Here is a 115343-nt window from a genome sequence, read left to right on the forward strand (position 1 = left end):
ACAGCATCGACGTCGGTGACGCCACGCTGCGTATTGCTGGCGAGGTGGTACAGGAGCCGGATTCCGGGTTTAACCCTTTCCAGATGGCTCCACGCCTGATGATGCACATTGCGGATGTTGAAAAAACGGGCGCAGTACAGCCGGGAAGTCGCGTGACGTGGCGCTATAAGTTTGGCGGTACGCCGCAGCAGCTGGACGGCTATGAAAAGTGGCTATTGCCGCAGCTTAAGCCTGAACATCGCTGGTACGGACTGGAACAAGATGAAGGCGCGCTGGGCAAATCGCTTGAACGCTCGCAGCAGTTCCTGCTGCTGTCGGCGCTGTTAACGTTGCTGTTAGCAGTCGCGGCGGTGGCGGTGGCGATGAGCCACTACTGCCGCAGCCGCTACGATCTGATTGCGATCCTCAAAACGCTGGGGGCGGGCAGGGCGCAGCTGCGCAAGCTGATCGTCGGGCAGTGGGGGATGCTGCTGGCTCTTTCCGCCGTGACGGGAGGCGCCATTGGGTTATTGTTCGAGAACGTGCTGATGGTGCTTCTTAAACCGGTGTTACCCGCCGTTCTGCCGCCAGCCAGCCTCTGGCCGTGGCTGTGGGCGCTGGGAACGATGATCATCATTTCTTTGCTGGTTGGACTGCGTCCGTATCGTTTGCTGCTGGCGACGCAGCCGTTGCGTGTGCTGCGGCGTGATGTGGTTGCGCGTGTCTGGCCGCTGAAGGTGTATCTTCCGGTGGTCACGGTTGTTGTCGTCGCGCTGCTCGCGGGGTTGATGGGCGGCAGCATGTTGCTGTGGGCGGTGCTGGCCGGCGCGGTGGTGCTGGCGCTACTTTGCGGTGTGCTGGGCTGGATGCTGTTGAACGTGCTGCGCGGTATGACGTTGACATCGCTGCCTCTGCGCCTGGCCGTAAGCCGACTGCTGCGCCAGCCGTGGTCCACGTTAAGCCAGCTCTCGGCTTTTTCGCTCTCCTTTATGCTGCTGGCGCTTCTGCTGGTGCTGCGCGGCGATCTGCTGGATCGCTGGCAACAACAACTGCCGCCGGAAAGTCCGAACTATTTCCTCATCAATATCGCTTCTGAACAGGTGGTGCCGCTGAAGGCCTTCCTGTCTGAGCATCAGGTGATCCCGGAGGCATTCTTCCCGATCGTGCGGGCGCGACTGACGGAGATTAATGGTCTGCCGACCGAAGGAAATCAGGACGAAGCGCTTAACCGTGAGCTGAATCTGACGTGGCAGGATACGCGCCCGGATCATAACCCGATTACTGCCGGAAGCTGGCCGCCAAAAGCGGGAGAGGTCTCGATAGAGGAAGGGCTGGCGAAGCGGCTGAATATACAACTCGGCGATCGCGTGACCTTTATGGGCGATACCCAGGACTTTAGCGCGACGGTCAGCAGCCTGCGCAAAGTAGACTGGGAAAGTCTGCGGCCTAACTTCTTCTTTATCTTCCCCTCCGGCGCGCTGGACGGGCAGCCGCAGAGCTGGCTTACCAGCTTCCGTTGGGAAAATGGCAACGGCATGCTGACGCAGCTTAATCGCGAGTTCCCGACCATCAGCCTGCTGGATATCGGCGCGATCCTGAAACAGGTCGGTCAGGTGCTGGAGCAGGTCAGTCGGGCGCTGGAGGTGATGGTGGTGCTGGTCACGGCCTGCGGCATGCTGTTGTTACTGGCGCAGGTTCAGGTCGGAATGCGTCAACGTCATCAGGAACTGGTGGTCTGGCGCACCTTAGGCGCGGGCAAAAAACTTCTGCGCACCACGCTCTGGTGTGAATTTGCCATGCTGGGTATGGTCTCCGGGCTGGTGGCGGCGATCGGCGCGGAAACTGCGCTGGCGGTGCTGCAAAGTCAGGTGTTCGATTTTCCGTGGGAACCGGACTGGCGCGTGTGGATTATTTTGCCCGTCTGCGGCGCATTATTACTTTCATTATGCGGCGGATGGCTCGGCGCGCGTCTGTTAAAAGGCAAAGAGTTATTTCGCCAATTTAATAATTAATTTATAGATGTGATGATCACACACCGGTTTTTATACCGGTGTGTAGTTTTAATAATATAATTTATATACGTGATGATTACGCACCGGTGTTTATACCGGTGTGTACTCCCTATGTGGCACGAATTGTTAACCCCTCGATTTTTAGTAGCACAAAACATTAAAAACCCGCCAACACGACAGGATTAATACCAGTTAATATTTAATTGCTAAATAGTTAGCGGGCTATGCCCGTTGTTTTTTACGTTGCCGGTATTTTGCCAGCAGTGCGAATAATGACGGGTAAATCTATCAAGGAAAATATAATGACAATAAAAAAAACAGCGCTGGCGGCATCGATCGGCGCGGCAGTGGCATTAACGTCTTTCGCATCTCAGGCGGAAATCACTGTTCTGAAACAAGATCCACAGGCGGGTAATCCGCTGAGCCGTCTTAACTTCACCGTTGGCGGCAGTATTCGTCCTCAGTTCCAGAATATGGCTGGCGACGACGGTAAAAATGGTTACAAACGTAATGGCTTCGATGGCGGCACCCGTTTCCGTTTCGCGGCTGATTACTATCTGTTTGATGACATTAGCTGGGTCAGCTACTACGAGCTGGGCGTTAACTTCCCGGCGATGTTCAACTGGGATAATCACTACGCAGACGGCGCGAACGACACCACTCGTCGTATGCTGTACACCGGTCTGAAAAGCGATACCTGGGGTACGCTGACTTTCGGTCAACAGAACAGCGTTTATTATGATGTGGTTGGCGTGAAAACCGATATCTGGGACTATGACATGATTGGTCAGGCGCCAGGCAACGGTATCAACGGCGACTATGACGGTTCTTACCGTACCCGTAAATCCCTGAAGTATAAGAAAACAGTCGGCGACGTCGATCTCTACGCGTCTTATCTGTTCAGCGATGATTACAACCCGAACAACGGCCTGCGCTACAAGCGTAAAGGCGGCGGTTCTCTGGGTGCGGATTACCACATCACGGACGATCTGACCTGGGGTACGGCGTGGAACTATACGCGTGCGGAAATGCGCCCAGGTAACGGCGGCGACGGTAAAGACTACGATCAAAATATCGTTGGTACTGCGCTTAGCTGGACGCCGGATAACTGGACCTTCGCGCTGGGCGGCGGCTGGTATCAGAACTTCATGACCACCAAACGCGTAGACGCGCATGACTACTTTGCGGGCGACGCATGGGGTATTGAATACTTTGCCGGTTATAAATTCCCGATCAACCAGTATGCGGTGAAATCTATTCAGCCGTACTTTATGGGTGACCGTATTGAATATGTGAACGGCCGTAACTACCAGCGTATTGATAATGGCGTCGGTATTAGCTTCCAGCTGGATTATGGTTTCCGCGTGGATTACGAACACGTATTCACCTCCAGCACCGACGATCTGGGCGATATGAACCTGGTTCGTCTGCGTTACGACTTCTAATCATTGACGCCTGCCAAACCGAATGCCCGATGGCGCTTGCGCTAATCGGGCCTACGAGTGCAGCGCAATAATAGAGCGTCCAGGCCGGATAAGGCATTTATGCTGCTATCCGGCTTTTTCATTTCTGCCCATCCCCTTTCAACGACATACTCTGCAACATCATGAAATAATTTCAAGGACAACAGGTTGTGAACTGTGTCATGTTAACAAATAGCCTTGTATTCAGGCCCAAATGAACAACGTCGCATCGCACGGCGTACTGCACTGCATCACAACATTTAAAAGGGAGAAATTATGGGACTGCGTCAGAGTTTACGCGTTGCCGCCGGGGCGCTTTTGCTGGCCTGCGGCCTGCAATTTGCTCATGCTAATAACGATCCACAGACTATTGTATTCGGCGTCGCGCCGGGTCCGTATGGCGATATGGTCAAACAGGCCATCGCGCCAACGCTGAAAGAGAAAGGCTACAAGGTCGTGGTGCGCGAATTTAGCGACTATGTTCAGCCAAACATGGCGTTATCCAATGGCAGCATTGACGCTAACCTGTTCCAGCACACGCTCTATTTTGAAAAATTCACCGCCGATAAAGGGCTGAAACTGACGAAGCTGATCGTCGTGCCGACGGCCGGAATGGGGTTCTATTCCCGTAAAGTCAACAGCCTGGACGAGCTGAAGAAAGGGGACATTATTACCCTGTCGAATGACCCGACCAATCTGGCGCGCGGTCTGCGTTTCCTGCAATCAATCGGTCTTATCACCATTAAAGACAATATCGACCCGACGAAAGCCTCCGAGCGTGATATCGCCAGCAACCCGAAAGGGCTGGTGTTTAAACCGCTGGAAGCGGCACAGCTGCCGCGCACGCTGGATGGCGTGACCGGCGCGCTGGTTAACGGTAATTTCGCCGTTGCGGCGGGGCTGGATCTTTCCAGCGCGCTAAAACAAGAGCAACTGGATGAAAACCTGAAAAATATCATTGCCGTACGCAGTGAAGATGCCGACAAGCCGTTCGCGAAAGATATTGTCGACGCGGTGAAATCTCCGGCCTACCGTGCGGTTATTGACGATCCGAAGAATATTTACAGCGCCTTCCAGAAGCCGGAATGGATGACCGCAGACAAATAATCGCTGCGCAAGGGAATTAACGGGGCAGCGGCGACTGCCCTTTTCGCATTTCTGAGGTGAGCATGATTGAGATTGAAAAGGTCTGCGTGGATTTTACGGCAGGCCGTGGCGCATCGACCCGCGCGGTGGATGATGTCAGCCTGCGGATAGCGGCGGGCGAAATTTTTGGCATTGTCGGCACCAGCGGCGCGGGAAAAAGTACGCTGCTGCGTACCCTTAATGCCTTAACGCGCCCGAGTCAGGGAAGCGTGAAAGTGAACGGTGTGGCGATCTCTGCGCTGGAAGGGGCGAATCTGCGTAAAGCCCGCCAGCGTATTGGGATGATTTTCCAGCACTTTAATCTGATGCATACCCGCACGGTGGCGCAAAACGTCGCTTTCAGCCTGAAATCCGCCGGATGGGAGCGCAGCAAGATCGCCCCGCGCGTTGCCGAAATTCTGGCGCTGGTCGGGCTGGCGGATAAGGCGAACCGCTTTCCGGTACAGCTTAGCGGCGGTCAAAAGCAGCGAGTGGGGATTGCCCGCGCGATCGCCAACCATCCAGATGTACTGCTCTGCGACGAACCGACTTCCGCGCTGGATCTGGAAACGTCAGCGACCATTCTGGCGCTGCTCAAACAGATTAACGAACAGCTGGGGATCACGATCGTGCTGATCACCCATGAGATGAATGTGATCAAGTCCATCTGCGATCGCGTGGCGGTGATGTCCGGCGGCAAAGTGGTGGAGTCGGGCGACGTGTTTGATGTTTTCGCTCATCCGCAGCACGCCTTCACACAGCAGCTGGTGTCGCACACCCTCAATCTGACGTTACCGGAACGTCTGCGCCAGCATCTGCCCGGTCAGTTACTGAAAATTCTGTTTATCGGTGATTCGGCGGAGCAGCCGGTGTTGTCTGATGTGGCGGTGAAGTTCGGCGTAGCGGTGAACATTCTGCACGGCAAAATTGAATATATCGGCGAACGCGCGCTGGGGATTTTAGTGGTGCAACTGACTGCGCCGCACAACCCGCCAGCGGTGGATGCCGCGGTAGCGCATATTCGGCAACGTACTGCGCAGGTGGAGGTGATTCGTGGATGATTTACTGCCGGATTTAACGCTGGCGTTCAATGAAACCTTTCAAATGCTGAGCATTTCAACGGTGCTGGCGGTTGTCGGCGGGCTGCCGCTCGGCTTCCTTATCTTTGTCACCGACCGGAATCTGTTCTGGCAGAATCGCTTCGTGTATCTGGTGAGTTCGGTTCTGGTGAACATTATTCGCTCGGTGCCGTTCGTGATTTTGCTGGTGCTGCTGTTGCCGCTCACGCAATTTTTGCTCGGCAATACCATCGGGCCGATTGCCGCCTCCGTCCCTCTCTCTGTTGCGGCGATAGCGTTCTATGCGCGTCTGGTTGATAGCGCGCTGCGTGAGGTGGATAAAGGGATTATCGAAGCGGCAGAAGCGTTCGGCGCCAGCCCGATGCGCATTATCTGCACCGTACTGCTGCCAGAGGCCAGCGCCGGTCTGCTACGCGGGCTGACCATCACGCTGGTGAGCCTGATTGGCTATTCCGCGATGGCCGGGATTGTCGGCGGCGGCGGGGTCGGCGACCTGGCGATTCGCTACGGTTATTACCGCTACGAAACCCAGGTGATGATTGTCACCGTGGTCGCGTTGATTATTCTGGTGCAGGTTGTACAGATGCTCGGCGACTGGCTGGCGAAACGCGCCGATAAACGCGACAGACATTAGGGCATAGTATTTGTAGGCGGATAAGGCGTTAGCCGCCATCCGGCAAATCGCCTGCAATCGCTAGTTTTGAAGCCACTGCGCAACGTCCTGCCATATGCCGCGAAAGACGATTTTCGCGGCTTTCTTTTCCAGTTGATAGCGATACATCGGATCGTAGTATTCGTTGAGGAGCGGCACCAGCCAGGCCAGATGCCCGTCGGTACTGCCGCTGGCCTGCTGCATGGCCAGCGCAGCGTCTAGTTTTACCGTCAGCTCTTTAAAACGCTGCAAACCAAGGCGGCGCTGAATGGCGGAAAGCCCATGATGCAGATAGTCGCTGTACGCCTGCCAGCCGTCTTCTTCCCCACAGGCATGGGTGAAGTCGCGATGCATGCGGATAAAATACTCATCGCGCAGCCGCTCCAGACGCAGCTCGAACGGATCGTCCACAACCGCAATGGATGCCTGCGCCATGCGTTCGCGCAGACATTCGGGCAGATGATTTGCGCCAATCATCCGGCCTTCGTCTTCCAGCACCCACATCTGCAACTCCTGACGGGCGTCGGTTTTCAACATCTCCACGGCGAGCTGGTTTTCAAAACTGGCCTGACTCAGCTGCGGCTTCAGCGTGCGGCCGAATGACGAACCGCGATGATGCGCCAGCCCTTCCAGATCCACGCCGTTCGGCTGCTGTCGAACCAGCTGTGTTTTTCCGCTGCCGGTACAGCCGCCAATTAAGATCATGGGTTTTTGTACCAGCGTGTCGGTGATGTGCATGGCCGCCTGGCGGAGCGCTTTGTAGCCGCCCTGGATCAGCGGATAATCCACGCCGGACTCATGTAGCCATTGTTGTACGATATGCGAACGCTGACCGCCGCGCGCGCAGCAGAGATAACCCCGTGGATGTTGAATACAGGCTTTTCGCCAGGCCTCCAGCCGCCGTTGACGCTCGTCGCCGGCAACGAGTTTATGGCCCAACGCCAGTGCCGCTTCCGGCCCCTGGCGTTTGTAACAGGTGCCGACTGCCGCGCGTTCTTCATTATTCATTAAGGGCAGGTTAATCGCAGTGGGCATGGCGCCCTGCGTAAATTCTATCGGCGCGCGAACGTCGATTAAAGGCGTATCGGCCGCCAGAATGGCGCGATAGTCCGTCCCATCGTTCATTGTGGAATCCTGAAAAAAAACAAACGGCAATGACGGGGATTTTACGCGCTGAAGGAGGAGCCGGAAAAGGATAAGATTCCTTTCCCGGCATTTTATGTATTACTTAAGCTTACTTTGCGCCCAGATGATGCCGCTGGCGTATTCCGGCGGCAGCAAGGGAACTAAGGCTTCCAGCGTTGCGCTTAAGCGATCGGTATCGCTGTCGGTCAGGTTCAGGTGGCCCACTTTACGCCCCTCGCGAACCTCTTTGTCGTACCAGTGCAGATGCACCAGCGGCAGTTTCAGCCAGTCGTAATTCAGAGCGCTGCCAATCAGGTTCACCATCACGGACGGGCTGTCCACGACCGGTGACGGTAACGGCAGACCGGTAATCGCGCGCAGATGCAGCTCAAACTGGCTGATGCTGGCGCCGTTTTGCGTCCAGTGCCCGCTGTTGTGTACCCGCGGCGCCAGTTCGTTGATGAGCAACCCTTCCGGCGTGATAAAACACTCCATCGCCATGACGCCGACATAACCCAGTTCATGCATGATGGCGGAGAGCATGGCCTCCGCCTGTTCCTGCTGTTTCGCGTTGGCCTGCGGGAACGCTACGCTGGTGCGCAGAATCCCGTCCTGGTGCAGGTTGTGCGTCAGCGGGTAGAACACGGTGCTGCCGTCATGGGCGCGTGCGCCGACTAACGACACTTCGCCAGAGAAGTTAATGCCCTGTTCAACAATGCACTCGCCGTAACCGTCGTCCGGGAACTGAGCGGTTTCATCCGCGCGTAAACGCCACTGTCCACGGCCGTCGTAACCGCCAACGCGCCGTTTGACGATAGCCAGTTCGCCCAGACGCGCAAATACGGCGGGCCACTCGTCCCGGCTTGCCAGCAACTGCCAGGGCGCCGTCGCCAGCGAGAGTTTGTCAAAAAGCTGCTTTTGCGTCAGGCGGTCGGCAATAATCGGGAAAACGTCGCGGTTGACGAAAGCCGGGTGGCGCGCCAGTTCGCGGGTCAGCGCGGTTTCCGGCCAGCGTTCGATTTCCGCTGTGATCACGCTTTGTTGAACCGGGACGGCGGTAGGTTCCGCGTTCAGCCCGACAGGCCAGACGGTGATGCCCAACGGTTCGCCTGCCTGACGCAGCATCCGTCCTAACTGGCCGTTACCCAGTACGCAGACCTGCTTCATGCCGCACCTCGTGGGTCGGGATTCTCAAGCACCTCATCGGTCTGGGCTTTACGCCAGTCCGCCAGACGTTGGCGCAGGTCTTTATCGTGTGTCGCCAGAATTTGCGCTGCCAGCAGTGCCGCGTTCGCCGCGCCCGCTTTGCCGATCGCCAGCGTGCCGACCGGAATGCCGCGTGGCATCTGGACGATAGAGTAGAGGCTGTCCACGCCGCTCAGCGCAGCGCTTTGCACCGGCACGCCCAGTACCGGCACCAGCGTTTTTGCCGCAATCATTCCCGGCAGATGCGCCGCGCCGCCAGCACCAGCAATAATCACCTGATAACCCTTCTCTTCGGCGCTTTCGGCGAAGCTGAACAGCTTATCGGGGGTGCGGTGTGCGGAAACCACTTCAACGTGGTGTGGAACGTTCAGGATATCGAAGATTTCGGCGGCAAACTGCATGGTAGCCCAGTCGCTTTTGGACCCCATCACGATGGCGACACGCGCCGGATTATTGCGGGAAGACATGCGTCTTAAAACTCCTGTGGTGCACAACTCTCGGCTTTTGAGGGCACAGAGAATAGCACGGAAATACGCCAAGGAAAACGGTTGCGTACCTTATGACGTCGTCAATTCACGGGCGAGGTTAAAACGGGAAATGGAGAAGCTCAACGTCATCCGGCGTGACTTTGACCATCGACCCTTCGCTGTGCCAGGCGCCTAAAACAACGCGGAACGCGGGTTTGCCGTTAGCGCTCAGTTCGTGAACGTCCGGGCGATGAGTATGACCATGAATCAGCCATTGCACATGGTGTTTTTCCATTTCGGCCACCACGGCATGTGGATTAACGTCCATGATCTCCAGTGACTTGCTGCTGTTGGCGGCTTTGCTGCCTGCGCGCATTCTGGCGGCAATACGATTGCGGATAAACAGCGGCAGGGCGAGGAACAGCGTCTGTAGCCAGGGTTTGTGAACTTTGGCGCGAAACGCCTGGTAACCGGCATCGTCGGTGCAGAGCGTGTCGCCGTGCATAATCAATACGCGACGGCCATAGAGGTCGAGCACCTTTTCCTGCGGCAATAGCGTCATTCCACTTTCACGGGCAAAGCGTTTGCCGATCAAAAAATCACGGTTACCGTGAATAAAGAAGCAGGGAACGCCGGAATCTACAACGGCTTTAATGGCTGCGGCCATTTCGCGGTGCAGCGGGTTGGGATCGTCGTCGCCTATCCAGGCTTCGAAAAGGTCGCCAAGAATGTACAGCGCATCGGCCTGGCGCGCGTCACCGGCTAAAAAACGCAGAAAACCGGCGGTGATCGCCGGTTCTTCCGTGCAGAGGTGAAGGTCTGCAATAAACAGTGTCGCCACGATTACTCGCTGACGGTCACGTTTTCGATGATAACGTCTTCTTTTGGTACGTCCTGATGCATACCGCTGCGGCCTGTTGATACGCCTTTGATTTTATCAACCACGTCCATGCCTTCCACGACTTCAGCGAATACGCAGTAGCCCCAGCCCTGCATGCTTTCGCCAGAGAAGTTCAGGAAGTCGTTGTCGGCCACGTTGATAAAGAACTGCGCCGTTGCGGAGTGTGGAGCCTGAGTACGCGCCATTGCCAGCGTGCCACGGGTGTTTTTCAGACCGTTGTTGGCTTCGTTTTTGATCGCTTCTTTGGTCGCTTTCTGCTTCATGCCAGGTTCAAAACCGCCGCCCTGAATCATGAAACCGTTAATAACACGGTGGAAAATGGTGTTGTTGTAAAAACCTTCGCGGCAGTAGTCCAGGAAGTTTTTAACTGTTTCAGGCGCTTTGTCATCAAACGTTTTGATTACGATATCGCCGTGATTAGTGTGGAAAGTAACCATTTTTGCATCCTGTTCCGATATAGTGGTGCTTCGACCCCGATAAGGGTCACATATAGGGGGGTGTTATAGCATAACCGCACGCTGCGATCACCTCGCAAAGTGTGCTGCTTCGATTACGAATAATATGTATCATACGGATATTATTACCCACACACGTCTATACGGAATCTTCGATGTTAAAAATCTTTAATACACTGACGCGCCAAAAAGAGGAATTCAAACCTATTCATGCCGGGGAAGTCGGCATGTACGTGTGTGGTATTACCGTTTACGACCTCTGTCATATCGGTCACGGGCGTACGTTTGTCGCCTTCGACGTCGTCGCGCGCTATTTGCGTTTCCTCGGTTATACGCTGAAGTACGTGCGTAACATTACCGATATCGACGACAAGATCATTAAACGGGCGAACGAAAACGGTGAAAGCTTTGTCGCGCTGGTCGATCGTATGATTGCGGAGATGCACAAAGATTTTGATGCGCTGAATATTCTGCGCCCGGATCTGGAGCCGCGTGCAACGCACCATATCGCCGAAATTATTGAGATCACCGAACAGCTGATCGCCAAAGGTCACGCTTATGTGGCGGACAATGGCGACGTGATGTTCGACGTGCCGACCGACCCGAACTACGGTCAGCTGTCGCGCCAGGATCTGGAACAGCTACAGGCGGGCGCCCGCGTTGACGTCGTTGACGTAAAACACAACCCGATGGACTTCGTGCTGTGGAAGATGTCCAAAGAGGGCGAACCGAGCTGGCCGTCGCCGTGGGGCGCGGGTCGTCCGGGCTGGCACATTGAATGTTCCGCCATGAACTGCAAACAGCTGGGCAACCATTTTGATATTCATGGCGGCGGTTCCGACCTGATGTTCCCGCACCATGAGAACGAAATCGCCCAGTCTACCTGCGCGCACGACGGTGAGTATGTGAACTACTGGATGCACTCCGGCATGGTGATGGTGGATCGTGAGAAGATGTCGAAATCACTGGGCAACTTCTTTACCGTGCGCGATGTGCTGAAATACTACGACGCGGAAACCGTTCGCTACTTTCTGATGTCCGGCCACTATCGTAGCCAGCTCAACTACAGCGAAGAGAACCTCAAGCAGGCGCGTTCCGCCCTGGAGCGTCTGTACACCGCGCTGCGCGGAACGGACAAAACCGTTGCGCCTGCGGGCGGCGAAGCGTTTGAAGCGCGTTTTGTGGAGGCGATGAACGACGATTTCAACACGCCGGAAGCCTACTCTGTGCTGTTTGATATGGCGCGTGAGGTGAACCGTATGAAGAGTGAGGATATGGCTGCCGCGAATGCGATGGCGTCACATCTGCGTAAAATTTCCGGCGTGCTGGGGCTGCTGGAGCAGGAGCCGGAAGCGTTCCTGCAAAGCGGAGCGCAGGCGGATGACGGCGAAGTGGCTGAAATCGAAGCGTTAATTCAACAGCGTCTGGATGCGCGTAAAGCCAAAGACTGGGCGGCGGCGGATGCGGCGCGTGACCGTCTGAATGAGATGGGCATCGTGCTGGAAGATGGTCCGCAAGGGACAACCTGGCGCCGTAAATAACGTCATTGCCGGATGGCGATCCGGCCTACACTGGCATAACCAGTAGGCCGGATAAGACGCGATAGCGTCGCCATCCGGCACTCTGAATCAGGCGACGACGTTAACGCTTTGCCCTGCGAAGCTGACGGTTTGCCCGGCAACAATTTTGCAGCGTTTGCGGGTTTCAACCGCGCCATCAACCTTCACTAAACCTTCTGCAATGGCAATTTTCGCCTGGGCACCGCTTTCGCTCCAGCCTTCCAGTTTGAGCAGGTCGCACAACTCAACGTGCGGGTGCTTGCCTAAAGAGAATGTTGCCATGTTATTTACCTTGTGGATCGTGATATTCAACGCACGCCTGTAGCGTGTTTTCGATAAGTGTTGCGACCGTCATCGGACCGACGCCGCCCGGCACCGGGGTGATATAGGATGCGCGCGCGGCAGCGTCTTCAAAGACCACATCGCCGACCACTTTACCATTTTCCAGTCGGTTGATTCCGACATCAATCACGATAGCGCCTTCTTTAATCCACTCACCGGGAATAAATCCGGGTTTGCCGACGGCGACAATCAGCAGATCGGCGTGTTCAACATGGCGACGCAGATCTTTGGTGAAACGGTGAGTCACGGTCGTTGTGCAGCCTGCCAGCAGCAGTTCCATGCTCATCGGGCGACCGACGATATTCGAGGCGCCGATGACGACGGCATTCAGTCCGAAGGTATCGATGTTGTAACGCTCCAGCAGCGTGACGATGCCGCGCGGCGTACAGGGGCGCAGACGCGGCGCGCGCTGGCACAGACGGCCTACGTTGTAGGGATGGAAACCATCTACGTCTTTGTCCGGCGCAATGCGTTCCAGCACTTTGACGTTATCGATGCCCGCCGGTAACGGCAACTGCACCAGAATACCGTCGATAGTGTTGTCGGCGTTAAGCGTATCAATCAGCTTCAGCAGTTCTGCTTCGCTGGTGGTTTCGGGCAGGTCATAGGAGCGGGAGACGAATCCCACCTCTTCACAGGCTTTGCGCTTACTCGCCACATAAATCTGCGAAGCCGGGTTGCTGCCTACCAATACAACGGCCAACCCTGGGGCGCGAAGTCCGGCCGCGACACGCGCCTGAACTTTTTGAGCAACCTCAGAGCGCACCTGCTGCGCAATCGTTTTACCGTCAATAATCTTTGCTGCCATCAGAGAGAGGATTCCGTCTGTTACATTAAGTCGAAGGGGATGTGGCTATTTTGTCAGAAGCGGGGCGCGCTGTCAGTTATCGTTTGCGTCTTTACGTGTGATCGGTGCAGTGACCTCTGCGATACGGGCTGCGGCGAGGGGCAAAATCCTGTGGGTGATTAATGAGCAACCTAATCAAAATTAACCTAAAAGAAACAATTCATCACCCTGCTAAAATTAGGGGGAATGCCGCGAAAAACGTGGCGTTAAGTGTGATATTGAACACTTTTATATAAAAAAGGCTTAGACCTGTCCTATATCCCAATAAGAATTTACCTGGGCTAATTAAAGAGATTGAAGGTATTTTTCACTTATTGAAATGTTTAATTTATCCCTGTGACGAATTATCATATTCGTAAAGATTAATTAGTGAATCTAATGCTCAGGAGAGTTGGGGTAAAAAGGTTAGCTAATTCTCTTTCGATATATATCTTTACAGGATGCAGAGATAATTAGCCTGACATTATTATGTCGATTTTGATTCAAACGGTTCCCGCAGGAAACTGGAGCCGAATGTGCGTAATTCAAGGGAAATCCATGAAACTTAAATTAATGACCTCTTCCGTTATTGCTGGCCTGATGTTTGCTGCTGGTGCGGCTCATGCCGATCCGGTAAGCGTTAGCGGCGGTACGGTTCACTTTGAAGGTGAGCTGGTCAATGCTGCGTGTGCCGTTAGCACGAAATCTGCCGATCAGACCGTGACCCTGGGCCAGTATCGTACCGCCAGCTTTACCGCTGTTGGCGATACCAGCGCACAGATTCCGTTCACCATTGTACTGAATGACTGCGATCCGAGCGTAGCAGCGACCGCTGCCGTTGCGTTCTCTGGTCAGGCTGACGGTACAAACGACAGCCTGCTGGCAGTCGTGTCTGGTGACAATGGCACCACGGCAGGCGGCGTAGGGATCGAAATTCTTGATAACACCTCTTCTCCGCTGAAGCCAGACGGCGCGACCTTCTCTACGGCTCAGGCGCTGGTAGAAGGTAGCAACACGCTGCGTTTCACCGCGCGTTATAAAGCGACTGCTGCGGACACCACGCCGGGTCAGGCTAACGCCGACGCAACCTTCATCATGAAGTACGAATAAACCCACCAGGGATTCAGGGATGTGGCAAGCCTCAATGGATGAGGCGCTATCCGGGGACGATAAGTGATACAGCAGATGATTAGCAAAGGCGTGGCGCTGGTGGGGCTGATTTGCGCGATGCCCGCATTCGCGCATACGGTGATACTGGAGAGCGGTAATCTTCACCTGCGAGGCCAGCTGGTAAACGGCGCCTGCGCGGTGAATTCCGAAAGCCAGGATCTCCGTGTACAGATGGGGCAATACCGCACCAATGTCTTTTCTGGCACCGGGAGTTTCGCCCCGACCAGCATTCCTTTCGTGCTGCGATTAACCGATTGTAGTTCAGAGGTTTATAGCCATGTTGGGATCGCTTTTTCCGGTGTGACTCCCGCAGAAGATCCGCAGGTATTCCTGGCGCGCAGCGACACGGCGGCGACCTCCGGTATTGGTCTGGCATTATTTGATGAAGAACAACGGCAAATCATACCCAATTCCTTGCCGCTTCATTATGCCCCTATTTTAACGCAAGAAATGACATTTCATTTCACGGCTCGCTATCGGGCAATCTCGGAAAATATGACGCCGGGAAGTATTCATTCAGATGTGTGGTTTACGCTGGTTTACCCCTGATTTGTTTTCCGGGCGTTGATAAAACGCAAAAGGTATTTTTTGCCATGCTTAATTATATAAAATCAGGCCTTATTATTTTTATTGCCTTATGGACTTCAATGAGTGCGCAGGCGGCCGGGGGAATTGCATTAGGCGCCACCCGCGTTATTTATCCGGCAGACGCCAAACAGACCTCGCTGGCAATTAGCAACAGCGCATCGAAAGAGCGTTATCTGGTTAATTCATGGATTGAGAACAGCGCTGGCGTCAAAGAAAAATCGTTCGTTGTTACACCGCCGCTGTTTGTCAGCGAACCCAAAAGTGAAAACACGCTGCGTATTATTTATGCCGGACAACCCCTGCCTGCCGATCGGGAGTCTTTGTTCTGGATGAATGTGAAAGCGATACCGTCGGTGGATAAAAACAGCCTTGAAGGCAAAAACGTCCTGCAACTGGCGATCCTGTCGCGCATTAAGCTGTTTGTTCGCCCTGCCAATCTGCCGCAGGTGCAGGAAGACGCGCCAGGAATGCTGCAATTCTCCCGTTCCGGGAACCACCTGAAAATCACCAATCCGTCTGCTTACTATCTCACGCTGGTCAATCTCAAAGTGGGAAGCCAGAAGGTTGATAACGTCATGGTCGCGCCGAAGAACAATACCCGGATTCTGCTTCCGGCAGGCGCGCAGGGAAGTGTGACGTTCCAGACGGTAAATGATTACGGTGCGCTGACACCGGCGAAAACGGTTAGCTTGCGCTGATCGGAACGTGTGAAGCCACACTGAGAAAACGATGAAGAAGATAACGTATCTTCCCGGTTCACTGCCGGGGTATACGCCACATCTGACGGGGGTGGCGTTGTCCATATTGGCGGCGCTTTATCCGGCGATAAGTCATGGCGAAAGTTACTTTAACCCGGCTTTTTTGTCGGCAGATGCTGCGTCCGTGGCAGATTTGTCACGTTTTGAGAAAGGCAATCACCAGCCCCCGGGCATCTATCGGGTGGATATCTGGCGCAACGATGAGTTCGTCGCGACCCAGGATATTCGCTTTGAAACCTCGTCGACGAAAACCGGTGAAAAATCAGGCGGATTAATGCCCTGTTTTGATCTGGCGTGGATCAAAAGGCTGGGGGTAAATACCACCGCCTTTCCTGCGCTTGGGCAAAGCCAGGAGGAGACCTGCATCAATTTGCCAGAGGCGATTCCCGGCGCTGAAATCGCTTTTGATTTTTCCTCAATGCGTTTAAATATCAGTCTTCCACAGGCGTCAATGCTGAACAGCGCGCGCGGGTATATTCCGCCGGAAGAGTGGGATGAAGGGATTCCCGCCGCGCTTATCAACTACAGTTTTACCGGCAGTCGCGGGACAAACAGCGACAGCTATTTTTTAAGCCTGATGAGCGGCCTGAACTATGGCCCGTGGCGGTTGCGTAACAACGGCGCGTGGAGCTATTCCAAAGGCGACGGATACCACTCGCAAAGCTGGAAAAACATCGGCACCTGGGTACAACGCGCCATCATCCCGTTGAAAAGCGAACTGGTGATGGGGGACAGCAACACCGGCAACGACGTGTTTGACAGCGTGGGCTTTCGCGGGGCGCGGCTCTACTCTTCCGATAATATGTACCCTGATAGCCTGCAAGGCTATGCGCCGACCGTGCGTGGGATCGCCCGTACCGCCGCAAAACTGACTATCCGCCAGAACGGCTATGTGATCTATCAGAGCTATGTCTCACCGGGCGCTTTCGCGATCACCGACCTCAACCCAACGTCTTCAAGCGGCGACCTGGACGTGACGGTTGATGAGAAAGACGGCAGTCAGCAGCGCTATACGGTGCCGTACTCCACCGTTCCGCTGTTGCAGCGCGAAGGACGTATGAAGTTCGACCTGGTGGCGGGGGATTTTCGCAGCGGCAATAGCCAGCAATCTTCGCCATTCTTCTTCCAGGGAACGCTGATCGCCGGTCTGCCTGAAGGGTATACCGCTTATGGCGGCACGCAGCTGGCTTCGCGCTACAGCTCGGTGGTGCTGGGGGCCGGACGGAACCTGGGCGACTGGGGCGCGGTTTCGGTAGACGTCACCCACGCCCGCAGCCAACTGGCGGATGACAGCACCCACCAGGGGCAGTCGCTGCGTTTCCTGTACGCCAAGTCGTTGAACAACTACGGCACTAATTTCCAGTTACTGGGCTATCGCTATTCCACGCGCGGATTCTACACGCTTGACGATGTGGCGTACCGCAGTATGGAAGGGTACGAGTATGAATATGACAGCGAAGGTAAGCGTCATAAAGTGCCGGTAGTGCAGAGCTATCACAACCTGAACTACAGCAAAAAAGGCCGATTCCAGGTCAACATTTCGCAGAATCTGGGGGATTACGGCTCGCTGTATATCTCCGGCAGTCAGCAAACATACTGGAACACGTCGGATGCCAATACCTGGTATCAACTGGGGTATGCCAGCGGCTGGCAAGGGATCAGCTACTCCCTTTCCTGGTCGTGGAATGAATCCGTAGGGATTTCCGGCACCGATCGCATTCTGGCATTCAACATGTCGGTTCCGTTCAGCGTGCTCACCGGGCGGCGCTACTCGCGCGACAATGCCCTGGATCGCACCTATGCCACTTTTAACGCGAACCGGAACAGCAATGGGCAGAACAGCTGGCAGACCGGCATCGGCGGGACATTGTTAGACGGGCGTAACCTGAGCTACAGCGTGAACCAGGGACACAGCAGCACCAATGGCTACAGCGGCAGCGCCAGCGCGAACTGGCAGGCGGCTTACGGGACGCTCGGCGTGGGGTACAACTACGATCGAGACCAGCATGACTACAACTGGCAGCTGTCTGGCGGCGTGGTCGGTCATGCGGACGGCATCACGCTCAGTCAGCCTTTAGGCGATACCAACGTCCTGATTAAAGCGCCAGGCGCCGAAGGGGTGCATATAGAAAACCAGACCGGGGTGCAAACCGACTGGCGCGGATATGCGGTCATGCCTTATGCCACCGTATATCGCTATAACCGTGTCGCGCTGGATACCAACTCAATGGATAACCACACCGATGTGGAAAATAACGTCAGCAGCGTGGTGCCGACGCAAGGGGCGCTGGTACGCGCTGCCTTTGACACGCGAATTGGCGTGCGCGCAATTGTCACCGCAAAACAGGGCGATCGCCCGGTGCCGTTTGGCTCAATTGTGCGCGAAACCGCCAGCGGCGTCACCAGTATGGCAGGCGATGACGGGCAAATTTATTTGAGCGGACTGCCGCTGAAAGGGGAACTGCTGATTCAGTGGGGAGAGGGGGCGAACGCCCGCTGCGTGGCGCATTATTCCCTGCCTGAAGAGAGCCTGAAGCAGGCGGTGACGCTGCTTAATGCAACCTGTAAACGTCCGTCGTCATGAAAGGTAAGAAAAGATGAAAATGAAATCAGGGTTGTTGCCGGGCGCCATCGCATTATTGCTGGCGAATCCGGCATGGGCGACGGTCTGCCATAACTCGAACGGTACGCCGACCGATGTGTTTTACGATCTGTCGAATGTTTTTACCAGCAGCAATAATCAGGTAGGACAGGTGGTGACGCTGCCGGAGAAATCGGGCTGGGTTGGCGTACAGGCGACGTGTCCTGCTGGTACGAATGTGGATTATACCTTTCGAAGCTATGTGACCGAACTTCCCGTGCAAAGTACGGAAGGAGGATTCCAGTATCTCAAGCTCAATGACTACCTGCTGGGGGCGATGAGTATCACCGACAGCGCTGCCGGATTATTTTATCCGCCCCGTAATTATATTCGCATGGGGACGCACCCCAATGTACCGAAACAAAAGCCCTTCGGCGTGATGGACTCTAAGCTGATCTTTAAACTCAAAGTGATACGGCCTTTTATCAACATGGTGCCGATTCCCCGCCAGACCATGTTCTCGGTGTATGTCACCACCAGCACCGGCGATGCCCTGAGCACGCCGGTTTATACCATCAGCTACAGCGGTAAAGTCGAGGTTCCGCAAAGCTGTGAAGTGAATGCCGGGCAGGTTGTGGAATTTGATTTTGGCGATATCGGCGCCGCGCTGTTCAGCAAAGCCGGGGCGGGAAATCGCCCGGAAGGGGTGACGCCGCAGACAAAAACGGTCGCCATAAAATGTACGAACGTCGCGGCGCAGGCCTATTTATCGATGCGTCTGGAGGCGGAGAAAATCTCCGGGCAGGCGATGGTCTCTGATAATCCCGACTTAGGCTTTATCGTTTCCGACAGCGGCGGCGTGCCGCTGACGCCTAACAATCTGGCCAGCAAAATTCCATTCCGTCTGGATGACAGCGCCGCCGCCAGCGTGGGGATACGCGCATGGCCGGTAAGCATCACGGGGAGTAAACCGACGGAAGGGCCTTTTACCGCTCGTGGGTATCTGCGTGTGGATTACGACTAAGGGGAGCGCACAGCCATGAGACTTTTGCTGGCTATTTTTTGCAGCGTGTTGCTAAGCCCGCTTTGCCGGGCTGACACCGCTCTGGGCGAGATTAATATTGAACTGCGCGGTAATGTTGTGGACTTCACCTGCACCGCAGTGACCGGTGACAGTAACAAAACGGTCGAGCTGGGCACCTGGCCCACGAAGCAGTTGAAAACCAGCGGCGATACCACCCAGCCCGTGCCTTTTAGCATCAAACTTGAGGGCTGCCCGCCGGGCGCGGCGTCGATGACCTTTTCAGGAACGCCAGCGGCGGGGACGTCGCTGCTGGCGCTGGATGATGCGGTCATGGCGCAAAAAGTGGCCATTGAGATCCGCGACAGCGATCGCAGCAGATTACCGCTTGAGCAAGCCAGCCAGGCGGTAAGCGTTGATGAAAACGGTAATGCTACGCTGACGTTTTATGCGAATTACATTGCATTGGCCGATGGCGTTCAGCCGGGAGTCGCAAAGGCGGATGCGACTTTTATGATCAATTACAACTGAAGCCCGATCCCAATAACGTACTCCCGAACGATCTCTCGTCGGGAGTCAGCCACGATCACAGCAAGTCGTGTACCTTCGCGTAATCAATAAGCTCAACAATGGTATGCAGACCGAGTTTCGAAAAGATGTTCGCTTTATGCGCGCTGATGGTTTTGTTACTCAGCAAGAGCTGCTCTGCGATTTCTTTATTCGATAAACCGTTGGCGAGATAGCGCAGTACCGTAACCTCCCTGTTTGAGAGTGGCATATCATTGTGCTCACCTTTTCGTGAACTGGTATTACTGATAAAATTTAGCGTCTCTGAAGGAAAAAAAGAATATCCTGATAAGATCATTTTCACTGCGTTATAAATATCATTGAGATCCTTTCTTTTACTGACAAATCCGTTTGCGCCTGCCCGGATAGCTCTCCCGGCATAAAAAGATTCAGATTTAGACGACAAGAAAAGAATTTTGGTATTTTCTTGTATTGATTTGATTCGTTTAAGCAGTGTAAATCCATCTGTACCCGGCAGCTCTATATCCAGGATGACCAGATCCACAGGATATGTGCGCAGATAATCTACCGCGGTACGATTGTCATCGGTTTTCAGGACAACCTGGATATTACTATTCTTTTCGAGAAGCACTTCTATCGACATTCTGACAATAGGGTGTTCGTCCATAATGATAACGGATGCAGGTTTCATTGTTGTATGCCTCAGACTGTTTGCGCGTCTTCCGTTTGCGGATAAGCGTCAGACACTATTAATTATCAAATAGCCAGAATATACCTCACGAACCTGGGAAGTGGTGAAGGTAATACCATCCTTGTTAACTGACTATTTTGCGTAAGAGCAATAAGCGTGGGGAATATCCATTTCGCACCAACAAAAAAGAAAATTCTGATTAACTAAGAATAGGGAGGATTATACCTGGTCTATTTTTTCGGAAAAGGCTTACGGTACACAAATCGGTGCTGGCTGTTAGGATGTTCTGCATGTTTTAGACTGTTTAATAGCGTTTGGTTTTATTCTCTGTTGAATCAATGTTCTGTGGCTAGAAGTATTTTTTTTAAATATAAAAACAACACAAAAGACCAATTGTTTAGTTTCTGTTATGTGACTTTTGGGCAAATTTTCAACGATGAGGCCGTGAGAGCCCGTCAATTGAAGGATTATAGAGAAAGAGGGATTTTCCTATGATACCAGGAATAGTTGTAAATATTAATTTTATGTAAAAAATTTACATTTAGTCAGGCGTTAAAATAAGTAATTTCTTAAAAAATCTTATAGCTTAAGAGGTTAGCGTGTTAAATTAAGTGAAGAGAAGTGACGCTAAGGCGGTGTATCAGATACAGCAAACTGTGTCGATGCGGCAGATCCAACTGAGTAATAAGTTGATTGAGTCGGTAGATCACCCGGTGATAAGGCGTATTGAGTAAAAGCGCGATTTCCTTTAAAGACATACCCTGAGATAACGCGGAAATGATCTTCCAGTCAGTATGGCTAAAGGTGCCATCAGTATTTTGAACGGAGGGGGGAGATAATAAGGCGTTACGTAATGATGAGAGATTCTGGCGACGTTGCAGAATATAAAACTTACCGGCTTTTTGCATAAAACGCGTCAGACTAACATCCTTATCCGGCACCAGTAAGTAAACCTGGATATCGCTTCGCTCTCGGATAAGCAGGCGTAATCGCTCAAGCGTTTCGTAGCAGGAGACCGCCAGTCCAGCCATATCAACAATCAATTGTCTGATGCCCGTCTCTTCCAGCCTGCGTGAGGGTGATTCCAGAGAGCTGAACACCGCCGTGCGTTTTCCAGAAAATAAATAGCGATTCAGTGTATATCCGAGATAGTTATCCGTCGTGATAATAACCTGAGAGATTGTATTGTCCGGTAGGGCATAATTGAGACGTTGGGTCAGATATTCCAGACGATCAAATACCTGTGGTTCAAGGTGATGGTAGTGATGAGTGCAATCGGTATTTCTTAAACGGCGATGTCTTTCTTTGCGAAGTGCGCTGCGCATCCTTTCCCTTTCCGTTTTTCTACTCTTTGTTTTGCAAAAGCGCAGGCCATAAGTATCCCTGGCCTAATTGGGCGCCAGAATGAAAAGCAATTTCTTTTTGCGCATGATTTTCAATACCTTCAATGAGTATGACATCTGCAATGTTATACCCCATAAAAATCACCTGGCGCAGTTTCTGAGGATGCAGAATTAGATCCCAGAACGCATTTTTATCCAGTTTCAGACCACTAAAACGCCAGCGGGCGGCAGCCACTTCTTTGATCAAATTTTCATCGACATCATCCAGCCAGACGGGAATTCCGATAGACTCAACCTGTTTTATTTTTTCATAGAGTTGGGAACGCTGGCGGCTATTAAGTGAAAAAAGCGTTTCTGGGTCCTGGATTTCAAGGATCAGATTGGACGGGCAGGGGGTTACTCCTGAATTAAAAAAATCCAGGTGTAAAAATACCTTCAGCGGTAAATTAAGAAAATAATGTACGCCTTTGGGATAATGCGTAATAGTGGCGACTTGTTGATAAAAATTCGCCACTATTTTTTCTGGCGGAAGGTGGTGAAAAAAATGCTCAGTATTGACATGAAAAGGAACCTGAGTCAGAACTTCATAGCCAAAGGTACGGGCAGAAGATAAATGGACTATCGGTTCAAGCTTTAAAGGATATTCCCAACAAAAAGGACGTTCCTTTTGAGTGCGCAATGTTGCAGAGTCAAGAATATTTCCCTGTAATACCGGGCGAGTTGCCACAAAAACACTCCTGTAGGCATAAAAAATGCCGCCGAATATTTTCGGTTCCTGACGGTTGTGCAATCAGGAAATATGATAAGTGTCATTGTGGCAGTATGCGAAAAATCGCTGTAGATGACGTTACTTAATCATCTGTGAGATATTTCTCAACATGATGGATGGAAAATTGAGAATATGTCTATTCTTGCAGAAAACCCAGGTTAACTCTGATGTAATTTAAGAACTGCTGTTCATTTTTTACGTGCAGTTTCTTCATGATGCTGCGGCGAATTGATTTGGTTTGTTCTTCGCTCAGTGAAAGGAGTACGGCAATTTCGCTTAACCGGTGCCCGCGGGCGACCATCTTTAAAAACTGGCGTTCCAGAATGGAGAAATGGCGAGTCGTACAGTAATGACAAACAGAAGGGGGAACGCTGCGGCGAAGTGCCCGTTTATGCAGGATAAGCACCATCTTTTTGGTTATCTCATCAACATCGTCCTCCCGGTAAATATGCGGCAGCATATAGAGACACGGCCTGAACATGAGTTTGTCTTTATCGTATTCATTACAAATAATGACTCTCTGCTGGTGCCGGGTATGTACCGGTATCTGATAACATCCGGCACTAAACCAGTCTTCATCCAGCGATAAAAATGCGATATCCGCTTTGTCTATATCATCAGCAGGTAAAAATTGGATTTTCTGATGCCACTGATGAGTCAGACGAGTCATGATGATTTTAAGACCGTGTTCGAAATGGCTATTTTGTTCTTTTATGGCGACACTCAGCATAAAAAATATCCTGAACAGCTGGGAAGTGGGGAGGAAATAGTAAGTAAACGCATTAATTTTCTAAATACATTTATCCTTAAAATGCCACTTTATGCAGGCCGAGTTCTTACCAGGTGATTTCCTGGATACTTGCGTAGCGCCAGAAAAAAAGATATTCGTACACTTCCTCAGCAACCAGTACAAAAGCCATTGACTCAGCAGGCGCTCACCGTATAATTCACGCGTTTCATCCGCATGAAGCCATCGCTTCACACAGTGCGCCCTTAGCTCAGTTGGATAGAGCAACGGCCTTCTAAGCCGTGGGTCACAGGTTCGAATCCTGTAGGGCGCGCCAGTCTTTATTCTCGCCTTTCTGTCAGACTTCATTTCGCAGCGTCGTTATCACTGCATTTCAATCGCCATGTTTCGGCAATGTCAGAATAAAGCGCGTTGCGCGCAGATCGGACGTTACGGACACGGTTCCCTGATGGGCGATGACGATTGATTTGACAATCGCCAGCCCAATTCCGCTGCCTTCGCCCTTACGCTGTCGGGAAGGGTCAACCCGGTAGAAGCGGTCAAACAGGCGCGGTAAATGTTCTGGCGCAATGGGGGCGCCGGGGTTTTCAACGGTAATCTGCGCCTGCCTGTCCATTTCTTTGAGCCGCACGGTAACGGCTTCGCCTTTCGGGGTGTAGCGCATGGCGTTAGACAGCAAGTTGCTGAGCGCTCTGCGTAACATGATGGGATCGCCGGATACCCAGCACGCGCGTCCTTCAAAATGCAAACGCACTTCGCGTTCTTCTGCCCAGGCTTCAAAAAAGTCGAACACCTTGTGGACTTCATCCGCCAGGTCGAGCGCCTTTTTCTCCGGGATGAGCTGGTTATTGTCGGCCTGAGCCAGAAACAGCATGTCGCTTACCATCTTCGACATACGGCCAAACTCTTCGAGGTTGGAGTAGAGTACGTCTTCCAGCTCTTTTTGGCTGCGGGTCTGGCTTAGCGCAATCTCTGTTTGCGTCACCAGGTTCGTAATCGGGGTGCGAATTTCATGGGCGATATCCGCAGAGAAATTCGACTGGCGAGTAAAAACATCCTCAATGCGTTCAAGCATATGGTTAAACGAGAGCACCAGCCGCTCCAGCTCAATCGGAACGGCCTGCGGGTCAAGACGCACATCGAGGTCTTTCGACGTAATATTTTGAATCCGGCGGCTGACGCTGCGAATCGGTTCATGGCCTTTGTAGACGGCGAACAGCACAATAAAAATGATCATCATGCTAATCAGCGAAGCCGTCATAATCAGCTTATTTTTCAGATCGTTAATATAGTGAAGATGGAAGTCGATCGATAATGCCATATAGAGCGTGTAGGCCGGTTGCCCGTCCGCGAGTTGCCCGACCGGCAGGCGAATCATGCGCCATGCGGAATGGGTACCGTGCCCGTTAGCGTGCCTCTTGCTTTGTAAGTCCGGGCTGGACAACAAAAAGACATCGCCGTTACGCGCGCTGCTATCCGGCGTGGCTTTGGCGATAAACTGGCGAAGATCAGGCGAACCGGGAGAGTGAAAAATCGCCCGCTGGTTGGCATCTTCCAGCGAAATAATGACGTTCGAGTAACCGGCGGCAACGTTTTTTAGGATTTCCAGCCGGCGTGCTTCCGGTTCATCGGGATGCGTGAGGATTCGCTCCAGCGTCGCGCTGATCTCTTTCAGGTCATTGATATCCTGCTCGGCAAAATGCACTTTCACGGAGTGAATCATGATCCAGGCAAACGCAAAAAAAGAGGCAATGGTGGCGAGGCTGATGAAAAATGTCAGGCGCGTCGCCAGCGAGAAAGGGCGCTGAAAGCGTTTAGTCACCATCCGGTACCTCAAGCACATAGCCCACGCCGCGCACGGTCTGGATGAGTTTCGGTTCGAACTCGTTATCGATTTTCGCGCGCAGCCGTTTAACGGCAACGTCAATCGCGTTGGTATCGCTGTCAAAGTTCATATCCCAGACCTGGGAAGCGATCAGCGAGCGGGGCAAGACTTCTCCCTGGTGGCGAACGAAAAACTCCAGTAGCGTAAACTCTTTACTGGTGAGCGTGATGCGCATGCCGTTGCGGGTCACTTTTCTGCTGACCAGATCGAGCGTCAAATCCGCGACCTGAAACTGACTTTCGACCATCACCGCCGCGCCGCGACGCAGCAGCGTTCTGACGCGAGCCAGTAATTCAGCGAAAGCGAACGGTTTAACCAGATAGTCGTCAGCCCCCAGCTCCAGGCCTTTTACCCGGTGTTCAATGGTGCCCAGCGCGGTAAGAAGAAGGATTGGCATGCCTTTGTTGGCGGTGCGCAGCATACGGACAATATCCCAGCCATTCACATCCGGCAGCATGATGTCGAGGATCAGCAGATCGTAATCTCCCGTCATCGCCAGGTGATACCCGTTAAGCCCGTTATCCGCCAGGTCCACCACGAAGCCCGCTTCCGTCAGACCTTTGGTCAGGTATTCACCGGTTTTTTTCTCGTCTTCGACTATCAGAATCTTCATCACGTCTTCCTTCACGCAAAGGTTGGGCGGGTTTTCAATTCTAGAGGAGCAGGATCGGATAGCAATCGGTTATTGGGAAAATGACAACTTTGTCATTTTCCTGTCACGGGCCGAACAGAGTCACTTCGTTAAGGTACAGGGCATAAATTCACATTCACTATATGGTTATCAGTCCCGTTGGGACGAGAAACGCTATGCGCAAATTTAAGCTTCTTACCCTCAGCGTGATGCTTGTTCTGACGGGCTGTTCGCTGGCGCCGGACTATCAGCGGCCCGCGTTGCCGGTGCCGCAACAATTCTCCCTGAGCCAGAATGCGCTGGTTTCTGCGCCTGCGGGGTATCAGGAGACCGGCTGGCGAACCTTTTTTGTTGATGAGCAAGTAAAGTCGCTGATCGGTGAGGCGTTACGCAATAACCGTGACTTGCGCATGGCGATGCTGAAAGTGCAGGAAGCCAGAGCGCAATACCGGGTGACGGATGCCGATCGTTATCCGCAGCTTAATTCCGATGCCAGCGGAAGCTGGGAAGGAAAATTAAAGGGTGACAGCAGCAGTACCCGCGAATATGAAGCCGGGCTGAATCTGAGTTTTGATCTGGACTTTTTTGGCCGGCTGAAAAACATGAGTGAGGCTGACCGACAGAACTATTTTGCCAGCGAAGAAGCGCGCCGGGCAGTACATATCTTATTAATCTCAAACGTGGCGCAAAGTTATTTTAATCAACGGCTGGCGTACGCGCAGTTGCAAATCGCACAAGAAACGCTGGAAAACTATACACGCTCTTACGCATTTGTAGAAAAGCAGTTGCTGACCGGCAGCACGACCGTGCTGGCGCTGGAACAGGCGCGGGGCGTGATTGAAAGCACCCGCAGCGATATTGCGAAACGACAGGGCGAGCTGGCGCAGGCTAATAATGCGCTGCAATTGCTGTTGGGCACTTATTCTGTGCTGCCGGATGACAGGGCGCGCGATAGCGGAGATATTAAAAACGTGACGCTCCCGCCGTCGCTTTCCTCGCAAATCTTGTTGCAGCGCCCGGATATTATGGAAGCTGAACATTCGTTGATGGCGGCGAATGCCAATATTGGCGCGGCGCGCGCGGCCTTTTTTCCCTCCATTACCCTGACCAGCGGGGTGTCCGGCAGCAGCAGCGATCTCTCCCGTTTATTTAATGCCGCGAGCGGGATGTGGAATTTTATCCCGAAAGTGGAACTGCCGATTTTTAACGCCGGACGTAATCAGGCCAACCTCGATCTGGCGGAAATTCGCCAGCAGCAATCGGTTGTGAATTATGAACAGAAGATCCAGACCGCGTTTAAAGAGGTGGCGGATGCGCTGGCTTTGCGCCAGAGCCTGACCGACCAGATAACCGCGCAACAGCGTTATCTGAGCTCGCTGCGTATTACGCTGCAACGCGCCAGAGCGCTCTATCAGCATGGCGCGGTCAGCTATATCGAAGTGCTGGATGCGGAGCGCTCTCTGTTTTCAACCCAGCAAACGTTACTCGATCTGAATTACGCCCGACAGGCTAATGAAATTACGCTGTTCACCGCGCTGGGCGGCGGTTGGGTGGAATAAAAATTTATCGTTATTTTCAGGAGAAAGCATGATGAACAATACAGTAAAAGCGGCGATTTTGGGTCTGTTCTCCGCGGTGGTATTTAACGTTCAGGCGAATGAACATCACCACGGCGAGATGATGAATAACGCATCAGCGGCGCAGCAGGAGCAGGTGATTCATTCAACCGGCGTGGTTAAAGCCATCGACAAAGACACGAAAAAAGTGACTATCGATCATGAACCTATTCCGGCGGTCAACTGGCCTGCGATGACGATGCGCTTTACCCTGACCCCGGAAACCCGTTCCGGTGACATTAAACCCGGCGACAAAGTGGCGTTTACTTTCGTTCAGCAGGGCAATCTCTCTTTATTACGCGATATTCAGGTCAGCCAGTAAAGCGTATTCGCTGTCTCTTTGTTCTTGCCCGGGTTTACAGAAGCGCGGGCATATCTCCCGCGTAACTGATCCAGAAAATGGATCGAATGGAAGTCACTATGGCGTCTTTAAAAATAAAAACTACCGCGCTTATTCTCGGCAGTATGATCGTCGGAGGGATTATCTCGGTCGGCGTTTACGCTTATTTTGCATCTGCGCATCAGCCTGTCGATACTGCGCCAGCCTCCGAAAAAGAGGCCCGTAAGGTTCTGTTCTGGTATGACCCCATGTATCCGAATACGCGCTTTGATAAGCCCGGTAAATCGCCGTTTATGGATATGGATCTGGTGGCGAAATACGCTGACGAAGAGTCAGACACGACCTCTGCGCCAGGCGTGCGTATCGATCCGGTACAGACGCAGAATTTAGGGTTAAAGACGGAGGCTGTCCGCCGTGGGCCGCTGCGCTACGCGCAAACTTTTCCGGCTAACGTCAGTTTCAATGAATACCAGTTTGTGATTGTGCAGGCGCGTTCCGCTGGCTTTATCGATAAAGTCTGGCCGCTGACGGTGGGGGATAAAATTAAGAAAGGAACGCCGCTGATCGACCTGACCATTCCTGACTGGGTTGAAGCCCAGAGTGAATATTTACTGCTGCGGGAAACGGGCGGTACGGCAACGCAGGTGGAAGGCATTCTTGAACGACTGCGTCTGGCCGGGATGCCGGAAGAGGATATCCGCCGCTTAGTCTCGACCCGTAAAATTCAAACCCGCTTTACCCTGAAAGCGCCTATTGATGGGGTGATCACCGCGTTCGATCTGCGCGCCGGGATGAATATCGCCAAAGATAACGTGGTGGCGAAAATCCAGGGGATGGACCCGGTGTGGATCAGCGCGGCCGTTCCTGAATCCATCGCATGGCTGATTAAAGATGCCTCGCAGTTCGATATTACCGTGCCCGCGTGGCCGGATAAACGCTTCACCATCAGTAAATGGGCGATTCTGCCAAGCGTGGACGCCACCACCCGTACCCTCCAGTTGCGCTTACAGGTTGATAACCCGGATGAAGCGCTCAAGCCCGGAATGAATGCGTACCTGAAGCTGAAAACGCAAAGCGAACCGATGCTGCTAATCCCGTCTAAAGCATTGATTGATAATGGAACGGAACAGCGGGTGATCGCCGTCGACAACGACGGTCGCTTTGTGCCGAAACAGGTCTCGGTGTTCCATGAATCACAAGGCGTGACGGCGATTCGCGCCGGGCTTGCCGAAGGTGAAAAAGTGGTCTCCAGCGGACTGTTCCTGATTGACTCCGAAGCCAATATCTCCGGCGCGCTGGATCGTATGCGGGCGCAATCTTCCTCTGCTGCGCCCGATCATGCGGTCCATTCACATTGAGGGAATGACAAATGATTGAATGGATTATCCGCCGCTCCGTAGCGAACCGTTTTCTGGTTGTGATGGGGGCGCTGTTCCTCAGCATCTGGGGAACCTGGACCATCATTAACACGCCGGTTGATGCGCTGCCTGACCTGTCTGACGTGCAGGTGATTGTGAAAACCAGCTATCCGGGACAGGCGCCGCAGATTGTTGAAAATCAGGTGACCTATCCACTGACGACCACCATGCTGTCGGTGCCAGGCGCGAAGACGGTGCGCGGTTTCTCGCAGTTTGGCGATTCTTACGTGTACGTCATTTTTGAAGATGGCACCGATCCCTACTGGGCGCGTTCCCGCGTGCTGGAGTACCTCAATCAGGTGCAGGGGAAACTGCCTGCGGGCGTCAGCGCGGAAATGGGGCCAGACGCTACCGGCGTCGGCTGGATATTTGAATATGCGCTGGTGGATCGCAGCGGTAAACACGATCTGGCGGAACTGCGCTCTTTACAGGACTGGTTTTTAAAGTATGAGCTGAAAACCATTCCGAATGTGGCGGAAGTGGCCTCGGTCGGCGGCGTGGTGAAAGAGTACCAGGTCGTTATCGACCCGATGAAACTCACGCAGTATGGCATTAGCCTTGCGCAGGTGAAGTCGGCTCTGGATATGTCCAACCAGGAGGCGGGGGGCTCCTCCGTCGAACTGTCAGAAGCGGAATACATGGTTCGCGCCAGCGGCTATTTGCAGACCCTCGATGACTTCAACAACATTGTGCTGAAATCCGGTGAGAACGGCGTTCCGGTGTACCTTCGCGATGTCGCCCGCATACAGATTGGCCCGGAAATGCGCCGGGGCATTGCTGAGCTGAACGGCGAAGGCGAAGTGGCGGGCGGGGTGGTGATCCTGCGTTCCGGTAAAAACGCCCGGGACGTTATTTCCGCCGTGAAGACGAAGCTGGAAACGCTGAAAAGCAGTCTGCCGGAAGGCGTTGACGTCGTGACAACCTACGATCGTAGCCAGCTGATTGACCGCGCTATTGATAACCTCAGCTACAAATTGCTCGAAGAGTTTATTGTGGTTGCGCTGGTCTGCGCGCTGTTCCTGTGGCATGTCCGCTCTGCGCTGGTGGCGATCATTTCGTTGCCGCTGGGCCTCTGTATTGCCTTTATCGTGATGCATTTTCAGGGGCTGAACGCCAATATTATGTCGCTTGGCGGGATCGCCATTGCGGTAGGGGCAATGGTGGATGCCGCGATTGTGATGATCGAAAACGCGCATAAACGGCTGGAGGAGTGGGGGCACCAGCATCCCGGCGACCCGCTGGATAACGAAACGCGCTGGAAAGTTATCACGAACGCCTCGGTGGAAGTGGGCCCGGCGCTGTTTATCAGTCTGCTGATTATTACCCTGTCGTTCATCCCGATTTTTACCCTCGAAGGGCAGGAAGGACGCCTGTTCGGCCCGCTGGCATTCACCAAAACCTATGCGATGGCAGGGGCGGCCTTCCTGGCGATCGTGGTGATCCCGATCCTGATGGGCTACTGGATTCGCGGCAAGATCCCGGCAGAGAGCAGTAATCCGCTTAACCGCTTTTTGATCCGCATTTATCACCCGCTGCTGTTGAAAGTGCTGCACTGGCCGAAGACCACGCTGCTGGTGGCGGTACTTTCGATCCTGACGGTCATCTGGCCGCTTAATAAAGTGGGCGGGGAGTTCTTACCGCAAATTAACGAGGGCGATCTGCTGTATATGCCTTCCACGCTACCGGGGATTTCGGCGGCGCAGGCGGCGGATATGCTGCAAAAAACCGATATGCTGCAAAAAACCGATAAGCTGATCATGACGGTGCCGGAAGTGGCGCGCGTGTTCGGCAAAACCGGCAAGGCGGAAACGGCCACCGACTCTGCGCCGCTGGAGATGGTGGAAACGACGATCCAACTGAAACCGCAGGATCAGTGGCGACCGGGAATGACGATGAACAAAATCATCGAAGAACTGGATAAAACGGTGCGCTTACCGGGGCTGGCGAATCTGTGGGTGCCGCCAATCCGTAACCGAATCGACATGTTGTCTACCGGGATAAAAAGTCCGATTGGCATTAAAGTGTCCGGCACCGTGCTGGCTGATATTGATGCCACGGCGGAGCAGATCGAAGAGGTTGCCAGAACCGTACCGGGCGTTGCGTCGGCGCTGGCGGAACGGCTGGAAGGAGGCCGTTACCTCAATATCGACATTCATCGTGAAAAAGCCGCCCGTTACGGGATGACCGTCGGTGATGTACAACTGTTTATTACCTCCGCAGTCGGTGGGGCGATGGTAAGCGAAACCGTGGAGGGGATTGCGCGTTATCCCATTAACCTGCGCTACCCGCAACGCTATCGCGACAGCCCGGAAACCTTACGTCAACTGCCGATTCTGACGCCAATGCAGCAGCAAATTACCCTGGCGGATGTGGCGGACGTGAAGATCGCGCCAGGACCGTCGATGTTGAAAACCGAAAATGCCCGACCTGCAAGCTGGATCTATATTGATGCGCGCGATCGTGACATGGTGTCGGTAGTTAACGATCTGAAAAAAGCGATCGCGGAAAAGGTGCAGTTGAAACCGGGAACCAGCGTGGCGTTTTCCGGGCAGTTTGAGCTTCTTGAACGCGCCAGCCATAAGTTGAAGCTGATGGTGCCGATGACGCTGATGATTATTTTCGTTCTGCTGTATCTGGCGTTTCGTCGGGTGGGGGAAGCGCTGCTGATCATTACCAGCGTTCCTTTCGCCCTGGTCGGCGGGATCTGGTTCCTGTACTGGATGGGCTTTCATTTGTCCGTTGCCACCGGAACAGGATTCATCGCGCTGGCAGGCGTCGCCGCAGAGTTTGGCGTGGTCATGCTGATGTACCTGCGTCATGCGATTGAAGCGGAGCCGTCTCTGGATGATCCACAAACCTTTACGGCAGAGAAACTTGATGAGGCGCTGTACCACGGTGCGGTTCTCCGCGTGCGGCCAAAGGCCATGACCGTGGCGGTGATTATCGCCGGTCTGTTACCTATTTTATGGGGAACCGGGGCGGGTTCAGAAGTGATGAGCCGTATTGCCGCGCCGATGATTGGCGGTATGATCACCGCGCCGCTGCTGTCGCTATTTATCATTCCGGCGGCGTATAAACTGATGTGGTTGCGCACGCATCAACATAAGCGCTCATAACGTTATACCTGCTGCGCCAGTCGTCCGGCCCGTGGAGTACGCTTCATGGGCCGGATGAGATGCCATAGCGTATTGAACGGTGAATTATGTTTATCTTTTAAAATCAAGTTATTACTGTTTCGTGGTGAATATTTTGTCTTTATCGCCGCAAAGAAAGTAAGCCTTAACAGGTTAATTTATTTTAAGTGTTTCTGCTCAGGTTCATTATTATTTTTTCCCTCCTGACGTTACATTTTTGTTCTCCAGATCTTCTTCAATATTAAAGACGATGCCGCAGTGTAAATTCCACGCATAATGAAAAAATCCGACAGTCTACTCCTTTAGTTTATATTGCAATCCCTCTTTTTTTATTTCAGAATCGCGGCGCGAGCAGCGATGTTATTCCAAATTGTTATAATTTTGAGTTAAATTTGTATTGTGTAGCACATAAGTTACGCTAACTTTAATCATTTATGAATGTTTTTATGTATCAATAAAACGGCAAAAATAGTTAAAAACTTAATTTCTCACGAATTATTTGATCTGGAATCCATTATGGTAATCAAAAGCCAGGGATGGGGGACGATTTTGCGTTTTTCACATAAACGAGAATGAGATGTATCTCGAATAAAAAATAAGGACTTGCTGATGAGTTTTGGATTGATGAAGGATAACAAGTTTGAAATTATCGCTGTTTTCCGTGAAGAGCTACTAAAGAAGACTAAACTAGAGCTTAAATATGCCAACACTAGTGTGGTCACGCAGCTGGAAAAAGTTGATTTTGAACATTTTGTTATCCCTCACCATAAGGATATTGTCACCAAAAAGATCCAAACGTTTATTCTCCATAGTGAAAATGGAATTATAAAATTTAACGCCAGAATTGATCAGGAAATGTCAGACGGCATGGAGAATGCGCTGGCGTATTTCATTCCCGAGATGGTCTTTCTTATACAACGACGCCAGCATCAGCGCTTCTCCTTCCTGAAGGGACACAGTTTCAACTGCTTTGGACGATATAAAAATGGAGAGAATTATTCTTTCAAAATTAAAAATATGTCCAGGGGGGGATGTGCATTAATTGCGCAGGATGCGAATACGCGTTTTCTCTATAAAGATGCCGTCATAAAAGGCGCGTCTCTGGATTTTGAGCAATTCGGCTATTTGCAACTCGACTTAAAAGTGGTGGATGTGGTGATGGTCAATGAATTTGATGCAGAGAATCAGCTGTATTCCTGTTATCAGGTCTCCTGTCGTTTTGATTTTAAAAATTCGCGTGAAGAAGCAGAGATCGAAAGAATCATCATTAGTTTTTTAATGGGCAATAAAGTTCGACGGCTATAAAGGGTAAAGGGTGGTCATGATGATGTTGTGAGCAACGGTATCCCCGCCTCCCTGACGCTCCGCCTTACCCGGCGAGGATCTCTTGTTCCGCATGTTTTACCTGAACTTCCAGCGTATCGCGAATTTCCGCTAATGCGCGCTCCTGCTCGGCAAAGTACGCTTCTTTGTCGGTTACGGATGTGGCAAGACGCCAGGCGTTCTCCGTTTCCAGCTCGCTTATCTCTTTGAGCAGGGCGTTAATTTGCGTTCTGAGTTGCTCTATCTTACTGCGCAGATGGGCAAGATTGTTCAGCCTGTCGCTCGCCAGCATCGGCTCCAGACCGCTTTGCAACTGGGTAAGTAGCGAACGGATCGTGGCCAGGTCGGCATTCTGCCGGGCCTGGTTAAGTTGAACCATCATCTGGTGCGCTTTTTCTTTCAGCTCATCGGCGACCACGTCCGGGTGGCAGAGTCGGCTGGCCTGGCGCCACAGGCGTTTAAGCTCATTACGTTCATCAGCGGAGAGGCGCTGATCGCGCGCATAGCGGTGCTGCGCATCCTGATGCTGCTCCTGATATTCCTCATATTCGTGATCGGCCTCTTCACGCGCCTGTCGGGTTGCGCTGTCATCCTGACGTGAGAAATCATTCTCCAGTTCGCGAATTTCCGCCAGCAGGGAGGTGATAAGTTCCGTCTGCTGCTGAATACGCTCTCTGGTTTCCACCGCTTCCCGGGAGGTTGAGCTAAGGCTCACCCAGTGCTGTTTAAGCTTCACTAACTGATCGATAGCCTGAGAAATATACTGCTGGCAGGACTGATAGTCCTTTTCACGTCGTCTGAGTTCGGCCTCTTGCCTACGCTGCGCGCTGGCGGCCAGCTGTTTGCGTAGCTCCAGAATACGGCCCATGAGCGGGCCAAGGCGCAAGTGATACAAATCGTTGAAATCGTCGAGGATCTGGATGCGGGCATTGCGTTTGTCGATCAGCTCGCGTAGCTGCGTTTCGAGCGCCTTCAGTTCCAGCTTGCTGGCGGCGATGCCGGGGTCCTGCCACGTCGAGACGGCGCGCTGGGACTGTAACCAGGCGGCAATTTCACGCATCGCGTCGCCGAAACGTCGCTCCTCGATCGCCAGGGCAATGGTGCCGATGGCCGCATCCAGAGAGGCGTCTTTCAGGTGCGCAAGTTGCTGATGGATGATCTCCTCATCCTCAAGTTCGATGGCGCTTTTGACGATCTCTAACCGTTTAATGATTTTATTCATGACAGCCGATGCCCGACGTGACTCAAAAACGAGTGACAGATAGTAGATCCGACTCACGCGTTTGAAAATATAGAAAAAAAATTAAAACATATTCTGTGGTGTGTGAAGCCTTTTCGTCCAGAACAATTCATGAAAATTATACGACGTGCCCTGGTATGCCCATCTGGCTTGTACTTCAAACCACCGTTTTGAAATTTCGTCTTTCGGGTGAATTATTCTTGCTTCGCTAAAGAGAATAAGTATAGTTCTCATTCTCTTTATTATTTAATGGCCTGGCGGCGAATGCGCTTACGGTTCGTAAGACTTTCCCTCTCTACACGGATGGTTCATCACGTCACTGCCGTGTGCAAAGGACGTTATCAGGCTTTTTTCACATGGTTCACATTACCCAGGTAAGGATTTCCAAAATGAAAAAGACAACATCCGCGTTGGCCCTGCTGATTGCCGTTGCATTAAGTGGTTGTGCGGCCACTTCCGGCTCTTCAACCCCCGTTGCGCCGCAGGCAACGCCGACGGCGCCAGCCGTTGCGACCGATGTTCAGAAACGTGATTTAGCCGATGGATTGTATGAAATGGCGTTAAGCCCGTCAGACGATGCGCTTTACGTTGCCAGCGCCGAAGGTTTTAAAGATGTGCAGGGCGGGGTGGTCTACAAACTGGACCCGAAGACGCTGAAAACCATTGGCGCCAGCCACACTGACCTGAAAAACTTCGGTATGGCGATTTCGCCGGACGGTAAAACCGTCTATGTCACCAATTCGCTGGATGGTGGCGTGAGCGCGCTGAATACCGCCGACGGCAAAGTGAAAAACCGTGTGCTCTTCCCGGAACGTAACCCGGAAGGATTCCCGTACGGCGCGCGTCAGGTTCTGCTGCATAACGGCCTGCTGTATATCGGCGCCGTTGCCGATCCGGCGGTGATCTGGGTCGTCGATGCCGACACCCTGAAGCTGAAAACCCGCATCAAAAATACCGGTAAATGGATGACCGGTCTGCACTACTCTGACAGCACGCAGCGTATCTATGCCGCGAATGGCGGCGGTGAAATTCTGGTTATCAATCCTCGCACGCAGCGCGTAGAAAAACGCTGGAAACCGCTGGGTGATAAACCGGCGCTGCTGCTGAATATGGCGGAAGATACGCAAACCGGTCGCCTGTTTGTTACCGACAACTCCAAAGCGAAAACCACGCTGGTGCTGGATATCCATACGGGCAAACTCATCAAACAGCTGGATGTGGGTGACTCCTTATCGGTGAAATTCAACCCGAAACGCAATGAGCTTTATATTTCTCAGCGTGAGTCCGGGAAGTTGCTCAGTCTCAACGCGACGGATTACAGCGTGAAGAAATCCTGGGATCTGCCGCCGAATCCAAACAGCCTGCTGCTGTCCGCCGATGGCCAGACGCTGTATGTCACGGTGAAACAGAAATTCAATAAAGATCACTCGACTGATGCGCCAGACAGCGTGGTGCGTATTGATCTGAACAAATAATAAATAGCGTTGCCTCGGGGCGTCAGGCAGGGATGTCTGGCGCATCCCTGAGGATTGTGCCTTGCGGCAACTATAGCGAAATGTTAAAAGGTGCCCCTTCAATAAAAACGATACAGGGGTAGGGCGTGAAAAACGCGTCAACTGCATCTGGCAACAGTTTGTCTGATGCTGCGTCGAACGGAGAGCCGACGCTTCAACGGGGGTTGCAAAACCGCCATATTCAATTGATTGCGCTGGGCGGCGCAATTGGTACAGGTCTGTTTCTGGGGATTGGCCCCGCCATTCAAATGGCTGGCCCGGCGGTTCTGCTGGGTTACGGCGTCGCCGGAATTATCGCTTTCCTCATCATGCGCCAGCTGGGTGAAATGGTGGTTGAAGAACCCGTTTCCGGCTCTTTCGCGCACTTTGCATACAAATACTGGGGCCCCTTCGCCGGTTTTCTTTCCGGCTGGAACTACTGGGTCATGTTCGTACTGGTTGGGATGGCGGAGCTGACTGCCGCCGGTATCTATATGCAATACTGGCTTCCCGATGTTCCAACCTGGATCTGGGCCGCCGCATTCTTCATTATCATCAACGCCGTTAACCTCGTGAACGTGCGCCTGTACGGTGAAACGGAGTTCTGGTTTGCGCTAATCAAAGTGCTGGCGATTATCGGCATGATCGGCTTTGGCCTGTGGATGCTCTTTTCTGGTAACGGGGGAGAACATGCCAGTATCGAGAACCTCTGGCGCTACAACGGCTTTTTCGCTACCGGCTGGAACGGGCTGATCCTCTCTCTGGCGGTGATCATGTTCTCTTTCGGCGGGCTTGAGCTTATTGGGATCACCGCCGCTGAAGCACGCGATCCGCATAAAAGCATTCCAAAAGCGGTGAATCAGGTGGTTTACCGTATTCTGCTGTTTTATATCGGTTCGCTGGTGGTGCTGTTAGCGCTTTATCCGTGGGTGGAAGTGCAATCCAACAGCAGCCCGTTCGTGATGATTTTCCATAATCTCGACAGTAACGTGGTGGCTTCTGCGCTGAACTTTGTCATTCTGGTGGCCTCGCTGTCGGTTTATAACAGCGGCGTCTATTCCAACAGCCGTATGCTGTTCGGTCTTTCCGTTCAGGGAAATGCGCCGAAGTTTTTAACCCGCGTCAGTCGCCGTGGCGTACCGGTGAACTCGTTGGTGCTCTCTGGCGCTATCACCTCGCTGGTGGTACTCATCAACTATCTGCTGCCGCAGAAAGCCTTTGGCTTACTGATGGCGCTGGTGGTCGCCACGCTGCTGCTGAACTGGATTATGATCTGCCTGGCGCACCTGCGTTTTCGCGCAGCGATGCGGCGCAAAGGTCGCGACACGCAGTTCAGGGCGTTGCTGTACCCTGCCGGGAACTACCTGTGCATTGCTTTTCTGGCGATGATTCTGGTTCTGATGTGTACCATTGACGATATGCGCATGTCGGCGGTATTGCTGCCGGTATGGATACTGTTCCTGTTCGTTGCCTTTAAATTACTGCGCCGTAAAACCCGTTAATCCTGCAGCCCGGTGGCGTTGCGCTTACCGGGCCTGCACAGCCGCCACCCGCAACATCGCGCGCCGCGCCACGCTTCACCTTTATCGTGACTCTCCTCGCAATTCTTATTTGATCCGCAGGATCTTTGTTTTGTAATCGATTACTTTTCATTTTGAGTTTATTTGTAATCGATTACTTTTTAAAGGTGAGGCAAAAAATGGTGTCGACAACCGAAAGTAGTGGAAAACAGACCGTACAGTACCGGCTGCTGGTGCCGAGACTGTCGTTAATGATGTTCTTACAGTTCTTCATCTGGGGGAGCTGGTCGGTGACGCTGGGGCTGGTGATGACCCAGTACAACATGTCGCTGCTGATTGGCGATGCGTTTTCCGCCGGGCCGATCGCCTCCATCCTGTCGCCGTTTGTACTGGGGATGCTGGTGGATCGCTTCTTTGCGTCGCAAAAAGTGATGGCGGTGATGCATGTGGCGGGGGCGGCGATTCTGTGGTTTGTACCGCAGGCGCTGGTGGCGCAAAACGGGGCATTGCTCATCGGGCTGCTGTTTGGCTATACGCTGTGCTACATGCCAACGCTGGCGCTGACCAACAACATCGCCTTTCATAGCCTGTCAGATAAAGATAAGACCTTCCCGGTTGTGCGCGTGTTCGGCACGATTGGCTGGATCGTGGCCGGTATTTTTATCGGCGTGACGGGGATTTCCGACACCACCGGGATCTTCACGCTTGCCGCGCTCTGCTCTGTGATTCTGGCGCTCTACAGCCTGACGCTGCCGCACACCCCTGCGCCAGCGAAGGGGTTGCCGGTGAAGATACGCGATCTTTTTTGCGCTGATGCGTTTGCATTACTCAAGACCCGCCACTTCTTTGTGTTCTCGCTTTGCGCGACGTTAATCTCCGTGCCGCTGGGGACTTACTACGCCTATACCGCCTCGTTCCTGGCGGATGCTGGCGTGGGCGATGTCAGCACCGCGATGTCATTCGGCCAGATGTCCGAAATCGTCTTTATGCTGGTGATCCCCTTCCTGTTCCGCCGCCTGGGGGTGAAATACATGCTGCTGATCGGGATGTGCGCCTGGTTTGTCCGTTATGCCTTCTTTGCGCTCGGCATCAGCGAAGAGGGGCGCTTCCTGCTCTATCTCGGTATTTTGCTTCATGGGGTGTGCTATGACTTTTTCTTTGTCGTGGGTTTTATCTATACCGACCGCATTGCCGGAGAAAAGGTGAAAGGGCAGGCGCAAAGTATGATCGTCATGTTTACCTATGGCATCGGTATGCTGCTCGGCTCGCAGATCTCCGGCGCGCTGTACAACCGCCTGGTGGCGGGGCAGGCGGTTCCTCAGGCCTGGGTAACGTTCTGGTGGCTCCCGGCAGTGGCCGCTGCGGTGATTGCCGCGATTTTCCTTTTCGCTTTCAAGTATGACGAGAAAGAGCAGGCGTAATTTTCAGGAGGGGTTATGAGAACCATTAAGGGACCGGGTATTTTTCTGGCGCAGTTTATCGGGGGGCAACCCCCGTTTAATACGCTGGAAGGGCTGGCCGGTTGGGCGGCAGGGCTGGGTTATAAGGCCTTGCAGATCCCCTGCAATCATAAAGCGTTGTTTGATGTTGAACAGGCCGCCGTGAGCCAGACCTACTGTGATGATATTCGCGGGATGCTGGCGGATCACGGCCTGGTCATCAGTGAATTATCGACCCATCTTGAAGGTCAACTGATTGCGGTACACCCGGCCTATGATGAGGCGTTTGCCGGTTTTGCGCCGCCGTCGGTGCGCGGAAACCCGCAGGCGCGACAGGCATGGGCGACGCAGACGTTGCAACAGGCTGCCGCCGCTTCGCAAAAACTGGGGCTGACCGCACATGCCACCTTCTCCGGTTCGCTTGCATGGCCCTATTTTTACCCCTGGCCGCCGCATAATCGTCAGCGTTTTGACGAGGCGTTCAGCGAACTGGCGCGCCGCTGGCGACCGATTCTCGACTGCTTTGATGAGCATGGCGTGGACGTGTGTTATGAGATTCACCCCAGCGAGGATTTGCACGATGGCGTCACGTTCGAGAGTTTTTTAGCGCTGGTCGACGATCATCCGCGTTGCCATATTCTGTACGATCCCAGCCACCTGCTGCTGCAACAGATGGATTATCTGGGTTTTGTGGATGTGTACCACTCGCGCATTAAAGCGTTTCATGTGAAAGATGCCGAGTATCGCGCCAGCAGCCGTAGCGGCGTATACGGCGGGTATCAACCCTGGATTGAGCGGGCCGGGCGGTTTCGTTCGCCGGGTGACGGACAGGTGGATTTCAAAACGCTGTTCAGCAAGTTCGCCCAATATGATTACCCCGGCTGGGCGGTACTGGAGTGGGAGTGCTGCCTGAAAGAAGCCGCCACCGGCGCGCGTGAGGGCAGTGAATTTATTCGCCGTCATATTATTCCGGTTTCGGAGCATGCGTTTGATGATTTCGCTGCGGGTGATGAGGTACGTAAATGATTCAGGTTGGCATTATCGGAACCGGGTTTATTGGCCCTGCGCATATTGAAGCCTTGCGCCGACCGGGAAACGTATCGGTGGTTGCGCTTTGCGACAGTTCGCTGGAGAAGGCGCAGGAGAAAGCCCGGGCGCTAAACGTTCCGCACGCTTACGGCAGCGTGGAGGCATTACTGGCGCATCCGGGATTGCAGGTGGTACACAACTGCACGCCGAACTATCTTCATGCCGACATTAATCGCCAGGCGTTGCGGGCGGGGTTGTCTGTGTTCTCCGAAAAACCGCTCTGCATGACGCCGGATGAAGCGCGTGAACTGGCTGCGCTGGCGGAGCAGGCGGGGGTGGTGCATGGCGTGAGTTTTGTCTACCGGCAGTTTGCGATGGTGCAGCAGGCCGCCAGCATGGTACGCGCCGGGAGCGTCGGGCGGCAGTTTTCCGTGCAGGGCAGTTATTTGCAGGACTGGATGCTGCTGGAAACCGACTATAACTGGCGCGTAGACCCCGCGCTTGGCGGGGACTCACGCGCGGTGGCGGATATCGGTTCACACTGGTGCGACACGGTGCAGTTTGTTACCGGAAAGCGGATTGTGGAGGTGATGGCGGATCTTGCAACTGTCTGGCCAATGCGTAAGGCCAGCGTGGAAGGGAACTCGACGTTTACTCAGCCGCTCACGGAGCGCCAGTGGGTAGATAAACCGGTCAGCACGGAAGACAGAGGCGCGGTGCTGGTGCGTTTTGATGACGGCAGCAAAGGCTGTTTCAGCGTTTCACAGGTGAGCGCCGGGCGGAAAAACCAGCTGACATTTGAGATTAACGGCAGTCACTGTTCGCTGGCCTGGGATCAGGAAGTGCCGCAGCAGTTGTGGATCGGCCACCGGCAGCAGGCGAATCAGATCCTGACGGACGACCCCGGATTAATGAACGCGGATGTGGCTGGCAGCGCGCACTTTCCCGGTGGGCATATTGAGGGCTGGCCGGATGCCTTTAAAAACATGATGCAGCAGTTTTATCTTGCGGTGCAGGCAGGAAAAATGCCCGCGCCGGAGGTACGTCGTTTTGCCTCGTTCGCGGACGGTGCTGACGTGATGTATATCATTGACGCTATTGTGAAAAGCCATCAACACCAGCGGTGGGTGAGCGTGATGCGGTAAACCTTCGCCCGGTTCGCCGGAGGGCGATTTTATGGTAGCCTCAACACAAAGCGCAAACCGCAGGATGTGTCGCCGTTATGTCTATTCAAAAAATCGCCCAGCTCGCCGGTGTGTCGGTGGCGACGGTATCACGCGTGCTCAATAACAGTGATACCGTCAAAGCCAAAAACCGCGAGCGTGTGCTGCAAGCCATCAAGGAAAGTAACTATCAGCCCAACCTACTGGCGCGCCAGCTTCGCACCGCGCGCAGCTCAATGATTCTGGTGATGGTTTCAAATATTGCGAACCCTTTTTGCGCAGAAGTGGTGAAGGGCATTGAAGAAGAGGCAGAGAAAAACGGGTATCGCATTCTGCTGTGTAATTCAGGCTCGGATATGGCGCGTTCAAAATCGGCGCTGAAACTGCTCTCGGGGAAAATTGTCGATGGCATTATCACTATGGACGCGTTTTCAAAATTACCGGAGCTGACCACCATGATCGGCGATGCGCCGTGGGTGCAGTGCGCGGAATACGCCGATAAAGGCGCGGTCTCCTGTGTGGGGATCAATGACGTTGATGCCGCACAGTCGGTCATCTCCCATCTGGTCGAAAAGGGGTATCAGCGGATTGCGCTGATCAACCATGACTTAAGCTATAAATATGCGCGTCTGAGGGAGCGGGGGTATAAGGCGGCGCTTCATGCCTGGTCTCTGGATTATCAGGCGGTAGAGTATGCCAGCGAACTGAGTTCCAGCGCCGGAATGGCGGCGATGGACGTTTTGCTGGCGGCAGAAACGCGCCCGGATGCGGTTTTTGCGGTATCGGATACCCTGGCGGCAGGCGCCATGCGCGCCATTGCCAACGCCGGATTGCGCATCCCGCAGGATATCGCCGTCGTGGGTTTTGACGGTACGGAGCTGGCGGAGATGGTCTCCCCGCAACTGACCACTATCGAGCAGCCTTCCCGCGATATTGGCCGTAAAGCGGTCGGGCTGCTGCTGAACCGGATTGAACACCCGGATGCGTCAACCGAAAGGGTGATGATGGACTGGCGCTATATTTCCCGCGCCAGTACCTGATATTAGCGCTGCAACGCCCCGGACAGCGCGCGAATATCGTTTCCTGTAGGGGACTGGTGAATCCGTAAGCCAAACTCTTCGACCACGGCAAAAATGTGGTCGAAAATATCGGCCTGAATACTTTCATATTCCAGCCACACCACGGTATTGGTAAACGCGTAAATCTCAATGGGTAAACCCTGATCGTCCGGCGCAAGCTGGCGTACCATCATGGTCATATCTTTGCGGATACGCGGATGGTGGCGTAAATATTCATTCAGGTAGGCGCGGAAAGTGCCAATATTGGTCATTCGACGATGATTGAGTACGGATTCCGGCGCAGTCTGCTGTTGGTTCCATTCCTGGATTTCCTGATGACGGGTGGTTAAATAGGGTTTTAACAAATGCGCTTTATATAAACGCTGCTGCTCATCCTCATCAAGAAAATGAATGCTGGTGGCGTCGATACTGATGCTGCGTTTAATTCGGCGACCGCCAGAGGCGGACATGCCGCTCCAGTTTTTGAAAGAGTCCGAAACCAGGGACCAGGTGGGGATGGTGGTAATGGTATTATCCCAGTTACGCACTTTCACGGTGGTTAAGCCGATATCGATCACCGCGCCGTCCGCGCCGTATTTCGGCATTTCCAGCCAGTCGCCCAGCTTCAGCATATCGTTCGCTGAAAGCTGTATACCCGCGACCAGACCGAGAATGGGGTCTTTAAACACCAGCATTAAGACGGCGGCCATCGCGCCGAGACCGCTAATGAGAATGGCCGGAGACTGACCTATCAGCAGGGAGATCATCAGAATACCGATGATAATGGCGCCGATGAGTTTGATGCCCTGGAATATCCCTTTCAGCGGAAGCTGAGACGCCGCCGGGAATTTTTGCGACAGGTTGAGAATAACATCCAGTAATGAAAAGACGGACAACAGGGCATACATCATGATCCACAGCTGTGCGCAGGTGGTTAATATCTCAGCCGCCTCAGTCCCCTTTTGTAGCCAGAGCACAGCCTGAATATTGACGATAATCCCCTGGAGCGTAAACGCCAGGCGGTGAAATAATTTATTCTGGGTAATGATTTGCAGCCACAGGCGTGAACTGGCGCTGGCGCGCTTTTCAAAGGCTCGCAGCACCACCCAATGCAAAATAATATGCACAATGATGGCAGTGAGAAAAATAATGCCAAAAATCATCACCAGCGAAGTGGTGTGATTCATTTCGATCCCGAGTTCTTCTACCTGAGATATTAATTCCTGCATAACGTCTCCTTTATAAACAGCGGTCTATGATGACCGCTGTGCGGATATTATGCAAATTGCACGATGCAGGTTTGTTATTTTGACACCATACAGGGGCGGGTTGCATTGATATTCAATGCGCGGCGAAACCATAATGTCGCCAGAACCAGACTGAGCATCATGGCAGCTTCGACGGCCAGAAAACCGATCACCGACTGCGTATAATCGCCGTGACTATTGTGTTGCAGATGCAAAAATAACGCCCCCAGCACCGCCGGGCCAAGCCCCAATGTGGCTTGCTGCAACGTGCTTAAAATGGCGCTTCCGGCTCCGGCATCCTGCGTGCTGATATCGCGCATGCCGATACGATAAAAGCTGTTCACGATCAGCGCCTGTCCATAACCTATCAGGGCCGTTGCCGGCGCCAGCGCGAAGGTGGATGTTTGCATGCCCGAATGCCAGAAGGTCATCATTAACCCGGCTAAGCCGACTATCTGAATCGCCAGACCCATCAACAGAATACGCCCCATGCTGTAGCGCGCAATCAATCGCGGTGCGTAGCAGGCCGAGATGAAATAGGCCGCGCCGAGGGCGATAAAGCTGTTACCGGATTCCCACGGCGCCATCCCCAGACCCATTTGCAGAGTCAGCGCCATACAGAACATAAAACCTGACCATGCGCTAAAAAACAGCAATGCGATCAGAATGCCGAAGCGGATGCTGGTCAGCCGTAACAGGCGCGGCGGCAGAAGCGGGTGCTGGTGGCGCAGCTCCTGCCGGAGCGCATTTTTACGCATCCACCATCCCAGCGGGAGAATGGCAAATAGCGCCGCCTGAGCCTGCCAGGGCCAGCCGGTTTCTGGCCCCAGCGCCATAGGAAAAAGCAGGCAGCAGAGGATGGCGGCCAGACAGACGGTGCCCAACCAGTCGATGTCGGCGCGGGTTTCGCTGGCCGTTTCGGGAACGTGGCGGCGGCTGAATGCCAGTACCAGAAGGCAGACCGGGACATTAATAAAAAATGCGTTGCGCCAGCCAAGCCCGGCGATATCCGCCGAGACCAGCCAGCCGCCGCCCATTTGACCGACGATAAAGGCAATGCCGCCAATACCGCCATACAAACTGATGGCCTTTGCGTGCGCGCTTCCTTTTAGCGTGACGTGAAGCGTGGCGAGAATTTGCGGCACGATCAACGCCGCGCCAGCCCCCTGCAAAATACGGGCGCCCAGCAGCATGTGAATAGAGTTCGCCAGACCGCAGAGCAGGGAGGCGACGCCAAAGAATGCGACTCCCCACATAAACAGGCGGCGGCGACCGTAGTTATCGCCGAGCTTGCTCCCCAGCGCCAGACAGACCGCGAACGTAATCCCATAGAGGGCGACAATTAACTCCAGTTGCGTCGTTGTCGCCTGTAAAGACCGGGTAATGGACTCCAGGGCGACGTTGGTAATCGATGTATCAATGAGCGGCAGCATTTGGCCTGTCAGCAAGAGCGATAGCCCGGTGCGACTGAGTGAAACGACTGACGTATTCATGGTAACTCCATTGCGTCATTCAACAGATGGACGTAGCATTACTGAAGAATTAAACGGGTACCAGTTCCTGGTTATACTGGTATTGGTACTACCATGCTGGAGATAATATGACGGTGATGACGCGACGTGAGCCCACGGTGATGCAACCCGCAGACAACCGGAAGCAGCTCGGCGCATTTTTACGCGCCCGGCGGGAAAGCCTCGATCCGCAACGTATGGGGCTGCCGCGCGTCGGTCGGCGGCGAACGCCCGGTCTGCGCCGCGAAGAGGTGGCGATGCTGGCGGAAGTTGGCGTGACCTGGTACACCTGGCTGGAACAGGGGCGGGAAGTGAATCCCTCTGAGTCGGTACTGGTTGGCGTTGCGAATGCGCTGCAATGCAGCCCGCTGGAAACCCGACACCTGTTTGTACTGGCCGGGCTGACGCCGCCGGAATCGACGCAGATCACCGTGTGCGAGGGGATCAGTGCGGGAACCCGCCGTATGCTTGACAGCCTGATGCCGCAGCCAGCCAGCATTCAGAAACCTAATTTTGATATTGTGGCGTGGAATGAGAGTTTTTGTCGGCTGATGGGCGTGGATTTTGCCACGATCCCGGATGACGATCGCAACTGTATTTACCTCTACCTCACCAACGAAACCTGGCGCAGTCGCATAGAAAACCGCGACGTGCTGCCGACGTTTGTCTCTTATTTCCGTGCGGCAATGGCGGAACACCGTGGCGATCCGGGGTGGGAAAATAAACTGGCGCGCTTTTTCGCCGCATCTTCTGAGTTTGAAGCGTTATGGCATCAGCGTTATGAGGTGCGTGGCGTGGAAAACCAGGTGAAGAATTTTCTCCATCCCCGGTTAGGGCGTTTTAGTTTGCAGCAGATGTACTGGTACTCCGCCCCGCGTAACGGCTCCCGGTTGTTGGTGTATTTACCGATGGATGAGGCCGGAGAACAGGCGCTGGCGTGGCTGGATAAGCAGTAAAATGCCCGGTGGCGCTACGCTTACCGGGCCTACAATAGCGTATGCTCCGTAGGCCGGATAAGGCGATATGCCCGGTGGCGCTACGCTTACCGGGCCTACAATAATGTGTGCTCCGTAGGCCGGATAAGGCGATATGCCCGGTGGCGCTACGCTTACCGGGCCTACAATAACGTGTGCCCCGTAGGCCGGATAAGGCGCAGCCGCCATCCGGCATAACAAGAAATCAGACTTCCGTCAGGATGGTTTCCTGCGGCAGGCGGGATTTCGGCAGCGCAGCGTTAAAATCTTCTACGCTGTGATGGCCGACAGGCACCACGACCAGGCTGGTATAACCTTTCTCTTTCAGGCCAAATTCAGCGTCAAGAACCGCAGCGTCGAAGCCTTCAATCGGTACGGCGTCCAGACCCATCGCGGCGACGCCCAGCAGGAAGTTGCCAACATTCAGGTATACCTGTTTCGCCATCCACTGATCGTCATCTTTCAGGTCGCGGCGGTGCAGATCCGCGAAAAAGCGACGGCCTTTGTTATTTGCCGCTTTGGCTTCCGGCGTGGCAAAACGGCCATCGACATCTTCCTGATCGACAACGCGATCCAGCCAGGCGTCGTCCATTGCGGTTTTTGCGCAAAACACGACGACATGGGAAGCATCCAGCATTTTGCGCTCGTTAAACACGAAATTACCGGCGGCGGATTTCGCAACGCGCGCTTTCCCTTCTTCGGTACTGGCGACGATGAAATGCCACGGCTGAGAGTTGGTGCTGGAAGGGCTATATTGCAGCAATGTTTTGAGTTTTTCCGCTTCGTCTGCGGTCAGTTGTTTGCTGGGATCGAACGCCTTCGTGGAGTAGCGTTTTAAGGCGACAGAAACGATATCCATAAATACTCCTGATGTTTTTTAATACCCTGCGGGTGCGTTTTCGTGCCAGCAGGGTACAGGGTTAGCGCATAAAAGATAAGAGAGAAAAGTGCGAAAACACTTATCGATATCAACGATAAATCAGGTGGGGCGCAGACGTTTTTGATCTTTTTTAGCCAGACCATCCACCACCAGATTCCAGGAGTCGCCGATCAGGTCGGCAAGCAGCGACGGTGTGATATCGTCTCCTGCGTAAACGGAAATCCAGTGTTTTTTGTTCATGTGGTAACCGGGTTCAATACTGCGGTAAATCTGCTGATTTAACAGGGATTTCTGTGGATCGGACTTCAGGTTCACAAACCGACGGCCGCGTTGTTCAGAAACGATCATGAATATCTTGCCGCCGACTTTAAAGACATCGAACTCCGGGCCGAACGGCCAGCAGTGTTCGGTGAAAGGCAGTTCGAGCGCGATGTGTTTCGCACAATGATGCAGCGTCTGGCCGTCCATTATTTTTCCTCGCGGGTGAGGGCGCGCCACATCGCTTCAAAACCCAGCGAGATGTACTCATTTGCGTGGGCCGGATTGCGGGCGGCAAATTCCATCGTGGTTTCCGCCAGGGTGAGGAACAGGGCATCGCCAAAGGCGCGGTATTCGTCAGACATGAAAATGGGCAGAACCGAGCGATGGCAGAGATCGCGCAGTTCCGGGAACATATCGTCCGCCAGTTGCTCGGTTTCTTTCGTGATTTTCTCACTAACCGCAAGCTGGCGGATGGTGCGGTGCCCGTTAGTGTTGTTCAGGCCCCAGTTGATGTAGCTGTTCCAGATGAAGTGCGTCATGGTTCTGGTGTCGGTGATTGAGCGGTCCAGATTCGCCATCATCGACTGGCAGAGATCCTGCTTCAAATGCAGATAAAGCTCGTTGATTAAGTCATCTTTTGTCGCGAAATAGCGAAACAATGTTCCCTCAGCAACACCTGCGTTGCGAGCAATGACGGCGGTGGAGGCGGCAATGCCGGATTGCGCGATCGCTTTTGTTGCGGCTTCCAGTAACGCCAGTTTTTTGTCTTCACTCTTCGGACGAGCCACTACACTTTACCCTTAATGATGTAAAAAACACGATTGAAACACGCTCTTTGCAGCGCCGCAACGGTGAATGTCAAAGATTGAAAATCATCTTGACGAGATTCCTTCGCTTTCTATAATGAGTGCTTACTCACTCATAATCAAGTGACAGTCGCGCAAACCAGCGGAAAGGGGCGCGTTTTCGGATCAGGATATGAAGCGTCTCACAATTTGTGTGGTTGTTATTATGCTTATTGCTTCTACAGCGAGTCTGCCGTTTGTCCTTAACGCCGGGTTTGGTCAGGTGCCGCAGGGCGCTCAACTGAGCCTGGTGGAACAGTCTCCACACTATCGTGATGGACAGTTTCATAATCAATTACCCACCCCCGGTTACACCGGGGATAAGGGGATGCTCGCCGCATGGTGGGAGTTTCTGGTCGCTAAACGTGAAAACGCGCGGCCTGCCCAACCGTTGCCGCTGGTAAACACCGATCTCGCCAGCGTACCGCGCGATCGGGACACGCTCATCTGGCTGGGCCATTCCTCCTGGTATCTGCAACTGGCGGGAAAACGCATTCTGATCGACCCGGTATTCAGCAGCTATGCCGCGCCGTTTTCGTTTCTGAATAAAGCCTTTGCCGGAGACTACCCCTGGACGGCGCAAAATATGCCGGAGATCGACCTGCTGATCATCTCGCACGATCACTATGACCATCTGGACTACGCCACCATCAAAGCGCTGATGCCGAAGATTAAGCGGGTCATTACGCCGCTGGGTGTGGGATCGCATTTGCGCTACTGGGGCATGAATGGCGGGATTATCGACGAGCGCGACTGGAACCAGTCCGTCAGGATCGATGACGCGCTGCTGATCCACGTCCTGCCCGCGCGCCATTTTTCTGGTCGGGGGCTCAAACGTAACCAGACGCTGTGGGCGAGTTTTATGTTTGAGACGCCTGAACAGAAGGTTTATTACAGCGGGGATTCCGGTTACGGGCCACATTTTAAGGCGATTGGAGAACAGTTCGGCTCAGTCGATCTGGCCATCATGGAAAACGGTCAGTACGACCGGGACTGGCGATACATTCACATGATGCCGGAAGAGACCGCGCAGGCGGCGCAGGACCTGCGCGCAAAAGCGATTTTACCCGGTCATGCCGGGCGTTTTGTCCTGGCGAAACACAGCTGGGACGATCCGTATAAACGTCTGGCGCTGGCGAGTCGTCATAAACGCTACCGTCTGCTGACGCCGACGCTGGGTGAACCGGTGATGTTGGCCGATCCGACCCAGCAGTTTACGGCCTGGTGGGAATAAGCGACCATTTTTCGGAGGGGGAGAGCACGATGACCATTTCCGCTCAGGTAATCGACACTATTGTCGAGTGGATTGATGATAATTTAAATCAACCGTTGCGCATTGATGATATTGCCCGCCACGCCGGGTACTCCAAATGGCATCTGCAACGCCTGTTTATGCAGTACAAAGGGGAGAGTCTGGGGCGCTATATCCGGGAGCGTAAGCTGCGACTGGCGGCGCGTGATTTACGCGATACCGACCAAAGGGTGTATGACATCTGCCTGAAGTACGGTTTTGATTCGCAGCAGACCTTTACGCGGATCTTCACCCGAACCTTTAATCAGCCGCCGGGTGCCTACCGTAAAGAGAATCACAGCCGTACGCACTGAGTTTCCCCGGCAGCGCCTGGCTGCCGGGAATCTTTCTTACCAGGAATAGCTCACTGTTGCCGTAACCGTACGACCTACGCCATAGAAGCAGGCGGTGTCGCTGGCGCAAGAGGCCACGTATTTCGTATCGGCGATATTATTGACATTAAACTGTACGGCTGCGCCTTTCAGGCTGCTGTTCAGTTCTCCCAGTTCGTAGCTCACCATCGCGTCATACAGATCCACCGCCGGCACTTTAAAGGTGTTTTTCGCATCGCCGTAGCTGGTGCCGATGTAGCGTACGCCCACGCCGGTCGTCAGGCTTTTCAGCGGGCCGCCGGGGAAGGTATAACTGGCGAAGGCGGAAGCCATGTGAGCAGGAATACGGGCAGGCGTTTTCCCTTCCGTACCCGCTACCGTGGTGTTGACGGTTTCCGCATCCGTGTAGGTATACGAGCCAATCAGGTTGACGCTATCCCACAGTGAAGAGTGAATTTCCGCTTCCACGCCTTTGGAACGCACTTCCCCTGCGTTTTCGAACCAGCCCAGCGTGCTGTTGTAAGTGGACACATTGCTCTGTTTGAGATCGTATAACGCCAGCGACATCAGCGTGTTATCCACCGGTTGATACTTCACGCCCACTTCGGTTTGTTTACCGGTAGTGGGTTTAAACGGCGCGCTGCCCGGCGCGCGGTTGGTTTGCAGATTAGGCTCATACGAGGTGCTGTAGCTGATGTACGGCGAGAGGCCGAAATCAAAGGCATACAGCAAGCCGGTACGCCAGGTGAACTTGTTGTCGTTCTGCTGCGTTTTCTCACTGTTGATGTAATCGGTGGTGCGAACTTCCGTCCAGTCATAGCGCCCGGAGAGCAGCAGCTCCCAGTTGTTCCAGCTCATCTGATCCTGCAAATAGAGGCCCATCTGATCGAGGTTCTGCTGTTCGTGGCTGGCGGGGCTGAAGGTGCTTTCATCGACGTTTACGCCATAAACCGGGTGCGTCCAGTCCATATCGTACTGCGAGCCGGAACCGCGCATTAACAGTTGCTTGTCGTTGCTGGACTTGTAATCCAGCCCGCCGAGCAGCGTATGGTTCATCTGCGCGGTCGCAAACTGTGCTTCCAGTTGGTTATCAATGCCAAACTCATTGGTCGTGCGCTCCTCATGCTGGGCGCGACGGCTGAGCAGCGTGCTTTCCGGTTTGCTGTTGAAGTAAACCAGATAGCGGTATTTTTGCTTGATGCTGGCATAGCGGGCATTCTGGCGGAAGGTCATCATGTCATTGAACTGATGTTCAAACTCATAACCCACCATCGTCTGCTCACGCCATGACTGATCGTAATCAGGATCGCTGACGTTAAAATCGAGCGGAATATATTTTCCGTTAGCGCTGGTGACGGTGCCGTAAGCAGGCAGGAAGTTACGGTAGCCCGCATCGGGATCTTTCTGGTAGCTGGTCAGCAGCGTGAAACGGGTCTGATCGTTTGGATACCAGGTGATAGCCGGAGCAATCGCGACGCGCGAATCTTTATAGTCTTCAACCTGGTTATGCTGAGTGCGGGCGATCCCGTTCAGGCGATACAGTACCCGGCCGTCATCGCTCAGCGGGCCGCCGAAATCAAATGCGCCTTCCGCCAGATCGCGATTACCGGTGCTGAACTGAACCTTATGAATCGGTTCGCTGGTAGGGCGTTTGCTGGTCATGCTGATAAGCCCGCCGGGGTTCACCTGGCCAAACAGAACCGAAGCCGGGCCGCGTACCAGCTCTACCCGCTCCAGCAGCCACGGATCAACGGTGCCGGTTTGCGATGACGCCGTTGCGCCAAAGCTCAGACCATCAAGGAATTTAGGAACGTAGCTGAAGCCGCGTACAAACACTTCATCGTTACGGTTGGATGAGCCGCGATACTCCGTAAATGCCCCGGCGGTGTAGCGCAGCGCCTGGGAGACGGAGGTGGCGTCCAGCGCGTCCATCTGGTCGCGGGTAACGACGGAGACGGACTGCGGCGTTTTTACCAGCTCCGCGGAGGTTTTGGTTGCCGACAGGGTTTTGGTCGCCACCATTCCCTTCACCGGCGCAGTGGGTTCCTGGCTGACGCCTTGCGTCACCAGAATGGTCTCCTCCTGCGTTTTGGCAAATGTCGTCGTACTGACGGTCGCCAGGCTGAGAACCCAGAGCTGCATTATCTTGTTATTTTTAAATATCATTTAGCATCCTTTTCTATGCCATACCTGAAATTGTCCGGTCGTCCTGTCAGACAAATGCCGGACTGCCATCCTCATTAAACGCGACAGATGTTATTGCAAATCATTACCATTTGCATTAGCGTTGTTAACAAATTTCATCAGGAAAGCACCGTTAATGAAGATGGCATGGAGTGGTTTGGTGATTGGGCTGGGGACGATGTCGGCTCAGGCGATGCCGTGTTCGACGCCCTCCGTTCAGGGAGAGCAGCAGGGGAAATTTGATGCCAGCGGCGAGATCTGCTTTGTGCTTCCCGCGCTGAGTGAAAATTATGTTTCGGCCACCCTGTCGGGGATTACCGATGCTCGTTTGCTGGACGGTCAGAACCGTCGCATCCGTACTTTACTGGAAGGCGGCCCGGCCGATGGTGAGCATCAACTGTTGTTTTCGTTGCCGGTACAACAAGCCACTTCTCTGGTGTTGTACGGTAATGAGGGCGCTCGCTGGCGATTTACATGGCAGATGAAAGAGACCACGCCGCTGCCGAAAATACAGCGCGTCGCTCCCGTCAGCCCAACCTTGCAGCAACTGGAAAAAGCGCTGGCGGCAGGCGCCGGAACCGCTCATTTCTGGCAGGATCTACAGCGCAACGGTACGCCGCTGGTGGAGCCGGTTGACGACAGCCATAAGCGGGTTACGTTTCTGTGGCGCGGTGCGAAGCAGAACGTTTTTATTCTCGGTTCTCCGGCAGGCGATCACGATCCCCTGTTCCGCCTGGGCGATTCCGACGTCTGGTTCCGCAGCTATGTGGTGCCTGCGGATACGGTAATGCAGTACAAACTGGCGCCGGATGTTCCGTTGGTGAACGGTTCGCCGCGCGATCAGCGGCGGGCGATTCTGGTCAGCGCGCAGAGAGATCCGCTTAACCCGCTGACGCTTGGCGAGAAGTATGCCGATCGCTGGAATCAGTTTTCCCTTCTCGATCTGAGTCCCGCGCGCTTTTGCTCTGCGCAAGCTACCGCGCAGCCTGTTCGTTACGGTTCGCTTACGCGCAAAACATTGTTCAGCGAACGTCTGGGCAACAGTCGTGAAATTGCGATTTATCGCCCACACAGCGCGCAACCGGCACGCTGGACGCTGATGCTGTTTGACGGCAAAACGTATCTTGATGATTACCATATCGATCGCGTGCTGGATGGGCTGATCGCGCGCCATCAACTGCCGCCGATAAACGTGGTGTTTATTGATACGCTCGATCACGCCAGACGGGCGAAAGAGCTGCCGCCGAACCCTGATTTTGCCGACTTTATGGCGCATGAATTATTGCCCTGGCTGCGTCAGCAGGGGGTGACTACGCAACGACAAAAAACGGTGCTGGCGGGCTCCAGCTATGGCGGGCTGGCGTCATCCTGGGTCGCGTTGCGCTATCCGCGTCTGTTCGGCAACGTGCTGAGTTTATCCGGTTCGTACTGGTGGGCGCCAAAAGACGAGGAGGCCAGTTGGCTGACGCGTCAGTACCAGAATTCGCCGCGTTATCCTGTCCGCTTCTGGTTGCAGGCTGGCCGCTTTGAAACCAAAGGCCCGGACGGCGGTATTTATCGCAACACGCTGGAATTTGCGCAGGTACTACGTGAAAAAGGCTATCCGGTGAGTTTTCATCCGTGGTCAAGCGGGCACGATTACGCCGCGTGGTGTGAAGCGCTGGTTCACGGTATGCGGGATTTCACCGGATTAGTCAGCCAGCGAAAACCAGCGACGCCAGATAAAGCGGATCACGAAATATTCGAGAGCGCCAAGCGTTAAAAACCACAGGCAAAACAGCAGGGTGTAAAGCTGGTTAAGATCCATTAAATGGAAGGTCGCAACCAGCTTTTGCGCCAGTACCATGCCAGGCGAGGGCACAGGCAGCAGCAGGCAGGAGAGAAAAGCCATCAGCAGGATGCCAGCAGCGGTCATCAACGATTCAAGCGGGTGTTTCATGGCATTGTTAAACTTGAGTTAAAAAGCCATTGTCCGGGATATCGCCGGCTAACGCAAATCGTCGCCTACTGACCCGCCCAGATCTCGCAATGTTTTTTCACCAGCCCAATCAGCGAACCGCCATCCGTCACAAACTCCCGCATCTGCCGCGCTTCATTCAGCCCATTTTTCACCTGTAGGCGCAGAGCGTTAATGGCGCTGGCGGCGCCGACTTTATCTGCGGAGGAGGCGACATTCTCCAGCAGGCGCAGCGTGTCATCAGACAGCAGGTGATGGTCGCCGGTGTGGACATCGGTCAATGTTCCCTCCAGACCATACCGACAGGCCTGAAAGCGGTTGAATTTGTACAGCAGATAATCCCGCTCCTGATGCCTGAACGGGTGCTCGGTCAGCAGCCAGTGGGCCGTCGCCTGAATCAGCCCCGCGATATTGACCGCATGAGCAAGGGTCAGAGGCGTATCCATTACCCGAACTTCTACCGTGCCGAAGTGAGGGCTGGGACGGATATCCCAGTGCAGATCTTTGATGCTGTCGATCATGCTGGTGTACGCGAGGCGGCGGAACAGCCCTTCACATTCCTGCCAGTTGCTGGCCCACGGCATCGGGCCGTTATCAGGAAAGCTTGAGAAGATATTCAGCCGGGCGCTGGAAAAACGGGTATCTGACCCTTGCATATACGGCGATGCCGCCGCCAGCGCAATAAAGTGAGGAACAAAGCGCGACAGACCATGCAGGAGGTAGATAGCGTCATCACCGTTCGCGCATCCAATATGGACGTGCTGACCAAATACCGTCGCCTGCTGAATCAGATAACCGAAGTTTTCCAGCGTACGCTGGTAGCGCGCATTGTCGCACACCTCCTGGCGCTGCCACTTTTGAAAAGGGTGCGTGCCCCCGCCGCAGATTTCAAGATGATGGTCTGCGGCAGCCTGCAAAATCACCTGCTGCATGGCGGAGAACTGCGCCGCCGCCTGGTCAATGTTGCGGCAGACTCCCGTCGCCATCTCAAGCATGCTTTCGGTGATATCGTGCTTCACTTCTCCGGCGGTGAGTTGGGATTTGACGGCGTCAATCAGGGTGGAAGAGTCCTGGCTTAAATCGTAACCCGGCGGATTGACCACCTGCATTTCCAGTTCAATTCCCAGCGTAAACGGTTCGGAAACGTGAAAATCGGGTAGCGGCATAACGTTCTCTTTTGTCAGGGCGTTGCGTTGAGTATAGATGTCAGGGAGGAGGAGGGGGGCGTGGTCTTTTCCCGCTCAGCAGCAGAGCGGGAAAAAGAGGTGGGATTAACGCAGCGGCGGCTGACGCACGGGCGCATCACCTGCGACGTAATAGCTTGCGGTGCTCTTTGCCAGCGGTTCGCGGCCACGAATCGCATCGGCCATCTTCTCGCCGATCATAATGGTGGTGGCGTTCAGGTTGCCGGTGATAATTTGCGGCATAATAGAGGCGTCCACCACGCGCAGATTTTCCACGCCGTGAACCCGGCCTTCGCCGTCGACTACCGCCATTTCGTCGTAACCCATCTTGCAGGTGCCGCAAGGATGAAACGCGGTCTCCGCGTGGTCGCGCACAAACGCATCCAGCTGTTCGTCGGTCTGGCACGCAATGCCGGGGCTGATTTCGCGTCCACGGTATTTGTCCAGCGCAGGCTGGTTGATGATTTCACGCGTGATGCGTATGGCATCGCGGAACTCCTGCCAGTCCTGCCCGGTAGACATATAGTTAAACAGAATGGCCGGATGCTCGCGCGGATCGCGCGATTTAATGTGCACATGCCCACGGCTGGGTGAGCGCATCGAACCGACATGACACTGAAAACCGTGTTCTTTCACCGCATTCGAGCCGTTGTAATTAATCGCCACTGGCAGGAAGTGATACTGAATATTCGGCCAGCTAAACGCTTCGCTGCTGCGGATAAATCCACCTGCCTCAAAATGGTTGCTGGCGCCCACGCCGGTGCCGCCAAATAACCACTCAGCGCCAATTTTCGGCTGGTTCCACCATTGCAACGCCGGGTAGAGAGAGACGGGTTCTTTGCACTCATACTGTAGATACATCTCCAGATGGTCCTGCAAGTTTTCACCCACGCCCGGCAGGTGGTGCACCAACGGAATATCAAACGCTTTCAGCAGCGATGCGTCACCCACGCCGGAGCGTTGCAGGATTTGCGGCGACGCAATGGCGCCCGCGCACAGCAACACCTCTTTACGCGCCGTCGCCCTGGTCGGGATGGTGCTGTCGCCTTCCAGCCACTCAACGCCTGACGCTTTTTTACCTTCGAATAGAATATGGTCGGTCAGCGCATGGGTGATGATGGTCAGATTCGGCCGGCCTTTGGCCTGATCGAGATACCCGCGTGCCGTACTGGCGCGTCGTCCTTGCGGCGTCACGGTTCTGTCCATCGGCCCAAACCCCTCCTGCTGATAGCCGTTGAGGTCGTCGGTACGTGGATATCCCGCCTGGACGCCTGCTTCTATCATCGCATGGAACAGTGGGTTGTTATTGTGCTTTGGCGTGGCGACGCTTACCGGGCCGTCGCCGCCGTGGTAGTCGTTGGGGCCGATATCACGGGTTTCCGCCTTGCGGTAATAGGGCAGGCAGTTGAGGTAACTCCAGTGTTCGAGGCCTGGCTCCTGCGCCCAGTTGTCGAGATCCATCGCGTTGCCGCGAATGTAGCACATGCCGTTAATCAGCGATGAGCCGCCCAGCCCTTTACCACGGCCGCACTCCATGCGGCGGTAGTTCATATGCGGCTCCGGTTCGGTCTCATACGCCCAGTTATAACGTTTACCCTGTAGCGGAAACGCCAACGCAGCAGGCATCTGGGTGCGGAAATCCGCACGGTAGTCCGGGCCGCCCGCTTCCAGCAGCAACACGGTGGTGTCGCTGTCTTCGGTCAGCCGTGTTGCCAGTACGTTGCCCGCCGAACCGGCGCCAATAATGATGTAGTCAAAATGCAAACAAACCTCCTGGTTAAAATATGGATTGAAACTGACCCATCTCAACCTGGATGGACTTCACCTGGGTGTAGCTTTGCAGCGTCATGATGCCGTTCTCGCGACCAATACCGGAATGCTTGTAGCCGCCGACCGGCATTTCAGCAGGAGATTCCCCCCAGGTATTGATCCAGCAGATCCCCGCTTCAAGCTGGTGGATTGCGCGATGAGCGCGGTTGAGATCGGCTGTCACTACCCCGGCGGCCAGTCCGTAATCGGTGTTATTGGCGCGGCGGATCGCCTCTTCTTCGTTTTCGTAGGTCAGAATGGACATTACCGGGCCGAAAATTTCTTCGCGTACGATGGTCATCTCATCCCGGCAGTCGGTGAATACGGTGGGGGCGACCCAGGCGCCGTTATCAAACGCTTCGCCTTTTAATACGTCGCCGCCGCAAAGCAGCGTTGCGCCTTCCGCTTTTCCGCTGGCGATATAGCGCAGAACGTTGTCGCGATGGGGGAAGCTCACCAGTGGGCCAAAATTGGTTGCCGGGTCAGACAGATCGCCTGCGCGAATGCGGCTTACGCGCGCCAGAATTTTTTGCTCGAAGGTGCTTTTCATGTGCGCCGGAATGAATACGCGCGTGCCGTTGGTGCAGACCTGGCCGGAGCTGAAGAAGTTCGCCATCATGGCGATATCCGCCGCGAGGTCGGGGTCCGCGTCGTCAAAGATAATCAGCGGTGATTTGCCGCCCAGCTCCATCGTCACCTCTTTCAGCGATGAAGCCGCTGAATTGGCCATCACTTTCTTGCCGCTGGCGACGCCGCCGGTGAAGGAGATTTTGGCGATATCAGGATGTTCCGTCAGGAACTGCCCTGTTTCCGCGCCGGTGCCTGGCAGCACGTTGAACACGCCGTCCGGGAGACCGGCTTCGCTGTAGATTTCCGCCAGTTTTAACGCGGTTAGCGGCGTGACTTCACTGGGTTTGAAGATCATGGCATTGCCTGCCGCCAGCGCCGGAGCGGATTTCCACAGGGCGATTTGAATGGGGTAGTTCCATGCGCCGATCCCGGCCACCACGCCCAGCGGCTCGCGACGGGTGTAGACGAATGACGTCTCGCGTAGCGGGATCTGGCTGCCTTCCAGGGCAGGGATCAGCCCGGCGTAATACTCAAGCACGTCTGCGCCGGTGGCGATGTCCACGCTGGCGGTTTCGCTCAGTGGTTTACCGGTATCGAGCGTTTCCAGTTGCGCCAGCTCGTCATTGCGTTCACGCAGAATATCAACTGCCCGACGCAGGATTCGCGAGCGTGCCATTGCGCTCATCGCGGCCCACATTTTTTGCCCGCGCTGCGCGCTTTTCACGGCGCGATCGACATCGTCGCGGCCTGCGGCCTGTACGGTAGCCAGTACCTCGCCGTTAGCGGGATTGATCGTCTCAAAGGTGCGACCGCTGGTGGCGGCAGTATATGCGCCGTCAATATAAAGCTGTTGTTCTGCCATTCGGGGCATGGGTTCTCCTCGGTTAGTCAGTGGCGTTCGGCAAATGCTGACTGATGAAATGGGTGGTCAGCGCTTGAGCGAGACTGAGATTAAACGGTTTTCCGCTCAGCGCGGCGCGTAGCCACAGTCCATCGATAAGCGCCGCCAGGCCATAGCCGGCCTGTTGAGCCTGCTGGCGCGGAAGTTCGCGTCTGAATTCGTACACAATGTTCGACAGCAGCCGCTTGCTGGCGACCTGTTGCAGGCGGTAGAGCATCGGCTGATGCATGCTGCTTGCCCAGAATGCGAGCCAGGCTTTCATCGCGGCCTGGCTTATCTGACTGTCGTCAAAGTTGCCCGCTACGATGGCGCGCAAACGCAATTCAGCGCTGGCCTCTGGAAGGGCGTGCAACCGACGCAGGACGGCATAGCGAAGCTGGCTGGTGATGTCGCGCATCGTCGCTTCCAGCAATCCATTTTTATCCTTGAAATAGTGACTGATGATGCCGGTCGACACGCCTGCTCGCCGGGCTATTTGCGCAATGGTCGCGTCATGCATCCCGACTTCATTAATGGCCTCCAGGGTGGCGTCAATCAGTTGCCTGCGACGAAGGGTTTGCATCCCCACTTTGGGCATTTTTATCGCTCCAGTCATCAGTTATGGTTATGTATTAAACCGTTTTTTGATTGGACGTTCAATATAAAATGTGTCTTAATTGTTATCAATTTAGCGGTTAACAGGTAAGGGGAATGTAATGGGATATTAGATAAAATTAATAAAAACAATAGATTGAAAATATCATCATTTCTGTTAATAAGGCTATTTTTGCAAATCTGTTAAAAATGCCATCGCCTTACAGAATCTCAAAAAGTTAGCTGCTCGACAGAGTAGTCACCGTTACTTAATCAGAGGTAATCGATGACGAACCTTGCTCAGAACAGAGAAAAGGACAAAATCAATCCCGTTGTGTTTTATACGTCTGCCGGACTGATTTTGTTGTTTTCCCTGACGACCATTTTTTTTAGTGATTTCTCCGCAGTCTGGATCGGCCGCACGCTGAACTGGGTCTCCAGAACGTTTGGCTGGTACTATCTGCTGGCCGCCACGCTCTATATCGTTTTTGTCATATTCATTTCCTGCTCGCGTTTCGGTTCCGTCAAGCTCGGGCCTGAGCAGTCAAAGCCGGAATTTAGTCTGCTAAGCTGGGCGGCAATGCTTTTCGCCGCCGGGATTGGCATCGACCTGATGTTCTTTTCGGTGGCGGAGCCCGTCACCCAATATATGCAGCCGCCGGAAGGCGCAGGGCAGACCATTGAAGCCGCCCGCCAGTCGATGGTCTGGACGCTGTTTCACTACGGCCTGACCGGTTGGTCGATGTATGCGTTAATGGGGATGGCGCTTGGCTACTTTAGCTATCGCTATAACCTGCCGCTGACCATTCGCTCAGCGCTCTATCCGATCTTCGGTAAGCGCATCAACGGGCCGATTGGGCATAGCGTGGATATTGCCGCGGTTATCGGCACCATCTTTGGTATCGCCACGACGCTGGGGATTGGTGTGGTGCAGCTCAATTACGGTCTGAGCGTGCTGTTTGATATCCCGGATTCAATGGCGGCCAAAGCGGCGCTGATTGTGCTGTCGGTGGTGATCGCCACGATCTCGGTGACTTCTGGCGTGGACAAAGGCATTCGGGTTCTGTCGGAGCTGAATGTGCTGCTGGCGCTGGGGTTGATCCTCTTTGTGCTGTTTATGGGGGACACCTCATTCCTGCTCAATGCGCTGGTGCTGAATGTGGGCGACTACGTTAACCGCTTTATGGGGATGACGTTGAACAGCTTTGCGTTCGACAGGCCGGTTGAGTGGATGAACAACTGGACGCTCTTTTTCTGGGCGTGGTGGGTTGCGTGGTCGCCGTTTGTCGGGCTGTTCCTGGCGCGTATTTCGCGTGGCCGCACCATTCGCCAGTTTGTCTTCGGTACGTTGATTATCCCGTTCACTTTCACCCTGCTGTGGCTGTCGGTGTTTGGCAATAGCGCGCTGTATGAAATCATTCATGGCGATGCCGGTTTTGCCGAGGAAGCGATGGCGCACCCTGAGCGCGGCTTTTATAGCCTGCTGGCGCAGTATCCGGCCTTCACCTTCAGCGCGTCTGTCGCCACAATCACCGGTCTGTTGTTCTACGTGACATCGGCGGACTCCGGTGCGCTGGTGCTGGGCAATTTCACCTCAAAACTGAAAGACATCAACAGCGATGCGCCAGCCTGGCTGCGTGTTTTCTGGTCGGTAGCGATTGGCCTGCTGACGCTGGGGATGCTGATGACCAACGGGATTTCAGCGCTGCAAAACACGACGGTAATCATGGGGCTGCCGTTTAGTTTTGTGATCTTCTTCATTATGGCGGGATTGTATAAATCATTGAAAGTTGAAGATTATCGTCGGGAAAGCGCCAGTCGTCATACCGCGCCGCGTCCGATGGGCGTGCAGGACCGGCTGAGCTGGAAAAAACGACTGTCGCGCCTGATGAACTACCCGGGAACGCGCTATACCCGCGAAATGATGGAGAAGGTATGTTTCCCGGCAATGGAAGAGGTCGCCCATGAGCTGCAACTGCGCGGCGCATCGGTGGAGCTGAAAAGTATGCCGCCGCAGGAAGGGGAAAACCTTGGTCATCTGGATCTACGGGTTCACATGGGCGATGAGCGCAACTTTATCTATCAGATCTGGCCGCAGCAGTACGCAATCCCCGGCTTTACCTACCGGGCGCGCAGCGGCAAGTCGAGCTATTACCGGCTGGAAACGTTCCTGCTGGAAGGAAGCCAGGGAAATGACCTGATGGACTACAGCAAAGAGCAGGTGATTACGGACATTCTCGATCAGTATGAACGTCATCTGAACTTTATTCATCTGGATCGTGAAGCGCCTGGCAACGGGGTGTTGTTCCCGGGAATGTAAGCGGATCTCACGTTTTCTGAAAATAGTTCTGTCAACCTTGAGGCTAACAACCCGAACACGACAATTCGGCTTGTTAGTCTCTTCTTCGCATGGAGGCGATATATGCTGACGAAATACGCTTTTATGGCAATGCTTGTGCTCCGCAGTCAGCAATGGCTGCGGGCAAATTCTACAGGGCGGACGCGCAGAGCGTAATGACCTGACCGTCGTACTCACGCCACGAAATATCCACTGTGCAATCAGCAAGCTGCGTCGAAAACGCCGACGTCATTTGCATGGTTAGATGTGTTTTCGTCACTGAAACGATCCTGGCGCTGGCAAAACCCGGTAACGTTGCCGCGCGATCGGAGAACGCTTTATAGACGCTCTCTTTGGCGGAAAACGCCAGGGTTAACGCGAGCGGAAAAGGGAGAGAACTGTGCTGTAAAACGCGTTGTTCATCGTTATCGACGATACTGCTGGTGAGTTCTGCCGCCGTTTGAGGCGTGAAGATTGCTTCGATATCAACCCCTACCGGAGTGAGGGAGACGACTGCCAGCGCCGTGGCGGCGCTGTGGCTGATACTGCCGAACAGACCTTCCGGCCACAAGGGCTGCCGTTTATCGCCGATAGCGGGTACGGTTTTGTGCCCATATTCAGTCAGAGCATGAAACGCGGCGAGACGTCCCGCTAAATGTTCAGCCTGACGTTTTCGCCCGGCGGGAAGCAGCTGCGCATGGTGCGGCAACCAGAGCAGATCGTGTTCGTGGAAGCTATCGATATCGAACCCGATAAGATGAAGTTTGTGGCGGGAAAAAGAGAGGGCGGTGTAAGTGGTTCGCATGGTTTCTCATAAAAACCCTCTCCCCGTTCAGGGAGAGGGCGGTCGTTATCAGAAGCGCGTGTTAACGCCCATGTACCATGTACGACCCGGCTCGTTGTAGGTGTAAGCACCTGCACCGTACATATAAGCGCCGGTCGCGTCGTTACCCGTGGTCTGGGCATTCCCCGCACGCCATTGACGCTTGTCGAAGACGTTATCCACGCCGCCGGTCAGGCTGACGTTTTTGGTTACGTCCCAGGTCGCGCTCAGGCCGACAATGCTGTACGGGCTGACTTCATCTTTCTCAGAGCCGGTAGCAGGCTGGCCCTTATAGTTGTATTTCTTCGGCTGCTGCTTGCCGTACCAGGTGAAGGTTGACTGCACTGACACATCCTGATGTACCTGCCAGCTCAGGGTTGAGTTCAGCGTGTACTCCGGGATGATCGACAGACGATCGCCGGTTGTTTTGTTCTTGCTCTGTAGCATGTAGGTAATGTTGTTGGTCCAGTTTATCGCATCGCTGACCGGAATATTCAACGATCCTTCCAGACCTTCTACCACGGCCTTCGGCACGTTTTCCCACTGGTAGATATCGGTTTGCACTTTACCTGAAGAGGTATGGCCGACTGGCGCATAGCCCGCTTCAATCTTATCGCGGTAGTCGTTACGGAACCAGGTCACACCGGCCTGCCAGCCGTCGTGTTTCCACTCAAGACCAATCTCTTTGTTGACGCTGGTTTCCGCTTTCAGGTCATCGTTACCCATCATGTAGCAACCGACGCCATCGGAGCTTGCATAGCAACCCTGGCCTTTGCTGTACAGCAGGTAGTTCGGGTTGGTCTGATAGAGGCTCGGTGCTTTATAGGCACGGGCGATACCCATCTTCAGGGTGAAATCATCGCCCAGCGCCTGCGACAGGTTCAGGGACGGGCTCCAGTTGTTGCCGACGATAGTGTGGTGATCGAAGCGCAGCGCCGGGGTCAGCATGGTGCTGTCAGTTATCTCCATGTTGTTCTCGGCAAACAGGGAGAAGATTTCTGCGGATGAGTACGGACTGCGGTCGTCGCTCATGCCTGGGATGGCTCCGCCCTGTTGAGCCTGAGTATTCGAGGCGGAATCCTTCATACGCTGCTGGTTCCACTCAGTACCCAGCGTCAGGTTTTGATTAACGATGAAATCAAGCGGCAGGTTAATTTCACTGTGCAACATCACGTCGGCCAGGTCGGTGTCGGTGAATTCGTCGCTGTTGAACAACCCTTCGAGACCGCCCGCCAGCCCTTCGCCCAGACGCGAGTTGCGGGTGTGTTCGTACTGTGCCCAGTTGCTGGTGGTGATACCGTTATCCCAGCCGCCGTTCCAGGTCACTGCGAAGTTCTGGCGATAAATACGGTTAGTCTCTTTACCGTAGTTTTTCTTCACCAGGGCATTGTCGTTATTGGTGTTTTGGGTGTCACCCGCGTAAAGGTTGTTCTGGCGGCTGTAGCCTGCTTCAAACTCCAGCGCCTGCATTGGCGCGAAATCCCAACGTACGACACCATTAATATCTTTGTTTTCAACCCCTTCGCGACCTGCTGGCAGGGTGTTGGCGTAGGCGCCGGTACGCTCAGACTGGTGGCCCTGGTTGATGTCCCAGGCGTCGGCCTGAGTTTTATCCAGGTTGCCGTACATGCGGAAGCTGAATTCGCCGCCCAGCGGGCCGCTCAGGCTAAAGTTGGTGCGCTTGGTGGAACCTTCGTCTTTGTGTTCCGGCGCATTCAGATAGGTGTTCCACGAACCGTGCCACTGATCGTCGAATTTCTTGGTGATGATGTTTACCACGCCGCCCGCTGCGCCGTTGCCGTAACGTGCCGCCGCAGGGCCACGAATCACATCAATGCGTTCGATCATCTCTGGCGGCACCCAACCGGTATCGCCACGGGTGTCACGCTCGCCGCGCCAGCCCAGACGGATGGAGTTGCGGCTGGTCACCGGTTTGCCGTCGATCAGAATCAGGGTGTTTTCCGGGCCCATGCCGCGAATGTCGATCTGGCGGTTGTTGCCGCGCTGGCCGCTGGTTGAGTTACCGGTCAGGTTCACGCCCGGCATGGTGCGGATGATTTCGGCAACGTCGCGAGCGGGAGGATTTTTACGGATTTCGTCGGCGGTAATGGTCGATACGCCCGGTGCCTGGAGGTTCTGCTGGGCGGCGGTGACCACGATGGTGTCTTCATGAAGCGCTGCGCTATCAGTGGTCTCCTCCGCCATAACAGGCAGAGCGACCCCATAAATTCCCAGATTGACCAGTAAGGCCAGGGAATGAATCTTATTGTTCATTGTGTTTCCTGCTTATCTTTATTTAGCCACATGCGCCAAACTCTCGTGGTGAGGTGTTTAGCCTGATGTCGCCCACATCTGCGAAAGCCATACATTCCAGAAAAAGCACGCAGTGCAGGTTTCAGGTTGTGTTTCTCATTTGAACGTGGCGTCAATGCACGAATGAGAGACCCAGCCTGGGTGGTGAAATAATGTTCGCGCTTCCCACGGCGCGACAATACGCTATTGCAAATGAAAATAGTTATCAATAATATTATCAATATATTTCATCATTAAATAAAAAATTACACAATAAACATGGGGTTATGACGGTGACGGCGTTAACGACAGGAAGTGAGACCTGGTGGCAGTCAAAACACGGTCCCGAATGGGAGCGTGAAACAGACGAAAAATATCGGGTGACTTTCTGGTGGCGCGATCCGCAGGGAACGGAAAGCCGCTCTTCAATTCGCCGCGTATGGGTCTACATTACGGGCGTCACCGACCATCACCAGAATGCGGTTCCGCAATCCATGCAGCGTATTGCGGGCACGGATGTCTGGCGATGGAGCACGACATTAAGCGCCGACTGGCGTGGTAGTTACTGTTTCATCCCTTCTGAACGCGATGATATTTTTGCTTCTCTGGCAGTAGACGAAACGCCTGACAGAACCACGCTGCGTGAAGGCTGGCGTCAGTTATTGCCGCAGGCGATTGCCGATCCTCTTAACCCGGTGAGCTGGAAGGGGGGGCGGGGCCATGCGGTTTCCGCGCTGGAAATGCCAGACGCGCCAGTGCAACCCGGCTGGGATAAGCCTGAAAATCCGTCAGCTCCCCCGGTATGTTTGCAATGGCGCAGCGAGCGGCTGGGCAATACGCGTCGCGTGTGGGTGTTCACGACCGGCGACGCCCTGCCTGAACGTCCGCTAGCGATTCTGCTCGACGGGCAGTTTTGGGCGGAAAGCATGCCCGTCTGGCCCGCGCTCACCTCACTGACCCGGCGGCGTCAGCTCCCTCCTGCGGTCTACCTGCTGATTGATGCCATTGATACCCCCCACCGTAGCCGTGAACTGCCCTGCAATGCCGATTTCTGGCTGGCGGTACAACAAGAACTTCTGCCGCTGGTGAAAACCGTTGCGCCATTCAGCGATTGTGCAAAAAGGACGATCGTCGCCGGGCAGAGTTTTGGCGGGCTCTCCTCGCTGTATGCCGGTCTGAACTGGCCTGAGCGCTTTGGCTGCGTACTGAGCCAGTCGGGATCGTTCTGGTGGCCGCAGCGCGGCGCAGATCGGGAAGGCGAGATTATTGAACAACTGAAGGCGGGCACATTGACCGCCAGAGGATTGCGCATCGTGCTGGAGGCCGGTATCAGAGAGCCGCTTATTTTCCGGGCGAATCAGGCGCTTTACAGCCAACTACACACTACGCAGCAGTCGGTTTTCTGGCGTCAGGTTGACGGCGGACATGATGCGCTTTGCTGGCGTGGCGGATTAATGCAGGGGTTGATGACCCTCTGGCAACCGTTAACCGACACGCTGTAGCTGGCGATTTTCCACGACAGGAGTTGAGTATGGAATTCAGTAATCCCTTCGATAACCCGCAGGGACAATTTTACATTCTGCAAAACCCGCAGCGTCAATTTAGCCTCTGGCCACAGCAGTGTTCTCTCCCTGCGGGCTGGCAGGTGGTGTGCGAACCGCAATCGCAGGCGCTTTGCCAGCAGTGGCTGGATGCGCACTGGACCACGCTAACTCCCGCCCATTACGCCGCTGCGCAGGAGGCTCAATGACCACGCGTTTACCGTTAGTGGCCGCCCAGCCAGGGATCTGGATGGCGGAAAAACTCTCTACGCTGCCTTCCGCCTGGAGCGTGGCGCACTATGTGGAATTACACGGCACGCTGAATGCCCCTCTGCTGGCGCAGGCGGTTGTAACCGGTATGGCGCAAGCGGATACCCTCCGCATGCGATTTACCGAAGATAACGGCGAGGTCTGGCAGTGGGTGGACCCGACATTAACGTTTGCGCAACCCGAGCTTATCGATCTGCGTGACGAGCCCGATCCGCATGCGGCGGCGCTGGCGCGGATGCAGGCCGATCTGCGACAAAATCTACGCGTTGATGGCGGCAAACCGCTGGCGTTCCACCAGTTGATTCAGGTCGATGATACCCGTTGGTACTGGTATCAGCGTTATCACCATCTACTGGTGGATGGCTTCAGTTTCCCGGCGATAACCCGTCAGATCGCGGCGATTTACCGCGCCTGGCAGTGTAACGCCCCGACGCCCGACTCGCCGTTTACGCCATTTGCTGACGTGGTGGAGGAGTATCAGCGTTACCGTGAGAGCGAGGCTTATCAGCGCGATGGCGCCTTCTGGGCGGAGCAGCGTCGCCAGTTGCCGCCTCCCGCTTCGCTGTCGGCTGCGCCGCTTCCCGGGCGGGCGGCCAGCGCCGATATTTTGCGTATGAAACTGGATGTGCCCGACGGTGTTTTCCGGCAGCTGGCGGCACGTATGTCTGATATTCAGCGTGCGGATTTAGCGCTGGCGCTGGTGGCGCTATGGCTGGGCCGCCTGTGCGGCCGGATGGACTATGCCGCCGGATTTATATTCATGCGGCGTATGGGCTCGGCGGCGTTAACGGCGACCGGCCCGGTACTGAACGTCCTGCCGTTAGGGGTAAGCATTAATGCGGCGGAAACGCTGCCGGAACTGGCGACGCGTCTTGCCGGGCAGATGAAAAAAATGCGTCGCCATCAGCGTTATGACGCCGAACAGATCGTTCGCGACAGCGGCTGCGCGGCGGGTGAAGAGCCGCTGTTTGGCCCGGTGCTGAACGTGAAGGTCTTTGATTATCAACTGGATATTCCCGGTGTACAGGCGCAAACCCATACGCTGGCGACCGGCCCGGTTAACGATCTTGAACTGGCGCTGTTCCCGGATGAAGAGGGCGGCCTGAGCATTGAAATCTTAGCCAACAAACAGCGCTATGATGAGGCGACGTTATCCCGCCATGCGTCACGGCTGACGGCGCTGATACGCCAGTTTGCGGACAATCCGGCGCTGCGCTGCGGCGATGCCGAAATGCTTCTGCCTGCCGAATATGCGCAACTGGCGCAGATTAATGATACGGCGGTAAGCATACCGCTCACGACGCTCAGCACGCTGGTTGACGAACAGACACGCAAAACGCCGGACGCGCCCGCGCTGGCTGATGCGCGCTATCAGCTCAGTTATCAGGAGATGCGCGAGCAGGTGATCGCTCTGGCGCACCTGCTGCGTGAACGTGGCGTTAAACCGGGCGACAGCGTCGCGGTGGCGTTGCCGCGCTCGGTTTTCCTGACGCTGGCGCTGCACGGCATTGTGGAGGCCGGAGCCGCCTGGCTGCCGTTAGATACGGGGTATCCAGACGATCGTCTGCGAATGATGCTCGAAGACGCGCAGCCGAAATTACTGATCACAACCGCAGAACAGCTGCCGCGATTTAACGATATCCCCGGCGTAGAAAGCCTGTGCTACAACGCGCTGCTGCCGACGAGCGGCGCTGAATCGCTGGCGTTGTCGTTGCCGCACCACACGGCATACATCATCTTTACATCCGGTTCGACCGGCAGACCGAAAGGGGTAATGGTCGGGCAAACCGCGATCGTGAATCGCCTGCTGTGGATGCAGGATCACTATCCGTTAACGACAGAGGATGTGGTCGCACAAAAAACGCCGTGCAGTTTCGATGTTTCGGTGTGGGAGTTCTTCTGGCCGTTTATTGCCGGGGCGAAGCTGGTGATGGCGGAGCCGGACGCGCACCGCGATCCGATTGCCATGCAGCATTTCTTTGCGAAGTATGGTGTGACCACCACCCATTTTGTCCCGTCAATGCTGGCGGCGTTCGTCGCCTCGCTCACCCCTGAATCCGCTCATGAAAGCTGCGCTACGCTACAGCGCGTATTTTGTAGCGGCGAGGCGTTGCCCACCGGGCTGTGCCGCGAGTGGGAACAGTTGACCGGCGCGCCGCTGCACAATCTGTACGGGCCGACGGAAGCGGCGGTGGATGTCAGCTGGTATCCCGCCTGCGGCAAAGAACTGGCGGATGTCACCGGAAACAGCGTGCCGATTGGCTATCCGGTCTGGAATACCGGCCTGCGCATTCTTGATGCGATGATGCGCCCGGTGCCGCCGGGCACCGCGGGTGATTTATACCTGACCGGCATCCAGTTGGCGCAGGGGTATCTGGGGCGCCCGGATCTGACGGCGAGTCGCTTTATTGCCGATCCGTTTATGCCGGGCGAACGCATGTATCGCACCGGAGACGTGGCGCGCTGGCTGGAAAATGGCGCGGTAGAGTACCTTGGCCGCAGCGACGATCAGCTAAAAATTCGTGGTCAACGCATTGAACTGGGCGAGATTGATCGGGTTATGCAAACGCTGCCGGATGTCGAGCACGCCGTGGCTCACGCCTGCGTGTTTAACCAGGCGGCCGCGACAGGAGGCGATGCCCGCCAACTGGTAGGCTATCTGGTGTCACAATCCGGCTTACCGCTGGATATTCCGGCGCTTCAGGAACGGTTACGCGAGACATTACCGCCGCATATGGTGCCTGTGGTTCTGCTACAGCTTGCGGAACTGCCGCTCAGCGCAAACGGGAAACTGGATCGTAAAGCGCTGCCGATGCCGCAACTGACGCAACGTACGCCGGGGCGCGCGCCATTACCAGGGACGGAAAAAACGGTGGCTGACGCCTTTGCCGACCTGCTGGGTTGCGAGGTCAATGATGTGGAGGCCGACTTCTTTGCGCTGGGCGGGCATTCGTTACTGGCGATGAAACTCGCCGCGCAGTTGAGTCGCGCGTCCGGGCGTCAGGTGACGCCGGGGCAGGTGATGGTGGCGTCAACCGTTGGTCAGCTTAGCGCGTTGCTGGATTCCGCCGATGACGAGCAATCTCAGCGTCTGGGCTTTGAAACGCTCCTGCCGCTGCGTGAAAGCAGTGGACCAACGTTATTCTGCTTCCATCCGGCGTCCGGTTTTGCCTGGCAGTTTAGCGTGCTGGCACGTTATCTCAGCCCACACTGGTCGATTACGGGGATTCAGTCGCCAAGGCCTGATGGACCAATGCAAACGGCCACGAATCTGGATGAGGTGTGCGAGCGTCATCTGGAAACGCTGCTGGCGCAGCAGCCGCACGGGCCTTACTACCTGCTGGGGTATTCGCTGGGCGGAACGCTGGCCCAGGGCATTGCGGCGCGCTTGCGTGCGCGTGGCGAAACGGTTGCCTTCCTCGGGCTGCTGGATACCTGGCCGCCGGAAACGCAAAACTGGCAGGAAAAAGAGGCCAATGGTCTGGACCCTGAAGTGTTAGCGGAGATCGCGCGTGAACGTGAAGCGTTCCTTGCTGCGCAACAGGGAAATGCCTCCGGGGAGTTATTCAGCACCATCGAAGGAAACTACGCCGATGCCGTGCGGCTTCTGACAACCGCGCATAGCGTACCGTTCGATGGACGCGCAACGCTGTTTGTTGCGGAGCGCACCCTGCCGGAAGGAATCAGTCCTGAACGCAGCTGGGCACCGTGGATGGCAGAACTGGATATCTATCGCCAGGATTGCGCCCACGTCGATATTATTTCACCTGCCGCGTTTGAGAATATCGGGCCGATTATTCGCGCATTGCTCGACCAGTAAGCGAAGCGTTCTGACGCCTTTAAAAATTTAATTCTACTGATGCCCATAATAGCTACCAATTATTATGGGCTTTTTATTTGTCTTCAGCATTGATTTAACATAAGTGAAACATAATCAGACGGTTAGTGAAATTCCGAAAGTTGCATGCTACCTGTGGGAACAGGCAAAGATCGTTTCGGATAATTCTGAGATGCTGTTAGAATATTAGAAAGGATGTTTTTATTCATTGGACTCAATGTCAGGTTACACAACATGTCATCACTCAATGTTAAGCAGGAAAAAGATTCGGAATTTACTGGCTATCCGTTAGCGCCGTCAAACAGTAATGAAATTGATTTGTTAAGCCTTGTTGATGTTTTATGGCGGGCGAAAAATCGCATTATTGCGACTGTTTTTGCGTTTGCGCTGGCAGGTATTCTGCTGTCCTTTATTCTGCCGCAGAAATGGACCAGTCGGGCGATTGTCACCCCGGCAGAGGCCGTACAGTGGCAGGCGCTGGAAAAAACGCTGACCACATTGCGTGTGCTGAACCTCGACATTAATTTGCAGCGAGACGCCGTCTTTACGCTTTTCATTAAGAAGTTCAGCTCAACATCGCTGCTGGATGAATATCTTCGCGCCTCCCCGTATGTGATGGATCAATTGAAAGGGGCGGATATTGATGAAATGGAACTGCATCGGGCGATTGTTGCGCTCAGTGAAAAGATGAACGCGGTGGATACCAACGCCGGTAAGAAAAACGAGACGTCGTTATTTACCTCGTGGACATTGAGTTTTACTGCGCCAACGAAAGAAGAGGCGCAGAAGGTGCTGACCGGCTATATCCAGTATGTGTCGGACATCGTCGTGAAAGAGACGCTGGAGAATATTCGTAACCAGCTGGATACCAGAACGCATTTCGAGAAAGAAAAACTGGCGATGGACCGGGTGAGATTGCGCAACCAGCTTGATGCGAACATTCAGCGACTCAATTATTCCCTGGAGATTGCCAACGCCGCCGGGATTAAGAAGCCGGTCTACAGTAATGGTCAGGCGGTAAAAGACGACCCGGATTTCTCTATTTCTCTGGGCGCCGACGGTATTGCGCAAAAATTGCAAATTGAAAAGTCCGTCACGGACGTTGCGGAAATTAACGCTGAAATACGCAATCGCCAGTATTACGTAGAGCAACTGACCGCGATGAATATCAATGATGTGAAATTTATGCCGTTTAAATATCAGCTATCGCCTTCGCTGCCAGTGAAAAAAGACGGCCCGGGCAAAGCGTTGATCGTGATTCTGGCTGCGTTGTTGGGCGGTATGATCGCGTGCGGCGGTGTTCTGCTGCGTCATGCCATGCTGTCCCGTAAACTGGATGATGCGATTCAACTGGAAGAACGGTTAGTCTAAGCGCCATCCGGCAAATCGCCCGGTGGCGCTGTCGCTGACCGGGCCTGTATTGTTACCCCTCCGCCATTGAGATTACTTCGGGCGACCCAGCGGCACAACCAGCGGCGTTCCGGCGATCGGATCGTCGATGATCGTGCAACGTAATCCATAAATTTTCTCAATAAGATCCGCTGTCACAATCTCCTTTGGCGCTCCCTCTGCGACGATCTTGCCTTCACGTAACGCGATTAAATGCGTGGCGTACCGGCAGGCCTGGTTAAGGTCGTGCAGAACCGCAGCGAGGGTGTAACCTTTCTCGCGATTCAGCTCGCTCAACAGCTCCAGCAGATCGATCTGGTGGCTGATATCCAGCCAGGTCGTCGGTTCATCCAGCAACATGATGGACGTTTCCTGCGCCAGCACCATGGCTATCCATGCTCGCTGCCGCTGCCCGCCGGAAAGCGTGTCCACGCTTTGCGTCGCCAGGTGGGTAATCCCCGTGGCGCGCATCGCACCGGCGACGGCGTCTTCGTCTTCTTTGCGCCAGCGGGTAAACAAAGGCTGATGCGGATAGCGGCCCCGGGCAACCAGCTCCTGTACGGTGATATCGCCCGGCGTGGTGGCGTTTTGCGCCAGCAGGCCGATTCGTCGCGCCACCTCTTTACTGGCGTAGTGCTGAATATGCTCGCCGTCGAGCCAGACGTGGCCATGTATGGGCGACATCAGACGGCTTAGCGTACGCAATAACGTTGATTTGCCGCAGCCATTCGGCCCAATAATGGCAGTGAAGTGACCATCCGGGATAGAAACATTCAGATTCTCCGCGACGGTATACTTGCCATAACCCAGCGTTAACTGGTCGCCACGCAAACGGGCTACTGATTCGGTCATTTTTTGCGGGACTCCTGAATTAACAAGACGATAAGGTAAATACCGCCGAGGCTTACGGTGACGACGCCTACCGGAAGCTGGTAAGGCATAAACAGTTGTTGGGCGCACAGGTCGGCGGCCAGCAGCAGCAGCGCGCCGCACAATGCGGACTGGGTTAACCCCCAGCGTGCCGTGCCGCTAAGGCGCCGCGCGATGTGCGGCGCAACCAGCGCAATGAAAGAGATCGGGCCTGCGAGCGCCGTCGCGGCGGCGGTCAGCATCACGGCGACCAGCATCATCATTAACCGGGAACGTTCAACGCTGACGCCAAGCGCGCAGGCGCTGTCATCACCCATTTCCAGCAAGCGCAGACGGCGTACCAGCAATGCGGCACACGCCAGCATCAGAACGATCAGCGGTGCCGAGGGCCACGTTTTGGCCCAGGTCAGTCCGTTGAGCGACCCGGCGTTCCACAATCCGGCGGAGAGGGCCGTTTCTAACGACGCCTGTAACAGCAGCCAGGTGTTGAACGCCACCAGCATGGCGCGCACGCCGATGCCGATAATAATCAGCCGGAAGGTCTCAATGCCGTTGCGCCAGGCAAGCAGCCAGACGATCAGCGAGGTGAGAATCCCGCCAGCCATCGCCGCCATCGCGATCGCCGTCAGGTTCTGGCCAAACAGCACCATTGCCACCAGCACGCCGCTCCAGGCCCCGGTGTTAAAACCCATTACGTCCGGGCTACCCAGCGGGTTGCGCATCAACGACTGAAAAATCGCCCCGCTGACGCCCAACGCGGCGCCAATCAGCAGCGCCATCAGCACGCGAGGCAGACGCCATTCGGTCACCACAAGGGTAATGCTGCGCGGGGCGTCTCCCAGCAGCGCATTGATGATTTGCGAGACTTCCAGCGTAACGGCGCCGCTGCGCAGACTCCACAAGCCGACAGCGATACAGCCGAGCACCAGCAACAGACAGCTTATGATCAGGCGGCGGGAAAGGTGCATCATACGGCACCTCCGCGCTGCTTGCGCCGCACGAGGAAAATAAGCACTGGCGCGCCGAGAAAGGCGCTGACAACCGAAACGCGCAATTCACCGGGAACGATGAGTCGCCCGATAATATCGGCAAACAGCAGCAGGGTCGGGGTCGCCAGCAACGTGACCGGCAGCGACCAGCGGTGATCCGCCCCCACCAGCCAGCGGGCCATGTGCGGCATCATCAGACCGATAAACGCGATAGGGCCAACAACCGCCGTCGCGCTGCCGCATAACACGGTAATCACCAGCAGGCCGATGAGCTGGGTACGCGCCACTTTGCTGCCCAGCGCGGTGGCAGTATCGCTACCAAGACTCAGGCTGTTCAGCGCGCGGCTGAGAAACAGCGCGGTAGCACCGGCAATCAGCACCGGTACGACAATAACCTTGAGCGTTTGCAGACTGCGAATGTCCAGCGAGCCGGCCTGCCAGAAACGGAGCTGATCGTACACATCCGGGTTCAGCAACGCGATACCGTTGGAAAGCCCCTCCAGCACTGCGCCGAGCGCGACACCCGCCAGCGTGAGGCGAACCGGGCTTAACTGCCCGGCGCCTTGGCTGCCGGTAAAGGCGACAATCAGCGAGGCGACCAGCGCCCCGGCAAACGCCATCAGCAACTGTTCCTGTGGAGAGGAAAAACCAAACAGCGCCGCGCCGAGTACGATCGCGAAACTGGCGCCGGAATTGACGCCGAGAATGCCCGGGTCGGCAAGCGGGTTGCGGGTGAGCGTTTGCATTAACGCCCCGGCGAGCCCCAGTGCGCCGCCAGCCAACAGGCCAGCCAGCGTGCGCGGCAATCGCGCGTCCAGCACGATGGTGCAGTCAGCGCTTTGGCAGGTGCCGGTAATTGCTTCAAGTACGACGGACGCAGGCAGTGATTTTGCGCCGATAGCCAGACTTAATGCCGTGGCGAGAATAAGTAATAACAACAAGCCGGGCACGGCGATGGCGCGTGCCACGGAAACAGAGCATGACATATCAACTTCCCTGATAATGATAGTAATTATCGTTATCGATCTTATTCGGTTATGTTAGCATGTGCAGCCATTGAATGGATATTTAAAAAAAGTTCGCATTAAGGCGTTGTAATGAATCGACAATCCTGGCTGCTGAATCTCAGCCTGTTGAAGACGCACCCTGCATTTCGCGCTGTCTTCCTCGCCCGTTTTATCTCTATTGTCTCGCTGGGTCTGCTGGGCGTAGCGGTGCCGGTACAGATCCAGATGATGACCCACTCGACGTGGCAGGTTGGTCTGTCGGTGACGCTGACCGGCAGCGCGATGTTTGTTGGCCTGATGGTCGGCGGCGTGCTGGCGGATCGTTATGAACGTAAAAAGGTGATCCTGCTGGCGCGCGGCACCTGCGGTATTGGCTTTATTGGCCTGTGTCTGAACGCGCTGTTGCCGGAACCTTCGCTGCTGGCAATCTATCTGCTCGGTCTGTGGGATGGCTTTTTTGCCTCGCTGGGGGTTACGGCGCTACTGGCGGCGACGCCTGCGCTGGTAGGGCGAGAAAACCTTATGCAGGCCGGGGCGATTACGATGCTGACGGTGCGTCTGGGATCGGTGATTTCACCGATGCTGGGCGGCGTATTGCTGGCTACCGGCGGCGTGGCCTGGAACTACGGTCTGGCGGCGGCAGGAACATTTATCACGCTGCTGCCGTTGCTGAGCCTTCCGGCGCTCCCGCCGCCGCCGCAACCACGTGAGCATCCGTTGAAATCGCTGTTGGCGGCGTTCCGTTTCTTGCTCTCCAGTCCGCTCATTGGCGGCATTGCGTTGCTTGGCGGACTTTTGACGATGGCAAGCGCGGTGCGCGTGCTTTATCCGGCGCTGGCGATTAACTGGCACATGTCCGCCGCGCAAATTGGTTTACTTTATGCCGCTATCCCATTGGGGGCGGCTGTTGGCGCGTTAACCAGCGGGCAACTGGCGCACAGCGTTCGCCCTGGATTGTTGATGCTGGTTTCCACCGTAGGGTCGTTCCTGGCGATTGGGTTGTTTGGGCTGATGCCTGTCTGGCTGCTCGGGGTGATCTGTCTGGCGCTGTTTGGCTGGCTCAGCGCGATTAGCTCGTTACTGCAATACACCCTATTGCAGACGCAAACGCCGGAAGCCATGCTCGGGCGAATCAACGGCCTGTGGACGGCGCAAAACGTGACCGGTGACGCCATCGGCGCAGCGCTGTTGGGCGGGCTGGGCGCCATGATGACGCCGGTTGCGTCAGCGAGCGTGAGCGGGTTTGGGCTGGTGATTGTTGGGTTGTTGTTAATGCTGCTGCTGGGCGAGTTGCGCCGTTTTCGCCAGCCGCCGCCGGTGCCAGATGGCGCACCGCTTTAAAATGCAGGCCGGACAGGGCATTGGCCGCTATCCGGCAAATAAATTAAAACAGCGCGGCGAGACGGTTAAGCAGTAACGTTGCGCTGTAGTAGTCCAGACGGAACGTTTCGGTGCCCAGCGCATAAACGCGCTTGTTTTGCACGGCAGGCAGGTGAGCAAGCAGTGGGTTGGCGTAAATAGCGTCGGCATCTTTGCTATCACCGGCAAACAGGAACAGCGCTTCGCCGTTCAGACCTGCCGCCAGGTTTTCCCCGCCAAGCTGGATGATGTCATGACGTTTGCCCTGGCTTTTACTGGTTTGCAGTCCGGCAGGGAGGGGCGCCAGCGTAAAGCCTAACTGTTCCATCAGCTTGCCCTGGGCTGAATCCTGCGTCCACAGGTTGGCGCTGTGTGCGGCAGCGGTGTAGACCAGCGCGCTGACCGGTTGCGGCGGTAATGTGAGCTGTTGTTTAACGGTCGCCAGTTGTTTATCAAATTCCGCGATGCGCGCAGCGGCCTGTTTTTCCTGGCCGGTGATCTCGCCCAGTTGCGTCAGCAGAGACTGCCAGCTTTTATCGTCGTAATTGATGATAAGCGTAGGGGCAATAGTAGAAAGCTGATCGTACAGCGCCAGCGCAGAGTCGCCGCCGGTTGCGCTAATCAGAATAAGGTCCGGCATTTGTGCGGCAACGGCTTCAGCGCTTGGTTCGCCGATGTACAGGCGCGCCAGCTTGCGCGCTTTCGCAACGTCGCTCCATTGACGCAGAAATCCCCGATCGTCGGCAAAGCGGTTGTTAGGGGTGGTCGCTCCGCTGGCGACAACGGGAGCATCAATCGCCAGCAGCGAGCCCGTCAGGGTCACGCTGGTAGAGACGATACGTTCAGGTTTATGGTCCAGCGTATGCGTGCCGCGGCTGTCGGTGATCTGGCGCGGCCAGTCAGCGGCATGACCTAAAGAAATTCCTGAAATGAAAAGCCCAACCAGTATCAGGGATGTTCTGCAAAGCAGGGGAAGTCTCACGAATCAGCGTCCTGTTATTAATGGAGTTAATGCTTCTCATTTTCATTGTTAGCGGGAAGGGATGCAAGTCTAAGTCGCACATTGTGCTACCCCAAGAGTTGACATGCTGTCTGTTTACTTTTAGGTTAGCGCCCGAAAATATAAATGATAATCATTATTAAAGCCTTTATCATTTTTGGAGGATGATATGGATACGTCACTGGCCGAGGAAGTTCAGCAGAAAATGGCAACGCTCACCCCCGATCGCTTTTTCTTTATGTCGCCGTATCGCAGCTTTACGACGTCAGGATGCTTCGCCCGTTTCGCTGAACCAGCGGTTGACGGGGATTCGTTAGACAGCCCCTTCCAACAAAAATTACAGCAAGCCTTTGCCGACGCCAGAGCGCAGGGTATCGCAAATCCTGTTATGGTCGGCGCTATCCCCTTCGATACCCGCCAGCCATCCTCGCTGTTCATTCCTGAGTCCTGGCAGACCTTCTCCCGACCGGCAAAGCAACAATCCTCGCGTTACTTTACCGGGCATCAGGCACTGAATGTTGTTGATCGTAAAAGTATCCCTGAACAGGAAACGTTTGAAGCGATGGTGGCGCGCGCGGCAGCGCTGACGGCGACGCCTGAAGTTGACAAAGTGGTTCTGTCACGCCTGATTGATATTACGACCGATGCCACCATTGACAGCGGCGCGCTGCTGGAGCGGCTGGTGGCGCAGAACCCGGTGAGTTACAACTTCCATGTGCCTCTGGAGGATGGCGGCGTGCTGCTTGGCGCCAGCCCGGAATTGCTGCTGCGTAAAGAGGGCGAGCGCTTTAGTTCGCTGCCGTTGGCCGGGTCGGCGCGTCGCCAGCCTGATGATGTGCTGGATCGTGAAGCGGGCAACCGACTGCTGGCTTCTGAAAAAGACAGACACGAACATGAACTGGTTACTCAGGCCATGAAGACGGTGCTGCGCGACCGCAGCAGTGAATTACAACTGCCCGCATCTCCACAATTGATCACCACCCCGACGTTATGGCATCTCGGTACGCCGTTCGAAGGTAAGGCGAATGCGGAAGAAAATGCCCTGACGCTGGCGTGTCTGCTGCATCCGACGCCTGCGTTGAGTGGTTTCCCGCATCAGGTGGCGAAAAAATTAATTGCCGAACTGGAGCCGTTCGATCGTGAACTGTTCGGCGGCATCGTCGGCTGGTGTGACGCCGAAGGAAACGGCGAGTGGGTCGTGACGATCCGTTGCGCGAAGCTGCGACAAAACCAGGTTCGCCTGTTCGCGGGCGCCGGGATTGTGCCTGCTTCCTCTCCGGTAGCGGAGTGGCGCGAGACCGGCGTGAAGCTTTCTACTATGTTGAACGTTTTTGGACTGCATTAAGGAGCGATGATGACCATTCCTTTCACCCGTTGGCCGGAGGAGTTTGCCCGCCGCTATCGTGAAAAAGGGTACTGGCAGGATCTGCCGCTGACCGATATTTTAACCCGCCACGCAGACAGCGATAAAACGGCGGTGATTGATGGCGATCGACACCTGAGCTATCGCGAACTGAACCAGGCGGCGGATAATCTGGCCTGTAGCCTGCGCCGTCAGGGGATCAAACCCGGCGAAACCGCGCTGGTGCAACTGGGCAACGTGGCGGAGCTGTATATCACTTTCTTCGCCCTGCTGAAGCTTGGCGTCGCACCGGTTCTGGCGCTGTTCAGCCATCAACGGACGGAACTTAACGCTTACGCGAAGCAAATTGAACCGGCGCTGGTGATTGCTGACCGCCAGCACGCGCTGTTCACCGGGGACGATTTCCTCAATACGTTTATTGCCGAACACAATTCCGTGCGTGTGGTGCTGTTGCTCAACGATGCGGGTGAACACAACCTGCAAACGGCGATTGACCAGCCTGCGGTTGATTTTACCGCCACGCCATCACCTGCCGATGAGGTGGCTTATTTCCAGCTTTCCGGCGGTACAACCGGAACGCCGAAGCTGATCCCGCGCACCCATAATGATTATTACTACAGCGTGCGCCGCAGCAATGAAATTTGCCACTTTACCGAAGCCACGCGTTTCTTATGCGCGATTCCGGCTGCGCATAACTACGCCATGAGTTCGCCGGGATCGCTGGGCGTCTTTCTGGCCCAGGGAACGGTGGTGCTGGCGGCTGACCCGAGCGCTACGCTCTGTTTCCCGTTAATTGAAAAGCATCAGATTAATTCAACGGCTCTGGTGCCGCCTGCGGTGAGCCTGTGGTTGCAGGCGATTCAGGAGTGGGGCAGCAACGCGCAACTGGCCTCGTTGAAACTGTTGCAGGTAGGCGGCGCGCGGCTTTCAGCGACGCTTGCCGCGCGTATTCCGGCGGAAATCGGCTGTCAGTTGCAGCAGGTATTCGGCATGGCGGAAGGACTGGTGAATTACACCCGTCTGGACGACAGCCTGGAGCGCATCATCAATACTCAGGGTTGCCCGATGTGCCCGGACGATGAGGTCTGGGTGGCTGACGCTGACGGTAATCCGCTGCCGCAGGGGGAAACGGGACGCCTGATGACGCGCGGGCCGTACACGTTTCGCGGCTATTTTAAAAGCCCGGAGCATAACGCCAGCGCGTTTGATGCCAACGGCTTTTACTGCTCCGGCGATCTGATCTCCATTGATCCAGATGGCTATATCACCGTGCAGGGACGTGAAAAAGATCAGATCAATCGCGGCGGGGAGAAGATCGCCGCGGAAGAGATTGAAAACCTGTTACTGCGCCACCCGGCCGTAATCCATGCCGCGCTGGTCAGCATGGAAGATGAGCTGATGGGGGAAAAAAGCTGCGCCTGGCTGGTGGTGAAAGAGCCGCTTCGCGCGGTACAGGTACGCCGCTTCCTGCGTGAGCAGGGGGTCGCCGAATTCAAATTGCCGGATCGCGTGGAGTGCGTCGAGGCGTTGCCTCTGACCCCGGTCGGTAAAGTCGATAAAAAACAATTACGTCAGTGGCTGGTGTCACGTTCACTGACCTGAAGGAGAAAGAGAGATGGCAATTCCGAAATTGCAGGCGTACGCGCTGCCTGGCGCGCTCGATATTCCGCCCAATAAAGTGAACTGGGCCTTTGAACCTGAACGCGCTGCGCTGTTGATCCACGATATGCAGGATTATTTTGTCAGCTTCTGGGGCGACAACTGCCCGATGATGGAACAGGTGATCGCGAATATCGCCGCCCTGCGTCAGTACTGCAAAGAGCACAACATTCCGGTCTATTACACCGCTCAGCCGAAAGATCAGAGCGATGAAGATCGCGCCCTGTTGAACGATATGTGGGGGCCGGGCCTGACGCGTTCTCCCGAGCAGCAAAAGATTGTCGATGCGCTGGCGCCGGACGAGGCGGACACCGTGCTGGTGAAATGGCGTTACAGCGCGTTTCACCGTTCGCCGCTGGAGCAGATGTTAAAAGAAACCGGGCGTAATCAGCTGATTATCACGGGTGTGTATGCGCACATTGGCTGTATGACCACGGCGACCGACGCTTTCATGCGCGATATCAAGCCGTTTATGGTGGCGGATGCGCTGGCCGATTTCAGCCGTGAAGAACATGTGATGTCGCTTAACTATGTTGCCGGTCGCTCCGGTCGCGTGGTGATGACGCAGGAACTGCTGCCGACGCCGGTTCCGGCGAGCAAAGCAGAGTTGCGGGCGCTGATCCTGCCGCTGCTGGATGAATCCGACGAGCCGCTGGATGATGAAAACCTGATTGATTACGGGCTGGACTCTGTACGTATGATGGCGCTGGCGGCTCGCTGGCGTAAAGTGCATGGCGATATCGACTTCGTGATGCTGGCGAAAAACCCGACGATCGATGCCTGGTGGACGCTGCTTTCCCGTGAGGTGAAGTGATGGCCGGATTGGATTTTAACGGCAAAACCGTCTGGGTGACCGGCGCGGGAAAAGGGATTGGTTATACCACGGCGCTGGCGTTTGTTGCGGCTGGCGCGCAGGTGACGGGATTCGATCGCGAGTTCACGCAGGATGCGTATCCCTTTGCGACCGAAGTGCTGGATGTCGCAGACGCCGCGCAGGTCGCGCAGGTTTGCCAGCGCGTGCTGGCGCAAACCGAACGGCTGGATGTGCTGGTGAATGCCGCCGGGATTTTACGGATGGGGGCGACCGATGCGCTGAGCGCCGAGGACTGGCAGCAGACGTTCGCCGTCAACGTCGGCGGCGCGTTTAACCTCTTCCAGCAGACGATGGCGCAATTTCGTCAGCAGCAGGGCGGGGCGATTGTTACCGTCGCGTCTGATGCGGCGCACACGCCGCGCATTGGCATGAGTGCCTATGGCGCGTCCAAAGCGGCGCTGAAAAGCCTGGCGCTGACCGTTGGGCTGGAGCTGGCGGGCAGCGGCGTTCGCTGTAACGTCGTCTCTCCGGGATCTACCGATACCGATATGCAGCGCACGCTGTGGGTGAGCGATGATGCGGAACAACAGCGTATTCGTGGCTTTGGCGAGCAGTTTAAGCTTGGCATTCCGCTGGGAAAAATCGCGCGTCCGCAGGAAATCGCGAATACCATTTTATTCCTCGCGTCCGATCTGGCCAGCCACATTACGCTACAGGACATTGTGGTTGACGGCGGTTCAACCCTGGGAGCGTAACGATGATCTGGAAACGCCATTTAACGCTTGATGAGCTGAACGCCACCAGTCTGAACACGATGGTGGCGCACCTGGCGATCGTCTATACCCGTCTGGGCGATGACGTGCTGGAGGCGGAAATGCCCGTCGACGCGCGAACGCATCAGCCTTTCGGCCTGTTACACGGCGGCGCTTCGGCGGCGCTGGCGGAGACCCTGGGGTCAATGGCCGGGTATCTGATGACCCGTGACGGCCAGTGCGTGGTGGGAACCGAGCTGAATGCCACGCATCATCGCGCCGTGTCGCAGGGGAAGGTGCGCGGCGTTTGCCAGCCGCTGCATCTGGGCCGGCAAAGCCAGAGCTGGGAAATTGTGATTTTTGACGAACAGGGACGACGTTGCTGTACCTGCCGCCTGGGGACGGCGGTGATGGGCTAGGCCCAACAAAATGCAATGATGTTGCAGCGTTGACCGGCCAATGAAGTGATCCAGTTAACAATGCAATGTAAATAATCAGTTTTATAGCGTTGTCAGGTTGTTAAAACCAGCAGAGGTGTTATAGAAACAAAATGTAACATCTCTCTGGAACACAACACGCAAACGGACAACAACTATGAACAAATCAGGGAAATACCTCGTCTGGACATTGCTCTCCGTTATGGGAGCATTTGCCCTGGGATATATTGCGTTAAACCGTGGGGAACAGATCAACGCGCTATGGATCGTCGTGGCGTCAGTTTGTGTCTACCTCATTGCCTACCGTTTTTATGGTCTGTATATCGCCAAAAATGTGCTGGCGGTTGACCCGACGCGCATGACGCCTGCGGTGCGTCATAACGATGGTCTGGACTACGTACCTACCGATAAGAAAGTGCTGTTCGGTCACCATTTTGCGGCGATTGCCGGGGCAGGGCCGTTGGTTGGGCCGGTGCTGGCGGCGCAGATGGGGTATCTGCCCGGTATGATCTGGCTGCTTGCCGGGGTTGTGCTGGCAGGCGCGGTGCAGGACTTTATGGTGCTGTTTGTTTCTACCCGTCGTGACGGTCGCTCGCTGGGTGAACTGGTTAAAGAAGAGATGGGCCCAACGGCTGGTGTGATCGCGCTGGTAGCCTGTTTCATGATCATGGTGATTATCCTTGCGGTACTGGCGATGATCGTCGTGAAAGCCCTGACCCACAGCCCGTGGGGGACGTACACCGTTGCGTTCACCATTCCGTTGGCCATTTTTATGGGCGTCTACCTGCGTTACCTGCGTCCGGGACGTATTGGCGAGGTGTCTGTTATTGGTCTGGTGTTCCTTGTCTTTGCCATCATCTCCGGTGGCTGGGTGGCGGAAAGCCCAACCTGGGCGCCGTATTTTGACTTTACCGGCGTACAGTTGACCTGGATGCTGGTGGGCTACGGCTTTGTGGCGGCGGTTCTGCCGGTATGGCTGCTGCTGGCGCCGCGTGATTACCTCTCAACCTTCCTGAAGATTGGTACGATTGTCGGTCTGGCCGTCGGCATTCTGATTATGCGTCCGACGCTGACGATGCCTGCGCTGACCAAATTTGTGGATGGCACTGGCCCGGTGTGGACCGGTAACCTGTTCCCGTTCTTGTTCATCACCATTGCCTGTGGCGCGGTGTCTGGCTTCCATGCGCTGATCTCTTCCGGCACCACGCCGAAGATGCTGGCGAACGAAGGGCAGGCCTGCTTTATCGGCTACGGCGGGATGTTGATGGAATCCTTCGTGGCGATTATGGCGCTGGTTTCCGCATGTATCATCGATCCGGGCGTTTACTTCGCCATGAACAGCCCAATGGCCGTACTGGCGCCAGCCGGAACCGCTGATGTGGTTGCTTCTGCTGCGCAGGTGGTCAGTAGCTGGGGCTTTGCGATTACGCCTGATACGCTGCATCAGATTGCCAACGAAGTGGGCGAACAATCCATTATTTCTCGTGCCGGTGGCGCGCCAACGCTGGCGGTGGGGATGGCCTACATCCTGCACGGCGCGCTGGGCGGTATGATGGATGTGGCGTTCTGGTATCACTTCGCGATTCTGTTTGAAGCCCTGTTCATTCTGACGGCGGTTGATGCCGGTACGCGTGCGGCACGCTTTATGTTGCAGGATCTGCTGGGCGTGGTCTCTCCAGGTCTGAAACGTACGGATTCACTGCCTGCGAACCTGTTAGCGACGGCGCTGTGCGTGCTGGCGTGGGGATACTTCCTGCACCAGGGCGTGGTGGACCCGTTAGGAGGGATCAACACCCTGTGGCCGCTGTTTGGTATCGCGAACCAGATGCTGGCGGGTATGGCGTTGATGCTCTGCGCGGTTGTACTGTTCAAGATGAAACGTCAGCGTTACGCATGGGTGGCGCTGGTGCCTACCGCCTGGCTGCTGATCTGTACGCTGACCGCAGGCTGGCAGAAAGCGTTTAGCCCGGATACCAAAATTGGTTTCCTGGCGATCGCCAATAAATTCCAGGCGATGATCGACAGTGGCGATATTCCTGCGCAGTACACGCAGTCTCAGCTGGCGCAGCTGGTGTTCAACAACCGTCTGGATGCCGGTCTGACCATCTTCTTTATGGTTGTGGTGGTGGTTCTGGCTCTGTTCTCAATCAAAACTGCGCTGGCAGCGCTGAAAGAGGACAAACCGACGGCGAAAGAAACGCCGTATGAAGCCATGCCGGAAAACGTTGAAAAGATTGTGGCGCAGGCGAAAGGCGCGCACTGATTTTTAAATAAGCGGCCCTCTTCTTAACGGGAGAGGGCATTTGCGTCACAGGTGGTAACGATGTTTGATACGCTTTCTAAGGCCGGGAAATATCTGGGTCAGGCGGCAAAACTGATGATTGGCGTGCCGGACTATGACAACTACGTTGAGCATATGCGCGTGACGCACCCGGATCAGACGCCAATGACTTACGAAGAATTTTTTCGTGAGCGGCAGGATGCGCGTTATGGCGGGAAAGGCGGCGCACGTTGCTGCTGATGTTTTGTGTTGCCCGGTGGCGCTATGCTTACCGGGCCTACGGGGTATTTTACAGGCCGGATAAGGCGCAGCCGCCATCCGGCAAGCCGCCGCTAAACCGTAAACGACTCTACCTTTTCAAACGCGGCGCGTAATGTGGCTGGCGTTAACGTCACCGGCAGAAAGTGGATGGATTCAACCGGGCGCAGGGTGTGGGCAATCACGTTATCAATCTCCGCCTGGTTCTGGATATCGACATCCAGCGCCGCCAGCGTAGTGGGCAGACTAAAGCGCTGATAAGCGGCGACAAGCTGCGCCAGTACCTCATCCTGACCCAGCAATGCGCTTTGCACCAGAATGCCATAGGCCACTTTGGTGCCGTGCAGAAACTTCTCGGTTTGCGGCAATACGGTGAGCCCATTATGGACGGCGTGTGCCGCCGCCACACGGGTATAACGCTCGCCAAGGCCGCCGACCATGCCGCCCCCGGCAATAATCGCATCCACCACATCGCGAAATGCCTGGGTGAGTTCTCCACGCTCTTTGTCCGCCAGCGCCTGTTCGCTGCTCTCCAGTAGCACATCACGGATCGCCAGCGCGCCGTTAATGCCCAGACGCACGGTAAGCGGTAAGGTTTCTGGCTGTGGCGCTAATACAACGGCTTCGTACCATTTTGCCAGCGTGTCGCCGATGCCGGCCAGCAGATAGGCCTCTGGCGCGCGGAGAATGATTTCCGGTTCTACCAGCACCAGATAATTGGCGTCGTCAAAAATTTCAAAGTGCAGCGCCTGACCGGCATCGTTGTACCAGACCGACAGCGGTGTCCAGGCCGCGCAGGTGGCCGCGATAGTCGGGATCGCCACGAAGGGGAGTTGTAGCCGACGGGCAAGGGCTTTGGCGGTATCAAGCAGCGTACCGCCGCCGATACCGATCACTACGCGGCGGTCGTCGCCTGCTTTCGCGGCCAGTTGTTTCACATCGCTTTCGCTGCAATGGCCGGTAAACGGCAGGTGTCTGGCTCCCGGAAGATCAAACGCATCCGGCAGGTAAGGGCGGGCGGCGGCAATCGCACGTTCGCCATACACCCATACTGCGGCGGAGAGTTGCCCGGCGCTGAAAAAATCCTTCAGTCTGGAGAGGCTGCCGGTATGGGAAAAGTAGTTAGCCGGGCCGGTAACGACGCGGATGTCAGTGTTGCTCATGGTGTGTTGTCCTTGTGGCTGCGCTGTCCGGGAGTTGTTTTTATTTAGACGTCTAAGCGTCTTGATTGCCAAATGCTAACATCGTGTTATAGTGGTTTCAACATCGACATCACCCTCGGGCATGATAACTATGAGTAATAACCCACTGATTCCGCAAAGCAAACTGCCTAATTTAGGCACCACAATCTTTACACAAATGAGCGCCCTGGCGCAGGAGCATCAGGCGATTAACCTGTCTCAGGGATTTCCTGATTTCGATGGCCCGCGCTATCTACAGGAACGTCTGGCCTGGCATGTTGCACAAGGGGCGAATCAATATGCGCCGATGACCGGCGTGCCTGCATTACGCGAAGCCATTGCGGAAAAAACGGCGGCGTTATACGGCTATAAGGCTGATGCCGGGAGCGAGGTGACGGTAACGGCGGGGGCAACGGAAGCGTTGTATGCCGCTATCACCGCGTTGGTTCGTGCGGGAGATGAGGTGATCTGCTTCGATCCCAGCTATGACAGCTACGCGCCAGCCGTTGAACTGTCCGGCGGCGTGCTGAAACGTCTGGCGCTTCAGCCGCCGCAGTTCCGCGTTGACTGGCAGGCATTTGCTGCGTTACTGAGCGAACGTACCCGGCTGGTGATCCTCAATACGCCGCATAACCCGAGCGCGACCGTCTGGCGCAAAGCCGACTTTGAAGCGCTGTGGCAGGCGATTGGCGATCGCGAAATCTATGTATTAAGCGATGAAGTGTATGAGCATATCTGTTTTGCGCCAGAAGGCCATGCCAGCGTACTGGCGCATCCGCAGTTACGTGAGCGTGCTGTCGCGGTCTCGTCATTCGGTAAAACCTTTCATATGACCGGCTGGAAGGTGGGGTACTGCGTAGCGCCAGCGGCGATCAGCGCGGAATTGCGTAAAGTGCATCAGTATCTGACGTTCTGCGTCAACACACCGGCGCAACTGGCGCTGGCCGATATGCTGCGTGCTGAACCGGAACATTACCGCGATTTACCCGCATTTTACCGGAAGAAGCGTGACGTTCTGGTTAATGCCCTGCGTGACAGTCGTCTGGAAATCCTGCCCTGCGAAGGCACCTATTTTCTGCTGGTGGATTACAGTGCGGTATCAGACCTCAATGACGTGGATTTCTGCCAGTGGCTGACCCGGGAAATCGGCGTTGCGGCGATTCCGCTGTCGGTATTTTGCGCCGATCCTTTCCCACATAAACTCATCCGTTTATGTTTTGCCAAGCAGGAATCCACGCTGCTGGCGGCCGCAGAACGCTTGTGTAAATTGTAATTACTTTACGGTCCAGGCTTTGGAGAATCGACGGTCGGCAAAGAGTTCCTGTAGGCCGTTGATTTGTTTCAGACGCAGGACTTCATCTTTATCCATGCCCAGCTCTTTTCCGATTCGCGTCTCGTCCCAGCCCAACAGGGAGAGTTCTCGCACAATTTCCGACATCGCGTGAATCTGATGACGACCACGGGCGCGGTTGTGACGAATGGTCGCCGCAATTCGTTCATGGCGATTGCGTTCCAGACAGGTGACGGGAAGATAGCCTTTTAACTTTGAGCGTAATGTGGATTTCCCTTTACCGAGTTCGTGACGGTGAAAGCCATCCACGATTTCATATTTTTCTGCCGCCGTTTCTGCAACGACAATAGGCTGCGTGAAGCCATCTACCTCAATAGACTTTAGCAGGAGCCTTTTCTCCGGGGGCGCCACATTGTTTGGGTTGTAATCATTAGGTTCGATTTGTTCGTTTTTTACCCATTGCACGCAGTCTACCGGCTGATCACGAAAGGGGCTGACGCGGTGGATCGCCATCCTGAATTCGTTGATTGCCGCAATTCTCTCTTCTTCGTTCAGCGTGGAGAGAAAGTCGGTTATTTGTTGGGTGAGTCGCTGTTGCATAAAATCCCCCATTCTTTGCGCTTTGCTTTCATGCGTTCATTGTAGCGCTGGTAGTGTTTAGGCTTTGTCGGGCTGAATGAGAGCGCCCGACACCAGTAATCATTGTTCAATAGCACCTTGCAGATACGTCGCCATGAGGGGATATCTTTGGAGCCGATATCGCCTTCCTGCGTTTGTGGAATGTTCTCCATTCCTTTCTTTTTATACCATTGCAGGTAGACCGCGATTTTGTTGCGGTAATGCTCGGCGCTCTGTTCCGGCATGCTGTCCAACAGCAGCATGGCGTAGCTTTGCCAGCTATGGTGCTCGGGTTTCAGTATTTTTCGATGGCCGTAAAAATGGTTATCCTGGCCTGCATATATCCCTCCGCTGCGCACGCCGCTTACCCTGGCGCACATTGCTGCCCAGCGTTCGGGTTCAATGACATGATAGAGCCACAATCCCTGACGTTGCTCCGGGCCGAAAGGTTCGCAGATGCGCATATACCGGAGCGGCACGTTGGCCTGGTACATCAGGTTATAAAGCGGGTTGCAAGGCTGCTTCGTTTTTGCGAACCATGTCCAGATGTCTGCCGTTTTCCAGTCATACATCGGGTAAATATACCAGGTGTGCCCGCCCTGAGCGGCGGTCGTCCAGGGTTTGTCGTCCGCAAAACGCTGTTTGCTCAGGGAGGCGATAGCGACAAACCGATTGTAAGACTCGTCAGCGCGGATGCCGATCAGCATCGCCGCAGGACGCTTTTCTGAAAACCACTCGGCAAAGTCGCGAACAAATTGTTCAAAGGTCATGCCTGGCTGATAAAAAGGAAAGTAAGCCGGATCGGTAATGGCGTCGGCAGGCGGTTGACGCACCCATTCGGCATTCGGATCCCAGCATTGCCATTCGGGTTGGTATTGCGACAGCGAATTTTGTGTGGTGAGCGGCAGGGCAACCCAGTAAAAATGTTCAATGACATCGGAATATTGTTCGCGTAATGACTGAACATAGTCAATTGTGCAGGAGAATTGCACTTCCCAGTCAATAAATAATACGCAGATCTTCTTCTTTAACTTACGCGCGATTCCGGCGGTAAGGTGCAGCATCAACCCTGAGTCTTTCCCCCCGGAAAATGACACGCAAATACGCGGTAAGGTGGTGAGTGTCCATGTAATGCGCTCTTCCGCAGCTTCCAAAACATTTTGGTCAAGTGGGATTTTATAAACAGACATAATGAGTTCATACCTGAACGGAAAATGGCTATGTGTAGAATACAGAAAAATAATTATATATTATATGATATAATCAACAGAATGTGCAAGGTTTAAAAAAGCATCCAAAACTTAAATTAATTTTATATTAATTATTTTAATTTTGAATGCTTGTGCCGGCGATGGCCCGTATGCTTTCGTTTCAGCTATTTTCCGTCATTTTGTTAATGATACTCGTAAAACCTTTGTTATTCAGTGATGTTCGATTATATACCAGGTATAACTGAACTGAAGGTAAATCCTGATCAATATTAACCCGTTGCAGTTTAAGGGTGGAGTGAAAGAAGTCATATATGACTTCAGGAACGATGCCAATTATGTTGGTTTCAGCAATAGTATTAATGATTGCAACCATCGAGTCACTGCGAAACCCAATTTTCCGGCTGGCAAGAAGGGAGTTGACCAGCGACTGGTATTCTTTAACGCCTGGCTCCTCTCCCTGGTATGAGGTAAACGGTTCTTCGAGTACTTGCGCTAATGTACTGGCGTCACTGATTCTGGGGTGATCGGCACGACACACCAGTACGCTTTTGATTGTTTTAAAAGGCGTACAGACAACCGAATGGTTGTTCAGCGGCGTGGTGGTGATCACCATGTCCGCCTTGCGGTATGCCAGCAGGTCTTCTGCTGATTCCGCAGACATCAGGATATCATGATGCTCAATTTCAACGGAAGAATCTTCCATAATAAAATTAATCAGCTTTATTACGTTCATTGCAGTAAGTAGCTGAGGGCTGTAAATGATAAATTTTTTCTTAAGACTGGAACTATGCATAATATTAATTGTTTGTTCCAGACTATTGAGGTTTTCCTCAAGATGATGATGCAGATTTATACCGGTGACGGTTGGCGTGATGCCTTTTCCTGAACGAATAAATAAAGGATCGTTGAATTGAGTTCGTAATCGTTGCAGAGATTGACTCACGGCTGACGGGGTGATGTACAGCGTTTCCGCCGCTTTACTAATGCTTAAATTCTGGTAGATACACTCAAAAATAATCAGCAAGTTGAGATCGAATTTTTTGAGATCGTAGAGATTAGCCATGTTTTTTTCTTCCTGTTTTGTGACTATTGTCATAACTATATTTGCTATAGTTATGCAACACATCCAATGCTTTACAATAGTGATGTTTGCTAAGCTTAAATTCTCTTTCAATAATACTAAAATAGCATAGCTCAGAATATCTTTGCGAGCGATTTATAATGGAAAAGGAGATTGACAGAAAAACAATGACAATCCCCCCCCCTTTAATTTAGGTTTAATGTTCACCCATCATAATGTCCAGCTGCGCTTTTTCCGGTAACCCGACGACCTGCTGTAACATATTTTCTTTATTCATATAGTAAATGGCTGGCGTTGCATTCGCCCCCAGATCGTCCATGAGTTTCTGATGAATATTCAGCATTTTCATCTTATCTTCTGGCAGCGGTGAAGGGATCGCCAGATTGAGTTTACCGCCTGACGCTTCATAGTCATGCCAGGTTTTTGCCGGATCGCGGGTGGATAAGATAGCGGCAGCCGTTGCCGGGCTTTCGGGTTTGATCACGCCCACCAGTAGCGTCCGCAATTGTACTTTGCCGGATTCGACCCAGGGGCGCGCCTGCTGCCAGAACTGTTTGCAGTAAGGGCAGAAAGGGTCCGCAAAGACATAAAGAATCACCGGCGCCTCTTTTTTGCCGTCCAGAATCCACGACGCTTTTTCCATCCGCTGCCACATTTCTCTGCCGACCGGGGCGTAGATCTCTTTTTCTATCAGCGCATTACTGAGGTTTGCGCCTTTTTCGTCGTACATGTAGCCGGAAATCGCGTGTTTCCCGTCAGGCGTGAGGTAGATGGTCACGCCCATATCCTGGTATTTGCCCAGATAGCCTTTCATTCCGCCGGGGGCGTCAAAAGACTTCAGGATCGTAATTCCCTGTTTTTCTATCGCTTTAACCGGGGCAGGCAGTTCTTCAGCAAAGGCGATGAGCGGGAACAGCGTCAGCAGCAATGTTCGTTTTATCATTATATTTCCTTAAAAATCAGTGCAAAAGGAACATTGATGGCAAAACCTATCACAGTCATAGGTAAGGTCTGCCGTCGGAAGATTGCCCTTTCTTTGGTAGGGTGATGTAATCCTTTCGCTGTTACAGCCTTTGTTAAGGTAATGTAGAGCGCAACACATAGCCAGTTTCACTGGCGCTGAAGTTACCTACGGGTAGTTCAGGTAATGGGGCCGCCTGTAAAGGGGGCCTTTTTACTTTTTGTCGCTAAACGTTCACAACGTTGTCTTGTGTGAGTTGTTAGGTATCGCTGATTGATTTGATAATGCAAACGCATTAGCCCAATCACGGAAAGTTGGTTACTTTACATCTCAACGAAAACACGGAGGAAGTATAGATGTCCTTGATTAATACCAAAATTAAACCTTTCAAAAACCAGGCGTTCAAAAACGGTGAATTCATCGAAGTAACCGAGAAAGATACCGAAGGCCGCTGGAGTGTCTTCTTCTTCTACCCGGCTGACTTCACTTTCGTATGCCCGACCGAATTGGGCGACGTAGCAGATCATTACGATGAATTGCAGAAACTGGGCGTAGACGTTTACTCTGTTTCTACCGACACCCACTTTACTCACAAAGCATGGCACAGCAGCTCTGAAACCATCGCAAAAATCAAATATGCGATGATCGGTGACCCGACTGGCGCCCTGACCCGTAACTTCGACAACATGCGTGAAGACGAAGGTCTGGCTGACCGTGCGACTTTCGTTGTTGACCCGCAGGGTATCATCCAGGCTATCGAAGTTACCGCTGAAGGTATCGGTCGTGACGCATCTGACCTGCTGCGTAAAATCAAAGCGGCTCAGTATGTTGCTGCTCACCCAGGCGAAGTTTGCCCGGCTAAATGGAAAGAAGGCGAAGCGACTCTGGCTCCATCCCTGGACCTGGTCGGCAAAATCTAAAATTCGCTGCGCCTTTCGCGCTACAGGTGCGTTGGCTGCGCTTTCTCACCCCGGTCACTTACTGATGTAAGCTCCCGGGGATTCATAAGCTTGCCGCCTTCCTGTAACGCGAAATACTGGCGAATTAATCCTTAAGCGGGTGCGTCGCACCCGTTTTTTCCAGCACCATCATGCAAGTCGCATTCAGGCTGTCGGTATAAGGCAACTTGCATGATGATGTTTTTAGAGAGGGAAGAATAATGCTCGACACTAACATGAAAACTCAGCTCAAAGCGTATCTTGAGAAACTGACCAGGCCTGTTGAGCTGATTGCCACGCTGGACGACAGCGCTAAATCGGCAGAAATCAAGGAACTGCTGGCTGAAGTCGCTGAACTGTCAGAGAAAGTCACATTTAAAGAAGATAACAGCCTGCCGGTGCGCAAGCCTTCTTTCTTGATAGCAAACCCGGGTTCTGACCAGGGGCCGCGCTTTGCGGGTTCTCCGCTGGGGCATGAATTTACCTCGCTGGTGCTGGCGCTGTTGTGGACTGGCGGCCATCCGTCGAAAGAGGCGCAGTCTCTGCTGGAGCAGATCCGCGATATCGACGGCGATTTCGAGTTTGAAACTTATTACTCGCTCTCCTGCCACAACTGCCCTGACGTCGTACAGGCGCTGAACCTGATGGCGGTGCTGAACCCGCGTATCAAACATACCGCGATTGACGGCGGCACATTCCAGAATGAAATCACCGATCGTAATGTGATGGGCGTTCCGGCTGTGTACCTGAACGGTAACGAATTCGGTCAGGGACGTATGACGCTGACGGAAATCGTCGCCAAAGTGGATACCGGCGCAGAAAAACGGGCGGCGGAAGAGCTGAATAAGCGTGACGCTTACGACGTACTGATTGTCGGTTCCGGCCCGGCGGGGGCGGCAGCGGCAGTTTACTCCGCACGTAAAGGCATTCGTACCGGTCTGATGGGCGAGCGTTTTGGCGGTCAGGTGCTGGATACTGTTGATATCGAGAACTATATTTCCGTGCCAAAAACGGAAGGGCAGAAGCTGGCTGGCGCACTGAAAGCGCACGTTGATGATTACGATGTTGACGTGATCGACAGCCAGAGCGCGAGCAAACTGCTTCCGGCGGCAACGGAAGGGGGCCTGCATCAGATTGAGACCGCTTCCGGCGCGGTGCTGAAAGCCCGCAGCATTATCATTGCCACCGGTGCCAAATGGCGCAACATGAACGTGCCGGGCGAAGATCAGTACCGCACGAAAGGCGTAACCTATTGCCCGCACTGCGACGGCCCGCTGTTTAAAGGCAAACGCGTTGCGGTGATCGGCGGGGGGAACTCCGGCGTGGAAGCGGCGATTGACCTCGCGGGGATCGTTGAGCACGTTACGCTGCTGGAATTTGCGCCAGAAATGAAAGCCGACCAGGTTCTGCAAGATAAAGTGCGTAGCCTGAAAAACGTCGACATTATTCTGAACGCGCAGACAACGGAAGTGAAAGGCGACGGCAGTAAAGTGACGGGGCTGGAATATCGCGATCGCGTAAGCGGCGACATCCACAACGTTGCGCTGTCCGGGATCTTCGTACAGATTGGCTTGCTGCCAAACACCAACTGGCTGGAAGGCGCGATTGAGCGTAACCGTATGGGCGAAATCATCATTGATGGCCGATGCGAAACCAGCGTGAAGGGCGTATTCGCCGCAGGCGACTGCACCACGGTTCCTTACAAACAGATCATCATCGCGACGGGCGAAGGCGCGAAAGCCTCTCTGAGCGCATTTGATTATCTGATCCGCAGTAAGACGGCATAAAAAGAAAGTAAGACTACACCTGCAATGCAAGAGGCTGCCAATGGCAGCCTCTTTTTTTATGCAACAACCGTGCGATTTACCGCACAACCAGCACCGGCAACGTAGCATGGCGGACAACGCTGGAGGCGTTAGAACCCAGCAAATGCGTGGTGATAGACGGATTGCGGGAGCCAATGACCACGACGTCCGCATTCAGCTCTTCGCCCAGTTCGTTCACCACATCCCGCACGTTACCAAAGCGGACGTGCTGCTTAATCCGGGAAGGGTCGATACTGAAATGACTCACCATCGTTTGCAGGCGAGTCTCTGCTTCGTGCTGCAAATGCTCCTCAAAACGACGAACGTCGGCGGCAAAGCGGTGCAGACTCAGGCTGGCGGAGCCCGGAAGAACATGCAACAGATGAATGACGCCATCCTGTTGCGCCAGAAACTCTGCGTGGCGCACGGCCTTGTCGCTAAGTTCCATTTCGAAAACATCAACCGGCATAATGATTGTCTTATACATACCCGTTTCTCCCTGTTAACTAATACTGAATTCATTCAAACATATAATAATATTTCTTTCTGGTATCTGCCCGGCACTTTTCATATCACAACGTTTCTTTACGACTGATTGATGCTTATGACCAGAAGCTACCAGCGTCGCTCAAGGTAAAGCACGGCCACGACGATAATCGCCATCATAATAAGAAATGCCAGCGTGATGAAAAGAGCCTCATTCATGACCGTACTCGCGGCAATGAAACGGATTAATTCTGGATGACGGGGAACGGGGGTGAACCAGGAGGAATGGGTGATTTTCGGAAAGAGGATGCAGGGAGCATCCTCTGTGTAAACGGGTGAACGCTTATCCAGATGGTTTAGCGCAGGTAGTCGCCCGCTGCTTCAGGCTGATATTCAAGCTCCAGCACTTCAAGGTGAGTGGACGCCCCGCCAGGCAGGTCCCAGTGAATGGTATCGCCGACGCGCAGGCCCAGCAATGCCGCGCCCACCGGCGCCATTACGGAAAGCTGCGTATTGCTGTCGGTCATATTCGCCGGATACACCAGCGTGCGCACGCGAATCTCGCCATCGCTGAGATTGCGGAATTTCACCCGACTGTTCATGGTGACGACGTCGTGCGGCATGGCTTCCGGCGAGCACATCTGGGCGCGATCCAGCTCCGCATTTAATGCGTCAGCAATGGGTAAACCAGCAAACGCAGGCTGCTCCAACAGGCGGTCGATGCGTTCGGCGTCGAGGTCGTTGATGATAATAGTTGGTCTGGACATTTGTTACTCCATGTCGTCGATGCTGCGAGTGCCGCAGGTAAATAATCCCAAAAGAAAACCCTCACCGTCAGGCGGCGAGGGTTTAGCTTTCATGATAATACTGAGACTTCCCCCTTCTTTGAAGTGATTTAGCTCACATTCGGGGAAATCCTCAATACGGTTGTCTTTGCGTAAATTTTAGTCGCAAGCCGTGATGGTTCTCAAGTTTGTATGCTGCCTCAGTAACCCGCTTTGTCAATCACAAACCGCTTCCCGCAATTGCCCGGATGGGGTTGCGATATAAACGAGGAAGCGGAAAGCGGATCGTTAATCCTGGCGGCGTTGAGCGAGAACTGTATTTCTGTCAGATAAGCCGGGTTCCCGTGGCAACTCAGTTTCACCGCCTTCACGTTTTCTTTCCCCCAGCTTTGGGCGACGGCGGCGTCAAACGCGGCGCGGCTGACCCTTTTCCCGTAATTTGCGGCCAGAAAATCGCCCAGCGCGCTGTGTTTTATCTCATGGTTCAGCCGTACCATTGTGCCGAAATAAACGTCTGGATCAAATCCAAAGCAGGCACCGTGCTTGGCGTATTCATAACGTTCCAGACAGGATTTTCCACCGGCTCCGGGCATGACCGCGCTGAGTTTTGCCGCGCTCTCCAGTGAAAGGCCGGTTTCAGGCGCGGCGCATTTACGGCTGGCGCGCGCTTCCGGCAGATTGGGGATCGGACGAGTCGCGCAGCCAAACCGCATCCAACGGCGCTCGTCCACGCCACGCGCGGCAACCGATCCCGGCAGACCTGGCCACAGACCGTGGACAGTCAGAAAATCAGCTTTGTTGGGAATCTCTTTCTGCTGACGGCACTCTTCGGGTTCCCGATGATCGCGCTCATGCTGACTTTGACAAAAACCGGTTTGCCAGGAGAGCGCCAGCACATAGCGGTCAAAATCAGCGTACTGTTTTGCCTGAAGTGGCTCAGCGTTAACGTTGAAGAGGGGAAGCAGGAATACCGCCAGGAGAGAACCATAACGCCATGTTGATTTCATGATGGATGCTGAAACTCATACAAATATTGAATACCACCTATTTAACCATAAAAAAAGCCAGTCAGGTTTATCTGACTGGCATGAGAGGGATAACGCGTTAGCCGTCATCCGGCATTATGTGCCGATGTTTAGTTCCACAGCGCCAGAATCGGCCAGCCAACCACCAGCAGCATGGTGATGTAGATAACCCCAAAGATCGCGCCGAGACGCCAGTAATCTTTGGATTTTACATAGCCGCAGCCGTAGATGATGACCCCCGGCCCTGTTGCATACGGCGTCAGGCAGCCCATGATACCGATAGACAGCACCAGCAGAATACAAAGTTGCTCCATCGGAACGCCTGGAATACCTTTACCTATCGCCAGAATGACCGGCAGCATGGTTGCGGTATGTGCGGACAGGCTGGCGAACAGGTAGTGAGCAAAGTAGAACACCAGTACCAGCACAATCACCGTTGCGTTAGGTGAGAAGCCTTCCAGATGGGCGCTCATTGTGGTAGCAAACCAGTCGATAAAGCCCGAACGGGTTAAACCGTTGGCCATGACAACCAGCGTCGCGAGGTTAACAAGGGTGTTCCACGCACTGTTATAACGCGTGATGTCTTTCCACGGCACAACGTGCAGCGCCAGCATCAGGGATACCGCCAGCAGGCCGACAGCGGTAGCATCAATCACTTCACCGCCAAATACCCACAGTCCGAGGCTGAGCAACACCAGACCGATCAGCGTCATCTCTTTGCGGGTCAGCGTACCCATCGTTTTTAACTCTTCGCCAGCCCATGCCGCAACTTCGGCGCTGTGGGTCACTTCGGGTTTGTAGAGTACGTAAGAGAGCCACGGTGCGACGATCAGCAGAATGATCCCTACCGGTAAGAAGCCCAGGAACCACTGCAACCAGCTGATCTGAATACCGGCAATTTTGCTGACGAATTCCAGACCCAGAACGTTAGGCGCCGCGCCGGTCACGAACATGGAAGAACTGAGGCTGGTACTGATGACCATCATCCACATCAAATAACCGCCAATGCGGCGCGCGGAAGGATCGTTTGGAAACGACTTAAACAGCGGCGGCAGGTTCTTGATTACCGGGAATACCGTACCGCCGGTACGCGCGGTGTTGGACGGTGTAAACGGCGCCAGCAGAATATCGATGATGACAATGGCATAACCCAGCGTCAGGGTGCGTTTACCCATGAATTTCACCAGGAAGAGCGCAATACGGCGGCCCAGACCGGTGACTTCATAGCCCAGCGCGAAAATGAATGCGCCGAACACCAGCCAGACGGTGGTGCTGGAGAAGCCCGCCAGCCCCCATTTCAGCGCCTGCTTGCCCGCGTTAAAGGCCGGGTCGGCCAGCTCTGAGGCATCAAATAACAGATAGTTGCTGCCGATAACGCAAATGGTCACCGCGATAAAACTGATCGCGGTGGCCGGAATCGGCTCCAGTATCATCCCGACGATCATCGCCACGAAAACGGCGAAGTAGTGCCATGCCTGAGGGGGCATGCCGTCCGGGACGGGGATCAAAAACATGATGCCCATAACGACTAATGGGGCCAATAACTTCCATATATTATCTTTAGATAAAGACATAAGTGATTCTCCGAAAAGGATCTTTCAATAATTATGTAAATGATTAACTTGCGAAATTTGTGCTAAAAACCAGGTGACGATCAGTAAGTCGGCGCTGCCGCCAGGGCTGAGGTTGCGTGCAATGCACTGCTGATCGAACCGGTGGAGATGTTCAAGATCGGCAGGAGAACGAATGCCTCCTTGCCGTAATAATGTTGTCGCCTGCTGTTGTATCCAGCGCAGGCCTTCCGCGCCGCCGCGTGATGCGACGTTGGTGTCGCCGTTCATTGAGATCAGCAGCAGCAGGGTGTCGAGCAGCGCCAGCTCGGGGTCGCGCCCCTGCGCCAGCAATGCGCGGTAGTGTGGTAAAGCATGGCGGATCACTAACGGGTAACCCGCTTCGGCTTCGCCGCGCGCGCCAGTTAACCCCAGCAGTTGGTACAAGCGTTGACCTGCGGTGAGTTGTTGATTGTTCTGTCGCAGTTCACGCTCGGTCAGACCCTGGCAAAATGTTGCGGCGGTCGAGCAGATGTTTGCAGGTGTGATCGGGGAATGCTGCTGGTGCAAGCGTCCGATGGCGGCGCACAGCAGTCCCAGGGAAAATATGCTGCCTTTATGCGTGTTAACGCCGGCAGTGGCGCGAAACATGTCGGCTTCGCAGGCCATACCTAATGGACGTAGCCCTTTCAGTACATCGTCTGACGGCAGCTGCGCGCAGCTCGCGCCATATTCGATAAAACGCGGCAGCCAGCCCTGAATGGCCAGCGCGCTGCGATGGAAATCTTCCAGCGCCATGTCTTTGTGCGCGCCGCAGTTAATGCGATCGACCAGACCCGGCTTGGGAGATAAATTGACCTCAGTCAGCATGGCGCGCCACGCCAGCAGGGCGTAGGCGTCAAGCAGCGTCTGAGGAATGGCGGCGGAATCAGTTGATGTGGCTGGAATCGGCATCATGCAGCAGCGCCTCCATGCGAATAAGTAAGTCGGAAAGCGCGTGGGTTTTCCCCCGGGCGCATTCAGCGGCGCTTTGCTCGCACAACAGGCAGCGGCGGGCAGGAAGCGAAAAATGACGGCGGGACAGAATGTCGCCTTCCGGCGTCAGCACATCGATATCCCATAAACGTCCCAGCGGGTGCTGATGCTCAAGCTCGATCGTGGCGAGCTTGAGACCGCGGGCCGGTGCCTCAATGGCGAGGAACCCTTCCGGCCCACTGGCTGAGGCCAGTGCAGCCTGCTCCCTGACAGACCAACCTGCTTTTTTCGCCACGGCGAGCAGGGCGGTTACGCCATGATTGAAGATTCGGCGAGTAAGCTCGCTGTCTTTAATCGGGCCGGGCGCCACCACGGTAAAGGAGACCAGTGGAGTGAGATGGCGCGTCAGCCAGGCGTGTTGCCGCGCTTGTCTCTCATCACGGCTGACGAGCAGCTCGGGAATGGAAACCGCATGGCGAGTGGCCTGTTCAGGGAGCAGGTGCATGGCTTATTCCTTCACCTGATGAACAACGTCAATGACCGAACCGTCGCGGTAACGCACTACGGCGATGACGCGATCGGTATATTCAATGGCGCGAGGTTGACCGGTGAGCAACTGCGCACGTTCACGCAGCCATTCAATGGAGACCACTTTCATTCCCGCTTCTTTCAGGCGTTCCGCCAGCTCCGGGCGCGCCGGGTTGACGGCGATGCCGTGGTCGGTCACCAGAATGTCGACGCTGGAGCCAGGCGTTACGCAGGTGAGCACGTTATCGACCAGCGTCGGGATGCGGCCGCGAACCAGCGGTGCGACGATGATCGACAGCGCGGCGGCAACGGCGGTATCGCAGTGACCGCCTGACGCGCCGCGCAGTACGCCATCGGAACCGGTCAGCACGTTCACGTTGAACTGGGTATCCACCTCCAGGGCGCTCAGCACCACGACATCCAGACGATCGACCGATGCGCCTTTTGAACCCCAGTTGGCGTACTGGTTGGCGCTGATTTCGATGTGATTCGGGTTGCGGGCCAGCGATTCTGCGGCGTTACGGTCGAAGCTCTGTACGTCCAGCAATTTGCGGATCAGTCCTTTTTCATGCAGGTCGACAATCGTGGCGGTAATGCCGCCCAGCGCGAAATCCGCGTGAATATCGCGGCTGCGCATTTTGTCTTCCAGAAAACGGGTTACTGCCAGAGAAGCGCCGCCGGTTCCGGTTTGCAGAGAGAAGCCTTCCTGGAAATAGCCTGAGTTGACAATCACGTCTGCCGCGCTGCGGGCAATTAACAGTTCACGCGGGTTGGTGGTCATACGGGTCGCATCTGCGCCAATTTTGTCGGCGTCGCCTACCTGTTCGATCTGCACGATGAGATCCACCTGATCCTGGGCGATACTGGCTGGATTATGCGGATACGGCAGCAGCGCTTCCGTCAGCAGAACAACCTGGCGGGCGTTTTCGGCATCCACTTTCGCATAGCCCAGCGAACCGCAGCAGGCTTTACCGGTGTAGCCGTTGGCGTTGCCAAACGGATCGCAGGACGGCACGCCGAGGAAGGCCACATCGATATTGAGCTCACCGCTTTGCACCAGATGGACTCGACCGCCGTGGGAGTGGATTTGTACGGGCTCATCCAGCAATCCGCGGGAGATCTCTTCCGCCAGGGGGCCACGCAGACCAGACGTGTAAATTCGGCTCACGACGCCCTGGCGAATATGCCCGACCAGTGGCGCGTGGCAATCGCTCAGCGAACTGGAGGCCAGCGTCAGGTTTTTAAAGCCCATGCTGGCGATGGTGTCCATCACCAGATTGATCGTCAGGTCGCCGCCACGGAAAGCGTGGTGGAAAGAGATGGTCATTCCATCCTGTAAACCAGAACGGCGGATGGCTTCTTCAAGCGTGGCGCACAGTTTTTTATCGCGCGGTTTTTGCGCCTGTAAATTCAGTTTCGAAGTGCTCTGAAAAGCGGAAAATTCGCTTTCGGCATGGCGACTCCAGGCCGCTACCCGTTCTTGTCGTTGAAGTTGTTCGATTTTCTGCGTCATTTTTTTGCCTTATTCTTCGCGAATGCCGGAAAGTTCTGCACGGGAGAGCACCAGACGGGCGCGTTCAATCACCGGGCTGTCTACCATTTTGCCGTTCAGGGAGACGACGCCGCGGCCTTCACGGGCGGCGGCTTCCGCGGCTTCCACGACCAGACGCGCATGGGCGACTTCTTTAAGCGTCGGGGCATACAGGTTGTGCAGCAGTTCAATCTGGCGTGGGTTGATGAGGGACTTGCCGTCAAAACCCAGCTGTTTGATGTGTGACGCTTCGTGCAGGAAACCCGCTTCGTTATTGGCATCGGAATAGACGGTATCGAACGCCTGAATGCCTGCGGAGCGTGCCGCCTGTAAAATGGAGCAGCGGGCAAACAGCAGCTCGGTGCCTTCCGGGGAACGTTCGGTACGCAGATTGCGCACATAGTCTTCCGCCCCCAGCGCGATCCCGATGAGACGTTCGGAGGCGTGGGCGATTTCAACGGCGCGGGTAATGCCCAGCGGCGACTCGATTGCGGCCAGCAGCCCGGTGCTGCCGGGTTCACGGCCGCAGGTTTGCTCAATGCGCAGGATCTCTTTCTCGATGTCGGTAACATCCTGAGCGGTGTCGGTTTTCGGCAAACGGACAACGTCAGCGCCGCCGCGAACCACCGCTTCAAGGTCGTTAATGCCCCATTCGGAATCCAGCGCATTAACGCGGACAATGGTTTCCACATCACGGTACAGCGGGTGTTGCAGGGCGTGATATACCAGACGGCGAGCGGTATCTTTTTCACGTAGTGCGACGGAGTCTTCCAGGTCGAACATCAGCGCATCGGCCGGGTAGATAAACGAGTTGCTGACCATCGCGGCATTTGCGCCGGGGACGAACAGCATGCTGCGGCGGGTGCGGGATTTACGTTGTTGCAGAGAGGCGGAAATCATTGGCGATCCTCCCACGGCAGAGCGGGGATGCCGCTGGCGCGAGCCAGTAACGCTTCCAGCCGCGCACGCAAAATGCAGTCCAGCGCGCCTTTGTCATCAACATTTAATTGCACGCCGCGGACGTTATAACGGGCAAGCACATCCAGAATGGTGGCGCGAATGGCGTCGCCAAACTGTTTTTCAACGCTGCTGTTGATTTGCAGGTCAATATCCTGCGTGTCGAGTGGAGCAATGCGAATCATCACATCACCGGACTCAAGTGTGCCAGCGACGGCAGCCTGGTCTATTTTCATTTTTCACCTGTTTCTAATGCGGGGGTCTTTTGGCGGACTACCGCGCTGGACGGGTTACGTTCAACCATGCCTTGCAGATAGTGCAGAGTGGGGTTGGGAACCAGCGGTGCGATAGCCGTGAGATCTTTTTTAACCAGCAGCTTGCGCACCCAGGAGGCGGAAATCGGCATCTCCTGGAAACACAGCCGCTCAATTTCCACCAGCTCGATGGGTGGGGCGGGAAGCGTTGGCGTCTCCAGCCAGTAGCGCATATCGTGGTTGTACTGGGAGGTGACGGTGCAAAACGGTTCCGTGCCGACAAAACGGTGTGTTACACCCAATGCTGGCGCCAGGTACTGGCGGAAAATCTTCAGGTCGATTTCGGTGTAACAGTGGTTAATGACGCTTTGTTCTTTGATGAAGTAGCACGGAAAGGTCGCACGCGAGATGATGTACTCGGAACCGCGATGCACAGTCAGGCGTGGAATATCCGTTGTTCCTTTGATCACCAGATCAAACCTGTCCTCGTACGGAAAACGCGACGTATCCTCTTTTACCAGGAACAGATGCAGCCAGTCGCACTGTGCGGCGGCCTGCTGGATCAGATAGCGATGCCCGTTTGTGAAGGGGTTGGCGTTCATGACGATACAGCCGATTTTTTTCCCGTCATGACGCAGTTTCGTTAAGGATTCAGCGTAGCGTTTCAGGCGCGTATTGCTGTTTTCCATGAGCACCATCACGCCAGGCACATCAGCCAGCGTTGAGAAGCCGCACTGTTTAAAGAGCGCTTCGTATTCTGTTTTGGTGTAGATGAAGAGGTGCGTACAGTGCCTTTCGTAGGCGAGGTTGATTAACTCTGTAGCCAGCGTCAGCGCCAGCCCTTCGCCGCGCACGGATTGGCAGATAGCAACGCATTTAATGATATTTCCGGCAATACCGCCGCAGGCAATAAGACGATCATCGCGCGTAACGGTAATAAAAACTTCGACGGTGGTATCTACGCTTAAATCATTCTCTTTCAGAAATTGCGTGATAACCGCCATCTTTTTATTTTCTGAGCGTTTCACTTGCGTGAATACATTATTACCGAACATAGTATTGAGCGTCCTGATGATATATTTTGTTGCCAGTTTTTTGCGTATGTTGTGTGTCGTTGCAACCTGATAACGTTTTGTTTTCAATTGGAGCGGTCGTTGTTTTTATTACGACGTATTTCTTTTTCTCTCTGTTGCCTACATCGTAAGGGGTATTTTGGTGGTAAATTTTGATTTATTTCACAAACACTTAGATGGTTTTTATGTGTTTAATGGTTTTAAGTTTTTTAATTAATTTAATAGCAAATTGCGCGGTGGGTTTTATTTGTTTAATTGATTTAAGGTGGGGAATCTGTAACGATCGCTATTAAATGCACAGCAGAAAGTTAAAACATTTTTATTACATATACGGGAAATGAGACGCTTACGCCAGCGAAGGAATAACAATGCCCGACCCAAAAAATAAAAAACGGTTTCTTTTTTTTCGTCAACTCGCGTTCCCGCTGCGGATTTTTCTGCTCATTCTGGTCGTTTCTGTTTTCATCATCGCCGCGTTAGCCCGCTATTTTTCCGCCAGCTTTGAAGACTATCTGGCATCGCATGTCAGGGATATGGCGATGAACCAGGCAAAAATTATCGCCTCTAACGACAGTATCATCACGGCCGTGAAACACCGGGATTACAGGCGGCTGGCGACCATCGCGGATAAACTACAAAGCGACACCGATTTTGATTATGTGGTCATCGGCGACAAAAACTCGATTCGCCTCTACCATCCTAACCCGGAAAAAATTGGTTATCCGATGCAGTTCACGAAACCCGGCGCGCTGGAGAACGGTGAGAGCTATTTCATCACCGGCAAGGGGTCTATTGGTATGGCGATGCGCGCTAAAACGCCGATATTTGACGACAATGGCAACGTGATCGGCGTGGTTTCCATCGGTTATCTGGTCAGTAAAATTGACAGCTGGCGACTGGATTTTTTACTGCCGATGGCGGGAGTATTCGTTCTGCTGCTGGTGGTGCTTATGCTGCTTTCCTGGTTTTTCGCCGCCCACATTCGCCGCCAGATGCTCGGGATGGAGCCAAAGCAGATTGCGCGCGTTGTGCGCCAGCAGGAGGCATTATTCAGTTCAGTGTATGAAGGATTAATTGCGGTCGACCCGGAAGGGCACATTACTGCCATTAACCGCAACGCGCGAAAAATGCTGGGGCTGCGTTCGCCGGGGCGGCAATGGCTGGGTAAGTCGATAGAGACGGTAGTTAATCCTGCGGACTTCTTCACACAGCAGATTGCGGAAAAACGCCAGGATGTGATGGCGAATTTCAATGGGTTGAGCGTTATTGCTAATCGTGAGGCCATTCGCTCCGGGGATGAATTACTGGGGGCGATCATCAGCTTTCGCAGCAAGGATGAAATTTCCACCCTGAACGCCCAACTGACGCAAATAAAACAGTATGTGGAGAGCCTGAGAACGCTGCGTCATGAACACCTGAACTGGATGTCGACGCTCAACGGTCTGCTCCAGATGAAAGAGTATGATCGGGTCAGGGAAATGGTGCAGGGCGAGTCGCAGGCGCAACAGCAACTGATCGATAGTCTACGCAGCGCGTTTGCCGATCGCCAGGTCGCCGGTCTGCTGTTCGGCAAAGTCCAGCGGGCGCGGGAGCTGGGGCTAAAAATGACGATCGTACCCGGGAGTCAGCTGCACCGACTCCCGGAAGGGCTTGATAGCACCGAATTTGCCGCGATTGTCGGCAATCTTCTCGATAACGCGTTTGAAGCCAGTTTGCGTACCCGGGAAGGGAATAACGTCGTTGAACTCTATTTGAGCGACGAAGGGGACGATGTGGTGATTGAAGTTGCCGATCAGGGATGCGGCGTTCCTGAATCTCTGCGCGAAAAAATATTTGAACAGGGTGTCAGCACCCGAACCGATGAACCAGGCGAACATGGCATCGGGCTGTATCTGATTGCAAGTTATGTGGGGCGCTGTGGCGGGGTGATTACGCTGGAAGATAATGATCCCTGTGGCACCTTGTTTTCTCTATTTCTTCCGAAAGTGAAAAAAAACGATGACGGAACCATTAACCCTATTGATCGTTGAGGATGAAACGCTGCTGGCGGAAATGCATGCGGAATATATCCGCCATATTCCCGGTTTCAGCCAGATATGGCTGGCGGGCAATCTGGCGCAGGCCCGTATGATGATCGAACGTTTTAAACCCGGGCTTATTCTGTTGGATAACTATCTGCCGGATGGGAAGGGCATCACGCTACTGCATGAACTGATGCAGGCGCGCTATCCCGGCGGAATTGTGTTTACCACGGCCGCCAGTGATATGGAAACCGTCTCCGAAGCGGTGCGCTGGGGGGCGTTTGATTATCTGGTGAAGCCGATTGCCTATGAGCGCCTGGGGCAGACGCTTACGCGGTATCAGCAACGCCGGCGTATGCTGGCGGGTAACGATAGTGCCAGCCAGCGGCAGATTGACGAGATGTTTAATGCCTATGCGCGAGGGGAGCCAAAAGGTGATTTGCCGACCGGGATTGATGCTCTGACGCTGAATGCCGTGCTGAAGCTGTTTAGCGACCCAGCGACGCGCCATACGGCTGAGACGGTGGCGCAGGCGTTGACGATCAGCCGTACCACATCCCGGCGGTATCTGGAGTATTGCGCCAGTCAGCATTTGATTATTGCCGAGATTATTCACGGAAAAGTGGGCAGACCGCAGCGTATTTACCACGGTTGAATTCGGGATTGACCAATCGCCCGGTGGCGCTGCGCTTACCGGGCCTACGGGTAAGTTTTGTAGGCCGGGTAAGGCGTTACGCCGCCATCCGGCGAATCGCCCGGTGGCGCTGCGCTTACCGGGCCTATGGGTAAGATTTGTAGGCCGGATAAGGCGTTACGCCGCCACCCGGCCAATCGCCCGGTGGCGCTGTGCTTACCGGGCCTACGGGGAGTTTTGTAGGCCGGAATAAGGCGTTACGCAATCGCCCGGTGGCGCTGCGCTTACCGGGCCTACGGGGAAGATTTGTAGGCCGGATAAGGCGTTACGCCGCCATCCGGCGAATCGTCTACAAATTACTTCGCTTAACCACCTGCTACAGCGGAAGAAGTGCCTGGCACCATCACTTCAGTTGCAATGATGACAACCAGCAGCCCGACCATAACCGGAACGGAAGTACGCTTCACCACTTCAAACGGCGAAATCTTCGCCATCCCTGCCACCGCAACGACGACGCCAGAGACCGGGGAGATCGTGCGCCCCAGATTTGAAGCCTGCAACATCGGAATGGACAGGTAAGCCGGATTAATACCGGAAGAGTGCGCCAGTTTGGGAATCATTTCGACAAAGGCATAGAAAGGCGCGTTACCGGAACCGGTGGTCATTGCCGCGAGCATGGTCAGGATCACCAGTACCAGCATGAGGATAATACTGGCGGAGCCAAACGAGGTGGCGATAGAGATCAGACTCTGGATGAAACCGATAGTGCTCAGCCCCTGAGCGAATACCCCGGCTGCGACCAGCAGCATCACTACGCCCGCAAATGCGTCAGCCATCCCGCGGTATGCGACTTCCAGACCGGAAAAGACTTTCTGTGTATTGAATCCGCGAATGAACTCCAGCACGGCAGCGAGCAGCATACAGATGACGAGAATAGTAATAATGTGCAGCTGCGGACCCCATTTACCATCAAAAACCAGAACGCCGATAATCGGTGTGAATGGCAGAATGGCGTAAAACGCCGGGGCGGTGGTGGTAATTTCGTTTACATCCAGCATTTCATGGGAGATGTTCTCTTTTTTATCCAGATAACGCTGCCAGAAAAAGTGGGCAATCGCCATACCGATAATGGCGGCAATGGAGATCGGCAGGGTTGTTTTAAAGGCAAAATCAATCAACGGCATCTCAGCCGCTTTTGCCGCCAGAACCACGTCGCCCGAGGTCGGAGAGAGGATGATCGCTGCGGGGGAAGCGCAGATGGCGGCGGCAGCGCCACGGCTGATCCCGACGTTAACCATCACCGGGAAGAGCGTTGCCATCAACAATACGCCAAGCCCTGTTGCCGAAGAGACCGCCAGCGACATCAGGCAGGCGACAAAATAGGCGGCGATCATCAGCAGGTAAGGTGAGTTAATGTATTGCAGCGGTTTGGAGGCCAGTTTTACAACCATGTCGTTTGCGCCGATATGCGTCATGTAGGCGGCGAAACCGCACAGCATCATGATCATCATACCGAGGTCGCCACCACGGCTCATCAACAGAATCTTAATGTATTCAACGATGTCCGTCGCGGTATAGCCGGTACTGGTTTCACTGGCGGGCAGGACTTTATGCCCCATTAACGCGCTGATAATCAGCAGCACCAGGCCGCCCACAAAGAGCACGCCGGTTGCCGAATAACCTTTAATGATGTAGCGCGCTACACCCACAATAACCATAACCCCAATAAGGAGTTCAATAAACGTTAGCATTGTTTCCCCTGTCGCCTGGACGCCCAGAAAGTAAGAATAAAAAAGGAACAGAAAGTGGTGGAAAATGTGCCGAATAAACCGCTTCCCCTTGCTGATTAAAATCAAGAAAAGGACGGATTAAACGTCCTGTGTTGTTATTTTTTCATGCAGGCAACGAATATGAAATCTCTCAGGCGAAAAATTTACGTAGAAACGTATTTGTTTTGTATTTGTTATTTTTATGGAAATGTAATGTTAACTGTGAGGTGGTGTACAGAATTATAACAGGCCAGATTCCCTTTCCTGATGATAAAAAGTTTCAGTAAACGGCGATGATCCGTATGAAATAAACGGGAAATAAGCGGGTTCGCTATTGCAAAGGGGAGTTTTCTGATTTTTCGTTACCTGTTTTTTGTTAAGATTCCATTCAGGTTCGTTTTGCTACGATCGGTATTGAACTCCAGGATGGTAATTAAGTTGTGATTGTCGCTAAAAAATATTTTCTTGTTCTTTCATTTCTCTTTGTGCAATTCGCCCTTCTGCCCCAGGCCTTTTCAGCAGATAAAGGCTGGTTTGATACGCTGAAAGATAATGTGTCGGAAACCTGGCAACAACCCGAGCATTATGATTTGTACGTGCCGGCCATTACCTGGCATGCGCGGTTTGCCTACGATAAAGAAAAAACGGATCGCTACAATGAGCGCCCGTGGGGGGCCGGGTTTGGTCAGTCACGCTGGGATGATAAAGGCAACTGGCATGGGCTTTACATCATGGCGTTTAAAGACTCCTTCAATAAGTGGGAGCCTATCGGCGGTTACGGTTGGGAAAAAACCTGGCGACCTCTGGCAGATGAAAACTTCCACATGGGGCTGGGATTTACCGCTGGCGCAACGGCGCGTGATAACTGGAAGTACATTCCGGTGCCGGTTCTGTTGCCGTTAGCCTCGATAGGCTACGGTCCGGCAACGTTCCAGATGACTTACATCCCCGGTACGTATAACAACGGTAACGTCTACTTTGCCTGGATGCGTTTCCAGTTTTGATGAGTGATATGCCTGGTTAGTGGTATATAAAATAGCGTTATAAAACAATAGGTAGTACAAAAAATCTAAAAAATAACGCGATATTTATCACTTTTTGGCAAAGTTGGACTGGACAAAATGCACCACAATTGATGTACTGGTACCCGACACAGCATTTGTGTCTATTTTTCATGTAAAGGTAATTTTGATGTCTAAGATTAAAGGTAACGTTAAGTGGTTTAATGAATCCAAAGGATTCGGTTTCATTACTCCGGAAGATGGCAGCAAAGACGTGTTCGTACACTTCTCTGCAATCCAGACTAATGGTTTTAAAACTCTGGCTGAAGGTCAGCGCGTAGAGTTCGAAATCACTAACGGTGCCAAAGGCCCTTCTGCTGCTAACGTAATCGCTCTGTAAGCATACGACAGCAAGAATTCCAAAACCCGCCAACTGGCGGGTTTTTTTATGCCCTTAATGCGCGGTGGATGCCGAAAACAGCCAAAACGCAAGCGCGGTCATGGCAAATGACCCGAGCAGGTTGACCAGTATATTCACCATCGCCCAGCCAAAACGTCCATCCTGAAGCAAAAAAACAACTTCCGCTGAGAAGGTGGAAAACGTGGTCAGGCCGCCGCAAAAACCGGTGGTAATCAATACCTTCCACATCGGATCAATATTCGTCATGCGACTAAATAAGGCGAAGCCCATACCGATGATGAAGGCGCCGATCAAATTCGCCGTCAGGGTGCCGAACGGAATGGACTGATGAAGCGGATTAAACCGCATACTCAACATCCATCTCGCTACGCTTCCTGTACCACCGCCAATAAAAACTGCTAAAAGGAGTTGTAACACTGAATATTCCTGCTATTTGATTGTATATGGGATGAGTGTAACGCCGAATAAACATCTTTGGCGAGTTTAACGAATCTGGTCGGAGGGGAGTATGCTCGTTGCAGCAGGACAATTCGCCGTGGCGTCGGTCTGGGAAAAGAACGCCGAAACATGCGTTTCGTTAATGTCTCAGGCGGCAGAAAATGGCGTTTCCTTACTGGTGTTGCCTGAGGCGCTGCTGGCTCGCGACGATCGCGATCCCGATCTGTCGGTTAAGTCCGCGCAGCTACTGGAGGGCGGATTTTTGCGCTGCTTGCTGCGTGAGAGCGCGCACAATACGATGACGACAATCCTGACGATTCATGTTCCTTCAACGCCGGGGCGGGCATTCAACATGCAGGTTGCGTTGTGCGGGGGAAAGATTGTTGCGCATTACGCCAAGCTGCATTTGTACGATGCCTTTTCGATTCAGGAGTCCCGCAGCGTTGATGCAGGCGACACCATTGCCCCGCTGCTGGATGTTGAGGGGATCAAAGTCGGGTTAATGACCTGCTATGACCTGCGCTTCCCGGAGCTGGCTCTGGCGCTGGCTTTGCAGGGGGCTGACATTCTGGTGCTGCCTGCCGCCTGGGTAAGAGGGGCGCTGAAAGAGCATCACTGGGCGACCTTGCTGGCGGCAAGAGCGCTGGATTCAACCTGCTATATCGTTGCCGCAGGGGAGTGCGGCAACAAAAATATCGGTCAGAGCCGAATCGTCGATCCGTTTGGCGTCACAGTAGCCGCTGCGGCAGAGACTCCGGCGCTGATTATGGCCGAGGTCTCCGCCGAGCGCGTCAGGCAAGTTCGGGCGCAACTTCCCGTTTTACGTAACCGTCGTTTTGCGCCACCGCAATTATTATGATGTTTTTTTAAACTAAGCTTGATTCACCTTGTTACAGATTGCTATTGTGTGCGCGCGTCGAATGACCGTTAATATTCTCAGGTTAATATGGCGCGTTAAGCCGCCTGATTTTAAGTCAAGAAGGTATCTATGGGTGAGATTAGTATTACCAAACTGCTGGTGGTTGCCGCACTGGTCGTTCTGCTGTTTGGTACCAGGAAGTTACGTACGCTGGGCGGAGACCTGGGCACGGCAATTAAAGGTTTCAAAAAGGCGATGAATGATGAAGACGCTGGCGCGAAAAAAGAAGCGGGCGGCGATATTCAGGCTGAGAAACTCTCTCATAAAGAGTGATCATGACGCGAGCAGGATGCTCCTTCACTGACTCTGAAGAGAAAAAACCCGCGTTTAAGCGGGTTTTTTATGCGTTAAATGTAAGCGAGTATTACTCGATTACTTCACTTCCAGTCCTTTCGCCTGCATGTCTGCATGGTAAGAAGAACGAACAAACGGCCCGCAAGCGGCATGGGTAAAGCCCATCGCCATGGCTTCGGCTTTCATCTCATCGAACTCTTCCGGGCTAACATAACGCTGTACCGGCAGGTGATGGCGGCTTGGCTGTAAATACTGGCCCAGCGTCAGCATGGTGACGCCATGACGGCGCAAGTCGCGCATAACCTCAATGATTTCAGCGTTGGTTTCTCCCAGACCGACCATCAGACCCGATTTGGTTGGGATTTCCGGGTGGGCCTCTTTGAAACGCTCCAGCAGCTTCAGCGACCAGTTGTAATCGGCGCCTGGGCGTACCTGACGATAGACACGCGGTACGTTTTCAAGGTTATGGTTGAAGACATCTGGCGGAGTGGCGTTAAGGATCTCCAGTGCGCGATCCATACGGCCACGGAAGTCAGGCACCAGCGTTTCAATTTTAATTGCCGGGTTTTTTTCACGAATCGCGGTAATGCAGTCAGCAAAGTGCTGAGCGCCGCCATCGCGCAGATCATCGCGGTCAACGGAGGTGATAACCACATAGCGTAACGCCATATCCGCAATCGTCTGAGCCAGTTTTAATGGTTCGTTGGTATCCGGGGCGACAGGGCGACCGTGGGCAACGTCACAGAACGGGCAACGGCGGGTACAAATCGCGCCGAGGATCATAAAGGTGGCGGTTCCGTGATTGAAACATTCCGCCAGGTTAGGGCAAGAGGCTTCCTCGCAGACAGAATGCAGGCCATTTTTGCGCATTGCCGCTTTGATGCCCTGGATACGAGTGGAGTCCGCTGGAAGCTTTATTTTCATCCATTCCGGTTTACGCAGCAGGGCTTCGCGCTCTGTTGCCACATTTTTAACCGGGATAAGGGCCATCTTATCGGCATCGCGGTATTTGACACCGCGTTCCATCACAATGGGTTTACTCATAGCGTGCGTGTTCCAGTTGCGAATAACGAAGGAAAGCGTTTCAATTCAAGGGAATGTTGTATTTATCAACTATTTTTGAATTAACTACAGGCAGTATATCATTGAAACGGGCCATAAAGCAGCCTGAGTGGTCGGCAAAATGTAAAATAGTTGTTGTTTTGTGCCATTTGCCCAACATCTCCTGTGACTAAGCAGCAACATCTCCGGTTCGAAACGCATCGCGTATTACATCAATAACATTCTCCAGCACCGGGTCACGCAAGCTTAATTTGTTGTAATGCAGCGAAAAGTCGATTCTCTCATCGCTCAGTGGCGCATAGGGAATGCGCTTGAGCGGCCAGCAACGGCTAAATAAGGTGTAGAACCGGGTAGGCATCATCCCCAGCAGGTCGCTGCTGGCGATGAGTGAGGCAATGGTGAAGATGTTGTAGCTGCTAAAGTTGATTTGTCGTTCAGGGAAGAGGTCCTGGATACGCTGACGCACCAGGCTGAAATTCTGCCCTTCGAGCATCAGCAGAGTATGGTCGACCGCTTTCAGCTTCTCTTCGGTTAGCGGGGCGGAAAGTGAAGGGTGATCCTGGCGACAAACCAGCTCAACAGTATCGGCAAACAGCACATGGTGATGAATGGCCCGACTACTGTAGATATGGGTATCGATGACCAAATCGGTCTGAAACTGGCTGAGCTGGCATTCGGCGTCGCTTACCGGAATGTTGCGTAACAGAAGCTGCGGATACCGGGATTTGATCGCCTGATAGATGGTTGGCATGACTAACGCCCCGATAGAGGGAGGCGTGCCTATCGTGATGGTGCGCTGTTTGTCGTAGCTGCCGGTCAGATCCAGCGCGCCCAGAATAGATTCCAGCCCCTGGCTAATATACTCATGCAGGTGGGTGGCATAGGCCGTCGGGGTCACGCCCTGGCCTTTACGGATAAATAGCGGGTCGGGAAATATAGCGCGTAATTTTTGAATAGACTGGCTAATAGCGGATGGCGTTAAATTAAGAATTTTCGCAGCATTGACGATGCCTTTATGAACGTATACCGCTTCAAAAATAGTCAAGAGATTAAGGTCAATATTTCTCAGCGTTCTGAAAATTTGAGGTTTGTCTTCTGGCCGTTGCTCGATTAGACGTCGTCCCGGCAGATTATTATCATTCACGCTCTCGCTCCGAATTTATTCACGTTATAAATAATAGTAGGGTTTATATTTATTGCATTTTTGATTTGGCTTAAATATCGCCTGAATGTCAATATCAGTAACAATTTCAACAGGGTAACAAACAGTACATTCGGATTTTAGCCACGGCGAATCCCCTCATTCTGATGGCTGATGAGGTTGCGTCATTGACGGTTTTAGCTTAGGCATAACGAAAATATAGAAACCGGGCGGAGAAGTAAAGCATTCAAGCAATATATAGTTAATGACCCATGAATTGCGTGGGTCATTATATTTTATTGATTAAGCAGGAATATATTCATGAGGTGGATTGTTTAGCAGGGCTAAAATATTGGCCAACAGGCGAGGGGCAATATTATCCGTCGTTGCGTTATTATCCCATTGCGATATTTTCGCCATTTCCATCCCGGCATAACCGCAAGGATTGATGCGTAAGAACGGAGAAAGATCCATATTGACGTTTAATGCCAGACCATGAAAAGAGCAGCCGCGACGGATTCGTAAACCCAGTGAGCAGATCTTTTTTTCTCCCACATAAACTCCGGGCGCATCGGCTCGCGGATGCGCATCAATACCCAGTTCGGCAAGCGTATTGACGACGGTTTGTTCCAGCAGCGTTACCAGCTCCCGCACGCCCAGCTTACGGCGTTTAAGATTCAGCAGAACATACATTACCTGCTGGCCGGGGCCGTGATAGGTGACTTGCCCGCCACGATCGCTCTGGATCACCGGAATATCGCCGGGCATTAATACATGCTCCGCTTTACCGGCCTGACCCTGGGTGAAAACAGGAAAGTGCTCAACTAACCAGATCTCATCGGGCGTGTTTTCATCGCGGGTATCGGTGAATTCGTGCATGGCCTGGGAAACGGGTTCGTAGGGCTGAAGACCGAGCTGGCGGACAAGAATTTTATCCTGATACAAAACGGCATCTCCGTAGAGAATGAACAAAAGAGGGAGAAAAGTATATCACAGCGGGGGAGGATGTTACCCGGGCAACGCCGGGTAACGAACGGATGTATTACAGCACCATACGAACGATATCGATATTACCCAGTTCTTCGTACAGTGTTTCAACCTGCTCGATATGGGTTGCGTTGATGGTGATAGAGACCGAGTGGTAGTTACCTTTGCTGCTCGGTTTTACCGTCGGGGAGTAATCACCTGGCGCATGGCGCTGTACCACTTCAACCACCTGATCAACCAGCTCAGGCAACGCCTGCCCCATTACTTTGTAAGTAAATGGCGTAGGGAATTCAAGCAGTTCGTTAAGTTTGGTTTTCATGTCAGCTCCGGCATTACATCAAAAAATAATAACTCCCACAGCGTGTGGGAGTTATCAGGATACTCAGTATATGGGGATGGAAATCACACTTTCAAGTGCTTAATTTTTAACCAAACCAGTGATGGAACATTAATTTAATGTAATCAATGATTTTGCTGAAGAAGTTACCTTCAGGAATTTCCTGTAGTACCACCAGCGGGCGCTGCTCAATGGTTTTGCCATCCAGTTGGAAGTTGATTGTGCCGACGACCTGGTTTTTCTGCAACGGGGCATGCAGTTCAGCCGTGTTCAGCACATAGCTGGCTTTCAGATCTTTCATGCGGCCGCGAGGAATGGTCAGATAGACATCTTTATCCACACCCAGCGAGGCGCGGTCGGTATCGCCAAACCAGGCCGGTTCAGAGGCAAACTCTTTCCCGACTTTCAGCGGGTTCACGGTTTCAAAGAAGCGGAAGCCCCAGGTCAGCAGTTTTTTGCTTTCTGTTTCACGACCTTTGTAGGTACGTCCACCCATCACCGCAGAGATCAGGCGCATCTGGCCTTCAGTTGCCGACGCCACGAGGTTGTAGCCTGCTTTATCCGTGTGGCCGGTTTTGATCCCGTCAACGTTCAGGCTGTTGTCCCACAGCAGACCATTGCGGTTTAACTGGCGAATCCCGTTGAAGGTGAACTCTTTTTCTTTGTAGATGGAGTATTCGTTTGGCACATCGCGGATTAACGCCTGGCCGATCAGCGCCATGTCGCGCGCAGAGCTGTATTGTCCATCAGCATCCAGGCCATGAACGGTCTGGAAGTGGGTGTTTTTCAGACCCAGGGCATTCACATAGCTGTTCATCAGCCCGACGAAGGCATCCTGGCTGCCGGCGGCAAAGTCGGCCATCGCCACGCAGGCGTCGTTGCCGGATTGCAGGTTAATACCACGGATTAACTGGGAAACAGGAACTTGCATACCCGGTTTCAGGAACATCAGGGACGAGCCTTTAAATACCGGGTTGCCGGTAGCCCAGGCGTCGTTGCCGATCGTCACCAGATCGGTTTCTTTAAATTTCCCTGCTTTCATCGCCTGGCCGATGACATAGCTGGTCATCATTTTGGTCAGGCTGGCGGGATCGCGGCGTGTATCCGCATTCTGTTCCGCCAGCACTTTGCCGGAGTTGTAGTCGATCAGGATATACGACTCCGCATCGATCTGCGGAACGCCTGGGATCATGGTTTTGATATTCAGGTCATCGGCATGCGCGCTTGTGATAAAGGCGGCGCAAAGAGCCGTGGTGAGCGCCATGCGCTGCATGAAACGAGCGGAAAAAGTGGTCTTCATGGTCTGAACTACGACGTCCGTGATGGAATTAAAAAAAGTGCCCTACTATAGCAAAAGCATAACCGGCAGGCATCTGACTTTCCGCGTGACTTTGTTAATGTCATTTACAGAAATTGACAATTCAGATGCCCTTTGCAGGCTACTGCGCGCTGGCGATAAAGGACTGTAACTGGGCTTCAGATTGCAGACGCTGCTGCAACGCGCTGGCTTCAGTTTTGCTGGCGAATGGCCCAAGCTGAATGCGCCAGACCGCGCCGTTTTGCATCACACGGCCCGGTACGCCAAACTGCTGG

Annotated in this window: 104 protein-coding genes and 1 tRNA gene (2 of these 105 only partly in view); 50 read left to right on the forward strand and 55 right to left on the reverse strand. The window is 54.2% G+C overall.

The window, feature by feature from the left end; genetic code table 11:
• The 5 genes from ybbP to OGX80_RS04435 form a co-directional block, all read left to right on the forward strand.
• Positions 1-1991, forward strand: the 3' portion of a protein-coding gene (gene ybbP / locus OGX80_RS04415) for a putative ABC transporter permease subunit YbbP (RefSeq protein ID WP_115181887.1). 424 nt of this gene lie to the left of the window's left edge; only the last 1991 of its 2415 coding nucleotides appear in the window; the start codon falls outside the window, past its left edge; the stop codon is at positions 1989-1991.
• A gap of 302 nt (positions 1992-2293) precedes the next feature.
• Positions 2294-3436, forward strand: a complete 1143-nt coding sequence (locus OGX80_RS04420; protein WP_024130578.1) for a porin — start codon at positions 2294-2296, stop codon at positions 3434-3436.
• A gap of 294 nt (positions 3437-3730) precedes the next feature.
• Positions 3731-4561: a MetQ/NlpA family ABC transporter substrate-binding protein gene (locus tag OGX80_RS04425; protein ID WP_115181886.1), complete on the forward strand. Its 831-nt coding sequence runs from the start codon at positions 3731-3733 to the stop codon at positions 4559-4561.
• Positions 4562-4623: 62 nt separating this feature from the next.
• Positions 4624-5640 (forward strand): virulence-associated ABC transporter ATP-binding protein SfbB, encoded by a 1017-nt coding sequence (sfbB, locus tag OGX80_RS04430; protein WP_115181885.1) that lies wholly within the window; start codon positions 4624-4626, stop codon positions 5638-5640.
• Positions 5633-6292 (forward strand): methionine ABC transporter permease, encoded by a 660-nt coding sequence (locus OGX80_RS04435; protein WP_012133464.1) that lies wholly within the window; start codon positions 5633-5635, stop codon positions 6290-6292. Before sfbB ends, OGX80_RS04435 begins: the two co-directional genes overlap by 8 nt.
• Before the next feature lie 60 nt (positions 6293-6352).
• Here the strand turns inward: OGX80_RS04435 and mnmH are convergent, their stop codons facing one another.
• From mnmH to ppiB, 5 genes are all read right to left on the reverse strand, one after another.
• On the reverse strand, positions 6353-7435 hold the full coding sequence (gene mnmH / locus OGX80_RS04440) for a tRNA 2-selenouridine(34) synthase MnmH (protein ID WP_101743901.1): 1083 nt from the start codon (positions 7433-7435) through the stop codon (positions 6353-6355).
• Between the two features lie 99 nt (positions 7436-7534).
• A complete protein-coding gene (gene purK / locus OGX80_RS04445) occupies positions 7535-8602 on the reverse strand; it encodes a 5-(carboxyamino)imidazole ribonucleotide synthase (RefSeq protein ID WP_115181884.1) in 1068 nt (355 codons plus the stop codon).
• The gene (gene purE, locus OGX80_RS04450; protein ID WP_049011469.1) at positions 8599-9108 is read right to left on the reverse strand and encodes a 5-(carboxyamino)imidazole ribonucleotide mutase; all 510 of its coding nucleotides are present in this window, start codon (positions 9106-9108) and stop codon (positions 8599-8601) included. The genes purK and purE overlap by 4 nt, the downstream gene beginning before the upstream one ends.
• A gap of 118 nt (positions 9109-9226) precedes the next feature.
• A complete protein-coding gene (gene lpxH, locus OGX80_RS04455; RefSeq protein ID WP_114847731.1) occupies positions 9227-9949 on the reverse strand; it encodes a UDP-2,3-diacylglucosamine diphosphatase in 723 nt (240 codons plus the stop codon).
• A 2-nt stretch (positions 9950-9951) separates the two neighbouring features.
• On the reverse strand, positions 9952-10446 hold the full coding sequence (gene ppiB / locus OGX80_RS04460; RefSeq protein ID WP_003021875.1) for a peptidylprolyl isomerase B: 495 nt from the start codon (positions 10444-10446) through the stop codon (positions 9952-9954).
• A 173-nt stretch (positions 10447-10619) separates the two neighbouring features.
• Between ppiB and cysS the strand changes: the two genes are divergently transcribed.
• Complete coding sequence (cysS, locus tag OGX80_RS04465; protein WP_115181883.1) at positions 10620-12005, forward strand: cysteine--tRNA ligase; 1386 nt, start codon at positions 10620-10622, stop codon at positions 12003-12005.
• An 87-nt stretch (positions 12006-12092) separates the two neighbouring features.
• On the opposite strand, the gene ybcJ is transcribed toward cysS, so the two are convergent.
• Both ybcJ and folD read right to left on the reverse strand, forming a co-directional pair.
• Complete coding sequence (ybcJ, locus tag OGX80_RS04470) at positions 12093-12305, reverse strand: ribosome-associated protein YbcJ (protein WP_047458327.1); 213 nt, start codon at positions 12303-12305, stop codon at positions 12093-12095.
• Position 12306: 1 nt separating this feature from the next.
• Entirely contained in the window at positions 12307-13173 is an 867-nt protein-coding gene (gene folD / locus OGX80_RS04475; RefSeq protein ID WP_115181882.1) for a bifunctional methylenetetrahydrofolate dehydrogenase/methenyltetrahydrofolate cyclohydrolase FolD, read from the reverse strand.
• Between the two features lie 576 nt (positions 13174-13749).
• Here folD and fimA point away from each other — a divergent pair.
• The 6 genes from fimA (at position 13750) to sfmF (ending at position 19840) form a co-directional block, all read left to right on the forward strand.
• A complete protein-coding gene (gene fimA, locus OGX80_RS04480; RefSeq protein WP_024130577.1) occupies positions 13750-14301 on the forward strand; it encodes a type 1 fimbrial major subunit FimA in 552 nt (183 codons plus the stop codon).
• A 75-nt stretch (positions 14302-14376) separates the two neighbouring features.
• The gene (gene fimI, locus OGX80_RS04485; RefSeq protein ID WP_071260125.1) at positions 14377-14910 is read left to right on the forward strand and encodes a type 1 fimbrial protein subunit FimI; all 534 of its coding nucleotides are present in this window, start codon (positions 14377-14379) and stop codon (positions 14908-14910) included.
• A 44-nt stretch (positions 14911-14954) separates the two neighbouring features.
• A complete protein-coding gene (fimC, locus tag OGX80_RS04490) occupies positions 14955-15647 on the forward strand; it encodes a type 1 fimbria chaperone FimC (RefSeq protein ID WP_071259830.1) in 693 nt (230 codons plus the stop codon).
• 31 nt (positions 15648-15678) lie between these two features.
• Entirely contained in the window at positions 15679-18291 is a 2613-nt protein-coding gene (locus OGX80_RS04495) for a fimbrial biogenesis usher protein (RefSeq protein ID WP_049011839.1), read from the forward strand.
• Positions 18292-18304: 13 nt separating this feature from the next.
• On the forward strand, positions 18305-19312 hold the full coding sequence (gene fimH, locus OGX80_RS04500; RefSeq protein WP_104868971.1) for a type 1 fimbria D-mannose specific adhesin FimH: 1008 nt from the start codon (positions 18305-18307) through the stop codon (positions 19310-19312).
• A 15-nt stretch (positions 19313-19327) separates the two neighbouring features.
• The gene (gene sfmF, locus OGX80_RS04505) at positions 19328-19840 is read left to right on the forward strand and encodes a fimbria assembly protein (RefSeq protein WP_047458317.1); all 513 of its coding nucleotides are present in this window, start codon (positions 19328-19330) and stop codon (positions 19838-19840) included.
• 55 nt (positions 19841-19895) lie between these two features.
• Here sfmF and fimZ read toward each other — a convergent pair whose 3' ends face one another.
• The 4 genes from fimZ to fimW form a co-directional block, all read right to left on the reverse strand.
• Positions 19896-20528: a fimbria biosynthesis transcriptional regulator FimZ gene (fimZ, locus tag OGX80_RS04510; protein WP_012133449.1), complete on the reverse strand. Its 633-nt coding sequence runs from the start codon at positions 20526-20528 to the stop codon at positions 19896-19898.
• A gap of 602 nt (positions 20529-21130) precedes the next feature.
• On the reverse strand, positions 21131-21853 hold the full coding sequence (fimY, locus tag OGX80_RS04515) for a fimbria biosynthesis regulator FimY (protein WP_047458315.1): 723 nt from the start codon (positions 21851-21853) through the stop codon (positions 21131-21133).
• Positions 21854-21872: 19 nt separating this feature from the next.
• Positions 21873-22598 (reverse strand): EAL domain-containing protein, encoded by a 726-nt coding sequence (locus OGX80_RS04520; RefSeq protein WP_227657966.1) that lies wholly within the window; start codon positions 22596-22598, stop codon positions 21873-21875.
• Between the two features lie 178 nt (positions 22599-22776).
• On the reverse strand, positions 22777-23370 hold the full coding sequence (gene fimW, locus OGX80_RS04525) for a fimbria biosynthesis transcriptional regulator FimW (RefSeq protein WP_047458307.1): 594 nt from the start codon (positions 23368-23370) through the stop codon (positions 22777-22779).
• A 257-nt stretch (positions 23371-23627) separates the two neighbouring features.
• Between fimW and OGX80_RS04530 the strand changes: the two genes are divergently transcribed.
• Positions 23628-23704: transfer RNA gene (locus OGX80_RS04530), tRNA-Arg, on the forward strand.
• A gap of 57 nt (positions 23705-23761) precedes the next feature.
• On the opposite strand, the gene OGX80_RS04535 is transcribed toward OGX80_RS04530, so the two are convergent.
• Both OGX80_RS04535 and cusR read right to left on the reverse strand, forming a co-directional pair.
• The gene (locus tag OGX80_RS04535; RefSeq protein WP_012133444.1) at positions 23762-25213 is read right to left on the reverse strand and encodes a Cu(+)/Ag(+) sensor histidine kinase; all 1452 of its coding nucleotides are present in this window, start codon (positions 25211-25213) and stop codon (positions 23762-23764) included.
• A complete protein-coding gene (gene cusR, locus OGX80_RS04540; protein WP_024130574.1) occupies positions 25203-25886 on the reverse strand; it encodes a copper response regulator transcription factor CusR in 684 nt (227 codons plus the stop codon). Before cusR ends, OGX80_RS04535 begins: the two co-directional genes overlap by 11 nt.
• Positions 25887-26080: 194 nt before the next feature.
• Here cusR and OGX80_RS04545 point away from each other — a divergent pair, with 194 nt between their 5' ends.
• The 5 genes from OGX80_RS04545 (at position 26081) to OGX80_RS04565 (ending at position 33717) form a co-directional block, all read left to right on the forward strand.
• The gene (locus OGX80_RS04545; protein WP_115181881.1) at positions 26081-27463 is read left to right on the forward strand and encodes an efflux transporter outer membrane subunit; all 1383 of its coding nucleotides are present in this window, start codon (positions 26081-26083) and stop codon (positions 27461-27463) included.
• Positions 27464-27494: 31 nt separating this feature from the next.
• The gene (gene cusF / locus OGX80_RS04550; RefSeq protein ID WP_024130571.1) at positions 27495-27842 is read left to right on the forward strand and encodes a cation efflux system protein CusF; all 348 of its coding nucleotides are present in this window, start codon (positions 27495-27497) and stop codon (positions 27840-27842) included.
• A 98-nt stretch (positions 27843-27940) separates the two neighbouring features.
• Complete coding sequence (locus OGX80_RS04555; RefSeq protein WP_115591169.1) at positions 27941-29218, forward strand: efflux RND transporter periplasmic adaptor subunit; 1278 nt, start codon at positions 27941-27943, stop codon at positions 29216-29218.
• A gap of 11 nt (positions 29219-29229) precedes the next feature.
• On the forward strand, positions 29230-32394 hold the full coding sequence (locus OGX80_RS04560; RefSeq protein WP_286471109.1) for a CusA/CzcA family heavy metal efflux RND transporter: 3165 nt from the start codon (positions 29230-29232) through the stop codon (positions 32392-32394).
• Positions 32395-33021: 627 nt separating this feature from the next.
• Positions 33022-33717, forward strand: a complete 696-nt coding sequence (locus tag OGX80_RS04565; RefSeq protein WP_012133436.1) for a flagellar brake protein — start codon at positions 33022-33024, stop codon at positions 33715-33717.
• A 64-nt stretch (positions 33718-33781) separates the two neighbouring features.
• Here OGX80_RS04565 and OGX80_RS04570 read toward each other — a convergent pair whose 3' ends face one another.
• A complete protein-coding gene (locus OGX80_RS04570; protein WP_012133435.1) occupies positions 33782-34957 on the reverse strand; it encodes a coiled-coil domain-containing protein in 1176 nt (391 codons plus the stop codon).
• 407 nt (positions 34958-35364) lie between these two features.
• Here OGX80_RS04570 and OGX80_RS04575 point away from each other — a divergent pair, with 407 nt between their 5' ends.
• The 6 genes from OGX80_RS04575 to OGX80_RS04600 all read left to right on the forward strand — a co-directional run bounded on the left by OGX80_RS04575 (position 35365) and on the right by OGX80_RS04600 (position 42659).
• The gene (locus OGX80_RS04575; RefSeq protein WP_233644126.1) at positions 35365-36450 is read left to right on the forward strand and encodes a YncE family protein; all 1086 of its coding nucleotides are present in this window, start codon (positions 35365-35367) and stop codon (positions 36448-36450) included.
• Positions 36451-36575: 125 nt separating this feature from the next.
• The gene (gene pheP / locus OGX80_RS04580) at positions 36576-37970 is read left to right on the forward strand and encodes a phenylalanine transporter (protein WP_115614988.1); all 1395 of its coding nucleotides are present in this window, start codon (positions 36576-36578) and stop codon (positions 37968-37970) included.
• A gap of 197 nt (positions 37971-38167) precedes the next feature.
• The gene (locus tag OGX80_RS04585; RefSeq protein WP_049010302.1) at positions 38168-39409 is read left to right on the forward strand and encodes an MFS transporter; all 1242 of its coding nucleotides are present in this window, start codon (positions 38168-38170) and stop codon (positions 39407-39409) included.
• A gap of 15 nt (positions 39410-39424) precedes the next feature.
• Complete coding sequence (locus tag OGX80_RS04590) at positions 39425-40453, forward strand: sugar phosphate isomerase/epimerase family protein (RefSeq protein WP_115181877.1); 1029 nt, start codon at positions 39425-39427, stop codon at positions 40451-40453.
• Positions 40450-41601 carry a Gfo/Idh/MocA family protein gene (locus tag OGX80_RS04595; protein ID WP_115181876.1) on the forward strand — a complete coding sequence of 384 codons (1152 nt, stop codon included), beginning with the start codon at positions 40450-40452 and terminating at the stop codon, positions 41599-41601. Before OGX80_RS04590 ends, OGX80_RS04595 begins: the two co-directional genes overlap by 4 nt.
• 77 nt (positions 41602-41678) lie before the next feature.
• Positions 41679-42659 (forward strand): LacI family DNA-binding transcriptional regulator, encoded by a 981-nt coding sequence (locus OGX80_RS04600; protein ID WP_071259815.1) that lies wholly within the window; start codon positions 41679-41681, stop codon positions 42657-42659.
• Between the two features lie 2 nt (positions 42660-42661).
• Here the strand turns inward: OGX80_RS04600 and OGX80_RS04605 are convergent, their stop codons facing one another.
• Both OGX80_RS04605 and OGX80_RS04610 read right to left on the reverse strand, forming a co-directional pair.
• The gene (locus OGX80_RS04605; protein WP_115181875.1) at positions 42662-43906 is read right to left on the reverse strand and encodes a mechanosensitive ion channel family protein; all 1245 of its coding nucleotides are present in this window, start codon (positions 43904-43906) and stop codon (positions 42662-42664) included.
• Positions 43907-43980: 74 nt separating this feature from the next.
• Positions 43981-45417 carry an MFS transporter gene (locus OGX80_RS04610; protein ID WP_115181874.1) on the reverse strand — a complete coding sequence of 479 codons (1437 nt, stop codon included), beginning with the start codon at positions 45415-45417 and terminating at the stop codon, positions 43981-43983.
• Positions 45418-45524: 107 nt separating this feature from the next.
• Between OGX80_RS04610 and OGX80_RS04615 the strand changes: the two genes are divergently transcribed.
• Positions 45525-46391 carry a helix-turn-helix transcriptional regulator gene (locus OGX80_RS04615; RefSeq protein WP_049010291.1) on the forward strand — a complete coding sequence of 289 codons (867 nt, stop codon included), beginning with the start codon at positions 45525-45527 and terminating at the stop codon, positions 46389-46391.
• A 223-nt stretch (positions 46392-46614) separates the two neighbouring features.
• Here the strand turns inward: OGX80_RS04615 and nfsB are convergent, their stop codons facing one another.
• The 3 genes from nfsB to OGX80_RS04630 form a co-directional block, all read right to left on the reverse strand.
• Complete coding sequence (gene nfsB, locus OGX80_RS04620) at positions 46615-47268, reverse strand: oxygen-insensitive NAD(P)H nitroreductase (protein WP_115181872.1); 654 nt, start codon at positions 47266-47268, stop codon at positions 46615-46617.
• 120 nt (positions 47269-47388) lie between these two features.
• A complete protein-coding gene (locus OGX80_RS04625; protein ID WP_115181871.1) occupies positions 47389-47757 on the reverse strand; it encodes an MmcQ/YjbR family DNA-binding protein in 369 nt (122 codons plus the stop codon).
• Complete coding sequence (locus OGX80_RS04630; RefSeq protein ID WP_115181870.1) at positions 47757-48338, reverse strand: TetR/AcrR family transcriptional regulator; 582 nt, start codon at positions 48336-48338, stop codon at positions 47757-47759. The genes OGX80_RS04625 and OGX80_RS04630 overlap by 1 nt, the downstream gene beginning before the upstream one ends.
• A 190-nt stretch (positions 48339-48528) precedes the next feature.
• On the opposite strand from OGX80_RS04630, the gene OGX80_RS04635 reads away from it, so the two are divergent.
• Together OGX80_RS04635 and OGX80_RS04640 are read left to right on the forward strand one after the other, a co-directional pair.
• Positions 48529-49629, forward strand: a complete 1101-nt coding sequence (locus OGX80_RS04635; protein WP_012133420.1) for an MBL fold metallo-hydrolase — start codon at positions 48529-48531, stop codon at positions 49627-49629.
• 29 nt (positions 49630-49658) lie between these two features.
• Positions 49659-50000, forward strand: coding sequence for a RamA family antibiotic efflux transcriptional regulator (locus OGX80_RS04640; protein ID WP_024130566.1), 342 nt, complete (start codon positions 49659-49661; stop codon positions 49998-50000).
• Between the two features lie 36 nt (positions 50001-50036).
• Here the strand turns inward: OGX80_RS04640 and OGX80_RS04645 are convergent, their stop codons facing one another.
• Positions 50037-52181, reverse strand: coding sequence for a TonB-dependent siderophore receptor (locus OGX80_RS04645; RefSeq protein ID WP_060815872.1), 2145 nt, complete (start codon positions 52179-52181; stop codon positions 50037-50039).
• A 157-nt stretch (positions 52182-52338) separates the two neighbouring features.
• Here OGX80_RS04645 and OGX80_RS04650 point away from each other — a divergent pair, with 157 nt between their 5' ends.
• On the forward strand, positions 52339-53964 hold the full coding sequence (locus tag OGX80_RS04650; protein WP_115181869.1) for an alpha/beta hydrolase-fold protein: 1626 nt from the start codon (positions 52339-52341) through the stop codon (positions 53962-53964).
• Here the strand turns inward: OGX80_RS04650 and OGX80_RS04655 are convergent.
• The 5 genes from OGX80_RS04655 to betI all read right to left on the reverse strand — a co-directional run bounded on the left by OGX80_RS04655 (position 53893) and on the right by betI (position 59200).
• Entirely contained in the window at positions 53893-54141 is a 249-nt protein-coding gene (locus OGX80_RS04655; protein ID WP_012133415.1) for a DUF1158 domain-containing protein, read from the reverse strand. The two genes, OGX80_RS04650 and OGX80_RS04655, sit on opposite strands and share 72 nt — an antisense overlap.
• Before the next feature lie 65 nt (positions 54142-54206).
• Positions 54207-55325 (reverse strand): YbdK family carboxylate-amine ligase, encoded by a 1119-nt coding sequence (locus OGX80_RS04660; protein WP_115181868.1) that lies wholly within the window; start codon positions 55323-55325, stop codon positions 54207-54209.
• Positions 55326-55430: 105 nt separating this feature from the next.
• Positions 55431-57107 (reverse strand): choline dehydrogenase, encoded by a 1677-nt coding sequence (betA, locus tag OGX80_RS04665; RefSeq protein ID WP_115181867.1) that lies wholly within the window; start codon positions 57105-57107, stop codon positions 55431-55433.
• 13 nt (positions 57108-57120) lie between these two features.
• Positions 57121-58593 carry a betaine-aldehyde dehydrogenase gene (gene betB / locus OGX80_RS04670; RefSeq protein WP_115181866.1) on the reverse strand — a complete coding sequence of 491 codons (1473 nt, stop codon included), beginning with the start codon at positions 58591-58593 and terminating at the stop codon, positions 57121-57123.
• 13 nt (positions 58594-58606) lie between these two features.
• Positions 58607-59200: a transcriptional regulator BetI gene (gene betI, locus OGX80_RS04675; protein ID WP_024130562.1), complete on the reverse strand. Its 594-nt coding sequence runs from the start codon at positions 59198-59200 to the stop codon at positions 58607-58609.
• Positions 59201-59482: 282 nt separating this feature from the next.
• On the opposite strand from betI, the gene OGX80_RS04680 reads away from it, so the two are divergent.
• Positions 59483-61516 carry a choline transporter gene (locus tag OGX80_RS04680; RefSeq protein ID WP_115181865.1) on the forward strand — a complete coding sequence of 678 codons (2034 nt, stop codon included), beginning with the start codon at positions 59483-59485 and terminating at the stop codon, positions 61514-61516.
• Positions 61517-61685: 169 nt separating this feature from the next.
• Here OGX80_RS04680 and entD read toward each other — a convergent pair whose 3' ends face one another.
• Entirely contained in the window at positions 61686-62339 is a 654-nt protein-coding gene (gene entD / locus OGX80_RS04685) for an enterobactin synthase subunit EntD (protein WP_115181864.1), read from the reverse strand.
• A gap of 48 nt (positions 62340-62387) precedes the next feature.
• Positions 62388-64631, reverse strand: coding sequence for a TonB-dependent siderophore receptor (locus OGX80_RS04690; RefSeq protein ID WP_012133407.1), 2244 nt, complete (start codon positions 64629-64631; stop codon positions 62388-62390).
• A gap of 305 nt (positions 64632-64936) precedes the next feature.
• Here OGX80_RS04690 and fes point away from each other — a divergent pair, with 305 nt between their 5' ends.
• The 4 genes from fes (at position 64937) to wzz(fepE) (ending at position 71669) form a co-directional block, all read left to right on the forward strand.
• On the forward strand, positions 64937-66151 hold the full coding sequence (gene fes / locus OGX80_RS04695) for an enterochelin esterase (protein WP_115591168.1): 1215 nt from the start codon (positions 64937-64939) through the stop codon (positions 66149-66151).
• A gap of 29 nt (positions 66152-66180) precedes the next feature.
• Positions 66181-66399, forward strand: a complete 219-nt coding sequence (locus OGX80_RS04700; RefSeq protein WP_058668745.1) for an MbtH family protein — start codon at positions 66181-66183, stop codon at positions 66397-66399.
• Positions 66396-70280 carry an enterobactin non-ribosomal peptide synthetase EntF gene (gene entF, locus OGX80_RS04705; protein WP_115181863.1) on the forward strand — a complete coding sequence of 1295 codons (3885 nt, stop codon included), beginning with the start codon at positions 66396-66398 and terminating at the stop codon, positions 70278-70280. The genes OGX80_RS04700 and entF overlap by 4 nt, the downstream gene beginning before the upstream one ends.
• Before the next feature lie 252 nt (positions 70281-70532).
• Entirely contained in the window at positions 70533-71669 is a 1137-nt protein-coding gene (gene wzz(fepE) / locus OGX80_RS04710) for an LPS O-antigen length regulator Wzz(fepE) (RefSeq protein ID WP_115181862.1), read from the forward strand.
• Between the two features lie 72 nt (positions 71670-71741).
• Here wzz(fepE) and fepC read toward each other — a convergent pair whose 3' ends face one another.
• The 3 genes from fepC to fepD are packed head-to-tail and all read right to left on the reverse strand — an operon-like array spanning position 71742 to position 74532.
• Entirely contained in the window at positions 71742-72539 is a 798-nt protein-coding gene (fepC, locus tag OGX80_RS04715; protein WP_058668748.1) for an iron-enterobactin ABC transporter ATP-binding protein, read from the reverse strand.
• Complete coding sequence (fepG, locus tag OGX80_RS04720; protein ID WP_115181861.1) at positions 72536-73528, reverse strand: iron-enterobactin ABC transporter permease; 993 nt, start codon at positions 73526-73528, stop codon at positions 72536-72538. Before fepG ends, fepC begins: the two co-directional genes overlap by 4 nt.
• Positions 73525-74532, reverse strand: a complete 1008-nt coding sequence (gene fepD, locus OGX80_RS04725) for a Fe(3+)-siderophore ABC transporter permease (protein WP_012133399.1) — start codon at positions 74530-74532, stop codon at positions 73525-73527. The genes fepG and fepD overlap by 4 nt, the downstream gene beginning before the upstream one ends.
• 111 nt (positions 74533-74643) lie before the next feature.
• Between fepD and entS the strand changes: the two genes are divergently transcribed.
• Entirely contained in the window at positions 74644-75894 is a 1251-nt protein-coding gene (entS, locus tag OGX80_RS04730; protein ID WP_104868940.1) for an enterobactin transporter EntS, read from the forward strand.
• Positions 75895-75937: 43 nt separating this feature from the next.
• Here entS and fepB read toward each other — a convergent pair whose 3' ends face one another.
• Positions 75938-76894, reverse strand: coding sequence for a Fe2+-enterobactin ABC transporter substrate-binding protein (gene fepB / locus OGX80_RS04735; protein WP_110494549.1), 957 nt, complete (start codon positions 76892-76894; stop codon positions 75938-75940).
• A 187-nt stretch (positions 76895-77081) separates the two neighbouring features.
• On the opposite strand from fepB, the gene entC reads away from it, so the two are divergent.
• The 7 genes from entC (at position 77082) to OGX80_RS04770 (ending at position 84458) form a co-directional block, all read left to right on the forward strand.
• Complete coding sequence (entC, locus tag OGX80_RS04740) at positions 77082-78257, forward strand: isochorismate synthase EntC (protein ID WP_060815865.1); 1176 nt, start codon at positions 77082-77084, stop codon at positions 78255-78257.
• A 9-nt stretch (positions 78258-78266) separates the two neighbouring features.
• Complete coding sequence (gene entE / locus OGX80_RS04745; protein ID WP_115181860.1) at positions 78267-79877, forward strand: (2,3-dihydroxybenzoyl)adenylate synthase EntE; 1611 nt, start codon at positions 78267-78269, stop codon at positions 79875-79877.
• A 13-nt stretch (positions 79878-79890) separates the two neighbouring features.
• On the forward strand, positions 79891-80748 hold the full coding sequence (locus OGX80_RS04750) for an isochorismatase (RefSeq protein WP_047458220.1): 858 nt from the start codon (positions 79891-79893) through the stop codon (positions 80746-80748).
• Positions 80748-81503 (forward strand): 2,3-dihydro-2,3-dihydroxybenzoate dehydrogenase EntA, encoded by a 756-nt coding sequence (gene entA / locus OGX80_RS04755; protein ID WP_012133393.1) that lies wholly within the window; start codon positions 80748-80750, stop codon positions 81501-81503. The genes OGX80_RS04750 and entA overlap by 1 nt, the downstream gene beginning before the upstream one ends.
• A 2-nt stretch (positions 81504-81505) precedes the next feature.
• Complete coding sequence (gene entH / locus OGX80_RS04760) at positions 81506-81919, forward strand: proofreading thioesterase EntH (protein WP_012133392.1); 414 nt, start codon at positions 81506-81508, stop codon at positions 81917-81919.
• 175 nt (positions 81920-82094) lie between these two features.
• Positions 82095-84200, forward strand: coding sequence for a pyruvate/proton symporter CstA (gene cstA / locus OGX80_RS04765; RefSeq protein ID WP_115181859.1), 2106 nt, complete (start codon positions 82095-82097; stop codon positions 84198-84200).
• A gap of 60 nt (positions 84201-84260) precedes the next feature.
• Complete coding sequence (locus OGX80_RS04770; RefSeq protein ID WP_012133390.1) at positions 84261-84458, forward strand: YbdD/YjiX family protein; 198 nt, start codon at positions 84261-84263, stop codon at positions 84456-84458.
• A 92-nt stretch (positions 84459-84550) separates the two neighbouring features.
• On the opposite strand, the gene OGX80_RS04775 is transcribed toward OGX80_RS04770, so the two are convergent.
• Positions 84551-85639, reverse strand: coding sequence for an oxidoreductase (locus tag OGX80_RS04775; RefSeq protein WP_071259780.1), 1089 nt, complete (start codon positions 85637-85639; stop codon positions 84551-84553).
• Positions 85640-85769: 130 nt separating this feature from the next.
• Between OGX80_RS04775 and OGX80_RS04780 the strand changes: the two genes are divergently transcribed.
• Positions 85770-86930 carry a pyridoxal phosphate-dependent aminotransferase gene (locus tag OGX80_RS04780; RefSeq protein WP_024130556.1) on the forward strand — a complete coding sequence of 387 codons (1161 nt, stop codon included), beginning with the start codon at positions 85770-85772 and terminating at the stop codon, positions 86928-86930.
• On the opposite strand, the gene OGX80_RS04785 is transcribed toward OGX80_RS04780, so the two are convergent.
• From OGX80_RS04785 to dsbG, 4 genes are all read right to left on the reverse strand, one after another.
• Positions 86931-87548 (reverse strand): IbrB-like domain-containing protein, encoded by a 618-nt coding sequence (locus OGX80_RS04785; RefSeq protein WP_012133386.1) that lies wholly within the window; start codon positions 87546-87548, stop codon positions 86931-86933.
• Entirely contained in the window at positions 87521-88756 is a 1236-nt protein-coding gene (locus tag OGX80_RS04790; protein ID WP_012133385.1) for a phosphoadenosine phosphosulfate reductase, read from the reverse strand. Before OGX80_RS04790 ends, OGX80_RS04785 begins: the two co-directional genes overlap by 28 nt.
• A gap of 181 nt (positions 88757-88937) precedes the next feature.
• Positions 88938-89840: a DNA-binding transcriptional repressor CitR gene (citR, locus tag OGX80_RS04795; protein ID WP_024130554.1), complete on the reverse strand. Its 903-nt coding sequence runs from the start codon at positions 89838-89840 to the stop codon at positions 88938-88940.
• Between the two features lie 214 nt (positions 89841-90054).
• Complete coding sequence (gene dsbG / locus OGX80_RS04800; protein WP_012133383.1) at positions 90055-90801, reverse strand: thiol:disulfide interchange protein DsbG; 747 nt, start codon at positions 90799-90801, stop codon at positions 90055-90057.
• 374 nt (positions 90802-91175) lie between these two features.
• On the opposite strand from dsbG, the gene ahpC reads away from it, so the two are divergent.
• The gene (ahpC, locus tag OGX80_RS04805) at positions 91176-91739 is read left to right on the forward strand and encodes an alkyl hydroperoxide reductase subunit C (RefSeq protein WP_012133381.1); all 564 of its coding nucleotides are present in this window, start codon (positions 91176-91178) and stop codon (positions 91737-91739) included.
• Positions 91740-91978: 239 nt separating this feature from the next.
• On the forward strand, positions 91979-93544 hold the full coding sequence (ahpF, locus tag OGX80_RS04810) for an alkyl hydroperoxide reductase subunit F (RefSeq protein ID WP_115181858.1): 1566 nt from the start codon (positions 91979-91981) through the stop codon (positions 93542-93544).
• Positions 93545-93620: 76 nt separating this feature from the next.
• On the opposite strand, the gene uspG is transcribed toward ahpF, so the two are convergent.
• From uspG to citC, 11 genes are all read right to left on the reverse strand, one after another.
• Positions 93621-94049 (reverse strand): universal stress protein UspG, encoded by a 429-nt coding sequence (gene uspG / locus OGX80_RS04815; protein WP_024130553.1) that lies wholly within the window; start codon positions 94047-94049, stop codon positions 93621-93623.
• 128 nt (positions 94050-94177) lie between these two features.
• The gene (gene yldA, locus OGX80_RS04820; protein ID WP_272917174.1) at positions 94178-94267 is read right to left on the reverse strand and encodes a small membrane protein YldA; all 90 of its coding nucleotides are present in this window, start codon (positions 94265-94267) and stop codon (positions 94178-94180) included.
• A 137-nt stretch (positions 94268-94404) separates the two neighbouring features.
• The gene (gene rnk, locus OGX80_RS04825; RefSeq protein WP_012133377.1) at positions 94405-94815 is read right to left on the reverse strand and encodes a nucleoside diphosphate kinase regulator; all 411 of its coding nucleotides are present in this window, start codon (positions 94813-94815) and stop codon (positions 94405-94407) included.
• Positions 94816-95033: 218 nt separating this feature from the next.
• Entirely contained in the window at positions 95034-95840 is an 807-nt protein-coding gene (gene rna / locus OGX80_RS04830; protein ID WP_012133376.1) for a ribonuclease I, read from the reverse strand.
• 128 nt (positions 95841-95968) lie between these two features.
• Positions 95969-97432 carry a citrate/succinate antiporter CitT gene (gene citT / locus OGX80_RS04835; RefSeq protein WP_012133375.1) on the reverse strand — a complete coding sequence of 488 codons (1464 nt, stop codon included), beginning with the start codon at positions 97430-97432 and terminating at the stop codon, positions 95969-95971.
• Positions 97433-97456: 24 nt separating this feature from the next.
• Positions 97457-98365, reverse strand: coding sequence for a triphosphoribosyl-dephospho-CoA synthase CitG (gene citG, locus OGX80_RS04840; RefSeq protein ID WP_115181857.1), 909 nt, complete (start codon positions 98363-98365; stop codon positions 97457-97459).
• Complete coding sequence (gene citX, locus OGX80_RS04845; RefSeq protein WP_058668754.1) at positions 98337-98888, reverse strand: citrate lyase holo-[acyl-carrier protein] synthase; 552 nt, start codon at positions 98886-98888, stop codon at positions 98337-98339. Before citX ends, citG begins: the two co-directional genes overlap by 29 nt.
• Positions 98889-98891: 3 nt before the next feature.
• Positions 98892-100424 carry a citrate lyase subunit alpha gene (gene citF, locus OGX80_RS04850; RefSeq protein ID WP_115181856.1) on the reverse strand — a complete coding sequence of 511 codons (1533 nt, stop codon included), beginning with the start codon at positions 100422-100424 and terminating at the stop codon, positions 98892-98894.
• A gap of 9 nt (positions 100425-100433) precedes the next feature.
• On the reverse strand, positions 100434-101342 hold the full coding sequence (locus OGX80_RS04855) for an aldolase/citrate lyase family protein (RefSeq protein ID WP_024130551.1): 909 nt from the start codon (positions 101340-101342) through the stop codon (positions 100434-100436).
• The gene (gene citD / locus OGX80_RS04860; RefSeq protein ID WP_012133370.1) at positions 101339-101635 is read right to left on the reverse strand and encodes a citrate lyase acyl carrier protein; all 297 of its coding nucleotides are present in this window, start codon (positions 101633-101635) and stop codon (positions 101339-101341) included. The genes OGX80_RS04855 and citD overlap by 4 nt, the downstream gene beginning before the upstream one ends.
• Entirely contained in the window at positions 101632-102708 is a 1077-nt protein-coding gene (gene citC / locus OGX80_RS04865; RefSeq protein ID WP_012133369.1) for a [citrate (pro-3S)-lyase] ligase, read from the reverse strand. Before citC ends, citD begins: the two co-directional genes overlap by 4 nt.
• Before the next feature lie 386 nt (positions 102709-103094).
• Between citC and dpiB the strand changes: the two genes are divergently transcribed.
• The gene (gene dpiB, locus OGX80_RS04870) at positions 103095-104756 is read left to right on the forward strand and encodes a sensor histidine kinase DpiB (RefSeq protein ID WP_012133368.1); all 1662 of its coding nucleotides are present in this window, start codon (positions 103095-103097) and stop codon (positions 104754-104756) included.
• On the forward strand, positions 104725-105402 hold the full coding sequence (gene dpiA / locus OGX80_RS04875; protein WP_012133367.1) for a two-component response regulator DpiA: 678 nt from the start codon (positions 104725-104727) through the stop codon (positions 105400-105402). The genes dpiB and dpiA overlap by 32 nt, the downstream gene beginning before the upstream one ends.
• A gap of 344 nt (positions 105403-105746) precedes the next feature.
• Here the strand turns inward: dpiA and dcuC are convergent, their stop codons facing one another.
• Positions 105747-107132 (reverse strand): anaerobic C4-dicarboxylate transporter DcuC, encoded by a 1386-nt coding sequence (gene dcuC / locus OGX80_RS04880; protein WP_012133365.1) that lies wholly within the window; start codon positions 107130-107132, stop codon positions 105747-105749.
• 458 nt (positions 107133-107590) lie between these two features.
• Between dcuC and pagP the strand changes: the two genes are divergently transcribed.
• A complete protein-coding gene (gene pagP, locus OGX80_RS04885) occupies positions 107591-108154 on the forward strand; it encodes a lipid IV(A) palmitoyltransferase PagP (protein ID WP_012133363.1) in 564 nt (187 codons plus the stop codon).
• Between the two features lie 187 nt (positions 108155-108341).
• Positions 108342-108551 carry a transcription antiterminator/RNA stability regulator CspE gene (gene cspE / locus OGX80_RS04890; protein ID WP_000034825.1) on the forward strand — a complete coding sequence of 70 codons (210 nt, stop codon included), beginning with the start codon at positions 108342-108344 and terminating at the stop codon, positions 108549-108551.
• Between the two features lie 54 nt (positions 108552-108605).
• Here cspE and crcB read toward each other — a convergent pair whose 3' ends face one another.
• Positions 108606-108989 (reverse strand): fluoride efflux transporter CrcB, encoded by a 384-nt coding sequence (gene crcB, locus OGX80_RS04895; protein WP_024130549.1) that lies wholly within the window; start codon positions 108987-108989, stop codon positions 108606-108608.
• Between the two features lie 91 nt (positions 108990-109080).
• Between crcB and OGX80_RS04900 the strand changes: the two genes are divergently transcribed.
• Positions 109081-109869, forward strand: coding sequence for a deaminated glutathione amidase (locus OGX80_RS04900; RefSeq protein WP_115181854.1), 789 nt, complete (start codon positions 109081-109083; stop codon positions 109867-109869).
• 129 nt (positions 109870-109998) lie between these two features.
• Positions 109999-110202: a twin-arginine translocase subunit TatE gene (gene tatE / locus OGX80_RS04905; RefSeq protein WP_012133359.1), complete on the forward strand. Its 204-nt coding sequence runs from the start codon at positions 109999-110001 to the stop codon at positions 110200-110202.
• Between the two features lie 99 nt (positions 110203-110301).
• Here tatE and lipA read toward each other — a convergent pair whose 3' ends face one another.
• The 6 genes from lipA to rlpA form a co-directional block, all read right to left on the reverse strand.
• Positions 110302-111267, reverse strand: a complete 966-nt coding sequence (gene lipA / locus OGX80_RS04910) for a lipoyl synthase (RefSeq protein ID WP_047458196.1) — start codon at positions 111265-111267, stop codon at positions 110302-110304.
• A 187-nt stretch (positions 111268-111454) separates the two neighbouring features.
• Positions 111455-112429: a YbeF family transcriptional regulator gene (locus tag OGX80_RS04915; protein ID WP_047458193.1), complete on the reverse strand. Its 975-nt coding sequence runs from the start codon at positions 112427-112429 to the stop codon at positions 111455-111457.
• A gap of 300 nt (positions 112430-112729) precedes the next feature.
• Positions 112730-113371, reverse strand: a complete 642-nt coding sequence (lipB, locus tag OGX80_RS04920) for a lipoyl(octanoyl) transferase LipB (protein WP_047458192.1) — start codon at positions 113369-113371, stop codon at positions 112730-112732.
• 97 nt (positions 113372-113468) lie between these two features.
• A complete protein-coding gene (ybeD, locus tag OGX80_RS04925; protein ID WP_000850547.1) occupies positions 113469-113732 on the reverse strand; it encodes a DUF493 family protein YbeD in 264 nt (87 codons plus the stop codon).
• A 106-nt stretch (positions 113733-113838) separates the two neighbouring features.
• Positions 113839-115050 carry a D-alanyl-D-alanine carboxypeptidase DacA gene (gene dacA, locus OGX80_RS04930; RefSeq protein WP_115181853.1) on the reverse strand — a complete coding sequence of 404 codons (1212 nt, stop codon included), beginning with the start codon at positions 115048-115050 and terminating at the stop codon, positions 113839-113841.
• A gap of 139 nt (positions 115051-115189) precedes the next feature.
• Positions 115190-115343: the 3' end of an endolytic peptidoglycan transglycosylase RlpA gene (gene rlpA / locus OGX80_RS04935; protein WP_115181852.1), read on the reverse strand. The gene runs 980 nt beyond the window's last position; the window shows 154 of its 1134 coding nt (coding positions 981-1134); its start codon lies off the right edge, out of view — the gene reads right to left on this strand; the stop codon is at positions 115190-115192.

Source organism: Citrobacter sp. CK194 (genome assembly GCF_030333395.1).
Classification (GTDB): Bacteria; Pseudomonadota; Gammaproteobacteria; order Enterobacterales; family Enterobacteriaceae; genus Citrobacter_B; species Citrobacter_B koseri.

Excerpts from the sequence above, each read along its gene's own strand:
- cusF (WP_024130571.1), top strand. The coding sequence starts at position 27,495 with ATGAACAATACAGTAAAAGCGGCGATTTTGGGTCTGTTCTCCGCGGTG.
- OGX80_RS04790 (WP_012133385.1), bottom strand. The coding sequence starts at position 88,756 with ATGTCTGTTTATAAAATCCCACTTGACCAAAATGTTTTGGAAGCTGCG.
- fimZ (WP_012133449.1), bottom strand. The coding sequence starts at position 20,528 with ATGAAACCTGCATCCGTTATCATTATGGACGAACACCCTATTGTCAGA.
- OGX80_RS04575 (WP_233644126.1), top strand. The coding sequence starts at position 35,365 with ATGAAAAAGACAACATCCGCGTTGGCCCTGCTGATTGCCGTTGCATTA.
- OGX80_RS04535 (WP_012133444.1), bottom strand. The coding sequence starts at position 25,213 with ATGGTGACTAAACGCTTTCAGCGCCCTTTCTCGCTGGCGACGCGCCTG.
- OGX80_RS04565 (WP_012133436.1), top strand. The coding sequence starts at position 33,022 with ATGAGTTTTGGATTGATGAAGGATAACAAGTTTGAAATTATCGCTGTT.
- OGX80_RS04590 (WP_115181877.1), top strand. The coding sequence starts at position 39,425 with ATGAGAACCATTAAGGGACCGGGTATTTTTCTGGCGCAGTTTATCGGG.
- uspG (WP_024130553.1), bottom strand. The coding sequence starts at position 94,049 with ATGTATAAGACAATCATTATGCCGGTTGATGTTTTCGAAATGGAACTT.
- OGX80_RS04750 (WP_047458220.1), top strand. The coding sequence starts at position 79,891 with ATGGCAATTCCGAAATTGCAGGCGTACGCGCTGCCTGGCGCGCTCGAT.
- rnk (WP_012133377.1), bottom strand. The coding sequence starts at position 94,815 with ATGTCCAGACCAACTATTATCATCAACGACCTCGACGCCGAACGCATC.
- OGX80_RS04785 (WP_012133386.1), bottom strand. The coding sequence starts at position 87,548 with ATGCAACAGCGACTCACCCAACAAATAACCGACTTTCTCTCCACGCTG.
- citF (WP_115181856.1), bottom strand. The coding sequence starts at position 100,424 with ATGACGCAGAAAATCGAACAACTTCAACGACAAGAACGGGTAGCGGCC.
- fepC (WP_058668748.1), bottom strand. The coding sequence starts at position 72,539 with ATGACCGAATCAGTAGCCCGTTTGCGTGGCGACCAGTTAACGCTGGGT.
- citT (WP_012133375.1), bottom strand. The coding sequence starts at position 97,432 with ATGTCTTTATCTAAAGATAATATATGGAAGTTATTGGCCCCATTAGTC.
- entS (WP_104868940.1), top strand. The coding sequence starts at position 74,644 with ATGAATCGACAATCCTGGCTGCTGAATCTCAGCCTGTTGAAGACGCAC.
- cspE (WP_000034825.1), top strand. The coding sequence starts at position 108,342 with ATGTCTAAGATTAAAGGTAACGTTAAGTGGTTTAATGAATCCAAAGGA.
- betB (WP_115181866.1), bottom strand. The coding sequence starts at position 58,593 with ATGCCCCGAATGGCAGAACAACAGCTTTATATTGACGGCGCATATACT.
- dcuC (WP_012133365.1), bottom strand. The coding sequence starts at position 107,132 with ATGCTAACGTTTATTGAACTCCTTATTGGGGTTATGGTTATTGTGGGT.
- OGX80_RS04570 (WP_012133435.1), bottom strand. The coding sequence starts at position 34,957 with ATGAATAAAATCATTAAACGGTTAGAGATCGTCAAAAGCGCCATCGAA.
- dpiA (WP_012133367.1), top strand. The coding sequence starts at position 104,725 with ATGACGGAACCATTAACCCTATTGATCGTTGAGGATGAAACGCTGCTG.
- OGX80_RS04610 (WP_115181874.1), bottom strand. The coding sequence starts at position 45,417 with ATGAATACGTCAGTCGTTTCACTCAGTCGCACCGGGCTATCGCTCTTG.
- citX (WP_058668754.1), bottom strand. The coding sequence starts at position 98,888 with ATGCACCTGCTCCCTGAACAGGCCACTCGCCATGCGGTTTCCATTCCC.
- cysS (WP_115181883.1), top strand. The coding sequence starts at position 10,620 with ATGTTAAAAATCTTTAATACACTGACGCGCCAAAAAGAGGAATTCAAA.
- betI (WP_024130562.1), bottom strand. The coding sequence starts at position 59,200 with ATGCCCAAAGTGGGGATGCAAACCCTTCGTCGCAGGCAACTGATTGAC.
- tatE (WP_012133359.1), top strand. The coding sequence starts at position 109,999 with ATGGGTGAGATTAGTATTACCAAACTGCTGGTGGTTGCCGCACTGGTC.
- yldA (WP_272917174.1), bottom strand. The coding sequence starts at position 94,267 with ATGAATGAGGCTCTTTTCATCACGCTGGCATTTCTTATTATGATGGCG.
- sfmF (WP_047458317.1), top strand. The coding sequence starts at position 19,328 with ATGAGACTTTTGCTGGCTATTTTTTGCAGCGTGTTGCTAAGCCCGCTT.
- purK (WP_115181884.1), bottom strand. The coding sequence starts at position 8,602 with ATGAAGCAGGTCTGCGTACTGGGTAACGGCCAGTTAGGACGGATGCTG.
- OGX80_RS04775 (WP_071259780.1), bottom strand. The coding sequence starts at position 85,639 with ATGAGCAACACTGACATCCGCGTCGTTACCGGCCCGGCTAACTACTTT.
- OGX80_RS04780 (WP_024130556.1), top strand. The coding sequence starts at position 85,770 with ATGAGTAATAACCCACTGATTCCGCAAAGCAAACTGCCTAATTTAGGC.
- OGX80_RS04555 (WP_115591169.1), top strand. The coding sequence starts at position 27,941 with ATGGCGTCTTTAAAAATAAAAACTACCGCGCTTATTCTCGGCAGTATG.
- OGX80_RS04660 (WP_115181868.1), bottom strand. The coding sequence starts at position 55,325 with ATGCCGCTACCCGATTTTCACGTTTCCGAACCGTTTACGCTGGGAATT.
- fepG (WP_115181861.1), bottom strand. The coding sequence starts at position 73,528 with ATGATGCACCTTTCCCGCCGCCTGATCATAAGCTGTCTGTTGCTGGTG.
- citC (WP_012133369.1), bottom strand. The coding sequence starts at position 102,708 with ATGTTCGGTAATAATGTATTCACGCAAGTGAAACGCTCAGAAAATAAA.
- OGX80_RS04640 (WP_024130566.1), top strand. The coding sequence starts at position 49,659 with ATGACCATTTCCGCTCAGGTAATCGACACTATTGTCGAGTGGATTGAT.
- fes (WP_115591168.1), top strand. The coding sequence starts at position 64,937 with ATGACGGTGACGGCGTTAACGACAGGAAGTGAGACCTGGTGGCAGTCA.
- mnmH (WP_101743901.1), bottom strand. The coding sequence starts at position 7,435 with ATGAACGATGGGACGGACTATCGCGCCATTCTGGCGGCCGATACGCCT.
- OGX80_RS04615 (WP_049010291.1), top strand. The coding sequence starts at position 45,525 with ATGACGGTGATGACGCGACGTGAGCCCACGGTGATGCAACCCGCAGAC.
- entC (WP_060815865.1), top strand. The coding sequence starts at position 77,082 with ATGGATACGTCACTGGCCGAGGAAGTTCAGCAGAAAATGGCAACGCTC.
- OGX80_RS04655 (WP_012133415.1), bottom strand. The coding sequence starts at position 54,141 with ATGAAACACCCGCTTGAATCGTTGATGACCGCTGCTGGCATCCTGCTG.
- entH (WP_012133392.1), top strand. The coding sequence starts at position 81,506 with ATGATCTGGAAACGCCATTTAACGCTTGATGAGCTGAACGCCACCAGT.
- purE (WP_049011469.1), bottom strand. The coding sequence starts at position 9,108 with ATGTCTTCCCGCAATAATCCGGCGCGTGTCGCCATCGTGATGGGGTCC.
- OGX80_RS04770 (WP_012133390.1), top strand. The coding sequence starts at position 84,261 with ATGTTTGATACGCTTTCTAAGGCCGGGAAATATCTGGGTCAGGCGGCA.
- citG (WP_115181857.1), bottom strand. The coding sequence starts at position 98,365 with ATGATGCCGATTCCAGCCACATCAACTGATTCCGCCGCCATTCCTCAG.
- OGX80_RS04595 (WP_115181876.1), top strand. The coding sequence starts at position 40,450 with ATGATTCAGGTTGGCATTATCGGAACCGGGTTTATTGGCCCTGCGCAT.
- OGX80_RS04420 (WP_024130578.1), top strand. The coding sequence starts at position 2,294 with ATGACAATAAAAAAAACAGCGCTGGCGGCATCGATCGGCGCGGCAGTG.
- dpiB (WP_012133368.1), top strand. The coding sequence starts at position 103,095 with ATGCCCGACCCAAAAAATAAAAAACGGTTTCTTTTTTTTCGTCAACTC.
- OGX80_RS04855 (WP_024130551.1), bottom strand. The coding sequence starts at position 101,342 with ATGATTTCCGCCTCTCTGCAACAACGTAAATCCCGCACCCGCCGCAGC.
- OGX80_RS04680 (WP_115181865.1), top strand. The coding sequence starts at position 59,483 with ATGACGAACCTTGCTCAGAACAGAGAAAAGGACAAAATCAATCCCGTT.
- OGX80_RS04600 (WP_071259815.1), top strand. The coding sequence starts at position 41,679 with ATGTCTATTCAAAAAATCGCCCAGCTCGCCGGTGTGTCGGTGGCGACG.
- fimH (WP_104868971.1), top strand. The coding sequence starts at position 18,305 with ATGAAAATGAAATCAGGGTTGTTGCCGGGCGCCATCGCATTATTGCTG.
- citD (WP_012133370.1), bottom strand. The coding sequence starts at position 101,635 with ATGAAAATAGACCAGGCTGCCGTCGCTGGCACACTTGAGTCCGGTGAT.
- ybeD (WP_000850547.1), bottom strand. The coding sequence starts at position 113,732 with ATGAAAACCAAACTTAACGAACTGCTTGAATTCCCTACGCCATTTACT.
- OGX80_RS04635 (WP_012133420.1), top strand. The coding sequence starts at position 48,529 with ATGAAGCGTCTCACAATTTGTGTGGTTGTTATTATGCTTATTGCTTCT.
- citR (WP_024130554.1), bottom strand. The coding sequence starts at position 89,840 with ATGGCTAATCTCTACGATCTCAAAAAATTCGATCTCAACTTGCTGATT.
- fimA (WP_024130577.1), top strand. The coding sequence starts at position 13,750 with ATGAAACTTAAATTAATGACCTCTTCCGTTATTGCTGGCCTGATGTTT.
- lipA (WP_047458196.1), bottom strand. The coding sequence starts at position 111,267 with ATGAGTAAACCCATTGTGATGGAACGCGGTGTCAAATACCGCGATGCC.
- OGX80_RS04560 (WP_286471109.1), top strand. The coding sequence starts at position 29,230 with ATGATTGAATGGATTATCCGCCGCTCCGTAGCGAACCGTTTTCTGGTT.
- dsbG (WP_012133383.1), bottom strand. The coding sequence starts at position 90,801 with ATGATAAAACGAACATTGCTGCTGACGCTGTTCCCGCTCATCGCCTTT.
- dacA (WP_115181853.1), bottom strand. The coding sequence starts at position 115,050 with ATGAAGACCACTTTTTCCGCTCGTTTCATGCAGCGCATGGCGCTCACC.
- rna (WP_012133376.1), bottom strand. The coding sequence starts at position 95,840 with ATGAAATCAACATGGCGTTATGGTTCTCTCCTGGCGGTATTCCTGCTT.
- ahpF (WP_115181858.1), top strand. The coding sequence starts at position 91,979 with ATGCTCGACACTAACATGAAAACTCAGCTCAAAGCGTATCTTGAGAAA.
- OGX80_RS04625 (WP_115181871.1), bottom strand. The coding sequence starts at position 47,757 with ATGGACGGCCAGACGCTGCATCATTGTGCGAAACACATCGCGCTCGAA.
- entE (WP_115181860.1), top strand. The coding sequence starts at position 78,267 with ATGACCATTCCTTTCACCCGTTGGCCGGAGGAGTTTGCCCGCCGCTAT.
- nfsB (WP_115181872.1), bottom strand. The coding sequence starts at position 47,268 with ATGGATATCGTTTCTGTCGCCTTAAAACGCTACTCCACGAAGGCGTTC.
- fepD (WP_012133399.1), bottom strand. The coding sequence starts at position 74,532 with ATGTCATGCTCTGTTTCCGTGGCACGCGCCATCGCCGTGCCCGGCTTG.
- fimC (WP_071259830.1), top strand. The coding sequence starts at position 14,955 with ATGCTTAATTATATAAAATCAGGCCTTATTATTTTTATTGCCTTATGG.
- ybcJ (WP_047458327.1), bottom strand. The coding sequence starts at position 12,305 with ATGGCAACATTCTCTTTAGGCAAGCACCCGCACGTTGAGTTGTGCGAC.
- folD (WP_115181882.1), bottom strand. The coding sequence starts at position 13,173 with ATGGCAGCAAAGATTATTGACGGTAAAACGATTGCGCAGCAGGTGCGC.
- OGX80_RS04495 (WP_049011839.1), top strand. The coding sequence starts at position 15,679 with ATGAAGAAGATAACGTATCTTCCCGGTTCACTGCCGGGGTATACGCCA.
- OGX80_RS04690 (WP_012133407.1), bottom strand. The coding sequence starts at position 64,631 with ATGAACAATAAGATTCATTCCCTGGCCTTACTGGTCAATCTGGGAATT.
- OGX80_RS04425 (WP_115181886.1), top strand. The coding sequence starts at position 3,731 with ATGGGACTGCGTCAGAGTTTACGCGTTGCCGCCGGGGCGCTTTTGCTG.
- cusR (WP_024130574.1), bottom strand. The coding sequence starts at position 25,886 with ATGAAGATTCTGATAGTCGAAGACGAGAAAAAAACCGGTGAATACCTG.
- OGX80_RS04650 (WP_115181869.1), top strand. The coding sequence starts at position 52,339 with ATGAAGATGGCATGGAGTGGTTTGGTGATTGGGCTGGGGACGATGTCG.
- sfbB (WP_115181885.1), top strand. The coding sequence starts at position 4,624 with ATGATTGAGATTGAAAAGGTCTGCGTGGATTTTACGGCAGGCCGTGGC.
- cstA (WP_115181859.1), top strand. The coding sequence starts at position 82,095 with ATGAACAAATCAGGGAAATACCTCGTCTGGACATTGCTCTCCGTTATG.
- ahpC (WP_012133381.1), top strand. The coding sequence starts at position 91,176 with ATGTCCTTGATTAATACCAAAATTAAACCTTTCAAAAACCAGGCGTTC.
- OGX80_RS04605 (WP_115181875.1), bottom strand. The coding sequence starts at position 43,906 with ATGCAGGAATTAATATCTCAGGTAGAAGAACTCGGGATCGAAATGAAT.
- fimI (WP_071260125.1), top strand. The coding sequence starts at position 14,377 with ATGATTAGCAAAGGCGTGGCGCTGGTGGGGCTGATTTGCGCGATGCCC.
- OGX80_RS04585 (WP_049010302.1), top strand. The coding sequence starts at position 38,168 with ATGGTGTCGACAACCGAAAGTAGTGGAAAACAGACCGTACAGTACCGG.
- ppiB (WP_003021875.1), bottom strand. The coding sequence starts at position 10,446 with ATGGTTACTTTCCACACTAATCACGGCGATATCGTAATCAAAACGTTT.
- OGX80_RS04900 (WP_115181854.1), top strand. The coding sequence starts at position 109,081 with ATGCTCGTTGCAGCAGGACAATTCGCCGTGGCGTCGGTCTGGGAAAAG.
- entA (WP_012133393.1), top strand. The coding sequence starts at position 80,748 with ATGGCCGGATTGGATTTTAACGGCAAAACCGTCTGGGTGACCGGCGCG.
- entD (WP_115181864.1), bottom strand. The coding sequence starts at position 62,339 with ATGCGAACCACTTACACCGCCCTCTCTTTTTCCCGCCACAAACTTCAT.
- fimW (WP_047458307.1), bottom strand. The coding sequence starts at position 23,370 with ATGCTGAGTGTCGCCATAAAAGAACAAAATAGCCATTTCGAACACGGT.
- OGX80_RS04700 (WP_058668745.1), top strand. The coding sequence starts at position 66,181 with ATGGAATTCAGTAATCCCTTCGATAACCCGCAGGGACAATTTTACATT.
- fimY (WP_047458315.1), bottom strand. The coding sequence starts at position 21,853 with ATGCGCAGCGCACTTCGCAAAGAAAGACATCGCCGTTTAAGAAATACC.
- OGX80_RS04545 (WP_115181881.1), top strand. The coding sequence starts at position 26,081 with ATGCGCAAATTTAAGCTTCTTACCCTCAGCGTGATGCTTGTTCTGACG.
- entF (WP_115181863.1), top strand. The coding sequence starts at position 66,396 with ATGACCACGCGTTTACCGTTAGTGGCCGCCCAGCCAGGGATCTGGATG.